This window comes from Acidovorax sp. sic0104, from assembly GCF_019219095.1.
In the GTDB taxonomy this organism is placed as follows: domain Bacteria; phylum Pseudomonadota; class Gammaproteobacteria; order Burkholderiales; family Burkholderiaceae_C; genus Acidovorax.
Window position 1 is genome coordinate 54,305 of sequence record NZ_JAHUWH010000007.1, and the last position, 111,666, is coordinate 165,970.

A 111,666-nucleotide genomic window follows, 5' to 3' on the forward strand; every position below is an offset into this window, starting at 1 on the left:
ACCTGTGCTTGTGCGGCATGCCCCAGCGCGGATACAAGCGGATACCGCCTGGAGGACGATCCCCACGGGCCCGGAAGGATCAGGATCCAACTGCTCTAGCCGCGAGCGCAACGCCGACAGCTCACCGTCATGCGCCATCTTCGGGGCAAAGTGACGGCATAGAGAGAACGTGTGCTTAGCGTCGAGTGCTTCAACCAAGCGGTCAATGTATTCCACGAAAACACTGCTACGAATACCTTCCTTCCGCAGCGCAAACGCCCTGGCCGCGAGATGCGGGATCTCGCGCTTGAACTGCTGCTCAAAGAGCAACTCCTGCTTGCTGCGAAACCGTCCAGGGGTGGCTTTCTCCAGCGACAGCGTGCGCCGGGACCGCAACTCCACTTTGTGGCGCGTCCAGCCAGTGCCGTCGCAATGAACGCAATCGTTGTTCTCGCCATCACACGGGCATTTGAAAGGTGCGTCATTCTGCGGGTTCGGTAGCTCTGCGGCCATGTGTTCCTCCTCGGCTCACGAGTGGGTTCAGTCCTTGCGTTGGAGCCAATCACCGGCCGCTCAAGCGTTCCGCAAGTGGTCCAGAAACTCGTGGGTGGTCTGGTCCGAGAGCCCCTCCAGGGCTACTACGTGCCGGGCCAGGGATGCGGACAACGCTGGATCGAACTCAGCGTTCAAGCGCGAGACCGCCTCTGCGTGGCCGCCAACGCCCGTATAGACCACTTGGACCTCGTTGACCTTGAGCCGAGCAAGCAGACCATCCACGTCGCCGTCACGCGCCCTCGCACTTCCTGCTCGCTGGAGAGTGAAGCGGGCCAGCATCTGCGCACATTCCTCATCCGACACGCGGCCGGAACCAAGCAGCTTTGCCAGCGCATCTAGGGCGGCGTAGTGCATCGGGTTGGTGAACGTCAGATTCAGCTGGAGCGGCTGCGTGTCGATGGCCTGGGGCGATGCAGGCGTAGCGACAGAGGTCGGTGGCGTGGACCTTTGGGGGAGGGATGCGCTAGCAAGTCGGGCTTGAGCCGCCCCACCCTCAAGGTCCATGGCGCCCTCGGGCAAGCCGAAGGCACGCTCGATCCGCCTGGCCATGCTCGTGCCTGGCACCCGGCCGGTGATGAAGTGGCTGACGGCGGACTGGTTCACGCTGAGATGCAAAGCCAGGTCCCACTGGGTCAGTTTGAACGTGGTCCGGATCACGTCAAGGTTTTGTCGCCGAATGGCGTGAATGTCAGGGCTGTCCATATGGCTCCAGGTTTCGAGATAGACCGAATAGTAACACTAATATTACTAATATTAGCCCCAGCGAGTTACCCTTTTCCTTGTTGGTCTTAGGGAGGAATGCGGTACTTTGTTGGACGGCCGTCGCCCGCGCCCGCCCTCTTGCTGCTGCTACGGAAAACCGACCCAGGAGGAACACCCAATTCAGTCACAACGCTAATGTTTATGCGGTACTCAGACGCATTTCTATCTCTTCAATATTCGTGAAATGTCGTGATAAAAACAAAGCCCCGGAAAGCCCCGATACAGCCGCACGCGGCGTGACCACCTGGTCGTGGACAAAGCAGATCAGATGTGAGGGCCGCCGTCATATGCCGAAAGCAGCTTTTCCAAGGCGCGCCCCCTCGCCGCTCGGCCTCAGGCAGAAGTGCCCGAGGACCGGCGATCCGCTACTGGAAGGCAGCAACCAATGCGGAGTTTGGCCACCTTTACCTCGTGAGCTGAACACAGTGCTCTGGAGACCCACCCGCCATCGTCCGCGCCGGCCCAACCCTCTCAAATTTGGGAATAATCGAACTTTGACTCCGTGGTCGTGCGCACGACTGGGGGTCGCTGATAGCTACGACGCCCTATCTTGAAACCTCGTATGAAACGCTTTCTTGCCACCCTGGCCGCCATGATCTGCCTCGCCCAACCGGCGTGGGCGTTCACCACTTTTGGGGACATCGACTGCGGCACTTGGGTCCAAAACCCCTCACCTCAAAACGCCGTCTGGCTATCAGGGTACATGAGCGGGATCGCTGCGATGTACGAAATCGTGCACGGAGAAGACCCTTTGAAAAACGTCTCCTCGAATGCCCAAATGGTTCTCTGGATGAACGAATACTGTCGAAAGAACCCCCTCAACAAAGTGAGCAAAGGGGGCGCTTCTTTGTTCGCCGAGCTTGCAGTAAGGGGCGCCAAATAGCTGGGCGGGAAGGCGCGGCTATGGACCCGCAGCGTTCAAGCGGGGAAGCACCCGCTCCTCATACAGCTGTTGCGGACTCATCCCTGCGAGGTATTGCGCCTCCGGGATCTCTGGCAGCGTCTCCACCAGCCCGGCAACGCCGGTCACCACATAGTCGAGTGAGCCCCCGGGGATGGCCACGCGACGACCAGGGAGCGCTTTGAGGTTTTCGAAGAGCTCGGGCAGCTCCGAGCGTAGGTAGCTGCGCAGCGACACCCCTTGGCGCGAGAGCGCGTGAAGCACGTGGGGCGCCGCCAGATCGTCGTCGGCCCACTGGTAGGGGGTGAACTCCTTTTCGAGCACCAGCTTCGGCAGCGCGGCCGACATCGCGACGTCATCAAAGGGCTGCGCTGAGGCCGTTGCGTCTACTATCAAAAATGGGGGGGCTACGACCACCGCGTGCGCGGCCACGGTATCGCCACTGTCAAGGGTGTAGAAGGTGCGCTTTTCCAGGGAGACGCTCGGCGGAAAGGTGATTGCCATGCTGGCCTTCGCGCAGTAGTTCCACACCCCCATGGCGTCGAGAATTCGGGAGAGCACGCCGGATGCCACCGTGCACAGGCCCAGCCGTCCATCCGCATGTACCGCCGCCGCTACGACTTCAGCGGCCACCTCGACCTTCCTCTGGGCGAGAGCAAGTTCTTCTTCGGTGTACCCGCGCGCCTCCACGAAGCGCGCGTAGTCATCCATCACCTCGGGGCGGCGAGCTTCTTCGGCCAGGAACGCAGGGCTGTCCTGGAACCCCGGCACACTGATATCGACTCCGAGCTTTGAAAATTGGGACGCAAGCCGCTGTTCCTCAATTGGGTTGCTCAAAGGCCAGGGACCCCGCATACGGTCCCTGCCAAGGCTCACCTGCGTTACCTGGGCCAACTTGCGCCGCCGTGCCTCTCCCATGACTACCTCCCCCCGTTAAATGATCGAAGGCGCTGATTCTCACCGGGCCGATACGCTCCACCGAGAGATCGGAGATTCGCGTGCCTGGGCCCTGGGTAAACTGCCTTCACTTCGCCGGAGATGGTGACGTGGCGAGATGCGTAAAGAACATCCCCGACCCCGACCAGGCAAGGGCCATCCCCTCGCTCCGCCTGGGGCACTTTGGCGAAGTCCAACAACGCCACAAAGAGAGAGACGCAATGAAGGATCTATCGGTTAGCAGGTGGGAGGATTTCCAGGAGATTGGGTGGCATTGGATGCAGGATCTTGTCCACGTGCCATTTAGCGTCTATGGCGACGTGGGACAGGGGCAGGGCGGAGTGGACTTGATTGCAACCAACATTCGTTCGGGAATTGTCGGACAGTCAAAGTGTTGGACCACCAAATCGCTGACTATGGATGAGATCGATAAGGAGTTGGCGAAGACCAATGACTACCCGGGACCAATCACCGACTATTACATCCTGACGAATGCCAAAAAGCACACCACAGTTCAGGATAGGTTGGCGTCTGGCCCTCTCATCTACGAACGCAAGCAAGGCCGATTTCGAGTCCATATCCGTTACTGGTCTGATCTGAAAAATCTTGACTTTGTCCCCGAGGAGGTACTGCTGAGGATCTTCCCGTCCCTGGCATCTCACTCCACCGTGCTCGCTGCTCAGCAGCACAACCTGACGGAGTTCAATGAGTCACTGTTCCATACTCGCCGCTGCATGCCCCTGTTGATCTCCAAGGCGCACCTTGAGTGGCTGGAGTCATGGGACTTTCGGCGGGGCTTTGTCCCCCAGGACGTTTTTGATCCGATTCACCTTTTGAGCATCGATATGGACCGAGTGCTGACGGTGCAGGAACACAGTGCTTGGCCACACTGGCTTGTCGAAGGGCCACGTGCAGACCTGTTCAAGTGCCTGCCAGCAGCGAAGCCCCTCTTTCAGGCGGTGATCGCGTTCCAACGCGGGGTGGTCAGCGAAGCTTCTACGTACGACCTCGAAGGAAAAACAGTTCTCGCGCACGGCCACGATGACCCCTCAGCCCACGAGCGCATCACCTCCGGCTGGCGACAGTTGGCGCAAGGTCTACTTCAGCAGTATCGTCACTTGGTAGAAGGCGCTTCGCAAGGTTGACTGGTCAATTGTTGATGCGGCGACTTCTTTCCCTTTGGGTGCGCTACACAGGCGCATTCCGAAGCTCAGTCGGCGGGCCCCCGCCAAGCTGAAAACAACACTGCAGGAGAACTTGATGCCTTCTTGTTGTCTACAAATCATCGCCGACCCAGACCACGACGGTAGCTTTCGCTGGGTGCTGCTGGAGCTGGTGGAGAACGAAGCGTTGCTGTTCAAGCCCCATTCTGCGGCCGACTGCGACTTCCAGTCATGGGAATCCGCGCTGAATGCGGGCACCATCGCCCTTGCTCACGCCGAAGGCCAGGTCTACGAAAACGAGGCCGCAGACCCGGTGGGGGATGCTTCCTGCGAGCCAGCCGACTGACCCGTATCCGCGACACGCTTGGTATGCCCATCCCACCCGAAAATCCATAGTGCAGTTTGCGCAGAGGAGCCGGAGCGATCATGACAATTCACCGTGCGGCAGCTTTTGCACACTGGAACTACTTCCTCGCATTGAAGAGGACTTGGACAGGCTATCGAGGTATGTGGACCTCTCAGGAAACGATGGGACCTATTCGCTGGAGACAGCCCGCTTGCTGCTTGGTGCGAGTGCAGAGGTGGACGTAGTGCTGAAGCTCTTATGCAAGCGTTTCGACCGGGCGAGCAAGGCGAAAACCATTGGCGCGTACTACCCCGAGGTGACCGCCAACTGCCCGAACTTTGTGGCCTTCGAGGTTCAACTGCCCCGCTACGGCGCAAGGCATCAGCCGTGGATCAGCTGGACGGCCGACCAGCCCCCCATTTGGTGGTCCGACCACAACAAGGTCAAGCATCAGCGTGACATGTACTTCGAGCGCGCGACATTGAAAAACTGCCTGAACGCAGTCGGCGCCCTGTTCGTCGCGGTGCTCCACCTATACGAGAAGGAAGCCGGTGCTGGCGAGTTGCTCCAACTTCCCAGGCTGTTCAATGTCGGGGACCGATTTTTTGGCGGTACCCAAATGGGCAGATACGGGCAAAGCTTCGTGTACAAGCTACGGTGAACGTCATTGCCCCAACCCAGCCAGAAGCGCTGAGCAGCGTCGTTGGCGTACCGCTGCAATCAGCCTGCCTAGGAAACCCTCAAAGTGCGATGAACCAGCAAGCCCCTGTAACGGGTTCGTTCGGGCCGTCCACGGGGCCAATCCGGCGCTTCGTCCACCCTTTGCCCTTGAGATAGTCCACCAAGCCAACGTTGAAGACGTTCTCCAGTTCAATGTGGCTGATGCGGGGCTCAAGCGCCTGGCAGCGTTCCAGACGCTCCGACAGAAAGCCATGCCCGCGATGGGTCCTGGCGAGCAGGCTGTCGGCGATCACCAGGGAGTGGCCTGCGCACTGGCTGGCCGACCAGACATTGCGGTATCGCACACGCGTCGCTCGCGGCGAGAGGCACCGGTAGTACATCGTAAGCACGTCATCCCGGTAGTGCCGTGCACGCTGTGGAACCAGGCCATCGCTCACGGTGCCGAAAGTCGCCTGCACCTCTGCTACCACGTTCCCCACCAACTCCGCGCGCCACGGTGCCTCTGCTACAGCGAGCGCAGGGCCAATGTGATCCGCTGGCAGCGCCAAAGAACCCTCGGCGCAAGCCACCCGCACAACGGGTGCTCGGCAGTCAATGCTGCCCTGCCCGGAGCTCGGCCAACACTGCACGTCGCTCCACCTCGACCGCTTCCAGGTCGATGCCGAAATGCTGGGCAAGCAGTTCCTCGGTGGGGATACCTACCGGGTGAAAAAGGGTTCCGCGAAGCCCGCCATTGGCTCTGCAGATAGTCATCCCGTTGGCGCTCAGCCAGTCGATGAACTCGCCGATCACCTGGGAGTGGTCGCGCACCGCCAGCATCTTGGCCATTTCGGAGGAGGCTTGCTCGCCAGTTCTCATCGGGATTCCCTTCATAGTGTGCAGAGAGGTGTAGGTACTGGACAAGGATAGCGAACGCAGGTGCCCTGTCAAAATGCTGTGGCAAGGACGCCAACAACAGAGGGATGAATGCACAAGCTGCTCTACCACGCGCCTGAGAATTCGGATCAAGAATCGCCCTTCGATATCGCGATAGTCCAAATTGTCCAAGGGCAGGCGGTGTGCATCGTCAGCCCATACATCGGGCTGAACTACCTGCGTCGCTTAATTGGACTGGCCGCGTCCTGGCGACTCGTGTCTGACGTTGAGGCGTGGCTTGAGGCGACGTCGGTAACCGACCGTCCAGAGGTGGTTCGCTTCCTGGAACAACACGAGGGCAAGGTCCACCATTACCCCGCAGTGCACGCTAAGACTGTTGTCAGCGCTGTCGGGGCCTATACCGGGTCCGCGAACCTCACTGATGCCGGCATTCTGCGCCGCACTGAGTTCGGCGTCATGATCACGATGCCGACCGCAATTGAAGAAATCCAGGGATGGTTTGACGCAATCTGGTGCCAGTCATCGCCCCCACTGCTCGAAGGCGTGGCCACGCTAGTTGACCAACTAAACCGGGTCTCTCTCCATGCCAAGCTACTGGGGAAAACAGACTTCTCCAGGCTTGATTCTGGTGCGCGTGAGGTGCGCGCCAGACTCACCCAGCTCTCTGGCGTTGACCCGCTCCCCAGCTACGCGGACCGTGGTACCGATTCCGATGCGGCTCCAGCTCAGGTTCGACCGCCTCCAGATCAACATACCGAAGTTGCAGGTTCGCCCACAACTGCCCGCAGGCGGGCCCCTGCGGCCTTGCCCCCGGCCCCGTTTGAACTCTACGCCGCGACAGTGGAGTACATCGACAGAAACGCGGGACGCTCCTTCACGTTCGGCGAGTTCTTTGCCGAGATGAAGCTCAACTCGCCCACCTTGAAAAGGCGAGCGGTCTATCTATCGATCCTGGAGTTTTGTGCCTCGCAACCGAGAACCCTCTTTGCCGAGGAATCGGTCAACCGCCTAGTGTATCGCGAAGGCCGCTTCTACCAAAGCGAAAGCCTCCTGTTGGAGGCCGCACTCCAGCCTATGGATGCGCTCGTGAGTTGGATCCTCCGTTCGCTATCGTTCGAGACTAAAACTCCGAGTCTGGACAATCCTGCTGAGCTGCGCCAGCCCAAGCGCGCATTCCATCTGGTGCTATCCGGCATGAGCGGAGCGGCGTTCTTTTGCGGAGACGATGGCTTCATGCTCTCATCTGCAGCTTCTTGGAGCCCCCGCTTGAAGCTCCTCAAACAAGCCTACAGCACGTGGGAATCCCGCTTGGCCCAATATCGCATGGTGCTGCGACACGAGCGCGATGCTGCGCCAGGCTCGATAGATGCGGAGCCCGGACTACTCGCGACCGCACAGGACCCTGTTCCAGACTCATCCCAAGATAGCGAAATCAGCGCCGGTCCTAGGGAGATGACGCGGCACGAACGGCTGCAACAGATCGATGAAGTATTCGCTCGGCTAGCTCGGCGCTTTGGACAGCCGTTTTGGCAAGACCCCAGCGGAATAGCGGGCACGATGGCAGAGACAGTTGAACTTGGGCACGAAGACATCCGGCGCCTTTTGGTAGGTTCCTACACCGGCTTCCGGAGCCCCTTCTTTCTCGTTCCGAGCAGCGTAAAAAAACAGTACACGGTGGCAGCGGATCTTCAGGGCAACCAGCATCTGCCGGACCTCCCGCTGACAAGCCTTGTGATCGAAACCACGCCGGAGTTGAAGAGGCTCACACTCGCCCCGCAGACGGTCAGTATCACGAGGGCCGCGCCACCTGGCGGCAAGACATTTCAGCGATTCAAAGACGTCACCAAAGATGCAGCAGACCAGATGTACCGAATTGTCTGCAGAAGGATCTTCACAACCATCCGTTCACCGATGGAACCGATGCCAAAAGCAGACCTGCTCTGGACGCTAGCTCAAGGCGACAATCCATCGCTCGTAGAACAGCTGATCTTCAATCCCCCTGACCAGACGCTGGCCCTGTTCTCGGTCAACCTTCTCGAAGGACAGCGATTAACCATCACACTCCGGCATCCAAACCTTAAGCACTTCCCGAAGACTCTGTCCTACCTGCGCGACACAGTGTGGATCTCGGGTACTCGCCATGACTGCCTTCCCCCTCCTCCCCGCACGAGAAGCCAAGGTGTTAGGACCTACCGTGGCAAGAGCTAGAACAAGGCATGTGGGACCCTCGGATCGGCCGAGCCAGTAGCAAGGCAGCGTCGGGTGGTCCCCAGCGTCAAAACGCTTGAATGTAGGCAGCCTCAAGGCCTCGCGCCGAGCTGTAGGCCTCATCCATGTCCTCAAGTGCAAGCCCGACGTCGTACACCTCTTCCCCGCTGACTCCGAAGACCACACTGCTACCGTTGCGCGCAATGTTGTATTCCCGGCCGCGATAGAACGCCACTGCGATCTGCGGTGATCCCTCTTTCTCGAACAATGCAAAGGGACCCGCATTGGCCAGCACCTCTGCATCCATCGTGGGTTCTTCCGGATCCCCTGCCAGGAACACCCTGCGGCTCTCGCTCCAGGAGTAGATGCGGAAGCTGGCGGCAGTGCGCAGCGCCTCCGGGGCTACTGAGTTCCACCAGTCGCACAAGACGCGCACGCCGGGATGGCTTTCGAACTCGCCCACTGCGAAACCCACCCCTTCACGCTGCACCCTTCGAGCCTCGGCAAGCGCGTGTGCCAGCACCGCGCTGTCGCCGCGTACGGTCTCCCTGCCCCTGACCAGCTCAATGCCTGAGCGCCTGGCCAACTTCGCCTTCGAGACGCGGCTCCCATGAAAGTCAGCGATGCTAGACAGTGACAGTTCCTTGCCCTGAGCCCAGTGGATCTTGGCCGGGTTGTTCCAGATTCCGAACCACCATTCGCCGCCCCGGTACACGATGACAAACTTCTGCCCCTGCGGTGACTCGGGCGCCTGCACGCAAGCCGTGTCGAGAGAACATGCGGCGATGTTGGCCTCCTTGTACCAGCGCAGGAAGGAGTCATGCTGCCCCATCGAGGCAAGCTCTGTCAGGAGCGCACACACCGCGTCCTCTTCGGGATACCTGTTCGCCAGCTCAGCATGTGAGCCATGGACGGGCTCTCGCATGAGCACCCCCTCCACTACGAGGTCGGCGCGCTCCCGCAGAATCAGAACGGGCATGTCTGACGCCGGATCCACCGCTGTGATCGACCACGGCAAGATCCAGTGCTGGCTGCGCTCGATGGAAAGCTTCATGGCCGAATACGGCCCTGTGTTGAACAACGTCTCCAGAAACTCTTCGGGGGTCTCCTGCGCCCCGAGGAGAGCCCACCGGCCAGCAGGGAACTCGACATGGACAGTGGCATCGGCGCCGTCCGCCCCTCCCGCAGTGACTGCAACCAGACGAAATCGCCTATGGATGTTCTCGTACTGGTCGGGTGGGAAGGTACAGGCGCTGATCTGGTCACGGATAGCGAGACACTGGGCGTCATTCATGGGGCCTCCATGGAGTTGATTGGATGCCCACCAGCGTATGCACTGCCCTTTAGAAATCCCCGCCAAGAGACACCCGATTCTGCGCCTTCAAACAGGTCGCAACCCCAAAATGTCCTCAGCCAAGGCGTGGGACAGCAAGCACCTCGCAGGCTGCGCGCTCGTGCTCTTGCACCAGCACATGCAACTCCACGGCAGCATCAATGAGATCCTGCTGAATCTCCGGGAGGGTCCACTTCTTGCCCTTCGAATTGGCCGAAACCATCCTCTCACGAAACTCCGGTGGCAGCAGGTCTAATAGCGCCGGATCAAGTACCTTCTGATCGCCCCAGTGCTGGTAGTCCCAACCCCAGAAGTACCATCCTTCAGGGCGGTAGAGGCCATCTCCCGCACCTTGGAACGTGATGGATCCATGAACACGGAGCACCAGCTCGTCCATGCCGGCCATCCAGTGGTCGAGCGGAACCCCGTCGTAGGCGCAGTAACCCGCTCCGCCCTGGATGATCAGCCCTCGAAAGGGTGTCCCCGCGAGCAAGTTGTCAAAGTAGGCCTCAATCATTCCCGAATCGTACCCGGTCTGCGAGCCAGTCGGGCCACCGATGGCCCATCCGGGGAGCAAGGCGGCAGAGAGGCGAGCAGGAATCCTATGGTCTAAACCGTCCCATAACTGGGGACCATAGATAGCTCACACAACAACCGTGCCGTCTTCCATAAGTGTCACCGCGTCCTCGTCGCTCACCGTCCCGCACCAGAGCTACTCCTCAATGCGACGCGCCGACAAGGGCCCCGTCCTTCACCGCGCACAGTAGGCAACCGCTGAAAGCCGGGATGGCGAATCCACTCCCGGAAGGCGCATGCGCAGGCATTTAGGAACTCCGGTACAGATTTTCACCACAGTGATTGCAAATGAAAACCCGCTGGGCATCTTCCCTACCGAAAAGTCCCCAGTTTTTTATGCTTCCTGAGCCGCACCTTGAGCACCTGAGTCCATTTTTCGTTTTGCACTGGGGGTTTTTGGCCAAATACTCGTCCATCGTCGGGTGAGATTTCCATCGGCTAACCATTCTCCATTTGGTCCTGTAAAGAAGGGCGACGACCCCGCCGAAAATAACCAAAAAAATTATCAAAAACTTCGTCATAACTTTTGAGAATCAATAAAGTTGAATTTTCTTGAAGCGAAAAGCTAAGTAGTACGGATCAGTGAACGGTCAACGGGGTGATGGTTTCTGTCTTCAGCTTTGCCATAGGCTTACCTCGCCTTGGCAGGGCTTTCGCCACGCTCATGCTTCAATGAACGAGCTTCACAAGCCATGGGTATTCCATCGAGGCCGAGAACCTGAGTAAAGCCGACGTCACTCAATCGAGTGCCATTCCGGATGTGGTCATGGGTAGCGGCCACAAACTGCATACCCCGCACGCACACAGTGGTGACGAACAAGTGTCGATCCATCGTGACCTGCAGCGTTTGTGTGCCAGAAGCGGGGTGATTGCCTTGCGCAAGAACGGCGGTAGAGCCTAGGACAAGGCCAGTTGCGAGGAGTAAGGTCCGCATGAGGGGTTCCAAACGTAAAGCTGCGGGGTGAACCGGTAAAAGGTCTGCCGGGTTAGTGAACAGTGAGCGGTTCCGCATCCGCAAGGCTGAAAACCGTATGCACCTCGTTCCCCACGAACAAGGGCGCTGAGACCACCAGATCAACCGACATCAACAGCGCCAGCGAATTAGAGGCTTGCGCGAGCCCACCAAGGGCACGCGCAGCATCAGCCATTAGGAACCCCGGCCGTTCGCCATGGGCGGTGGCATGAGGGGTTTGCAAGGGGCGCAGGGCTTCGATGGTGTCAGCAAGCGTCAATACGGTCTCCAGGTAGTTCAGTTCGAAGGGGGCGCCCCTTGGGGCCACAAGGCGACGGCCTCGCGAATCTCTGGAGTTGCCTCGACCACGCGCGCCGCCCAACAGCCATGCTCTGAGCACATCCGAAGGCCTTCGGTTCGCAGACGCTGGAGATAGACCTCATCGCCGGCACCGTACCCAAGGGAGGGCTCGACGCTCAGGGTGGCCAGATCGGTCCGCACCTCATAGGTCTTGCCACGCGTGACGCTGATCACCGTGCCGGCAACGACGCCCTCGCCGAACTTGCCAGTCCCCAGCGCGAAGACGATAAATCCAGCGCACACAAGTGCACCGAGGAAAACCAACGATGTGAGCGACCATGCCATCCAGGCCAGCACGGAACTTCCCCGTTTGGGGAGTTTCCAGGGGGCGCTGACAGTTGCAATCCAAAAGAAGAAGTCGGCAAGAAGGGACATGCAGGAAAACTACGGGAGTGAGAAGGGGTGGACGGGGTATCCGGAAGGCATTGCGCCGATCCGCAGACACGCGAGCAAGCACATCGCAGCGCGGTCCCTACTCAGGCCACCGCCCATGGCCCAAAGTACGCCGAGGGCAGGAAGGCGAAACCCCCTCCCACCACCATCGCCATGAGCCCGACCAGGAACAGGGCTCCCCGGTGGTCGGCGGAACGTTTGCGGAAGAGCACGCGCGTAAGCACATAGACCAGCGCAATGAGGACCGCGCCACCACCGAAACCCCGGAGCATTTCCTCGGCCTCGAACATTGGACGTATCGCGGCGACGTAGTCGATGGGACGCGCTGCGCTGCTGCCTTCGACGCTGACCCAAGCGAGCCAACGAATGCCAACCGCGACCAGGGCGCCGAGCAACAGATTCAACGCAAGCCATGGAAGGGGAAGAAGCACGACATCGCGTCGGTAGGCTTCCAGTGCCGATTGCTTGGCAGTGCTCGCAGAAGTGGTGTTCATGTGGGTGATCTTTCGTTCAGGTGGCTGAGGCCTGCGCGAGCAAGCCCTGTACACGCGCGATTTCATCGTCACTGTGAGGGGTTCCCCCACGGTTGATGGAAAGGTAGGTCTGAAGCAGTTCTTTGCGGGTGTTGAACTCGTAGACGCCTACCTGAAGCCGGTAGTTCATCCGGAAGGGATTGAACGGCGTGTCCCTCAGGTCCGAGGCAACGATTCCGCCGAACACAGTCACCTGGTCTGCGAGGAATTTGCGCACGGCGGTGAGGCGCTGCACGCCATCAAGGCACTGCATCGTGAACGGCTTGATGTCGCCCTTCTGATCGCTAGGCCGGGTCCACTCAGGGCAGTTGAACAGGATTCGACCGGGAGACATGTTGCGCAGCATGTATTCGATGAAGGCCGACCGCTGGGATTCGGTCCACACGTGGCCGCGCTGGAAGTCGGGCAACAACTCAAGCGTGCCGCCCATGCTCACAACGCTTTCTTCCAGATCCGACAGCGTCTTCTCAAGGCCCCCAAGGTGCCAGTCAACCGTGTATGCAGGCTCTGCCAACGGCTTGATCAGGTCGTAGAGCTCCTTCGACCGGGGGCTCAAAGAATCCCAATACTCATTCGAGAGGCCACAGGGCGGTTTGGACATGGAGTGCTTGCTTGTATGAAGGGAAAGGCGCTCACAAGGCAAGCGCAGATTGGGATTCATTGTAGGGCTGCGAGCCCCCGCCTTCAACCTCATATCCCGACTATTGCCAATTAGACACACGCCCGGAACGATTGCCCGTGCACGCTGAAAGCACCGGCAACACTGCCTCGACCCCTCGCCTCACCATGGCGTCCACCACCTCCCGCCTGTTTGCTCCAAACAAGCCCGTATCCAGCGCCTGCTTCAAGAGACGTTCGACCTCGCCGTCGAAATTGAGCACCAGCGCGTCTTCGTCAATCTGCACCCAGCCAGCTGCGGTCCCAGGCTTCACTGAAAGCTCGTCTGCAGCTTCAAGCACTGATAGGTCACCACGCTCGAAACGGCTGGCAAGGAACTCCCTATCAGCAACAACCAGTTCCTGCGCCACGAGCTTTGGCATTCCGTGCAGGCTCACCAGGGCGTAGAGGACCCCAGAGTTGAACTCCTCCAACGATGCGGTGGAAGGGGTTGCTGTCTTTTTGGACTTTGCCTTCGTGTTGGTCGTCGGATTCATTTGTTTCTGCTCGAATGTCGAAGGTCGCAAGGTTCAAGAAGCACGCGAGATGAAAGGAAGGCAGGAAGACTTGGTAGCACGCGGCAGTGCTGGACCGCACTGCAGAGCGAATCGAGAGGCATGGCTATGCAAGTCAACACTACGCAGCTCAGAGCAGGCGATCCCGATCGGTAGGCTTCCTCAGAAGCCCAAGCCGATCCAGGACGGCCTCCTGCCCCGCTTCCACGAGCGCTGCGATCGCTTGTTGGCGGGACATTGGAACTGGCGACTCGTTCGGTACAAAGTGCTTCCCGTCGTAGTGGTAGGTCAGCCTGAAATAGTCCCCCCCGGTGCTGCGGGCCCAAGCCACCCAGAACATGCCATCGCCGTACCTTGGCCCGTCCAAGTACAGAAGCTCGCTCGCGGCGCCACTCCACTGCACGGCCTGCCATCGATCGGACGTCAGACCCCGCCAAGTCTTGAACTGGCTGGGAATGAGGACAGCAGCTTCTTGGGTGATCTGGCTTTGCTCCAAATCCCTTGCATGTCTCCATTGGAGGACGGCCCCGAGTCCAACAAGCATTGTTGCCAAACCCACCAACCTCCAGAAATTGCTGCCAAGCCGGACTCTTTGCTTCATCAGAACTCCTATTGATTGGCAACCTACGCAGGGACGGCCTGGGCAGCAACGGACCCGACGGCACCGAGCCTTTGCAACTCCTCACCGATGGCCTGCGCATCCAGGCGCCGACGCCCCATCTCAATGGCGAGCGAAGATAGCTGGCGGGCAGCACGGATGCATTGCAGCTGGTAGCCCAGCGCGCCCAATGCACACAGGGCCGCTGCAGCCACGGGGCCAGCCCAGGCCAGCCATGGCGCCGGCCCCGCGCCAACCAGTACCTCTACTCTCTGCAACGTCAGAAGAAGGCCCAGCAGGACACCCCCCGTCCAGGCGAAAGCCCTGGCGACGGTGCGAAAGTAGACGGGGCTGGTGACCGAGGCGAAGTAGCTGAAAACCAATTTCAGGTCTTGCTCGGAAAGTGTGGCCAGGACACGCGGTTCGGGTGTGGGGAGGAGCGCGGGTAGGTTCGCGGTTTGGGGGCTGTGCTGCATGCACACATTCTCAAAGCGCCGAGGCCTCAAATGACCCGAGAAAGGCGACAAGATCCGTCGCGTATCGCATGTACCGGCAGGACCATAGGACTGCGCAAAAATGATTTGACCGAGGGATCAGTTCCCACCAGCATGACCTCACGAACTTCACCTGGAGGGAAAGATGGGAACCCCACTGCACAAGCTTGTAGCAAGCCATGCCGGACCGGATCCGGCAATGGTGGTCAGCAACCGCTTGCTGGTCGATCTTCTAACGCGCCGCCTTGTCGTCGCGCTCAACCAGTTCGTCGGCCACTTTCAGCAGTACCCCGACCTTCCGGCCGTACAGATCGGACTGGATAGCTGCAGCTATCAACCAGGGAAGGCCAGCTGGAAAGTGAAGGTGCCGCCAGGCGGCGATGTCCTCGGCCTATTTTTCATGGAGAGTTCTGGCGGCTTCCAAGTGCGGTTCGCTGTCACCAAGGCTGGCGACAAGGCGGTCCAGCTATTCGACGTCGAACTCGACGTGGTACGCGTGACTGCTCATGGCAACGTGCAAAAGAACGTCCTCTCGTTAGGAGAAATCCAACTGGACTTCCGAAGCGCCATTCTCCCTGCGGCGGACGCCGCGAAGAACGCAGCAGATCTCGGTTTGACTGAGCGGGATGTCGCGCGATTGGAGGGGCTGGTGGCAGGCTCCATCGCTCCCACGACGGTGCGCCGGATTTTTGGTGGCTCCCCACGCATCGATCTGAGGCACATTTTTCCCACCGTCGTATTCAACGGAAATGGCGAGCTGGCGGCGATTGATGCAGGGTTGCTGATCGTTGCACGGAATGGCTGGACCCTGGACGAAGGCCAGAGGTGCCCTTGTGGCGCGCCCCCAGTGAAGGTAGACATCACGCCACCCCCTCCTGTGCAGGATGAGTACGACGGCTCGCCACTTCCGGTGGACGTAAAGGTCCCGCCGTCCAATTCCCCACCGTGGCCAGTCGATTCAAACGTGGCGGCCGACGTTGGCCTATACCTTCCTGATGCATCGATCAAGGCGCTCACAGGTGGCCCCTATCCGGCCATTGCGGGCTTCGCAAACGATGAAGGGTTTTTCGGCTGGGAGTACGACTACACCGTGGCGTTCACAGGCGTATCCCACACACTGAAGGACCCGAGAGCGACGATCGTGCTGGACATCAATTTCTACGTCGAGGGCAACGGCTCGGTCAACGTGGACATCCCCTGCTTTGGCAGAACCAACGCCGGCAACTTCTGGGCCAACAACCGCGAGGCGGGGCCATCGGTGTACCGAATTGGACTCAGCGCGCGCCTGCAGCCAGATGGAAAGATTGGCATCGTCGCTGAGGTTCTAGAAGTGCACATCCGCTACTTCAAATGTGACGGCGTAATTGGTGCGCTTGCCGCGCTGGCATATTTCGGTGGGAAGTGGGGCACGCTCGCTGCTTTCATCCTGAATGTCATCATCGCGAAATTCATCGGAGACAGCCTACCCAGAATGATCAGCTCCAGCCTCAAGGACGCGATGGGCAAACAAATGTGGACTTTGATCGACCTTGCAAAGCTCGACATCCGGTCAGTCTTCGGCCCTGGGTATGAAGTGCGGGAGGCTGTCAGCCGGGAGCCTGATTCCCTCCTGGTGGGCCTCGCGCCGCGCGACTACTGAGAGCCGCCTGCGGAAACTTGGCTTGTTACCGGCGTAGCGCCGGGGATGTCATACGTCCGAGATTGGAGGTCCACCTCCAACTCAAACGTCTCCCTAAGTTGCACGCCGGCAGTTTCTGCAATCGCGGACAGGCGCCTTACCTGGAGACCGTCGCTCACGGTGATATCGGGCCAAAGACCGCGCGCGTGCTTGAATTGCCCTGCGACGTGTTCACGGAAGGCTGCTGGGATGTACACCACCCGACGCCGGGCTTCAACGTCGGAGCCGGATTGCCGCATCTGAATCCGAAATGGCTGGCTCGTATCCAAGACCTCGGCCTGTGGGGACGTAGAGCTAGTTTCCAGTCGGCGACGATATCGCGCTGCGACGAGCCCCTCCACCGACAGCTGGCTACCGTTTAACCGGTACACCCCGTGTTCGACCTTCGCAAAAATGGGGGAGTGAGCCAGGGCGAGGCTCAACGCCACATTGCTAAACCCTCGCTGGTCTACGATCACCCCAGCAAGATCGGTGCGCGTGACCACGCCCTGGTTCTCCTGCAGTATCTGATACGCGATCAGCTCCAGGTCGGAGAGGACTTCTTCACGGGACATCGGCGATTTGGGACGGTACTTGTTGTGGCCGTCCCCAACCAACCACGGCCAGGATGGAATGAGCTTGCCCAGCACATGTGCCGGTGGAATGCTCACGGAATTCCCCACCTCCTGAAACATCCTTGCGTCCGACGCGACAGCCGCAAGCAACTCGTCAATTCCTATGCTTTGGGTGGCAACACTGAACAGTTTCCTCAATCGCGTGGCAATCGCGCACTCGTCAGTGCCGGGCAAGGCGAACCACTCTCCCGACTCGTCTAGCTGCAGGTAGCCTGGCAAGGCCTTGAAGAGGCCATCCAACCAGTCGGCGTCTACTGTACGACCCTCCTTGAGGCTCAGGTAGCCAGCGACCCGCATGTAGTTGGTGCACCCTACGACGCGACAGTCCCTGCGGACGAAGCTCAGAGTACGTGTTACCCAATCAAGCTCCTGCTCCCCCGTGTTCAGGAGGCGGACCTTTTCATAGCCTTCGGTCGTCCTCGTAACGGCGAGGAACGTCCGCCCCGGCGATTCACGCCCAACCGCCTCCGCGAACTCCATCGCGGCCTCCACTCCCACACCCTGGCCAAGCAGGGTGGCAAGCTGGGTGTCGGCCTCATCGAATCGCATCGGCCCAATACGCACTGCCGCCGCGAGGACCTTGTCCAACGCAGGCATGCTTGCCGGTCGCGACTGAATCGCGCCGAGCATGCGATCGCAGATCTGGCGCACCCGCTCGCGCGTTACCTTGAACTCGTCACCCACTTCCTGCAGGGTGAGGCCTCGGGGCCCGCTGAAGCGCCTGGTGAACATTGCCAGCCAGCGTTCGCGCGTCTCTGGAGAGGACTTCCCAAGCCGATCCAAGGCACAGTTGCCCAGTGAGACCAGTTCTGTCATCCAATCGCATTTGTCAGCTGCGACAAGCAAGTTACAAAGGTCGATCACCGCAACCGCAACTTCTTCCCGCGCAAGCTGCCCCCGCAGCCATTGCGAAAGTGGCTCCCCCGCTGTGCAGGCGAAGCGAAGGTCCGAGGGCGCCAGCTGATCTACCCATGGCGAACGCAACGCAATCTGAACCGCGAGCCGCCATTCGTCGCTGACGGCTACCCGTGCTTGAGCAGCGGGTTCGGCCTCCTGCTTGCCGTGATACCTCACCGCGAAAGTCTGGGCGTCTGAAGGGCTCCAGTACAAAGCCTCCATGCTGGCCAGGGCCTCCACGAGGGTGCTGATAGGCAGGTGCAGTCCCTCCTTCAATTGCTCCAGTGTGAGAAGGGGAAACTCGTCGAGCGAACCCAGCGTAGGCAGGAATGCTCTCATCCTGTCCCGGAAGAGCAGTTCGACGGCCAGTTCCCAGCCGTCAACCGCTCTCACACCGATCTGGAGCGGCCAGATCTGGTTGAAGGATGCCCTTTTTCGGCGAATGAATTGCTCCCGGATCTCCTTTGCCCGAAACGTATTTGGCAGTGTCCCTCGCCATGCCAAGAGCTCTACCCCATTGACTGGTCCGGTAGAGCAGTTGAGCTGCCTTCCCACGAGCTTCGCTAGGAAGCTGGGCAAGACCTTGGCATGCTGGGGAACATCGGCGCCGATAGGTAAAAGATTGGTCATGCGTTCTGCGGGCACGTGATTTCAGTTCGCGGTTGGTCTCTCAGGCGGCCTGTGCCACTCCGGGTAGGTCATAGGTCCGAGCCCGCAGGTTGATCTCCAGCTCGAAAACCTCCTTCGGATGGAAGCCCGCCTGTTCGGCAACCTGCGAAAGCTTTGCGATCTGCATGCTGCTGCGGACCTTGATTGCCGGCCAGAGCCCCCGAGCATGCTCAAAGGATCCAGAGACCCGGTCCTGGAACGCCATCGGCAGAAATACCGCCCGTTGGGCCGCAGGTGTTGCCGAAGCGGACTGCCGGATTGCAATTGTCAGGGGTGCGTTTGGATCCTCTACCGCCTGAGTGGCTTCATCGGGTCGTTGCCATCCGCGTCCCTGGGCGGCGAGGATCGCTGCGACAGGTAGGGGCCTGCCGTTGATCCGGTACATCCCGCGTTCGACCTTGGCGACAACAGGTGAACCCGCAAGCACCCGGTCCAGCGTCAGCAGGTCGAGCCCCGGCTGGCCTGCCACCGCCTCCGCAAGCTCCGCCCGGGTGGCCACCTCCTGGTGGCGCAGCAGAGCCTTATAAACAGCAAGCTCGGAAGCCGTGAGCACTGTCTCCGGATCAATGGGCTGCTTGGGCCGGTACTCGCGGCGGCGGTCGGCGTACAGCCAGGTCCAGCTGGCGATGAGTCTTGAAAGCACGTGCGCTGGCGGGATAGTGAGGCCGCGCTCGGGGCTCCCAAGGGGTACCGCGTCCGCAAGCAGCACCACCATTAGGTCGTCGATGCAGACGGCTCGGGATGCGACGCTGAAGAGCTTTTTGAGCTGGACGGCAATCACGCACTCGTCCAGGCCAGGGACGGTGAACCATCCCCCTTCGCTGTCGAGCAGGCAGTAACCCGGAAAGCTTCGAAACAGGGCTTCCAGTTCGGAGCGCCCCAGGGCCCTCCCCCCCTCCATGGCCAAGTGTCCTGCGACCCGCAGCGGCGTCGTGCACCCGACAGCCGCGCACTCTGCCCGCACATACGCAAGCGCCCGCTCGGCCCACGGCCTCTGGCCTTCGCCGGGCTCAGCGGGGCGCGCAGGCGCTACCCCAGGCTGGGACCGTGCCTTCAGGAGGTGCGACGCGGAGGCGGAGTCGGACCGCACCGCCTCTGCGAACGCCAAGGCTGCACCGAGACCAAACCCCGGGCCTAGCAACTCGGCCAGATGCTCATCGGCCTCCCCAGGCGGCAGGTCCGAGACACCCACTGCGACATCCAGCAGTCTGTCGAGCGCCGGCATTACGGCGGGCCGTTCCTTCACGGCCTCGGTCATCGCTCCCAGGATGGAGCGCACTCGCCCCCGGGTCATGTCGAATTCGTTGGCCACCTCTAGCAGGGTGCGGCCATTCGCCCCTCCAAAGCGGTGCACAAACATCGCGATCCAACGCTGCCGTACCTTGTCGCCACTGGGGCGCTGCTTTGAGACCAGCACCGCAGCCGTAGCGATCGCACGCAGCTCGGAAGCCCAGTCGGCTCCGTCTGCCGCGCCCAAGCGATCACACAGGTCAACGACGGTCGCCGGCACCTGGGGCTTCTCGACCTCCTGCAGCAGCCAGTGCCCGAGGGGCAAATCGTTGTCGCGGGAGAATCGAAGATCGTAAGGCGAGGCCTGGTCGATCCATGGGGCCTGGAGCACCTTTCGCATCAACCCTCTCCAGGCTTGGCCGACCTGATCCGTGGCTGCAAGGTCACCATCTATGGGATGCCTCACGACCACCCCGTTCACATCGGCGGCTGACCAGTGCAGCGCCTCCAGCTTCGCAAGCACCTCGAAGGCAGAGGCCACCGAGACGCGCAGCCCTTCCTTCACCTCCTGCAGGGTCATGGACGGGAAGGCGTCAGGCGATGCCAACCCGTCAAGCAGATCGCGAAACCGGTCAAGCAGTGGCGACTCCAGGACGTTCTCCCATCCCGGCACCACGCGCACGCCTACTTGCATGCCCCAGATGCCGGAAAACAGGTTTCGTCGGCCCTGGATGAACTTGTCGCGGATCTCTTTGGCGAGGTCGGGGCTCGGAAGCGGACCCCGCCAGGCGAGGAGCTGCGCCCCCTCCACCATGCCGGCAGAGCAGGCTAGGCGGCGGCGCATCTGGCCGACTGCGAAGCTGGGAAGCACCTGAGCATGTCGGGGTGCGGTATTCAAAGACTCAGGCAAGGTTGCCATGCAATTAGGAAAGCGTTTAACAGATGGACTCAAGGCGCGTTGAAACGCGCGCCCACCCTGTAGTTGGATGGCAAAAGTGTCGCCTTCGATTGTAAGGATGCGAACTCGTTCATAGAACCGTATTTACCGACTATCGCAACAACGCAATATATTTTCTGACGCGCGGCAAGGCCGTGCAGACTGCCCGTTTGTCGGAACGGTGAGCTTCATGGCAGAATGGCGACGCGCACAGCAGGCGCATTCCATCCGCTCTGAGAGAAGCCGGCAACGGTACTGCTTGAATCGCATGCACAACCTGGTTTAACCGTTGGTCCTGCGACGTTTTGACGGTGGCGGATGACGTTGAATGCATGGGCCATGGAGAACAACCATGTTGAAGCCTATTCCTCCGTCCACCCTGGACGGCATCAAGCGCCTTGCCAAGAAGCTCAGGAACGAGCTGCAAATCCCCCTTTTTCAAGCTCAAGACCTCGCGGCGACGCGAGCTGGCTACCAAAACCTGCGCCACGCGCAAGCCGTGCTTTCAAACGCTGCTCCGCAGCCCAAGGTGCACGCCCCTATCGTTCCGAAACACCGCCTGTACATCTCCGCCAGGTGGATCTCAAACGCCACTGGCCTGCAGGGCGTGGAGGCCTGGCACGTGGATCTGGCAGTGCCCCACACCGATCTCGTTACCCCTTCCCAGATGAACGTCCAGCCAGCGTTGGCCCGTTTGGTGCCGCGCGCGCCTGACCATTTTTACTGCGAGTACAACTTTCATTCGCCAGAGCAGGCCAAGGGCCACGTGTGCCGCGTGCTGCGCACATGGCAGTTCATGGACGCCACCCGTCTGCGTCCATCCGCCGCGCACAGCCGCCTCTACCCTGGCGGCACTGCTTCGAACGCCATACCGGGGAAGGATCATGCGCGCGGCTGGTACGACCCAGTCACCCAAAGCCATGTGATGACCGACGAGCCATATGCCCCATCGTCGGCCCGATACGCCGCGCAGCGCGCCGACTGGGCACATCGCCACGGCTACGACGTTCTGCAGCCGACCTGGCCTGGCATGTACCTTCCAGGGGAGCCAAGCGGCACGACGCTGTATTTGGTGGCGAGCAAGTCCAAGGGACCAAACCTGGCCGCCATGGTCCACGCCTTGAACCAGCTCCCTCCCCCACCCGTCGAAGGCAACTGGCAGGGGCAGTCCATCATCGGCAGGGGCGATTTCATCAGCCCTCAGGGACTGGCCATAGCGCCGGCAGCACCTCGCATTCCAGCTACGCGTGTAGCTGCGCCCGCTAAGCGGCCCCCACGTCCGAACAGCATGCCTATCGCCACCCATGAAGAGATTGGCCGCAAGCTCAAAGCCATCGAGGCAGACACCTACATGCGTGTGGGCGTGCGCAACCGCCTGGTGCAGGTGCAGGGGACGCTGGACTCATGCATCCAGGGCGAGCATCCGAGCTTCAATCTCCCTTTGGAGCGGCTTGACAACGTGTACTACGCCAACGGGCCCGCGAAGACGTTCGCCAAGAAGATCAGCGAGGACGCACGAAATACCCACCTTGGAAGCCTCCAGGAAATCCGGAGCACGCTGGCATTGGCGTACGACACCCCCCGCGTGCGCCGCGTGCTGGGGCACATCGACCAGATGAAGAAGTCGCTGCAGACCTGGAAGTAGCAGGCGTGGCGCTGGCTCAACCGCAACTTGACCAGCGCTTTGTCCAGGAGCCCACGGTGGCCACCCAGTCCGGCGCAGCACGCCCCGGACTGGGGGTGCGCAAATGGTTCGTTCCCCGCTACAATCGATTTCGTTTTTGACGCGGGCTATGCTTGCGCCAACACTTCCTAGCTGGGGAACCAAACAATCAGCCCTACCTGCCTGGCCTGCCCAGCGCGCATACCCTCAACCCTACGGGACCTTCGTCCCGCATGGGGTGTGGTCCCGGATTTCACCCTGGAGACCACCATGCCAACCTCTTCGCGCCCTCGGCGCACACCAAAGCCTGTGACCGATCGCCCCTTGGCGGCATCACCTTTCGTAAGTTACCGACTCAAGGGCACCCTCGGGTGGATCATGATCGGTGCCATGGACAACCAGCACGCCATGCGCGAAGCCAGCCGCTCCACTGCAAATCCTCGCTTGGAGGATCTGCAGCGGTGGGATGGAATGCGCTACGTGCCCTGTGCACCGGCAACTGCCGCTGCGCCCGTTTGACCGAAAGCACCCCATGACCCGCAGAACCCGGCGTCGCACACGTCACCCGCACCCCGCCTCGCATCGGGCCCTCATCGACAGTCGCTTCTGCAGCGGCCAGGTGAACTCGATCGCAAAGCTGGAATTGATGGAGGGCCGTGTCGCCCGACTCCTTGCAATGCAACGCAAGCCAGTGCGCTACCGCACGCGTGCCAGTGCCCAGGGCATGCTTTCGATTTCTGACCGCTACGGTGAGGTGACGGGCCTGCGCCCGAATCTCATGCCGTTCTAACCCTTCGCAACCCTCGCGGGGCCTCGCCCCCGCATCGGGGTCTGGCTTCGCTTTTCATTGGAGAAACCCATGGATCGCCTTGACAACCCCCAAGTGTTCTACATCGCGGGTACCGACAAAACGGCGCCCTCGTGCATCGACACAGCCCACGACTTTGGAGACGGGGTACTTCGCTCCTTCTACAAGCGCCAGACCCGCGAGGAGATGGCCTCGGAGCGCGGTGCCGACATCCTCGTCACGGACCTGGAGGCCTTCACCGCGATGAAGGAGGAAAGCTACAAGTCGGAGCCGCAGCGCATCGACCAGAGCGATTTCTTCAACGCCCTGGAATGCCTGCCGCCCATGCGGTGGGGCAACCACCTCGGCTTGGAGACCTTCCGCTTCTCCGAGTTCTTGAGCGGCCGGATCACAACGATCTACGCCCGCGAGCCCAGTGGTGCGTGTTGGAAGTTCAACGACGTGGCCACCCTCAGCCACGAGATGGTGCGCGATAAGATCGCCGCCGCCTCCGAGAAGGCAGCAACGCCTGCCTGACCCTCAACCCATGCGGTACTGCACCGATGGGTGCGGGCCGCAAGTAGGAGCCTACATGCCAGCTTTCCAAGGCAAACCCCACTTCATCTCAGGCCCGCGCAACCCGCTGGCCAAGGATGCGGTTATTGATCCGCCGATTCCTTGCCACGTTGCGGTCGGAGACATCGTGACCTACACAAACGACTTCGGCGTAGCGTTTCATGAGCGCCTTGTCACCGGGTTCTCGCCAACCATCACCCACGGCCGCTTCGTCTACTTTGACAGCGACTCCTGGTGGTTCCCGGCGAGACCCGAATCGTTGACGGTCACCAAGAAGGCGGGAGAACCCGCCCCCTAAGCCCCGCCGCGCCCTTCAAACGGCCGGTTCAACCCCTGCGGGATCACGCCCACAGGGGTGCGGTCTCGCGTTTTTCCTCTGGAGAACTTCATGACAAACGCCTCTACCATGGACCACAAGGACCTTGCCTTGCGCCGACAGCTCCTGCTGTGCACCTGCTGCGGCTCCCGCGCAACGGGTCGCCAGTTCCACAACCAGGACACCGGCCACGGGCTCGGTGACTGCTGTGTGGACTTTGTGCGGCCGCGCACGGAAGACATGGAGCGGACCTACGGCGTTGCCGGCGTCCACTACCTGCTCGATCCACTGGTGAAGGTCCGGACGCCGGACGCACCCGCCCAATGGGGCCATTGGTCCATCTCTCAGAACTTGACGGACCGCTGGGGCGAGATCAATGAAGCAGAACCCGACCTGAAGTTGGTCCAGCCGCTCTTGATTTCGAATCCCGGACTGTTGGACCGCCTTCGGTCCCAAATGCACGAAGAAGACACCTTCGTCGTCCACAAGGGCGGACGCTGGGGCATCCTCTTCGAGCTGGAGCACTATTGCCGCGAATCCGACGCCAATGCACAAGGGGTCAACTCGCATGAGTACCCCCCCCAAGCGGTCGTCGAAAAAGGCCTCCTTGATGGCATGCGTGCCATTGCGAGCCAATTCCCGGGCGTGGACTTCGCCGTGCCTGGGCCTGGCAACACGTACAACGACCGCCCAGCCGCATGGGCCTTCGTTCCAGACGGCCTCCTGAACCCCGACCAGCGCGAGCAGCTGGGCACCGCCCTTGGCTCGCTCCTACGGATTGGCGCAGAATTGGCGAAGACCGACCCACAGGCGACCTCCGGAGCTGCGTGACATGCAGGATTCGGAAACCCACACCCTCGGCCGGAACGCCGCCCTTCGCGGCTACTCGGTCCAAGCCCCATCCCATCTTCGTTCGATCAAGGACCTGCGCGACTATGAAGATGGCTGGCTAGCTGGGAAACGCCAGCGCCAGGCGCTCTTGGAAGGAAAGCCCACAGTGCGCGTCGCGCACCGTACGGCCCACCCCACCGTCCGAGCACTGGACTCGCTGACCTGGGTAGTGCGCTGGCACGACCAAGGTTCCGGCGCCGACTACACCACCCCAGAGCTGGCGCAAGCAGGCCTGGAGGAACGTGTCGCACGCGATGCTGACCTGGCGCAATTCCTGGCCAAGCACAAGCCACGACACTGAACCGCAAAGAAACAAGCTCGCGCGAGCCCCGAAAGGGGTTCGCGAGGCTTGCCCAAGCTCCTGCCCACGCGGGAGCTTCGGCAAGCGAATACGACCTGCATGCCTAGAGCTGCAGATCCAAGCGGCAGCTGGCCGCGCTCGCAGAGCAACCCAGCGCCTGAACGGCGAAAGCCATTTTCAAAGAACCCCTGCGGGCCGATGCCCAGGGGGCTTGGCCTGTGGATCTCCAACAAGGAAACACCATGAGTACCAAGACAGCGACGGCACCTGCCAACGCCACCTCCACCGAACCCACAGCTTCCCGGACCAAGCCCCGCATGGGCGAGACGCCGGATTCGCTTTGGGAAGCGATGAAGAAAGCTTCCCACGGCGTGGTTTCCCGGGAAGGGGGCTCTCGCCTCCTCTACCCGACATTGCGCGTTGTGGCGGGCGACTGGTTCACCCTGGATGCCAGGGGGGCACTGCAGCTCATCGACCGCCAACACGGAATGGGTGTGCGGGAACCCACCACGGCCCAGGCTGACGAGTTCCACCAGGACCTCAACGCTGACCGGGTGGAAGTTGTCCTGATGAGCCAACCAGGATACGCCTCGAACTGGGGCCCTCAGACGGTCGTAGAGATCCTGCACAGCCCTTCTGGACTCTCCTTCACACGCTAAACCAGGGCCACACCCTCAGTGCGGCTGACACCATGTACACGCTCCTTCCATACCTTCACATCGACATCGCAGCTCGGCATGACCGAGGAGAACACTCCATCGCCAACGACATCGAGGTCTGTGACCGCTTCGGACTCGAAGTGAGCGGACTCTCGGGCAATCTGTGGCGCGCCCGCTGCTATCTGCGCGGCTTCCTGTCGGCTTGAGTCAACAGGTTGTGCCCTGCAGCTGCGGCGAGATGACGTAGACACGGAGCAAGCCGCGATCACCTTCCCTGACGGGCGTTTCGCCCAAAGGGGAGATGCTCGTCTTCTTTCACAAAACCAGAGCATCGCCTATCATCATGAACATGAACATCCCATTCGACACACTCGACTTCGCCCGCAAGCTGGCGAGCGCTGGTGTGCCGCCTGCGCAGGCCGAGCAGCAATCCAAGCTGCTGGCTGACGTGCTGGGGAAATCTGTCGCCTTTCCAAGCGACCTGAACACGCTCGAACGCAACACTCCTCGAAGCTTGAGACATCGGAACTCAAGCTCGAAGGCCGCATGAACACCCTCGCCGGGGATTTCAACGGCCGCATGAACACGCTGATCGGGGAACTCAACCTGAACAAGTGGATGTTGGCTACCTCGATCGCGCTGACCATAACGATTCTGCTCAAACTCTTTCTGAAATGAGCAAATGGCTAGGCATTGACATAGTGCCCAAGCCAATCCTGCAGCCCCGGATCGCGCTGCAGGTCTTCCCCAAGCCTCTTAAGACAGGGGGCTTAGGCAAGGTTTCTGGCCGCAACGTACGTTGCGATCACAAAAGGTAGCTGACCTGCCCCCGGGCAAAACAGCACATCACGCGGCGCACGCTGCATCAACCACCCTGACGGGCGCAAGCCCCACGGGGACTTCGCTCGTCGTTTTCATACTGGAGAACGACATGGCAAAACAAATTCGCCTGGCTTGCACGAAAACCAAACCAGGCTACGACCTGCGCTTCACGTTCGTGGAAGCGGGCGATCCCATCGGCCACGGGCGCAAGAGCATCGCGGACAAGCATAAGCTCGTCATCGAATGCTTGGAGGGCCGCACGAAGGGCGAGCGACCGACTCAGGTCATCGACGCCCTCACCTGCATGCACTTCCCGGACGAGCTGGCGGTGTTTGAAAACCTGGTCCTAAGCCAGGCCGATACCGACACTCTTCGCACCTGGGCTCTCAAAGCCATTGTGGCCAAAGCAGTCGCAAGCGGCGAAGGTGTCGTGGACGCCTGCATCGCGATCGATGTGAGCCCGCGCATCAACTCAGTGTCCATCGTTAGCTATGCTGCCACCCGCTACGCGGCATTCATGGTCAACGGCCGCACCCAGGAGATCCTCCTGGAGGACGGTATGACCGCTGCGGAATCGCTGCAAAAGACCGCTTCCGACTTCCGGGCACGGGCGCTGCGTTACCTCGCCTTTGCAGAGGCGGCGGAGACGGCGTCTCGCGCCATCTGACCTCGCCGGCGCTTTTCCTCGACCGGCAACCGCCGATTTGACTCACCCTGACGGGCGTACGCCCGGTAGGGCTCGCGCTCGTCGTTCCATCCTTTGGAGAACGATATGAAAACCACCATCTCTTTCAGCTCTATGCAAGACCCTGTCCACAACGTGCGATGCACCTTTGTGCGCAAAGGGGAACCCTTGCACTATGGGCTCGAAGGCTTCGCAGACGCGCAGTCCGTCGTCATTGAGGCGGCGCCACTGGATGGCGTCACGGGCCCAGTCGTCAACGTCATAAAAGCCAAGGCAACCATGAGTTTTGCAACCGAATACTCGGCCTTCTCCGGTGTGACGTTGAGCGAGACTGATACCGATGCACTCCGGGAGTGGGCGCTTCAGCACATGGTTTCACAGACTGAGCTGCTGACGAATGGCAACCTCCCGGACGAGCGCCCCGCCATCGATGTCCCCATGAAGATCGACAAAGTGGCAACGATTCGCCACGGAAGCTCACGCTACGCGGTCATTCTCGCCAAAGGCCGTGATCATCAGATCCTGCTGGACGACGAGATACCCGCTGCGGAGTCACTGCGCAAGCACGCGGCCGATAACCGCGCGCGAGCGTTGCGCTACCTGGCATATGCCGACATGGCAGACGCTGCAGCAACGTTGATCTGAACATCAACGCACCAACCCACCCTCGCGGGACCCATCCCGCAAGGGAGTGGTCCTGTGAATTTCACACAAGGAACCACTATGGAAGAGATGCCTTTGGCTCATCTGAATCGGGCGGCGATCCAGACCGCGTCCCAGCAAATGCTGTGGGAGGTAGAAGCCCCGCCGGAAACCATCGTCGCGGTGCCAAACCTCGACGACTATGACCGCATCATCGTGGCCTTCTCCGGAGGGGCAGACTCCACTGCGTGCGTGCTGCACCTGCTCGATTGCGGCGTACCGGCATCGAGAATTCACCTACACCACCACCTGGTGGACGGAGATGGTGACTGCTTCATGGACTGGCCTGTTACGGAGAGCTACTGCCGCGCCTTCGCACGGGCCTTCAACATGGAATTCAGCGTTTCATACCGCGTGGGCGGTTTCGAACGCGAGATGAACCGCGTAGATGCTTCCACCGCACCTGTTTCGATTCCCTTTGGATCAGGGCGCAAGTTGATCGGTGGATCTGGCCCACTTGGAACGCGCAGGAAATTCCCTCAGCAGTCCTCAAATTTATCTGTTAGGTGGTGCAGCGGTGCCTTGAAAATCGGGGTATGCGACAGCTGGATCAACAACGATCCCCAGTTCCTTCGTGGCAAGACATTGCTCATAACGGGCGAGCGTGCGGAGGAGTCCAAAGCGCGCTCGAAGTACAAGACGTTTGAGCCCCATCGCGCCGACAACCGCAATGGGAAGTACGTCAAACGCTACGTTGACCACTGGAGACCGGTGCATGGATTTCTCAAGCCTCAGGTCTGGGAGATCATTCGTCGTTATAGGGTGGAGCCACATGTGAGCTATCGGCTCAGGTTCAGCCGGGCGTCGTGCCTTGGATGTGTATTCCTCGGTCGGAACGAATGGGCCGCTGTACGAGTCATCTCCCCGAGGCAGTTCAACAAGATCTCAACGTACGAGCAGAGCTTCGGCGTGACGATCCATCGCAAGAAGTCGGTGGAACAATTGGCCAACGAAGGTGACCCGCCTGACCTCGATCCATTCTGGTTGGAAGTCGCACGTAGCACCGAGTGGACCCTCCCCATCTTCACGGACAACTGGACCATGCCGATAGGCGCCTTTGGCGACTCTTCGTGCGGACCTTCCTGAGTTCCCTCCCCTCCTGCATGCCCCCCGGGGCTTGCGGGGGCTTTTCAAAGGCTGCATGCGCACGAGCGCAACGGCCTTCGCAAAGCCTTTCACCACCAGCCTATCGCTTGTGGACCGAAGCGGCAGCTGACCGTGCTCTCCTGAGCGATCCAGCATGAACGCGCGGCCGATGCCTCGCAACACTCAACCCTCGGGGCGTCGCTTCCCGAGGGGAGCGCTCGTCTCGATTTCCCTGGAAATCCTAATGAGCACTTTGATCCATTCCGTCAAAACCGCCTGCGAAGGCGAAGGTACGGCGTTCGAAATCGCCCTGGCTGCATTCGCTGTCGCCGCGCTGGCCGGGAACGCCAGGTACTTCTTCGCCTGAAAACGGGACCCATTCATCAACCCCTGGCGGGCATCCATTGCCCCGGGGGCTGGTGCACGCCGCGAACCCTGAAGCTCCTATGCCACAACGCATGTACACCCTCGTGATCGACGCAGACAACGAAGCCGCATTGGAAGACGCTCGCGCAGAAGCGACGCGCCTCATCAACGAAGGCTATCTGTCTGGGCACAACAGCAACGACAGCGGCGCTTTTTACTTCGAGAGCACCGACAACGTTCCTGAAGGGCAATTGCCCAACCGCTGACCCTCAGCGGGAAAACTTTTCAACCCCGGCCGGGTTCCACCGCCCGGGGGGCTGGTGCCTGGCCCAACCACAAGGAAAGCACCATGAAAACAAACTCTCCAGTCCTCACGAGCCCGCGCGAATTCGCGATCGGCGACTGGCTCCATCTCTTCGGAGTGGGCTCGCAGCCGACGCGCTGTCGCGTTGTGCTGGACCTTCCCAACGGCAAGCTGATGGCAGCACAGGCATGGAAGGGCTTCAAGTTCGAAGACCTCAACCATGCCGAGCTGCGCGACCTGCAAGAGTCGGTGATCGACGTGAACGCGATTCACCTCAGTCCCTGCGACCTTCTGAACATGGAGCTCGCGGGCGAGCTTCCGGCATGGGCCGCTGCATCCACCGCGACCGCAACTCACTGAACCTCAAACCCGGGAGGGCACACGAGCCCTGCGGGGATCGGTGCCCATCCTTTTCCACTTGGAGAGACACCATGGCAAACCAAACGGCACACAGCCGCACCTTCCTGATTCCGGCATTCTTCGTGATCACTGCCGAGTCCGACGCTCACGCAGAGGACCTCGTGTGCGAAGTCCAACAGCACTGCCGCCAGCGCGGCATGTCCCTGTACCAAGACGAGCTGCTCCCGACAGTGGAAGTCACCGACCACCAAGACGCGGAGTTTCATACCGTCCTGGACGAGCCTGGCATCAAAGAAGTCGCCAATGCCGTCATGCGGCGTGAGTTCCCTGCGGAGCAACCCGCATGACTCAGTTGATTCCTCACCAGGTGCGCACCCGGATCGCGTTCCATGTCTCACAACTCGTGGAGCATGCGAATGCGCTGACGGGCGTCCAACGCGCGCGCGGAACTGGCCACATCCTCTCCCTGGAGCTGGGCGATCGGATGGAGCGAATAACAGCCGCATTCGCCACCCTCACCGAGATCCATCACCTGGCGCACCAGAACAACGCAACCGCTGAGTTTCTGGAGTTGGTGACTGGGGCAGGCCTTCCTGACCTCAAGCCACTTGGCCTTGAGGCGAGCGACTTGCCAAGCTGGGCGCATCTCCACCCGGAGACCGGCTTCCAGGTGATGGTTCGAGTCGTAGGCACCGCCAGCGACGAGGATGACCTCGCAGTGGCGGGTGACTACCCGTTCTGGGTGAACGTGACCCGGCCCATCACCTTCAGAAGCCTCACCGAGCAGGAGAAATCGTCCATTGCCCAAGCGGTGCTGGACGAGTTCCATGACCGCCAAGGTATCGCCGTTCTCGACGACTTCAACATCACGGTCGAGCTTCCCACCGCGCAACCCATCAGCGACGACGATCAACCCGACACGACACACCTGGTGGCATCCGTAGGGTGCGACTGGTAGACGCTGATCTCATCTCTTTCAACCCCCTGACGGGCACCCTGCCCCTCGGGGTGGTGCCCGTCGCCTTTCTACAGTGAACGACATGCAAACGAATAAAACCCCTTCCTCTGACGAACTGAGCGCTGTGAGCGCGGGCCACAAGCCGCACGCTGCACTGCGCGCCCTTTTCGAGTCCTGGACCAAAGCTACTGCCACACACGGCACTGGCGACATCCTGGCGGACCTGGAACAGATGATTGGCGGCCTGGAGCACCTTCGTGCACAGATCCGGCCAGCGTTGCCCACCAGCTGCGGTGGATTTGCAGGCCTGCAACGCACAGACGCAATCAAGCTGCTGCGCCAGGCCGGCGTGGAAGTCTCGGAAACGCCTGGGGGCTACTTCGGCTACACGGGCTGCGATGCATCCCAATGGGAGTGCCTGGACGACGCCATCAGCGCCGCCCTCCAACTGCACCCTCAGGTCCTGCCGCAAACCATGGCCCTCGCAATCAAAGGCGAGGTGTCCGCAACATGAGCACCGGTCAAAGGCCACCCCGCCACATCATCCAAGATGACGGCGAGTTCGCTCTTGAACTGGCTCCCAGCTACCCCGCAGCGCAAGCGCCAGGGTTTCTGACGCGGCGCTGTCCTCGCACCAAGGTGGACTTTGGGGTGATGGGCGGCTTTCAGGAGGATGAGAAAGGCTGGTGCAGCGACCTCGCGCCCCCACCCGGCTCCAAGACTCCTGCTGAACCTGAGCTGCTGGTCTCCGGCGCAAGCTGCATCAGCGCCATGGTGTCGCTGTGGCAACACCGAAGACGCTGCCTCACGGGCCAGGCCGTCTGACGCAACCAAGCCGCTGGGCGCTCAGGCCCATCGGGGCTCGGGTGCTCAGCATCACATGGAGAAATCACGATGGCGACATTCCCATCACCAAAGGTCGGCGGCCACCTGGTGGCCGTCCCGCAGTGGCGCAGTGGCCCAGCGACAAAAGCACTGATCACCAAGGTGGGGCGTATCTACCTCTACCTCGGAAACCTGCAGCTACCGTTGGCGCAGCTGGTCAAGCAGGGCTTCATCGATGGGCCGAACGTGCGCTACTGGCTCTCGTTCGAAATCTACGAGAAGCACGCGACCAACAAAGCCCTACTAGAGCAACTTGAGGCGGCTCTCGCTTCATTGGAGCCCCGACTCATGCGAACCGGGGACATCTTTGCTGCCGCGCAGATGCTTGGAGTAAAGCTGGTGCCCCCCGCACCTAAAATCGAGCCCGCATAGGCCTCACAATAGCGCCAGAGCCCTCCGGGTCCCTGACACATCAAGAATCCCTTTCAGGCGCCCCTATGGGCCCTGGAAGGCTTCCCCAAGCCTCCACCCGATCAAGGGGGCTTTGGAAAGCGATTTCTCTCTCGGGCCTACGGCTCGCGAACCGAACCGGCAGCTGACCGGGCCGCATGGCAACCCAGCATTTCACGTCCGGTCGATAGAACGGACACCTTCAACCCACCGGGGAGCACCGTTCCCCGCTTGGGGACAGCGTGCCTCCGGGTCTCACAAGGAAACCCTCATGGCAACCATCTCGTACACGAAACGCGTCACGGCCTTCCGTGGCAGCGATTCCTGCATCTACTACGCCCTGTTTGAAGAGGCTCGCTATACCAACAGCGATCACCCGAACCAGTGGTCCTGCATCGGCTTCGGCCCGCTGCACCAGGTCATGGAGCAGATCTTCTTTCACGGATCGCTCTGCGAAATCGGGTCCATGCGACGGCCAACGGGGAAGACCAGCCCGAGCGCCTACATCCAAGAGTGGCTCGAACAGCTGGCCTGTCCGCATGAGCAGTCCGACGTGGATGTGCGCGTCAAGTTCGTCCCATCGTACGGACCGTCCGTGTCGCGCGAGCGGCAGCTCGACGTCTTCAACGACTTGGATACACGCGGCTACGCAGATCTCGCTCATCGGCTTCTCACCGGGGAGCCTTGCGAACTGCGACTTCACGCAGATCCAGTCGCTTTCCAGCTGCTGCATGGGGCTGTGCTGCCACTGTCCCAAGCGCTGTTGTGGCCTCAAGAGGCGGCACCGCGCGCCGATCTCGGCTGGGCCCCGACGCCCTCCGAGAGGACCGAGTTTTCGCTTTGCCGGTACGCTCGGCTAGACGACAGAGGCTTACTGATCCACATTGGAGCCGACCCATGGCGCTATGTCGGAAGCGAGAGCCGCGTCATCGGGAATTTCATTCGTGGCCGTTGGATGGATGAAATCAGGTACCCGGGATCGACGTTCGCGCGGCTCGCAGCGCTGCGCAAAGCGCTGCGAGAGGCCCCGACCGTCCCCGATGGAACGAACGTGGTGATCGACACCCGCGAATCAATGGACTACGACCACCAGAACGTAAAGCGCATCCAGGGCATCGCGGCCCTGCTCGATCGCGTCACGGTACGGGAAACAAAGCGCGGCATCGAGCTGTCAATTCCCAAGGATCCGGCTGGCCTCGCGTGCCTCACAGCGTTGCCGGCCGAATGTCTGGTCTGGGAACTCCCAACAACGGCAGGCGCCAGCGCTCCCATCGCGGCCTGAGCCGGGGCGTCCATCACCACCCTCATCGGGCACTGGCGCCCAATGGGGCGGGTGCCTGTCTCACAAGGAGACTCACATGCAACTCACCGTCCCCACCCTGGTGGAAGAGGACTACTGGTACCACCATCGGCGCTACCTTGAGCCTGGAATGGTGTTCATCACCAACGACGGCGCAGTCAAACTGGACCGCAACGTTCCAGGTGACGCCACGAAATGGTATGTGGCCGACTGGTGCAATGGCTGGGCGTTTTACGACTCCACCATCGAACCGGGCGAGCTGCTCACCATGCCCATCGCGGACACGCCCGAAGCGGTTGACCACGCTTTGAAGCACCGCCAATGAACCTCTGCAGGCCCCGACGGGGCCTGCGGCGGCTTCCCCAAGCCTCTCCCCCGGGAGGAGCTTCGGAAAGCGATTTCAATCCTCAGGCTTAGCGCCCTAGGACGAAGCGGTAGCTGACCGCGCTTTCGGGCGAAACCAGCATTTCACGTCAGGCCATCGGCTTGGCGACCACCAACCCACCGGGGATTCACCTTCCCCGATGGGGAGACGTGTCCCCGGGTTTCCACAGGAGCCCATCATGGGATCGACCGTTTCAACCGCCAAGCTTGTAGCCGCTTTCGCAACCAGCGAGGGCACCACCTACTACGCTCTCTACGAAGAGTCGTATGAAGAGAACGTGCATCCGCACACCCGCCGCTGGAACTGCGTCGGATTCGGAGACCTCCCAAGAGTCCTGAAAACCATTTTTGGCCGAGCCGCCAACTGCGAACCCGGAATGCTTTGGGGTGCAGACGGCCCCATCGCGCCCACCGAGTACATCGCCGCATGGCTGCACGAGATGAAGTCTCCAATGGAGATGCCAGATCACACCATCGACTTGCAGGTATCCGCCGAATTGACTGCCCACGTACCGAAAGGGATGCTCGGGTTCGTCACAGCGGATCTGGAGCGCTGGGGCCGCCACGATGTCGCGCAGGCTCTACGGGTCGGCAAGCCCTTCCCTCTGTCGCTGCACAAAGAGCCTCAGCTCTTCCAGCAGTTGTTCGGGGGTGAGCTTCTCCCGGCCTGGCGCGGAATGCCTTCCAAGCCCTCCACGCAACAGCGCCCCGGCCTTGGCTATGCGCCCGAAGCTGTGTCGGCCGCGACCGCTGCGGCCGCCGTACCTCGCTACGCGAAGCTGCCTTCCGACCTGATGCTCGAACGTCACGGCGAGGGCGTCTGGCGTATCGCAGGCTGGCGCAGCCGCGTTGTCGAGCTTGCCGTTGAGGTCCTCTGGAACGTGGAGCTTGAAGCGCCCGGGGTCTACGACAAGCACTTGACAGCACTGCGCATTGCACTTCGCGACGCGCCGACTGTGGCGCCAGGGGCAACGGTAGTCGTCGATCTCGACGTACCACTCCAAAGCCCCCACGCCACCGAGCGCCGTCTCACCCTGGTCACCACCTTGGCCGAGCGGCTGGGCGTCCGCAAGACCTCGCGCGGTTACGAGTTTCCGTATCCGTGCGACGACGAGGATCAGATGCTTGTGATTTCGATGCCACCGGAATGCGTGTACTGGGAAATCCCAGACGCACATCTCTCGGCATTGAAACTCGCAGCCTGACCTTTTTTTCTCAACCCCTAGACGGGCAGCCGATGCCCAAGGGGCCGGTGCTCGTCCCTCACAGGACTAACACCATGCAATCACACAACACCCCGATCACCCGCACCATCACCTCAGCCCAGTTCGAAATCCTGCGCGCGTCGGTGGAGGCATACAAGGAACTGCTCGCCTGCCCAACTTCGGCCTGCCGCGACGCCCACGGCGACGCCTGGGCGGACGTGGAGATCGCGGCATGTGACGCCCTCCTGAAGAGCCAGCTGGCCTGTGTCCGAGCCCCCGAGGGTGACGAAACCACTGCGCGCACCACGGCCAGCCAGGTGCACCAGGAATCGGCCCTCTGGGTCACAACCACCGCGTTTCTCGCCCTACTGCGCCAGGCCGACTCGGTGTCGGTCAACCAGAAGCTGCTCCAGCACTGGGAAACCGCAGAGGCCAACGCGGACGCCGGCAATCAGGTGGTGCGCTTTTGCTGGACAAGCGAAGGCTACCCCTTCGCCGTCGCACTTACCCAGGAGGGCATAGCGAATGGCGAGTGGCGCCGAGGCGCATTCATCTGCGCGGACTCCGAGGGCGACATCGTCGAACTCGTGCTCTCCAAGCACATGACCATCAGCCCCGCTGCGGCCGGTCTGTCCAACGACGGCCGGTTGCTCCCCACCGGGTGCGCCAGCGACCCGCTGGCCAGGAGCGAGTCGGCAGAGCCCCCTGCCTGCCAGTCTGCTGGTTTGGGGTTCTCGCTGGACCTCAAGGCCGGCACTCTCAGACGCATCGGGCCCCACACGCTGGGCGGCACGGACCCAATGGCCCTTGACATCGTCACGGGGTCTGGGCCCACCTTCACGCCGTCACGGTGAACACGATGATTGGCGCGGCTGGAAGCCTCAAGGCCCACTGACCGCCCCAGCACATAACGACGCTTTCTTGCGCGCCTTCGGGCGTCGCAGGGAGCTTCCCCAAACGCACGCTCGCCGCGTGCTTGGGAAAGCATTCCTCCCTCCGCCTTTGTGCAGAGGATTGATACGGCAGCTGGCCGTGCCTACCGTGCAAAGCAGCATTCCCATTTCTTTCACCCCACAACGGGCATTTGATGCCCACAGGGGCGCATTGCCCGTTCTTCCTCCGGAGAACGACATGACTACCCAAAAGCCCCCTACCCCAGCGCGCTCAGCACTCAGGGCACTCAAAAAGGAACTGACGGACCACACAGACTTCGCCAAGTTCCACATCCTCAAGCCGACACACCATCTGGTGGATGCCTGGATCGCCAAACTGGCAACCGGCAGCGAACTCGATCTGGTGTCGGATGTCGATTCCGTGATCCTGCGGCTCAAGAGCTTCAAGGCAAAGGCGCGGCGGGCACTGCCCATCGCCAATGGAGGCTTCCAAGGCGAAGAAGCTGCAGTCTGGAAACAAGCTCTGGCGCAGGCTGACATCACTGTCTCACAGTTGGACGGCACCGACGTTTGGGGTTTTTCTTCCAGCGCAGCCGAAGGCTACGACACCGAAGACGACGCCCTGAACGCTGCGCTGCAAGCGCACCCAGAGATCGTTGCGAAGGTGTTGCCAGCGCCTGAGCCTATCGATCCGGAAGACGCCCTGCGAAAGTTGCTCTTCAACGCACATGGGCGCCTGCGGGGAGTGAGCCTCTCCAAGGCTTCCGGCAAGCGCGGGGCGGTCATCACGGCCAACGCGGTGAGGAACGCAGCAGGGGCGAAGTTCAAGCCCTCCAGCTTCGTCCTGGCGACAAAAGACTTCCATGCCCAGTACGCAAGGGTGGTGAAGTTGATCTCGGACCACCACGGTGTCGAGGTCAGCTCACCGCTACACGCAGAAATGCTGGGGACCGCAGCTGCGTACCTCTCGCACTACGGCCTGAGTCTTCAAACCACCTCGATTCCCACGACCCGAGTTCTGCTCGGACAAAAACCCATTTGATAACCCGGACGGGTTGGCCCTTTCGCGGGCTCACCTGTCCCAACCCGGAGATAGAACAATGGCATTTCTGACGTTCTCGATGCTTTTGCAAATGCTCGTGGAGGCCGAAGGCCGCCGCGACGACATCGACTTTCCCAAGGACGTGCGGGAGCGCTCAGCCGAAACCGTTGCCCTGTGCAACGAGCGGCTGGCCAAGGAAGGCATCACGCGTGCCGAACTCGAACAACTCGCGGCCGAGGAAGCCTAGGAAAAACACAATGATGACCCAAGCAAGCGACAAGCCTGCACCGAGCACCATCCGAATCAAGGATGTCGCCGACTGGGTTCGACGGGTCTACGCGTCGGACTACTATGCGGCCCACTCGCTCACCAAACGCGAATGGATCATGGAATACGCTGGCAATCATGGACTGGACTTCAACCGCCAGGCTTTGTGCGAAGTCAGCGCCCAATTGATCAAGGCCCGCTCACTGCTGGCTACCATGCCTGAGGCCGACCGCTTCGCCATGATGGATCTCACCATGATGGTCGAGGCGACCCTCAACATGACAGCCGCACTCAACCCGGCAGTCGCACAGGTCGTGCGCGCGCTGCCGCCACTGGAATGGTCCGACATCGAGCCCCCTGCGGTGCTCCGTCAAGGAACCCTTCACTGACCCACCGGCCAACTGGCCGCTGGACAACCACCCCCCAGCCCCTGTTTCGCAAGATCCAGGGGCTTTTTTTGGCCTCCGAAATGGGATGGATGTGCCAAATATTCCTCGTATTGGTCAGAAACAGCACGTTACACTTGCCGCGAATGCTTGCTCGGATTACTTGCCGGGTGGGCTTCAATCAATTTTTTAAATGGAGCTGCAGAGTGGGAATTCTTAAACGGGCTGGCACGGTGACTCTTTTGGTATTGGCTGTGGGATGCACGGTTCAATCAGTGCCCGAAGCGAAGGATGTGGCCCAGGGCCTTGAAGAGTTCTGGGCGCCATGCGGCATAGTGAAAGCCGTCGATTTTCAGAAAACGAACGGGGCAGAGCAAAAGGATTACTACGGCATGGATGTGGCCTACAAGCTGCAGTTCACAAGCGATTTTGCCAAGGAAGACCTCTGGCACACCAACCCTCCAGAGCCCGTTGACCAGACGAGGTACAACCTGGAGAGCCCCGACTCCGCTGCGGAGTATGCCGCTGCTATGGCCGACTACAAGAAAGAACTCGCCCGCCCGAACGAATTTTGGGCGAACCACTGCCAGGTCGAATTGAACCAAAAATACCTGGGGAGCATCATCGGGGAAGCCGAGAACAAGGGAATCGTAGGCAAGGACGTAAAGAAGGGGGACACCATCACGGTGAAAACCTCCTTCAAGATGATCAAGTCTGAGAAGGGCTGGATAAGCGTTGAATAACGCGGGTTTTAGCGACTGATTGCGCGCACCGCGAATTCACCATTAGAATCCGCAAAAATCATTGGCAACTGAGTTCAATAATAGTCCGGGGCGCCGCGCGCCACCGGGCAGTTTCTTTATTTGGCGTGCATCGCCCATCACATGACCTCCACCCCGCAGAGCGCCTCCGCCCTCGCTTCCCTACGGAAGGCGCGCCTGCTGGCCATCGTGGCTGTGTCGCCGGAGCATCGCGTGGCCTGCCAGAGCCCAGGCTGTGGCCACGGGGTCTACGCGGCAATCCACATCGTCGAAGACGCGGGCCAACTGCTCGTGATGGGCTCGACCTGCTTCGCAAAGCACTACGGCGGCGCGCTGGCGCTGGGTATGCCGGCGTACTCGGCGGGCGGCGGAAACGGCCGGATGCTCACCGAGGCTGAACGCCTGGCGTTAGTGCACAACACAGCGGCGCTTCTGGCGGCGTTCAAGGCTGAGCATGACCAGGCGATGGCCGAGGCGAACGCAAGGCTCAAGCAGGCCAGCGAGCGTCGCGCTCAGCGAATGCCCTTCCGGCTCCCGGCACCCCCACCCCGTGCACCAACTCCGACGCATCCCTGGCCATGGCAGCACTCCACCAACAACTCTGTCGCCGTGGTACGTTCCCCTGAAGGCCAAGCATGGATTCGGGTGCAGCACAGCAACGGGTCACAACGCTTGGTGCCGTGGCCAGCATTTGAGGGCTGGGAATATGCACTCCCTCCCTCGTGCGGCGCGCCGGACCATGAGGTGAAGGCGCTAGCGGTCCCAAACATCGTGACGGCCATGCTGGGGTTGCGCATGATCGGCTTCACCCAGCCCGAGGTGAGTCGCTGGCCCGACGTTCTCAGGCTAGTGCCCCCCGCCGCCACCAAAGCACTTGCGTAGGCCTTTACGCCGCGCCTGCCCACTCAACAACCGTCGAAAGGAAACCGAATGACCCAATCTCAAAGCCTCAAGGACCTCGTCGCGCAGCGCGAGGCGCTCGATTCCCAGATCGCACTGCTCCGCAAGGAAGAAACCTCGGGCGCGATCGCCAAGGCGCGCGAGTTGGTGGCCGCGTTCGAACTCACCCAGGAACAGGTCTTCCCCACCGGTCGCAAGGTGAGCAGCGCCAAGGGCAAGACCGTTGCGCCGAAGTATCGGCACCCTGAAACAGGCCAGACCTGGACGGGCCGGGGCAAGCCTCCCACCTGGATCCGAGCCGAGGCCGATCGCTCAAAGTTCGCGATTTGAGGCGACATGCGCCGATCAAAGGGGAGCCTCGGGGCTCCCTTGTTTTGGCCCTGGTCTGCTAAGTCCCAGGCCATGGAAGCACTGGCGCACCAGACTCGCTGCCGCAACGTATGTAGACGTGGGCAAAGGTGCCTGCAACGCTCGGACTTCCGCGTTTGCACCACTCCTCATGGAGCACCACAAGACTGTCATCGTTCAGCCAAGGGCTCTGCAGGTTCACCACCAGAATCCCCGGCCCATACTGGCAGATCACGGCCCCGTACGAGGCCTTGGTAGCTTTATGCAGCAACCGCTCACAGGCACTGGAAGCTAAAGCCCCGTCCGGATCGCTATACAGGCCGCTTTTCATCGGCACATGGCCTTTGATCGAGTTGTGGCTGCTCAGACTTTGCGCCCATTCTGGCGAATGAAACGCATCGGTGATCTCCAGCCAAGTGGTGAAGGTCCCATCCGAGAGAATCGCGTCTGGTGTCGAAGGTTGACTGACCACACCAAGCTTTAGACCGTGGCGACGATTGTGCTCAGCGACGGTCGCGGCCAAGACTGCTGCCTCGTGAGCTACCTGGATTGCTTTGCGGCTCTGCAGTGCCATGGCGGGGTTCTTTCAGCTAAGCCACCAGTGGAATGGCGAGGAGGTCATTTTGGCATGCTCGCCGCAGCGCGGAGGGCTGTTGACACGTTTCAGAACTTAGACCGGCCGCTGTGCCAAATTGCGCAATGCATCTCGATTTGCAACACCTGCAAACAACTTCGCCTCCGGCCGGCCAATTGCGGGTACCTACAATGTTCTACAGGCCGCTCTAAGTTTCTGGCGGTAGATGGAAAACGACGAAATACTCCACATGAACAAAACCTGCTTTGGCTTTGGTGCGCTTGCAACGGCCGCACTTGTTCAAATGATTCTTGGCCACGCAGACCTGCTGAACCTCGCCGGCAGCGCAGGCACGACGCTCGTGCTGGTGAGCGCCTGGTTGCGTTGGGGCGCGCCGCGCCTGGCACGGGCCGCCTAGCGCTGACAAACTGCCTGCAGCATGGCCGCGCAACCGATACCCCGACCCTCGCGACCCCGCCTCACCAACCTCCACTTCAAGGTGCTGCGTTCGCTCCACAAAGGCGCATGGAGCCAAGGCTCCACGGTTTACTGGCGCGGTCCGAACAGATCAGAGGTGATTGGATACGCGTGGGAAATGGCGTTTTGGGGGAGCGACGCTCGCTTTGACGCCATGATGGCGGTCCCAGACCTGGAACGTAGGGGACTCATCGTCGATGGGACACGCGATGGCCTTGGTACCAGCTCCAAGCACTGGGAGATCCGCCTCACACCCAAAGGCCGCGCGTTCATTGAGAACGCCAACGGCGCTCCCGCCGCCCGCGCCCGCAGCAACGCCGCCAAGGCCAGGGCGCGGTTGCTCGCACCATTCAAGCCCTTGCGGCCGAGCAAACTGGCCAGGCGATGGCCGCGTAGCGCGCGTTACACCTTGACGGCCCTGGGAACTATCAAGCGTCTTTGGCGAGGCCTGATGGGTCGGTAGGCCAGCAGAAACAGAAAGGGCCTCGACTGAGGCCCGTTTCATGCGATCGGCTTGTGCCCTACTGCGGAAGGATCTTGTATGTCTGCTGGGTGGTGACATTCATGTACGTTGCCTGGATGGAGAATTCCGCATATCGGGCCGGTCGCGCAACTGTCCCGCTGATCACCCCATCACTGCTCACGCTCACTCCATTCGGAAGAAGTCCGCCGACGAACGTGTACACCACTGCCGAGACATCCTTTTTTCCGCCGACCACGTGCGTCAAGGGCTTCAGGTCGTACATGTACACGCCCGACACGCGCGAGTTCGGCAATGTCGCAGAGTCGAGCGTGATCCCGGGTGGCACATTCGCGGCTGCATTCTTGAGGGTCGATGAAGACCTCACCAGCCAAACCTGGGAGCCTTCTGCCGTTTGGGAATAGGCAGCAACGGGAAGTGCCGCGCCTGCCGCCACAAGGCAGGCTACGGCTAGAAGGGTGCGGAAGTTGGACATGGATGCCACCTGGATGTACGAGCGAGACGCGTGGCCCTACGGTGGGCCTGCCGAAATCGTCTCTGGCCCAGGAATTCTAGAAACCCGCTGCCGAAATACGCCGCCGAAAACGGACCTAAGAGGTCGTTTTTCAACGGTTCGGCGGCGTGACCTCGACGCCTTGCTTCGCCCATCAGCTGTCGTGATGAGCCTCACCGCGAAGAAAAGTCGTGGCGCCACCTGGGCGCTGGCCGCTTGCCCGCTATGCTGACGACATGGACTATCCGCTCCCTGGCTATCGCGCAACCCTCATCAAACAAGCAGACGTTTGTGCTGGTGACGTTCTTCTAGGCTATGCCGAAATTACTTCTGGGGAAGACCAAGCGCAGCCGCTCGGCTACTCCCACGTAGCGATAGCATTAGCCGAACAGCGGGTTTTGGAGGCGACTACCTCCGGAGTCGCCATCGTTACGATGGAGAAATTGCTAGAGGACTATGAACACTTGGCGGTGCTTCGCTCCCCGGGCCTCTGGGGTGCGGAGAGGGTACAGCGGCTTGAGCACTTCGCCAGATCGCAAAGCGGCAAGCCTTTCAACACCCAAGGCATGGGCCGCGTGCCAGACCGCAAAGAGAAACACAGCGCTGACTTGATGGAGAAGGTGCCAAAATTCTTCGATGGCACCTATACCCCGCCGCCGCCCGATCAGAGATCCTACTTTTGTTCTCAACTGGTGGTAGCAGCGTTCATAGACGCAGACTGCATCAGCGACGCGGGCTCAATCGCACTGTCACCGAAAGTCATATCACCGAGCGATATCGGGGAAGACAAAACGTTTGGATTCTTTGTCGGTTACGTGACTCGGAGCGACAGGTACGAAGTGCCCCTGCAGGACCACTTTCGACGTTTTCTCTGAGATTGAAAGGCCGATTCCGGCCGATGAGGGAGGTTGCCTGCCGCAGGTGTTCATGGTGGCGGACTGACTGGTCATCATCGCTGGAATGCGGACCTTGCTTGGGCGCCAGCCTCACTTCTGCGCGCTCACTACCGCTTTGCTTGCTCCCACAGTGCATTCAAGTTCGCAACCGCACCCGGGACACTCCACCAGGCCTTGGGCACCGACAGTACCAGTGAATCTCAGAACCGAGCCGCAGCTAGGGCACGGCCTGGCCCATGCCGCCCACGAACCAGAGGCTTTGCCGAGGACAAGCTCGACGGTCACATCCCCGAAGTTCCGGCCATGCTTCAATGGCACCGCCAATTCCACCGCAGCGGGGATTGACCGGTTGATCGCCTCGGACAGATCTCCAAGGGGCGCCTCGAAAAAGACTTTGCTACCCAAAACGCGCCAGCGGTCCAGTGAAGCAGCCGCCGTCCCCCAGACCGCCCCAAGGTCGTCAACGCAAACGCAGTGGACGAGCGTGTGAAAGCCGATTCGGGATGTGAACCGCTTTTGCCTGGCGTCAAGTGCTGACAGAGCAAGGCGCGGATCCGTGCGGGTGTAGCTGATCCGGAAGAGGTCCTTTCGGTGCCACTGACACCGCGTCACGTAGATCCACCCTCCCCCAGGTGATCGCAATGGAGGAATCGCAGCGTGCTCTACCAAAGCAGGCGATGCGAATGCTGCCCCTTGATCCCTGTGGAGCACGAAATCATCGAGCGCCTCCGCGTCGCCATTGGTGAATGCTTGCGTGGCATCCAGCGCGCGCTTGAGTAGCGGCTCTCTGAGCAGGAAGAACTCGCGCTTTTGCACGGGCCGGTTTGGAGCGAGCAAGTCGAACAGAGCCCTCTCCGCGTCATATGCAGCGGGCACCTGAACGGAGTGCACCAAGTGAAACTCGCCGACGTCCGGCACCTCCCGATGCTCCAGGTTGAGGCTGTCGATCCTCTCCTGCGGGCTCCGGGTCGTGTACCCCAGTTTGAACAGGCCGTCCAGGTGAAACGGGTTTCGGGCCATGTAGAGGTACCCCGGCATGCCGGCGTGCCGACGATAGTGGTCAGGCTCAAAAACGAGGGGACGCGATCTGCGAACTACCGCAGAGGTTGTCCTAGCGACTGGTGGGGCAACGTACGGGAGAGCTGCCAGTTCACGTGCCGGAGGCCTCGCCGGGCCCAGCTCATCGACCGTACTGGAAACACGCAGCAACTCCTCGCCTTCAGGCGCTGCAACGTGCTCAAAAACGGGTTCCGTGAATGGCTCTGCCTGCGGCTCGACCACCGTGGGCGCAGTGTCCTCGAAGCCCACGGACGCGGAAATCGGGGGGGCTGCAGGTGCGAACGATGGCGGTGGAGCATACTCTGCCCCAGAAGGGATGGCAGAGCCATCCTCTGGCTCTGGCTCTGGCTCTGGCTCTCGCGCCGTGCCTGGCGAGCGAAAACCAAACATCGCCCTGACCACCTGGCCAAGCATGAATGCGGCGAAGACTACGAAGCCCCCGGAAGCTACGTAGACGAGAAACAGTTCGATGGACAAGGCGATCCCCGCCGCTAAGCGGCAAATCCCAGCCCGTGCAGTTCTTTGGTCGCAGACAGAAGTGTGTCCTTGAAATGAGATTGCAGGGCGGAAAGATTGACCGCCAACACCTCGTGACCGACCAGACCCAGACTGGCCGCAAACGCAGGAGTGATGTCCATCTTCTGGGTGTAGGCGAGCTTATAGGCTTCAAATCGTTCCGCCATCTTCGGAGGGAACAGCTTCTTGTAGTGCCCTATCAGTGGACCCCGAATATCGAGGCGCTTAACGGTCCGATCGATAGCCAGCAACTGGGCGCAAGCAAGCGCCAAATACGACTCCTCGACGTACTGGGCACTTGCGCGAGCGGGCAAGCGCGACATCGCCTTCATGTCAATCTTGATTCGATTCAGGTTGGCCACCAGTATCCGAGCAACTGCCTCGGGGTCACGCCCCACGCTTTGTGCCCCACTCACACCCTCCCTAGAGCGAAGTTTCTTGTCCATCGAACGACCAAGAAGCCACATCGCCAAAAGGACTACCGCGCCAAAAACGACTCCCTCCATCCCATCTCCCAGTCAAAAACGGACCCGCGTGGGTCCCAGCGGCCGTGCTCAGACCGAACTTGCCAGCCCCATCGGGAACCACTCCCGAATGTCATCGTACTGTTGGTTCAAACCCAACGCCAGCGCACCCCACAACTCGTGCTCCGAAGCGTTCATACGCGGTACTTTGACCTCTTCGCCGGGAGTGATTTTGCACAGCAGATCGTCGTCATCCAGGTTCAGGAGCAGACGACACGCCAGCGGTCGGGATTCGTAGATGGTGCATCTGCCTTTGCTCAAGAATGAGCAAGGCATGCCGTAGTAGATCTCGCTCATGTCGCGCGCGATCGATTGCAGATCGACCTGGTCGTCCATCACCTTGATTCCGGCCTTCTTGTTGATCTGAGTGCCAGTCTCCCGAGCAATGACTTCAGCCTCGATGCGGCTGATGGGCACTGTGAGGTTGCAGCAATGGGAGCACCCAGCTGTGCACGCCGAGAGCTCATAGACGGGCGCGGACATGGCGTCAGCCGCCTTACGCAGCCAGAACACCTTCTGGGCTGCTTTGGTGGCCTTGGTCGCTTGCTTCAGGAGGCGAGCTTCATCCTCACGGGAGCGCGACCGAAGGTGCAGTAGTTTGGCCTCGATTCGCAGCTGCATTCCTTCTTCACGCTCTGCCACTGCCTTCAGATGGGCTTCAAGCTCGGGCGGGCGCTGGTGCGCAACCTCCATGAACTGCTCCGTCGTCATGCGCGGTGCCCCTCGTTCAACTCCCAAAGAGGATCCTCGGCCCAGCGGAACTCGTCCTGCGCGCCAAGCCTGCGGAAGGCGTCATAGTCGTACCCTGCCCTGATCATTTCCCCGCAGCGCGGGCACGCGGCACGGAACAGCGACCGCGTCAGGACATAGTGTCTGCATTCGAGGCGTACGATGCGTTTGCCAGTGGCGAGGAAGTGGGCCGTCCGCTGTGGCAACGACGCAAACCAGCCGTTGTGCGTCTTGCTCTGTTCCTCCAAGCTCACCAGGCGCTCGATCGGATTGCGCTGGTTGCGCAAAAGGTCGCTGAGTACGCTGTCGTTCATAGCCTGCTCTTTCCCTCAACACGAAAATCGCGATAGACGTCATTGGTCACGCGGCGGGCAAGCTCCGCTTTCACCTTCTTGATCGCCTCGTCGTCGGTCCTCGCAGATGTAGCCGTTAGACTGGAGCGCTTGCCGCCAGAGCTATCGCTGACGAAGGACACAGTGATTCTGCTGAACGGAGAAGGCTTCCTGGCCTTGCGCCGCTCCTCATGGGCGGCCAGAGCCTGCGCGCCGGCATCATTGATGTCAACCATCCACGTGCTGCCACGCTTGGCCACTGCCAATAGTCCACGCTCGTCGAGCCCTTCCAGCATGGAGCGAGTCGGACGCCCGATGGACCAACGGGCTGGGCTGTTGGGCCCTGAAGGATGCCGCCACATCGGCCAGGAAAAGAACTCCTGCGCCTCCACCTTGGAGCCTGCCAGAAACGCCTGCAGCGTCTCCACCACGCGGTCGGTCAGCGGCTTTCCGGCCCTCGGCGGCGTCGTTGCCCCTACTGAGCTGGGAGCGCAGGCCCCCGATGCCGGCACTGGTTTCCGAGACATCTCACGCCAGGACCAGGCGTCAGTACGAAGCCTCTCGGCCACCCAGGCGTTCGCGCGCGCTTCCTGGGGGTCCGGACTTTTGAGTCCATCCAGGTAGGCTGCGCACCGGTCGTACGCGGCCGATCGCGCGGCGTAGTCCTGGAGACCCTCCACTGCCGGCGAGCTTGGCAGCGTATTCGCCACATCGGGATCAGGCATCGTCGGTTCCATGGCTCACACCTCCGGGGCCTTGTAGGAGTTCGACCGAAGCCGCGCCAGCGAGGCGCCACGGGATAGGAAGGATCGAGCGGGCATCCCTGCGGGCAACAGCAGGCTTGCTCGCGCGGCCTCAAAGACATGGCCTCGCTCGGGAACGGCGGCGATCCACTCTTCGAGCTTTTTAAGCTCTGGAACCCGGGCCAGGGTGAAGTCCTGGGCCTCTACTTCAAAGAATGCTCGCACCTCGGGCCCGAAAGTCTTCAAGGCCACCTGCAGGGACTTGAAGAACGGCTTCGTCTTGCCACTCAAGCCCGCCAGGGCGGCCGTCATCAAGCCGAACGCTTCCTCGGCCGCCTTCTTGCCCCGATAGGCCTCACGGAAGGCTTCACGCGCCTCGTAGGCATCGCTGAGGCCTGGGTACGTCCCAAAGATGTATTCCAACAGCTCGACCTCTTGCTCGTGGAGATGCTCCCGCTCCTTGGCAAAGGTTTCTGCATCGTGCGCCAACTTGCGCTTGAGGTAGATCGACAGATCCTTGCGCGTCGCCCTGCGCACCTGCTCCAGCGCGTCGTCTGCCATGGCCATCACGAAGAACTGGTCCACGTAGACCACGGCTTTAGGCAAGAGCGCACGCACCAACTCACGGTGCCGCGCGTCGAAGCCGATGCCCACAGTCTGCGCAGCGCCTGCCCGCTCCAGTCGGGGAGCCAACCCGGCGTCCGTGGTCCTCGTCCGCGCGTTTTGGGTTGTGTCTTCGACAAGGTCCACGATTGCCAGAGCGTGTGCGTCGATCAGGGCCGTAGCGGGCCTCCGAAAGACCTTCACCGAGAACAGCGCCAGCGCCAAAGGGTCGGGGATCCGTACCCAAGCCTCAACGTCTTTCAGGTAGCGGTGAAAGATCAGCCGGACTGTCGTGTCCTCCAGCCCGGATTCCATCGCCATTTCCTGAAACGTCCGCTTGAAGCAACCCTGGCCCACGTGAAGGAAAAAACGTCGCGTAATCCCATGGTCGGTGTGAATCTCCGGAAGCTCCTGCGAGAAAGTCTGGCCGGAGCGCTGGCACTTGAAGCGTTTCACGTTCAGTAGGATCTCTACCTTGGCGTCCTTGCGTGGAATGTCACCAACGATCCGCTTGCGCGTGCCAAACAGCTTCACCGCGCCTCCGCACTTGCACTTCGTTGGCAGTACCGTGTATTCAGCCTCGTAACGGATCAGGCCATCAGTCTTCTCGGTCCCAATGAGGCGGTACCCCCGGGGCATGCCAGGGACTGCGTGGGCAGGTAGTTTCGTCGTGGCGGGCATGGTGTGTCTCGGTGCTGGACTGGATCGGCGAACGGGTCGTTGAGCGCACGACCTAAAAAAGCGCCGCCTGGGGGGCGCTCGTGGCTCCGGGAAGCTGGGGCGTGCTGGGGGGCACCTGTGCAACAGGCGCCCTCGCCAAAGCCTCTTCACGCCAGACGCTCTTGGTGGCTTCTCCCAGCTGCGACCATTCGGGCTTGACGATGGCGAATGCATCGTAGAGGGCGCGCGCAGCGTCTTCCAGGGCCTCGGGGCTCATAGCCGCACCCCCGCGTCCCGCAGGCGCCGCTCATGCTCAGCCCAAATGGCGACTAGGTCAAACTCGAAGGCGGTGAACGCAGTACGCATCTTGTTCGCCCTCAGGAAGGGCGCGATCCTCGGGAACTCGGCTTCGAGGCGGTCAAACCCGTCCCGCAGCTCGCCCACCGTGGGATGCTTTTGCAAGCTGGCGGGGCTCACGCCATTCGCGAAGAACCGCTTCATCCAGTAGAACCCGACGAACTGGACACAAAGCCCCACCACGTTCATCCACAGCTGAGTGCCCAGCAGGGTTGCCATCAATCCCGAGGTGATGACCAACAGGTGGCACATGATGAAATTCTTGCGAAGCTGGAGTACCTGACGAGGGTCGATCCTTTGCCCCCCGGGTATCGCGTGCCCGAAGTAGAAAAGGAACCCGGACCTGCTGCCACACAGGGTGGCCAGGAATCGTGCAGCAAGCAGCGGAAAAGGCAGGTTTACGGGCTCGGACATGTTGGGAGCGTTCATAGGTCTTTTGGGGGTCACCAACGGTGATCGAATTCGGCGTAGTCGTGCAGCAGCGCCAGTTCGAACTCGCTACGGCTCAGGAGGATCGAGTTCGCCTCGTAGAAGCCCCGCAATTGGGGAGCATGGAATAGCAGATCCTGAACAAAGAACGTCTGCAGGTCGGTGCGCTTGACGTGCATCCTGCGGGGGTAGCAATGGACCAGCAGGCGCACAAAGCCCACTCCGAAAAGCGAACTGGCCAGCAGCATCACCAGCGTCAAGAACGTCCACTCTGGGAGGGCGAACATCACTGCGATCCCCACGAACCACCCAACGAAGGCCACGACCATGTAGAACGCGCGCAGCTGGAGCATCGCCCTCGGCTCGATGCGGCGGCCCAGCAGCAGGTCATCCGCGAAGAAAAAGTGAAACGAGTGCGCATCGCCGGACAGGCAGGCTGCGAACTGCACGAAAGAGGTTTTCACGGGGCGTTCCCTGAGGGGCCCGCCACGGGCAACAGCCCTGCAGGGGTGGGTGGCCCCCATGGAGGCATAAGGTTCAAAGTACGTTCTCGGTCCATCGTGCCAGCCCTTAATGGGGCTTTTGGCCCCGCTTTCTTTTGTTGGGATTGTCCCACCTGGAGCAGCTGGCGCTGGTCGCCGAAAGTCCGGTAGATGGGCTAAAGGCAGGTCGGTCGCGCCTTGGGAGATCGGCATCAGGATCGAGGGGCCCGACCTACGCCTTGAGGGGGATAGGGATTGAGGTTGGCTTGCCCAAGGGCGGAAGGGGGCGAGGCAAGCGCGGCAGCGACGAAGGGCATCGCGTGCAAGCGCTCGATTTCGTCGATGCACCGCTCCAGCGCCAGCTGCGCCTGGCTTTGAACGAACCTCTGCTTAACCACGTACGCGCAGTAGGGGCTCCTTGGGTTCCGGCTCCGGTGGTCTACGAGCCAGCTGTCGCATTCGCCCTTGCTTCCGGTGAAGCAATAGGATCCGGTCACCGGATGCTCTACACGCCACTCCTCCTCGCCCCGGCACAGCTGGCGCATGTCCTGAAGCTCCTGCGCGTCCACTCCCACCGCTGGTTCACGATCAGCCATTGGCGCGCTCCCTGGCCTGCGGATCATTGCCGGCGGCTTCCACCTTGATCGCCCGGAAGTTCGCGCAGCGACGGAACACGTCAAGCGACAGCTCCCCGCCCTCAGACAAGGACACCCGCAATGCCAGGCGCAACAACATCTTGGCGTCGCGCGGGGGCAGGCTGGGGAAAGCAGCCACCAGTTGGGCGATCAGTCCCTCGTCCAGTGGCTTACCGAAGTTCTCGCCCAGGGCCTTCCAAACCCGCCCTGCAAGTTCAGGAGACGGCGGCTCGTATTGAATGACCGCTGCGGCGCGCGACAGGAACGCATCGTCGATGTCGTCCCGATTGGTGGTCATAAAAAGTAGTCCGACCGCGTACTCAGTCGTGCGCAGAAACTCCGCAACGATGGCGTTCTGGTCGATGTTGTCGGCACGCGTGCGCAAATACACATCGGCCTCATCGATCAGGCCGACACAATTCCAGCGCTTGATTCGGGCCAGGGTCTCCTTCAGACCGTCATGTATCGCTTGGGGCGACGTTCCCAGGGTACCGGTATGGACAGCGTACAGGGGGCGCCTGATGACCTCCGAATAAACCTCGGCGGTGAGCGTTTTGCCCACCCCGGGCGGCCCCTTGATGAGCACGATATTGCCCGCACTCTTACCCTCGATGAAGTCATCAACGAACACGCCCAGATCGGTAGTCAAAATCCGCAGCAGGTCATGCATCTCCTGCGGCAGGATGAGCTTGTCCTTGAGCCCGGGGTTGTACTCGTAGGGCTTCATGAAGTCCGAGTGCACCCACATCGTCTCGTGGGACTTGAGGTCAAAGACCTTCACCAGCGGGTGGATCGGCACTACGCCCCGGAATTCGTCGTCGTTGAAAAGCGGGCATTCAAGCAGGTGCGCACCAGCAGCGAACTCCTTGGCCGGTTGATCGTGGATCACGCGGCGCCCTACCAGCTCCTCGCCCCGCTCCCATGCACGCCCCTCGATCGAGAAACACCGGCCATTCACCCTGAACTGCTCTGCAAACTGATTCCGAACCAAGGCGTCGAACCGATCCATCGTGGATTGATATGCATCCCGCAGGGCCTTGGTCTCGATGTGCAGCCCTGCGTTGGCCAGAATCTCCGGCACCGACTTGTGAATCGCATCCTCAGGCCGGAACGTGTGGGTACGATGCTGCGCCCCGGCCAGAACCCGAGAGCGTCTATCCCCTTCTACACCGAAGGCAACAGTGTTGAGAACCACTTGAGGCTCGCGCTTCTCGTGGCGGCCCGTGTTGTCGGAGTACGACGCACTCAGCACCAGCTCCGGATACGAGCAGCCATCGGGTCCCTCGACGAAAACCCAGCCATCAATGCGGCCACGCCGCAGGAATGCAACCAGCATCGGCATAAACGCGCCGAAGCTGGGCACCTTCGCGTCAACATTGCCGACACCGGCCTTGAGGATCGCGTCCACCACCCGCACCGCTTTCTTGACGCCCGCCGCTTCGCAGTATTCGCGCAGTTCCCGAAGCTCTTCATCCTCGAACTGGACAAGATCCAGCACTACCTCGGCGTCCTCGTTGTCACCGCCCCTCCTGCTTTTCGTTTCAAAAATGGCTTTTCGGATCAGGGGGCTGCGGATGGACTCCAAGGCGGGGAGAAAGACGCCGAGCGTGGTTACGAGAGACATGGAATCGCCTTCAGGGGTGCGTTGAGGGGGGTGAGTCGAGAGCAGCGTGGATGCCGCCGTCTGTGGCAGGCCAGGATCGCGCAGCAGGGAGCTTCAGTGAACGTCGCTCTGCTCCGGCTCCGGCGCGGCCTCTGAGTCGGTTTCGCGCTGTGGGTTGCCGGCACCTCCAAACAGCGCGATCACCTGCCCCCCACGCGGCTGCGCGGGAGGGGGCGCGCTCGCCACCAGATCGGGGAAGCGGCTGGGGTAGTGCGTGACCATGAACTGGGCTAGACGAGCTTCCCGCCATTGCTCCAGGCTCACAGGCCCAGCGTGAAACTTCGTGTAGGGCCCGCCCTCGCCGGCCTGCATGCCGACCCAGTGGAGGTGCTGCTCATAGAACTCCTCTTTGGCCATTTCGGTCCGAGGGCCGGTGATGATGCAGGCTTCTTCGTAGGTCTTGCGCTGAGCGCCCCACACCTCGGCGATTTCCGCACTGCCAGCGATGTCCGAGAGATGCTTCCAAGCGGCGTCAATGGATCGGGCGGCGATCATGTAGTCCTGATAGAGGACCCGGGGAAGCTCGTGACTTTCCGCCTCGACAGGAGACACAGTGAAGAAATGGAAGAATTGCATGGATTCACCTACTTTCCCGAGTATGAGTCGATGATAACTTTGCCCCCTTCAAATGGCAACCACGAATGCCGACTATTCATCTAACAACACACAAAACCAATGTACTGAATGAACCACCCGCCAGCATGCGCCGGTAGGACTCCGGTTCGCAACTAGCCTCGCAGCACGAACACACGCTCAACCCCCTGTGGTGGCTGCGGCGCGTCCGGCAGGTCACATGCGCCAGCAAGGGTGGCGTTCTTGGTTGTCCTGGCGATGTACTGCAAGGCCTCTTCCCGGTTCAGATGCGTTTGGCCCCAGGTGGACATCCCGAAGTTGGTACCAAACATGTCCACCGCATGTTTTGGGAACTCGAACCCTGCTGGCGCCAGGTCGTACCACTCCAGGTAACGCGAGTCCTGCGGGGACTCGCGACCCTTGGGCTTCGTGAAGCGGATATGCATCGCCTGGTGTGGCGCGTAGTTCTCCGCCTGCTTGAATCCCATCACGGCGTCGATAGCAGCGCCCTCGGACTCCAGCAACGCTGTCGGCGCCCATGCCGTGATTCGGGGCCCGTAGTTCTGCAACCACGGCCGGAACCAATCCGACATCAAATGGCTTATGGGGCGATATGAGGCATCTTCCAGGTGCTTCAGTTGATCTGCCTTCACATAGCCCCCTGCTGGCCCCTTGAGGGCGTCCACGCCTATCTCGGCGAGGGTCCAGCCGCCTTGTTGTTGGGCGGTGGTGTCCCACAATCGTGCGGCCCATCCCGTCGATCCTACTGCGCGCCGCACGCGGCGACCGACATCCTGCATGGCCTGAGCGGCGGAGTTCTCCACGAGCCTCGCTATGAGTCGGCTTGGCTCGCGGTGGGCAAGGCATAGATAGGTCAGAGGTCCCGCCTTGCCACGCCGGAAGACAGCAATCGGGAACGCCAGGGCCGGTGCTGGCACACGATCCCCACGCAGCTTGGTGCTCGCATGGAACGCGTCGGCCAGTTCCTCAACCATTTCCACGGCCTGGGTTTCATTGGGGGCGTCCAGGTACCTCCCCACATTGGCCTCCCACCGCTCTATGCGACCCAGAATCTCCCTCTTGCGCTCGTAGCTGAGAAACGTGGATGCCGTTGGCCAATCCTTGACTCCCTCCCACTCCTGCACTACGGTCTCTGCAGCTGACTTCACCGGCAGCAACGCCCAGCGGCGCGACACCTCGAACAGCGCGGACTTGGTACGCCCCAACGTAATGCGGTGAACCCAGGCATGGGGCTCCAACCGGTCATCCCGCTCCTTGGCCAGGGGCGTGGCATAGATCACCGGCTTGGCCTTGCCCGACAACACCAACCGCAAGGGCTCAAGGCCCATCCCTCGGATGAACTCCCCGGCTTGGGCCGCCTGGGCAACGCCGTCACCCGCGAGCGCGAACATCTGATCGAGAAGGCGGCTCCACTCGGGAGCCGATGCGGCCTCTGGCGTGGGGAGGTCCTGGCCTCGATGCGCCGCACGCCACGCGGTGACGGCGCGCTGGACAAGGCCATCCCGCTCCTCGGGCTGACCGATGCCACCTGAATCAAGCGCCGCGCGAAGGGCCCTGCGGGACGGCAGTTCGGCCTCGCGCTCCGCCAACACCAGCTTCAATGCGCGCTTGAAGAACCGCAGGTACTCCAGATGGCTGGTGCTGCGGGTGTTCCGATGATGGATGAACCAATGCAGCTCCTGCGGATCGACCGCATCAAGTACCAGAAACGGCAACTGGACGTAGTGGTAGTAGCCGTTCGAGAACGCTGAGACGCGGACCGCGCTTGTGAATTCGCGATCGGATCTCATAGAGTTGGCCCGAACCCGCACGTCCACGCAGACATCGGCTCCTTTCTTGTAGGCCACCTTGCACTCCATGGGCTCAATGGCGGTCGCGCGCACATTGAAGCCTTTGCCCACATCGCTGTAGCTGTTCTTGGCGATGCCGGGGGCAGTTCTTGGATTGATGAGCCCCTCCCAGTGGCAGAGCACTCGGGAGCCTGGCCGCAGGTAAGAGTTCTGCTCGGCGATCCAGTCTTTGAGGAGGGGCGACTTTGCCCCTCCAGCCACCATCATCCGGCCATCGTCGTCGTGGAGGAACCGCAACCATTTGTCCTGGAACCGCTGCGAGACAAAGCCCAGGGTTTCGCCCTCGTCGTGAAAGTGCCCGAAAAGCTTGAGCCGGTGGTCCAGGCCAGCCGCCAGGATCAGGAAGCGCTTGTAGTGCTGGGCTTGCAGCTCGAACGCCCGCAGCTTGTCTGTGAAGGCGACATCCTCGAAGCGGATCTTCGTGCCGTCGATGCCGCGAAACACATTGGCGGCCTCATCGGTCGTGGGGAACAGTCGTTCCGCCGCCAGATGGCTTTCCACGGGAGAGAGCACGCAGTGGATGTTCTCTCCATCGCGCACCATCAGGTAGACCTTCGAGTTCTCCCGGTTCCGGATCATGTTCACGAAGGCATCGCCGTAGTTGATGTGGCGGGCCGTGGTCACCGCTACAAGCACACATCGCTGGGTGGGGAAGAACTGCTCCACCAGGTCTGGCTCGGAGCGCAGCGCTTCGAAAAAGCGGTTTTGGTCCTCGAAATCGAACCACTCGTCGATGTCGGTGTAGACCGCAAGCTCGTGTTCGACCACGCGCTTGGCTTGCACCACAGTCAATGGCACATCGGCGGGTGCACACCGTCCCTTGCAGACAGTGTGAACCTCGACGTTCGTCCCAAGGTAGAGGTCCAGAGAGGCAATGCCATCTACGATTCCTTGCACGTAGGCTCGAACCTCTTCAGTCCCGGCGAGCGCCTGGGCCCCCCGCTCCTCGAAGTAGGGTGCGAGCTTGCTCAGCTCCTCGGCGATGGCCGCTGATTTGGATTGAATCCACTGGGCCTTGATCGTGGCCACTTTCAGTTCGTGCCCAGCCGCCTCCCGCATGGCGTGCACCTTGGACTCCGTGAGACCGCTCTCAATGGCGTTGGCCAGGGTGCCCGTTGCCATCGTGACGATCTGCGGATCCACGGGCTGCAGCGGCGCCGGCAGCATCCTGTCGCCCGCCTCTGATGCTCGGAGATCTTCCGAACTACCGCCGTTCGGCTGGCCCGCATCCGTTTGAGCAGGTTTTGAATGGCCTGGTGTGCCTGCTGCTGCAGCTGCCTGCGCGTCACGCAATCCCTGGTCAACCACAGCATTCATGAGCGCCGGGTTGGCTTGGGTCTCAGCGATAAGCCCCTGAAGCTCCATGATGGTGGTGTTGATCTGCGCGATTTCCCTCTCACGGACCGCCTCATGGTCGGGCTCGTACGCGAAGCAATCCAGGAAGTCTTTCAGGAGGAATCGGTGCTCCAGAAAGCGGTGGTAGCCCCGCTGCTTGTTTCCCTCGCCGTCCACCCATTCCAGGGTGCGGCCTCGCCGATAGTCGCTCGGGTGAGGCCGCAGCACGATCGTGTGCGGTGCGTCATCGGCCAAGCGGATGGAGATGATCAGAAGAACAGCATCGCGGGCGATGCCCTCCTCAGGGATCGCGCGGTTCGAGCGCCAATACTGGCCCGCCTGCAGGGACTGGAATCGGGCAAGACGCTCGATGTTCTCGCCACCGGGCTCCACTGCTGCGATCTCCCGGCTCATACGGCCGCCTCGGCGATGAGTTCCGTCAGGACTTCCGCGACCAGGCGGGTGGCCAGCACTTCCCGGCGCAGTTCATCGGCGGGCTCAGTGGCGAGCGCATTCCGATAGACATAGCGCGGCGAAGTGAAGGCCGTCGTAGGGCCCCTTCCGAACCCCTGCATAGAGCCGCCTGGGATCTCCTCGGGCGCGTCCAGGCATCCTGACCCGAGGAAGCCAAGGGCCATATCGGGGCAGGCGGCGAAGTGCGGCTCAGACAGACGACTCCAGGCTCGGCTGGTGCGCTGCGCGTAGATGAAATTCGTGCACATAGGCTGTGGTTTCGGAAGGGGATGGGGGCGTTCGTTGGCTGTTCCTAAGCGATGCAGTCACTCTACCGAGAAATCGAAAAGAAGTACACCGCCAATCACGATTATTATCCCCATAGAAACACATCGATCGGCCCAGGTTTCATAAGGCTTTGCGGCCTCTGGCCCTCTCTGTACGTGGGACGAAATCTGCACCCGGAGGGTGGTCGAGCGCTGGGCGGGTTGGAATTTGAATGAATACCCGATCACGCCCTCACGCGGTGATGGAAGGGGCAAGACAACAGGCCCCGTGACGGTCGGCACCGGTTCAGGGGAAGCACCGAGCGCCTACTCGGCCTGCAGCGCCTCTGTCAGCAAATCTTCCAGACGCTGAGCTAGCCAAGCGCTCTCACCATCGTTGAATGAGGGCCAAGGGATCAAAGGCTTTGTCGTCATTCGGCCAAGCACCATTGCGTGAGGGCAGCGGTACACGGCCGGGGACGCGTGCACGTCTCGCACGGCGAGCATGTCCGACGCGCAGATAGGGCCGCCCCCACCTGCGGCCTCCTCTTTCAGGAACCCGTACTGGAGCCGCCCTGCGTTCGGCGCATCCCAGTAAAACGCCTCGTGCTTGAGGGCGACGATTCCCATGTAAATGCTGAGCGCAAGGCCCAGCACGTTGGCCCCAACCACCCAAAAGCCGATCACCGGCTGCTGCCGTAGGCGAAACAGCCCAACGCTATAGGCCACCAGCCCCAGCGCGGCCCCTGCAGCGGTAATCCAGCCGTACATCGAGTTAAGCCCTAGGCGCAGCAAATAGGCGCCAGGACCCACGATCGTGAGAATTTCGTAGAACAGGGGTGACACCATCAGACCAAGCGAAATGGTCACCGCGCGATCAGCGGTCCACGCACGCCATGTCGATGGGCTCGACCGGCGCTGGCGCAAGGCACAGATGTACAGGAGCCCTGCGAGGTTGATGGCAATGAGGTAGAGCATTGAGTTTGCTGCGGCTAAGTGGTCCTGTAGGCCACGGCGCAAATGGAGCGTCTTGGCAGCGGTGCGGTGTTCAGGCAATCTCGCTGTAGACGGCGGCGCAAAACGCCGCGCAGCGTGCAATGCTGAACTCTCCATCCGCGCCGCGCGCACCGGTCTCCAAGTCCAACCAGTAGCGGGTATTCGAGGCGCCGATGGTCCGGGCCGCTTGCACGGCGTTGGCGGGGTTTAAGCCACCTGCAAAACCCACCAGCCGATCGGAGTCCTCAACGGGCCAACGCCGGGGGACAACGCCTGCACCACCGGATGCGTCGAACAGCCAGTTCACCTGGGTCTGGGACGGAAATCGCTCCTCGTCGCGGCTTTGCAGGATCATCTCGGCACCAAAGCTTTCACCAAACGCCGCCAGCCGATCCAGCAGCTCGAATGCACGCGAGTCACTCGTGTTGACCTGCAGCCTGCGAAAGGCCCCCGTCGCGAGGATGGGAGCCAACTCGCGCACCGTGCCTGTATCCAGCAGCTCGCGCGTATAGGCGCCGCAGATGTGAGCTGACAGCGCCAGCTGCCCGCCAGAACTGGCGATCAACCTCGTGACCCACCGCAGGGAGGGGTATCGAGCGGTACCAGTCTGCTTGGGCGAGAAGAGTATGCCGAACTCCACAGGGCAGCGGCTGGCCAGCGTCAGCATCCCAGCTACTTCGGTCTGATCGTCGGCCCCGGTGAATGTGACGAAGCGCGGCAGATGGATCATGGAAGAGTGGCCCAAAGGCGTGAGTGGCTTTCAACGGGCCAGGATCTGAACGCATGGCCCGGATTGCGTGAAGGGCCCTGCGGTGGCCGGATCGGGTAAGAGCAGAATCCCTGGGCGGTCACCTCAAAGGTGCTGGTGTTGAACTCCTGCCACTCGAACCCAAGCGGGGCATTCGCGTAGATCTGCTGAAGCTCGAAGTCCGACTGTCCCGAGACCTTCCATGCAAGCACTGCCGCGACCGCAAGAGCCACCAGGATCAGCAGCGTCACAACGATTGCGGTAGGGCTCAAAAGATGGAACGGCATGCCATGCTCTTCCGGCAGCGCGAAGATGTAGATCGCTCCATGCATTGGGCTACGGTCCAGAGACAGTTAGCTGGCCACATTCGGCGGCGCCCGCAATCAACACGGGCTTCTGGACCCATGCCGGGGCAATGGACACCGCTGTCATGCCTCAGCCCCGCTGGGCGCCTGCCAGGGCTGGCATGCCCTGCTCCAGCCACTTGGCCGCGTCCAGCTCAGCGCGATCAAAACCGCCGTCGTCCTGCGCTTCGACAAAGTCCTGGAGGGCCAGGAAGTCCGCCATGTAGATAGGACGATTGCGGATCTGGAACATTTCGGTTTTGGCCGGGTGCCGGGTCAGCAGGCTGCGGTAGCTATTGCAGCGTCCAGCCTCCACCAGGCTACGAGACCACTCATGCTCCTCGCGGGTGAGAACCCAAGCTTGCGAGACATTCAGCGCGACAAGCAGCAGCGCCACGAGGCCGGCGCGATCGTTGTCCAGCATCAGGTACATGCCAACGAAAGCCGCGAGGGCCACAAACAACAGGGTGCTTGTCAGTACCGCCTTGCGGTAGCGTGCTTTCCAAAGGCCTACCACCTTGGCGTGGTCCTTGTCCAGTTGCGCGCGGAAGGCGTCGAGGTTGCTTTGCATACGAACTCCTTTTAGTTTCAGTTTCAAACTCACACATCGCGGCACGCCAGTGCGCGACTTCATCGAACGGCCGCGGCCTCTAGAACGGGCTGCGAAATGGTTTTGCGAGCGCCCAGTTGCGCGCAAAGTGAGACGCGTAAACCTTCGCGAGCGCGGGGTTGTCCCAGTTCACCAGAACGTTCTCACTGTTACGGGATGCAGCGGCTTCCGAGTAGTTAAAGCTGCCCAGCTGTACATGGCGACCCTCACTAATCAGGACCTTGTCATGGTGTATGGCGAACGCATCGATCACCCGGACCTGCGCACCGGCCTCAGCAAGAGCTGCAAATGCCGCCTTGGCCTTTGGTGATGCACCGTCGCCGAGGTTGTGCTTTTCGTCGGCGACGATCGACACGGCGACGCCCCGCTTGAGCGCGCGCAGCAGAGCGCTTGTCACTCGTGCGCTGGTAAAGCTGTACGCCATCACTTTGAGGTCAGTCCTTGACGAGTCGATGACCTTCACGACCAGGCTCTCAGCTCCACCCTTTGGCGAGAAGCCCACTTCAAGCGTGCCGGTGGCGGGGACCGCCTGGGCGGCCAGGGCATCCACCACATCGCCAGCAAAGCGGCCGAGTTTGCGTGGAACATCGAAGGCGTTAGCGTTGGCAGAAGCCAGGAGTGCAGCCAGTCCGAGGGCGACGATACTTTTCATGCTGATAGGGTTCATAGGAATGGAGCGATTGAATCATTTAAGGAATTTCATTGCAATTCATTCGTGTGCTTCATTCGCTATTTCACACATACGTTGGCAATGACGCACACGCCCAACTTATGAATTGCCCAATTCGTTCCGTGCATCTACAATTTATTAACTTTTAACGGAGCATTTAATGCGCAAACTTATTCTTGCCGCCGCTGTGGCTGTTACTGTCCTTATCACCGGTTGTGCCACCCGCCATCTCGACAATGGTTTTATGCGGGCGAGCGATCCGAACGTGACCCAAACAGCCACCGGCACGTTGCTGGCAATGGAAGAAAAGCGACGCAGTAACCTCACCGTGACCAACACCGCCGCAGGCGTCGTATCGGCAACGCAAGGCAGCTCCACCTTGGGGCTGGCCGCGTTTGCACTGGAAGTGTTCGACCACGAGAACGCCAAAAACAAGGACCGATTCATGGTGGTCAAAATCCAGGACGAAGTGACGGGCAAAGAGGCGGTGTTCGTGTCCGACCTGCTGACCCTCCCGAAGTACGCGAACGTCGGCGATCGTGTCCGCATGATTCAGCAGAAGTACGGCGCAGAAGGCGCGTACAACCTGACTCGCCACCCAGACTACGACTTGCCCACGCGATGATCATGAGGCCGCCTTGGCTGCGGCCCGTTCTTCGAGCTGTCGGGCATTGAAGCGGGGAATCGCTTCAGGGTGAAGGGCAAACCACTTATCTACCCAGGCGCGCGCCGAGGCGAGCGCATTCTCAAAATCCTGGGGGGTGAACATCTGCACCGTTCTCCCGCCAACCGCTTGACGCCGCCCGCCTGCCCCGGTGCTCAGGGAGCCCCCAATGGAGACATCCACGGACTGACCGAACGGCGCCGAGCGCGCGCCCAGATAGTTTGAAGTGAAGTCTTCAGGGACCTCCGCCCGAATCCCGAAAGAGAGCCCCTTCATGCCCGGTCCACCGGTATCTGCGCCCAAAAGGACGCACTGGCGATATGCGAGATATGTTTTCGCGCAGGCCAGCACGAAACCCATTTCTATTGCATGATCGATAGACCGAAACACTAACATCGACACCCCCGTTTCGCGCGAGTGTGACCGAAAGTAAATGGGCGCGGTGAGTTAAATGCACTGATTCCCCAATACAGAGCAGATTTGGGTGTGTTTCGGGGTATTGGGAGCTCTGGTGATTGCCGCTATTCGAATGGAGGGTCGAGAGTTCGGTCGGAGCTGACGGCGGTTCAATGGAACGGCTGGGTCATCCCTCCCGTTCCGGATACAATTTCCACATCGCGCCGACTCCCCCGGCGCGCTAGTGTCTCCGCCGCAGTGACGGCAGTTCTCCAATAGTGGGTACCCAAGCCCACCCTGCTGTGGCGACCCAGTCAGCCCCGAATCGCAAGGTCCGGGGCTTTCTGCTTCTAGGCCTGCCCAAGTTGCTGTGGGCCTGGCCCGATACGGAAGGCTCCACACTAGCGGTTGTTCACCCCGGTCCCCCGCAGGCAAGTGCGCGGACAAGGGGCTAACGTTCGGCCTTGGGCAGCACCGCCCGCCGCACCACCAGTGACATTAACGTGTCCGGCGACGGCACGAATCCCCTCTTCCGCTTGGCGCGCTTGACGATCTCAAATCGGCCCGGTGCTGATTCGCACACCAGGCCGAATCCCGGGGGAAGCATGCTCGGACCGATGAGGCCTTTGGGTGTGCAGTAGTAGGCAGACTGCGCAATAGCGCGGGACGCTTCCACTTTGACTGGGTTGGCCAGGTCCGCCCGGAAGTCAGCCACTGAAACTTTCACCTCCCACGCCGTGAGATCGGAGCTATCAGCCCGAGGACTCACCGCGCACGACACAACACCCAGACGGGCCTCGGCATGCAGCCCCCACTCCGCCAGGAAAGTTACGTTCTCCCACGTCATGCATTGACGCTCTTCGCGTAACCAGCGGGCCAGCCTGCCTGCGAGGGTGTGATGCACGTCGTTCGCGTCCCTGCGGCGATCGAGCTGGTCCTTGAGGGCCTTGAGGCCCAGGTCTGTGATGGCAAGTCGCGAGTAGGCAGATAGGGTGTTGTGGCGGCCATCCAAGGTCTCGCAATAGGCAAACCCTGCCACGATCAGGTCAAGATCAATAACCGAGAGTTCGGTCACATGGATGGGGCGCCCTTGCGTGAAAAAAAACCGAAGCCGCCGCTGGTGTGCCGGTTTCAGATCCTGCGACTCCATAGGCACCAACACCACGGGATTGGCGCAGGCCTCCCGCAGCCGCGCTACACCTTCGGACACAGCAGGCGCCGGCACTTCGGGAAGATCGTCCAGCATGGGCCTACCGGAGAGACGCCAAGGCCTTGGCGGCTGCGTTTCTCTTCGCCTCGTTCTTGGAGCTGGCAAACCCCGAGAACTCGACACGCTGACCGTCTTCAAAAACCTTCACGATGGCCTCGAAAATCGGAGGCTGAGCCTGCTTGGAGCGGATGTCGTACTCTGGGACAGCCCACTTGCGCTGTTGCGCACGCTCCTGCAACTCCCCCACCGGATTCGACCCCGCAGACGCCGCTGGCGCTGCCTGCTGAACGACGAACTCCTCCTGCAGACCAGGCAGGACCTCAGCGCTTGCGTTGGCCTCCGCCTGCTTCTTGGACGTCGCCGTGGCGCTCCCAGTCCGTGCTCCCAGGGGCGTGGCCACGCGCACGGTGACCGTGAAGTAAGGCGAGTGCGACGGCCCTGCCACCGTGTGCTGAAAGTCTGGAAACGCCCAGCTCCGGGCTTGGCAGAACTCCAGCAGCGCACCCTTCGGATTGGCGAGCACAGGCCGACCATCCTGTGCTCCGGTTGGGTCCGGCTCCGACCATCGGGCGGCAGGTGTTTCGCAGCCGAGCATCTTGGCCAGCGCATCGAGCACGGCCCCCTGCTCCGCATCGCGCTTGCGGGTTCCGCGCCCACGGCCGGTGAACGGCGTCCCGTCGCGGGATATCCTGCAAACACCTTCGAAGCCACCCGCCTGGGGCGTGGACTGGATGTCAGCGGTCAGCAGCGCCCCAGTCTGCGCGCCATGGTTGTACACATGCATCACTCGGCCCGGGGCCGCGACCACCCATTCGACAAAGCACGTGGCCAGATCGCGTGGCCACAGGGCGGGTGGCAAATCCGTGACAAGACCATCGACTACCTTGTCGGTAATGGTGTCTGCCCTCATCCGCTCAATCAGCTCATCTCTCAGGACCTCGGGCATTTGCTCCTGCTCTCGCGCGAGCTTGACGGCCTTGACCAACACTTGATCCGGAGCCCCCTTCAGGCTCGCTCGATCGAGTCTGTCCTCCGTCTCGCGACGAAGAACCTCCTTGTGATACGCCGAAGTGCCATCCTTGCGATCCGACAGCGTGGTGTTGATCCGCTCGCACAACTCCACCAGCTGGGCCTGGCTGTGCGCATATGCGCTGCCTTGCACAAAAGCTTTGACCTGGCGCACGTTGATGAGGTCGGGGTATCGCCGCAGCGGGGACGTGGAATGCGCATAGGCGGGAAGCGCCAGGCCGTAGTGTCCGGCCAGCGTCGGGGCATAACGCGCCCGTCCTACCGAAAGCCCCACGCGACTGTTGAGGGCTTCCATGTCGGCCGCGCCCGACTCCATCCAGGCCCGCAGGGACTCGGCCAGCACCTGGGACGGTGGCGCGGCGAGTTGCGGCTCATGGTTGCGGTAGACACCGGGGATGTTCTCGCGCGCCATGTACTGGGCGAGCTGCGAATTGGCGAGGATCATCAGTTCCTGGATGATCAGGTGGCCCACCATGGCATCAGCACTGGCTACCCGGATCAGTCGGCCTTCCTCGTCCGTCATCACCAGCTTGCGCGCATCGAAGAGCGCCAGCGCGCCCCGGCTCGCCCTGGCGTTGAAAAGACTGCTGGCGAGAGCGGAGGCAATTTGCAAACTACCTTGCAGTGGCCCTGCCCCTCCTTTGATGAGGCCGGGGATTTCACCGTAGGCCAAGCGGTGCGTCACGGTAACGCAGCAGAACTCGACAGAAAACTCCTGCGCTGCGGCGCCGGGGCCGAGAAGCAGACGCATGACCATGGCGGGACGCGCCTGCCCTGCCACCAGGGAAGAGCCGCCTTCTGATACCTCCAGAGGGAGCATGCGTTTGACAACGCGGTCGCGCGCATAAATCGATGCCGCAAGCGCGAGCGCTTCGTCATCCGTCTCGCTGCCTACCGGCACGGCCCCAGTGGGATCAGCGATCGCAACCAGCACTTCGATGTCCCCGCCAGGAACTTGGTGAACGGTGAACGCGTCGTCTATGTCGCGCGTCGATTCGGAATCAATGGTCACGAGGGGCAAGTTCGGTGCGCTGAGTGTCATAGGCTCGTAGGGACGGGAATGGGTGTTCTGAAAGGGTGAAAGGTGATCCGATGGCCGACTTCGTACGGGCGTTGAGGCCGCTAGCTTGCTACAGGAATTCGCCCGGGGTTGCCCCCGGCAGCGGAGAGTTCTGCGGCTTGGTGGCCTGTTTGGCGCGGATGGCTTCCAGCTTGGCCCAAACGCGGGCCAGCTCCCTATCGCCGGCCTCGTGCATGTCGATGCCATGAGCGCGACACAGGGCCGCAAGGGTGAGCATCACCCCACCCGCCTCCTGCGCAGCTTCGCCCACCGGCCTCCCAAAGACGTAGTCCACGAGCTGGTGCGCCTCCTCGCGCGTACAGCCAACCGCCTGCCCCAACTCCAGGGCCTCTTCCAGCATCCGGTGCGAGCGCTCCAACGTGTTGCCAGCGACCTTTGCGCCAAAGCACTCCAGCAACCAGGGCTCTACGCGATCTTGAAAGGAGGTCTCACCAAGGTTGCCACGCGGTAGAACGGCAAGGCTCTCCTGGGACGTTTGGGTATGCATGCAGGGGCTCCGTTTCTCGTGGATCAGTGTCAGCCCTTCGCAGCCGTCTTGGCCGCGCGCTGGCGCAGGCTCGCAATGGCGGGCGTCTCGTCGAAGTGCGTCAGCAGCCGCTTCTTTTGTTCGTCCAGTAGCGTGCTGGCTTGGATCATGTCGGGCCAAGCGGCATAAGCCTTTTTCACGGTGTCACGAACGATGGATGTGATCTTGGGCTCGGCGAGTCCCGGTACGGCATTCGCGAGATCCCGGACCGTCACGGGGGAGATCCGTTGGTGCTTTGGGCTGTCGGGAGTGAAGCGCAGTCCGTGCCCCTTACCCCTCAGGTAGGCGGCATACGCCACCACATCGTAGGCAGGCGATAATTCAGGCGAATAACTATCGATATATAGAAGCCCATAGTTTTTACAATGCCCGTCATAGTTGCCTAGGAGATCGTTGACCACCAAGCGACGGATCATCTCCTCTACCGCTGGCATGCCGAGTCCTGGGGTAGTCAAAAGGACGAGCGCGATCGCGGCGTAGTTTGCGCTGGGATGCTCGTATTTCAGCTCGGGCGGGATGTTCAGGACCTGGGCGAAGTCCTCGCAGTGAATGTGCTGGGTCCCTGCACGGTCAAAGCGTTTGACGGCCAGAAAATGCGTTTCCTGTCCCAGCACGAAAGGCTGGTCTGCGTGGATCTCGGAGACAGGCGCCAGGGCGACTTCGCACACCGTCACCCCCGCCTCACTCGCCAAGCGCAGGGACAACTCCTCGACCTGCGGGAGCAGCGGGAATTGAACTGTGGGCAGCTTGGCGATGATGTGAATGCCGTTCTCGTCTTTGGTCCGCTGCACGTATCGGCCACCAGACAGCACCAGGGCGAGCTTGGGCTGCACGCCTGACAGCGATGTGGCCTCCGGCACCGGCATTGGCGTGACGGTCATTTCAAGAGCGTCGTTGTGCTGCGTGACGACCCGCGCGATGCTCTCAGGGGTGTACGTGGCGGGCTGTACATACACGGCGCCGGGAAGGTCCGTGCCGCACAAGCTCAGCAGTCCAAAGTGATCGCCCTTGGACAGCTCGCCAATTCCCTCCAGGTGTATCCGCAGCGGGCCTTCGGGGAGCATGTTCTGAAAGAACGGAGGGAGTGTCTCACCCTCCCCATTGAAGAACGGCTGCTGGGCCGCTTCCATGAAGAACTTGATCCGGTCGTCCTCCGTGTCAAGCAGCGCATACTGGCTGAGCACTGGCATGTCGGCCGAGGTCCAGAACGCCTTGTCGGGCAGCAACCTCGTCATCGCCGTGGATCCCTCCCCATATTGGAAGAGCTGGCCGACAAAGCGGCGATCCTTGCCTTGTCCAAGAAAGACATCGAGCGCGCGGTACTTCATTCTTTCGATTCCTTGTTTTTCCCATCGGCGGCGTTCCTTTGCATCGTGCTGAGTCGCTGCTCAAGGGCAGACCTCACGGTGCGCTCTGGAGCCCGATTCGAGTTCTCGAAGGACTCGGCCGCTCCCTTTGGCATCAAGACCATTTCCAGTCCCAATGCATCAGCCACGGCCATGGCATTCGACAGGCGCGGGGACACCTTGCCGTCGAGCATCTGGCTCACCGCCAGGGGTGACAGGCCCGTCCTTTCGGCGATCTCTTTCTGTGTCACGCCGCGCTGTTCCTTGGCAGTAGTCAGCGTCCTAGAGAACTCGATAGGGGATTTCATAAGTTTCCTATAGGCATTTGCGCTGATCTTAACTAAAGTATAACTGCGCCTACAGAAATAACATATAAAACCATTGTTGCAAGCACGAAACTATATTTAAATATATAGTCAACGCATCAACCCCGGAACACCTCTACAGGGGTTGCATAGGCAAGCCGCAGGGGATGTAGCGGCAACCCGTCATCGGTGCGCCCCAGCGCCAGCGTCCGATACCCAGCCTTACGAACCATCTTGCTGACCTCCTGGGGGCGCGCGAGGCCCCGGCCCAAAGCCCCCCCAGGCCACCAGGCCACCATGACATCGCCCGTGCCCATGGCGCAGGCCTGCAAGATTCTGGAGTCATTCTCAGGGCCGACTTGATAGCGGCCTTTGCGCAGGTCAGCAGGGTTGGTCGCGATGAACGCGAAAGCATTGGCAAACACCAGTCCGCCATAGCCCATTCGTTCAGAAAACCCACGGCCTTAGCGCGCGGTCGGATCGCTTTTGACAATCCCCCGCTCTGTCACGCGCCCTGCCTGGGAGGGGTTGAACAGAATCCAGGGCAGCACCGGCTTGCCGGCGTCCCAGATGTGGACGAGCAGGTAGCGGAACTGCTCGCAGGGCGAGAACGCCCCGTAGAACGTCTCAGGCGCAGCCATTGCCGGAATGCCAGATTTCTTGAGACTCATGCGGAAGTCTGTTCGCAGTCATCGTGGGGAATCACCGACAGGATGACCAAGTCCTCGGCAAGCCCGTACTGCCCGCCACGGAGTATGCCCACAACTCGTCGGAGCACCTCCGCTCCTGTGTACTGGAGCGTCTCGCCACCAGCAGCCTCGGAACCCGTGCGCACGGTCGCGCGCAGACGCAGGACATCGCCGCACTGGAACTTTCGGTCATCCACGCGGATTTCGAAGAGCTTTCGGCCCGCGACAGTCTCCTGAAACACGGAGTCGTCCGTCTTCAGGTCGATCACGCGACCGGTGAGCGGCGCGTAGGGGACAGGCGGGCTATCGGGACGCTGATTGAGCGCCTTGTCCACCGCCGCTTCAAATCCTGAGGGCGTGTCGGGATGCTCGCCCACAATCCCCACGAACCGAACCCACTCCGCAGATTTCTGGCCAGGACCAATCAGGCGCTTGACGAACTCCCACCGCTGTACGGTGAGGGTGTCTGCCTTGCGCCGCGCGCGCAGGTTCGCAATGACCTTGTCACGGAACGCGATGGCACCATCGGCGAAGGAAAGCCTGTCTGCGGCTGTGAACATGGAGTTCTTCCAAACCTCATGAGGTGCGGTTCGGCTGTTGCTCCAGTCGGGCTCGCCAGGGGCTGGCTGCGCAGAGGGCTTCATCTGCCGCACAACGCAATCGCTCACCTCCTTTGCGTCCAGCACGAGCGGTGCTCCAGGCTCCACCGTGCGTTGAACTACATGGGTATCGCGCCGCACGAGTTCGTAGGCAATATCGTTCTGGGCCGCGTATACCTGTCCTTGGAGCGCTGCCATGGCGATGGAGCCGTCTTCGACCGTGGCGGTGTTTGCTTCGTCTTCCCACAGGTTCGCTGGTTCACCGCTCACGGTCTCCCATGCCGTATCGTTGTGGAGTTGAAAATGCTTCCCCTCGGCATAGAAGGTCAGGGCCGCGCGCAGCGCAAGCCGCTCCAGAGCCCAGCTGCCGCCTTCGATCTGCTGGGCGATCAGCTGCAACTCATTGGCCGCGTCCCGGGGATCACAGCCGCTGTCGAGCCACGCGATCACAGGCTGCAGCGCCAGGGAGCACAACGGGGACTGGCGCCCTTGCGCAAATGCCGCTTCAACGTCGGCCTGAGTGAAGTAGCGTTGCCCGTGCACCGTGTCGTCGCGCAGGATGCCCTCGGGAATAATAAGTTCGGCCGAAGCGCCAGCTCCCGCCAAGTCTGCGCGCACGTACGAGACCTCAAGTCCGCCTTGGGACTCACGGCACCACGTAACATCCGAACCGCCTGGGAAGGCCATGGAACGGTCCAGCGGGCTCTCCGTCGGATCCAACTGCAGCCAGATCTGGGCGGGGGCACTGTGATCCAGCGGTCCGGTTCTACGGCGGCCTGGGAGTGAGCGGGTATGGTCTAAGGTCATGGGAAGCATTCCGAAAAGTTTTGACGATGCGTGAAGGCTTTAGGCCTGCGTTTTTGCTGTTGCGGACTCCTGGCCGGCATCGAGCCAGCCCTGAACCTTCAGATGCGATACCGAGGTTTGGAGCTCTCCCTGGTATTGCCCGTGCTGTTTCACCTTGAACCGGGCCTGCAGGCTTCGACCCAATCCTCCGCGCACGATCTCCTGCGGACAGCTTGAAGCGTTCCAGATCACGCAATTTCCTCTGGGGTCGCGCAGGCTCACCATGTGGGAGAGGCCAAAGGGCGAGTTGCGGGCCATGACACGCTGAACAGTGAGGGGGCATTCCATGAACTGCCCTACCGTCCCCAGGTGCTCGGTGCCCGGGGGCAGGCCCAGGTCCAGCGGACGACTCATGAACGACGAAACGCCTGCCGCAGCGATCGCGAGGTGCTTCGAGTCGAGGGAAAGGCGTTCGCCTGCCAAGAGCAACTGCACGTTGCGGTCAAAGTCGCGTGTGTCCGTTTTCGCGGCGTACCAAGCCATCGTCTCTTGCGCACAAGCCCGGTGCTCCTCGTGCTGCTCACGGTAGCTGCCAGACAGATCGCGACTCTTGCGGCAGGCATCCGACAGGCCAAGGGCCGATGCGAAGGTCGGCTCCATGCCGCACTCCCGGGCCAGGCGCGATGAAACAAACCCGTCCCGCGCAATGCAAAAGCTCACGGCGGCCAGGAACTCTGCCGTGTTCACCGTATTGCACCGGCCCGAGCGCATGAACTCGTCCGTCTCACCATCGGCCCAGCTGACGACGCACGACATCTGGGCGAGGAACAGGGCCACAGCGGGGTCCACGCCAGTGAAGTCGCCCAAACAAGCCTTACCCACCTGCAAGTAGGCGCCGCTGCTGTTGTCGCGCAGGAGGAAGCTCTCCTTGCGCGCACGCTTCTTGTTGCAGTGCTCGCACGTGATGGCCGACCTGGAGCGCTCCTCCATAGCCTCTCTGTCGCCAGGAAGATCCGTCACGCAGAACATGGCGTTGCCACCCGCAAGTGCATCGAGCTTTCCGACCACTTGCCATGAACCCAGCTTCACGATCGGGAACTCCAGCCGCAGGCGCACCAGCGCCACAACGCTCGTGTCGCCAGGGCGCGCCGGCACGAGGAAATGAAGAGTCGAATCGCCGTCCCGGCCCTGCGTTTCCGCCCGCCGCGAGAAGAACGCGTCCTGTTGGTCGAGAACACGCAGTGCAGGCAGTCCGAATGCGGACGCTTTCTTGTTGAGTGCGGCCAAGCGCTTCTCAAACTCTGGCATCTGCCCGGGGGACACCAGCACATCCTGACTTTGCAGCGCGCTTTCTCCTTCGAGAAGTGGGCGGGTAAAGGGCTGGGGCTGTATAAGGACCTCCGAACACGGAACTATAGTGAAACCTGAGACAATGGCCCTTGCGTTGCCACAATGCATCATTCAACACTGGCACATTCTGAAACAAGGAACTTAGGTGCAGAATACCATCGACATTGCAAAAATGCACTGTGGAGTGTTACCAAATGCATCGAACTGCCGCCACAACCCCCTTTCAGCCAAACGACCGCGTCAATTGGCAGCACGAGAGCAATCGGCCCGATGCCGCCATGGTCTACGGCTATGGGATGGGGTTGCCGATCCCGGCAAGGGTTGTGAAACTGGGGGCTAAGCGCGTGCAGATCGAGCTAAAGACCAAACCCCCCTATGTGCGCGACTCCTGGTGGGAAAGCCAGCTCAAGTGGGTCGATGCCAGCACCCTCTCGCCCCGCGCATTGCCGTGCGCCGCTTTCAATGAACCCATGCAGCACGTGCATGAGGGCTTTGTCCTGACGGGATGGAAGCACCCCCATGGCCGCAGCCAGGTGTTCCCGAACGGCACGTGGTACGCCGCAGTGGCCGGATACACCTGCGGTGCTCCGTGCGCCACGGAGGAGCAGGCCGTGCGGGACGCATTGCACTGCCTTCTGACGGGGGGCTACCGCACATCCCTTCTTAGTTCAATCGCCGTTCGCGAGCACTGGATTGCCACCGGCCAGGACAAAAACGGCGTTGGCGCAGCCGAATTGCCCGAGCTGAAGGAACGTCTGGCCACCGTTGAAATGGCATTTCCACCACGCACCGAGCCTGCCGCATGAAGCCCCGCCATCCCCGACCACCACACACGGGATGGCCGCCTGGATTGCTGCAAGACGATTCACGCGGCCTGTCCCAGTGGTTCGCTAGCAGGCCGGAAGCCCGCTGGCAAGTGCGAAACGTGTGTGCAGAGATTGCAGAAAGAGCCAACGACATGACGTCCCCAAGCCCTGAAACCATCCACGTCGTGGAAATCGAGGCGGCGATCAACTACTGGCGGGCCCGCAGCCCATCGCCCGATGGCATTACCTTGGCAGCGCCACTGCGCGCACTCGCCGAGGTGTACGCTCTCATGGCGATCGGCCGCGCTACCGTGGCCGAGACCAAAGGTATCCCGCCCAAAGCCATGGCTGCGATCGAGGTATACCGAGCCCAGAGCACACCGCAGCCATGACCTACGCACCGACCACCCAACCAGCAATGCCCGAGGGCAGATCCACATGAACGAAGAGCAGGAGATCAAGCTGCAGGGCCTGCTGCTGAAGTTCGACGGCTTGCCAATCGAATGCGATGGCATGACGCGGGTGGTGTCGATGTACCTGGAGTCGGAAGGCATCCCGCACGAGATCCATATCGGGCGCCTGAGCGTGACGGGTATTGGCACCACCCCTGCCCACTTCTGGATAGCCTTCCCTGACGGCCGCATCTGCGACCTTCGCGCCCGGATGTGGCTTCAGGACAGCGCTGCGGTGCCCCACGGACTGTTTCGCCCAACCGAGGCCCAGGCGTACATTCAAACCGCCAAGATGGCGACAATGCCCTACTCCGAGACGTTGTTCACCATCCTTGCGTGGGCGCCGCTTGAGCACTTTCTTCAGCCAACCCTTGCACAGCAATGACCAGTCCCACAAAGCTTGCAAAGCGCGCGCCAGCGACGGTTCTCAAGGTCACCCCTGCGGGCCAGGATCACCAGGTCGTATCGCTCAAAAGCCAGTCCAAAAGCTACCGCAAGGAGCCTTGCCCGGGTTGCCCCTGGAAGACCGCCAATGCGGGGGACTTCCCTGCCGACGCGTTCAAGGTCAGCGCGAACACCGCCTACGACATGAGCACCCACGTCTTCTCCTGCCACGAGTCCGGCTCCCGGCACCCCGCCACATGTGCCGGGTTCCTGCTTCGAGGGGCGGACAACAACCTGTCGGTTCGCCTGTCCTACATCAATGGAAAGTTCCAGAATGACGTGACCGATGGGGCCACGAACTGTTCGATTCCTACCGTGATATGGCCGAAGCCAACGGCGTAAGCCCTGATGACCCGGTTCTCACACCTTGCCGCTGACAGCGACCGATGGCCTGCAGAACGAAGAACAATCCGCGCACCAGCCTGCTAGACGGCGCACTCATGGCATGCGCGAGGCCCAAGCCGTCTCTATGAAAAGACGATCAAAGAAACCTGATCGCATGGCCGCCGAGATCCAGGTCAGCGCCAACGGCGACACGGTCTGGGTCCACTCGGCGGTCGATGGGTCAACCATCGGTCGATTCAGCTCCCGCTTCGGCCTGGATGTGCACCGGACCGCGTCCCAGCAAATGGAGGGAGCAGCACAGTGCCTGCATTGCACCCACTACAAACCCACGCACGAGGACTGGCTGCTGTTCTGCGCTCTGATGTTGGAGCATCACCAGATCACAGTGGATCCAGCGCTGATCACCATCGGCACTGCCGGCGCTGAAACCGCTCCCACCTGAAACAATCATGGCCACCACCACCTCGCCCCTCACAGCTGACGTGCGCGCCTCACACCGCAAGGTGTGCGAGAGCTTCATGGACAGCCGGACTACGCCTTTTCGGCGGCAGGACCTCGCCGCCAAGCTCTACCCGCTGACCACGCCACGCTCGCGCGATCGCGCCGACATCCTCGCCAAGAAGCTGATGGACGAGCTTGCGAAACAGGGGCGGATCATCCGCCACGGGCACCTGCATTGGCAGCAGGTTTCCAAGAGCCGCAAGCTGCACAGCGGGCGCGAGGTTCCCGAGCTGAACAAAACGGTCACCATGAAGCTCGACACGCGCTGCCCGCAGAAATGGGCGGCCATCGATATGGAGTCTGGGGAGGTGTGGATGGGCGACTCAAAAGGGCTATGGACGCGTCCAACAACAGAGCAGATGGCCGAGCTGGCCGACCAACTGGCGCCGTCAAGGAATAAGAGGCGCTAGCCAGGCATCAACCGAGGTGCAGTGGCATCAAGAGCTGGACCAGGTCGATTTGCCGACTGCACCCGCTCTTTCGCATGAGGTTCCTCAAGTGGGTGCGCGCCGTGTTTAAAGTGCACCCCTGCAGCTTCGCGAAGTCCTTCAAGGTTCTGCCAGTGACGAGCACCAAAGCCAACCGGGCCTCACTTTCTGAGTAGCCCAAGGCCACGGACAGCCGCTCAGCGTCTTCCATCGAGCGCGGCTTCGTCCACACAAGAAGGGCCTGTGGGGCGGCGTGGACCTGTTGGGCGAGCACGTGCGTGGGGCGCAGCGGCAACACGCTGCAGAGCACGCTCATCCCCTTCTGCGCGACGCGCAGCACCGATGCTCTACTCGGCTCGCCACACGCACGGCGAATGCCCGCCAGCAAATCTGCATGCGCGTGCGGATCCGGCGCAACGAGCCTGCCATGGCGGACGCCGAGCCCCGCTCCTTCCGCCAGGTTCAACTGCGCAGCCTTGTTGAGGTAGCGAATCAACCCATCCGCATCGAGCACAGCCACACACTGGCCGAGCGAATCGATCGCGGAGAGTCCGGCCGAGGCATGCGAGGCTACGGTGGCCATACGGTTTCGCAGCTTCGTTGCTCGGATCAAGTCCGGCAGGAGCTGGGCGATCACATCGCGATTGGCAATTCCGTACGCACCGTGGTCTGCAGGCCGAATGATGCTGAGGAATTCGCGTGTCCTGCCGTCATCGAAGAGTGGCATGCACATCGTGTGCTTGTACCCCAGTGCTGGAAGCCAATCGGAATAGATGAAGCTGCTGGATAGCTGGCGCGACGAGAAGTGCTCATGGTCGTACATGACCTGCCCTACCTCCATGCCCATGACGACAGGCATGCGTTCATCTTGCTGGGCGTGGTGCAGCTCGTACTCCCGGATCAGGTCAGCCGGAAACTGCTCGTTCTGCATGCTGCTCACGACAGCAAAGGTGCTGGCATCCACCGCGAAGTTGTAGAACAGGGCTCCATCGTTCGCTTTGCGGATGGCCTCAAGGCCCAGGTACCACTCACGGGGGTCGATTACCCCCTCGTACAACCGATCCCTGATAGATGACAGATCCTGCGCCATAGTTGGTAGTGCTGACCCACCGGCGCAGCACAGGCGCCGACGTTCGCGACATATTGTTGCAGAGGGTGGGGAGTCTCAGGGTCGCTGCTGTTCGGGCCTCCACGGCGACCGACGTATACGCGCCACTCCAGGTCACCCCCGTGGCACCTCCCCCTTTTGCGGTATGGCACACAAGGCCTGATGGAGGTAGGCTCTTGGGAAAATCCTTGAAACTCCCATGAAGAAACTCTTCGCGATCTTTGCACTGCTGCCTTTGCACTCAGCAGCGGACACATTTGAGCTTGTTCGATCCAAAGAAGCAGCCAATATACAGAACGTCTGCCCCGATCAAATCCTTATTCGCTTCGACATTAAGGAGTACGGCACTGCCGACATAGTAATGCCGCCGCTGAGTTCTCGAATTTTGAGTAAGGCGCAGCTAGATCGCATGATGGCCAATATTGAGGATTGCTTTGGGCCACCACTTGGAAATGGCCGGACTGATTACAGGTTGTGGGACAATACGCGCGTGCAAGCGCCCGACGCGCTTGAAAAGAGTTCGAACAGGAATTGGGCGTGTCGCGCCCCAGGCTATATGAGTTCGGAGGAAAAGCGGCGGGAGGCATACCGTTGCCATCAAGCCGCAGGCTGGCCATCAGCAACGGACTACGTGCCTCCCAAAAGCAACATTAGGCCATCGCCCCCCACTTCTGCCAACGCGCCCAATCAGCCAAACAGAGTGGGCAATGGGGATCAGGCTACAACGTCTTCAAAGAACCGTAGCGCAGCGGACCAAAAAGAGGCCCTGGAGCGCTGCGGCCTGAATGCCGACTACGTGGGCGCCAAGGGCAATGAACGCCGGACATACATGCGCCGATGCATGGATGAAACGCCGAGAGCAGCTGAAGCAGCGGAAGCGCCGATGGAAACCGACGCATCCATGGAAGCTGAGAGCGGCGGCAAGAACAAAAACACCCGCGCGTTCGTCTACGACAAGCACCGGAACAATTGCATTTCCGTTATCACCTCGCCCTCTGGCGGCCCCTATCAAGGGTTCCGAAACGCATGTGACTTCACTGTGGACGTCGCGTTCTGCATTGAGAATGGCGTTGATTCAAAAGAAGAGTGCTCGAAGCGGCAATTCAAAACAGTCAAATTGCAGCCCGGGAACTATGAGGTAATCGACGCTTATTCGGGTGGAATGACAGCAAAGGTCTTTGCAGTCGCCTGCCGCGAGCCGTTTTACGTGGACCCGGCGAAAATAATTTTCAAGGGCACCAAAATCGCAGCCGACTGCCAGCGCGAGAAAAGGTGATCGCGGCCACAGTTTAAGAAACACGTGAACCCGGGGGCAACCGCCCGCCCCTGGCAGCGCTACCGGTCGTCAACGACGTTGAAAGCAAAGCGGAATTCAGCCGCTACATGCTGCGGAAGCCGGATTTCAACGGTGGTGACCACCGGGTGAAAAACAGTGGAGCCGTCCGCCTCCACCTTACCCCGGTTCACCACCAGCGCTTCGCTCTTGCTGGTGCGCTGCTCGCGCTTGGCGGAGAACGCGATGCGTCCCCTGGAGATCTTGCGCTCCTGCAGCCAGGCGGCCACGTCCAGCAGTTCCGCCTCAATAGCTGGATTGGCCGACAACGGCGCTTCCGCGCGCCCTCGAAACCAAAACCAATCGCCTTCCAAATCCCACTTGTACTCGATCAAACCCATGGTCAAATTATCGGCTATGGATATTGGCAGCAGGAATGGCTGGACGGCGACGGACACAGGGTCCGCCCACCGCATCGTGGAGGAACACGATGGCTCTGCACGCTTGGCGAGCATGTTTTGGGCGTGGCTCGGGAGGCTCGACGAGCACATCGGCACGCCCGCCCCGGACACGGTGGGACAGACCCGGGGAGCCCGCTTTCATGTCCAGTGGTGGGTAGACCCCTCCGGACAGTTCTTCGCAGCCCAGGTGATGGATGCCACCGCCTGCGGCACCTGGGAGGTCTTTCATGTCCCCGCGTCCACCGGCAAAGCGGTTGCGGGCCGCAGCCTCTGCATGGGGACTGCCCAAGCGCTGGCGGTGCTGGACGCCATGTGGGGCGAAGTGTTCGAGGAGCTGCTCGGCGAAGCGGCTCCCAGCACACGCCATCCAGCCTTTGTGGAGCTTGTCGCCGCAGGCACCAGCCCTGCGGGCGTGGTCTCGGTTCAGGACGATCAGGCACGCATCGCACGACTGCAGTCCGACGTGGCCTACTGGACCCACCTCGCCAAAACGCTCGACAAAGCCTCCAGCGCCCGGGGTGGCACCTACACCCCTGCCGTCACCCTTCCCCCGGCGCATGAGCCCGCCGTGCCCCCTGCGCAAGCCCGGCAATGGGCACTCAAGGACATAGCGGAGTGGGCTCAGCTCAACGCGGACCGGATCATCATCCAGCCCCGCGCGATTTCAGCGACAAAGCGAAGCCCTTATGAGTCGCCAGCCCTGCTGTACCAATGCCTGGAACTGCTGGCTACCGAGTACACCCAGGTGAAGACCGGCAAAGCGGACCGCCACGCGTTCAAGGACAAGGCCGACGCCATGGGCATCGATTTCCGGGGCTCCGTGGATCCCAGCGTGGCGGGCGAACTGGGCGACATGTACTTCGTGCGGGTGGGCGGCCGAAGGCGATTCCTTGACCAGCACTTGGCCAAAGGCAACTCCAGGGACCTCCGGTTCTGCTTGAGGATCTACTTCTGCTGGGACCCGGACCAACAGCGTGTGATCGTTGGTCACCTTCCAAGTCACCTCCCGAACTCGCTTACCTAGAGGCGCCCCATGGCCAAGCTGACAAAAGACCAGAAGCGCGAGAAGAAGAAGCGCGAGGAGCGCAAGCTCAAGCTGCGTCGTGAACACGAGGAAAACCGCCATTTCAAGAAGGTGGACGGCCTCATGATGGCCATCGCCCACGCAATGCAGGGCTCTGCCACGCAGCAGGAACTGAACGATGCGGTGTTGCGGCTCGGAGGTGGTCTGAGCGTTGCAGCCAGCGAGGCGAAGTCGATCTTCACCGGTCCGCAGTGGAACTACGTCAAAGCCGCCACGACGGAAATGGTCGCCATGCTGCAGGCTGAGGAATACCGCATGTACTCCGGCCTGGGACTTCAAGGGCGGATCTACATCAACGGCGACGACCCGAACACGGTGTTCCACGCCACTTCGTTCCCTCTTTTTGCAATGGTTACCTGCAACTGGCACCCCGAGGAAGTCGTCTGGAGGTCCGCCCTTGATCTCGAACCGGAGCCCACGCGCGGCGCCTACTTCTTCGGGGTTGAGATCCGCGATCTAGCGCTGCACTTCGCCATAGCCTCAACCGCGCGCGAGTCGGACACGCCGGAGGTGTACTTTGTCTCCCCGAGCGGCTGGCACCGGCTGGACCTGACCGTCTGGCGCGATGAGTTGTGGCCCTGCCTCGCGCGAGTCGGCATGTCCGTCTATATGACCCAGGGCCCCTCCGACATCCAGATCGGTGTCATCCAGGTCTACGAGGACAGCTCAGATGAAGAACTGCCGCAGGACGATCTGTCGGCACTGGACAGGCACCCGATGAATGACCGAGGCCGCACCAGCGTCCGCTGCCTGGGCGCCGAGTTGCTGCATGAATCTGAGATGCTGGTGATGGCTGCAACCAACGCGGTGGGCAATCGCACGCAGGAACAACTCACCGAGGCGTGGTCGGAAGGGTTTGACGCTCGGGAAGATGAGATTGCAGCTCTACAGGAGAAGCTTGAGATGGCGAAGATCGAAGCCGCCGCGATGCGCGACGTGCTGCTCAAGCAGGCCGCAGGTAGGCCGGTCGAGACGCTGCCACCCGCTTGTCCCGCTCCATCGCAGCCAGCAACCGCCCTCCCCTCCCCCAAGCCACTTCACGAACGGATGGGGTCCCTGCTGGGCTACTGAGGGCCCAGGCGCCAGGCGCGGGAGGCACTGCGAGCTGGAGAGTTTGACTGCGGCGTGGGTGTATTCGCTCTGAAAACGCCATAGCCCGCACCCCGCTTGACTGGGTTGCTACGGTTTCGGAGGGTGCCCAGGAACCACTTGCGCTCAGGGTTTCCCGCGCGGGACTCACGGTCATATACTGTAGTTTCGTACAGTATTCGAACATGCCTCCCCGTTGGTTCCCACCCCATGTCAGTCCCGCTACGCGCTCCCATAGCCTTCGACGTTGGCGCCCTTCCGCGCCACGTCGCGGATGCCGTGTGGCGCGGCTCAGATCTGGGCAGCTCGATCGCGCGCACGGTCTCCTCCGGCTTTGACGCCCTGGATAGAGAGCTGCCCGGAGGGGGCTGGCCGACGCACGGCCTGACAGAGCTCCTACTGCCTCAATCCGCATTGTGCGAATGGAGGTTGATCAGCCCTGCCATTCCTGACTTTCTGGCCGAGGGTGGACGCGTGTACCTCGTTGCGCCTCCGAAGGAACCTCACGCCGCAGGGTTGGCGCAACTGGGCGTCGCCCCCCACCAGGTTGTCTGGATCAAGGCGGCAAAGCCCGTAGACCGGCTGTGGGTCACCGAGCAGCTGCTCAAATCGGATCCTGCAGGCTTGGTTATGGCCTGGCTTCCGCAGGCCCGCCCAGAGCAGATCCGGCGATTGCAGATCCACGCGCAAACCTGCGATTGCCCCGTCATGCTGCTGCGGCCCATCACCGCGCTCAACGACACGTCGCCGGCACCGCTGCGGGTCTCCGTGGCGCTTGCCGGGGGCTGGGGGCTGGAAGTTCGGATACCCAAGAGACGCGGCGCCTCGCTTGACGGGCCCGTTGTGGTGAACGCTACGCCGACGAACCTGATGCAGGTTCTTCCGCCGCGCCTGAAGAACCTGCAGCCGCTCCCAGCGGCTGTGCCCCGCGAGGAGGCCGCCGATGCTTGGGCATTGGGCAGCACTGCTCCCTCAATCCGCCACGTCCAGCACGTCTCCCACTGATGCCAACGCTCTCGGGATCTGGGCCCTGCAGTTCACGCCCCGCGTGGCATTGCTGGAGGATTCCGCAGTGGCTGAGGTGTCGGGGAGCGCGCGTCTGTTCGGCGGGATGGAGCAGCTGTGCGCCCAGATGGAGTCGGGCGCCGAAGAGCTTTGCGCACACCTCGCCTGGGCGCCCACGGCCACCTCCGCTCTGGCGCTAGCGAGGAGCGCGGCGACGCCCGCGCAACGCAATGGCTTTCGCCTGCCCCTGTCCAAGATCCTGGACCCGCTGCCGCTTGCCTCTGTCACGGCCATCAACGCCCACCAGGCGACGCTGGCCAGGGTGGGGTGCAGAACCCTGGGTGACGTCCGGCAACTGCCCCGAGGCGGCCTGGGGCGGCGATTCGACAAGGGTCTGCTGAGCGCGCTCGATCAAGCCTACGGGCTGCGGCCGGAAGTCCACCAGTGGATTACCGTGCCCGAGACCTTCTCCGCGCGCCTGGAGCTGATGTCCCGGGTGGATACGGCACCTGCACTGCTGTTCGGCGCGCGCAGGCTGCTGCTACAGATGGGCGGCTGGCTGATTGCGCGGCGCCTGGGCGTCACAGCGTTCACCCTGCGGTGGGCACACGACGTGATGAGGGCCAAGGACGCCGGCACCGGGGGCGAGATCACAGTGCGCACCGCGCAGCCCACGCAATCCATAGAGCACTGCGCGCGCCTGCTGTCCGAGCACTTGGCCAAGGTGACACTCGCCGCCCCCGCTGGCGACATTGAGCTTCTGGCGGCCGAGGTACTGCCCATCGTGGAGGAGAGCCGCTCGCTCATCCCCGAGACCCTGCGGCGCGGGGCCGACACCGACCTTGCGCTGGAGCGCATTCAGGCTCGCCTGGGCGAGGAGTCCGTGTGCAGGCCCGTACTGTCCGCCGATCACCGTCTTGAGTGGATGCAGTCCTGGGAGTGCGACCTGGCCAAACGCGTGGCGCGTGCGCCCTCCCCCTACCAGCTGCCACTGCCCTCCTGGGTGCTTGACGAACCGCTGCGCCTGGTGGAGCGTGACAACCGGCCGCACTACCAGGGACCGCTGCAGCTGCTGCTCGGCCCCGATCGGGTCGAGGGCGGCTGGTGGCATCGTAGTGGTGATGGGGAGGATGCGAAGCCGCTCAACGCGCAGCGCGACTACTGGCTGGCGCTGAGCCCTCACGCGGGTCTCCTGTGGGTGTTTCAGCAACGGCTGGCGCTTGATCAGACGGCCTGGTTCCTTCACGGCCATTTCGCGTGAACGCCATGTCCAATCGACCATCGAGTGTGCTGCCGGACTATGTCGAGCTTCGCTGCAGCTCGAACTTCACTTTCCTGCGCGGGGCCAGCCATGCCGACGAGTTGGTAGACCGTGCGGCCGAGCTTGGCTACCGTGGCCTCGCCATCACCGACGAGTGCTCCATGGCCGGGGTGGTGCGCGCGCATGTCGCGGCCAAAGCGGCAGGCCTGCCACTGCTGGTGGGCGCGCAGTTCCTGGTGCAACCACGTACCGAGGCCGAGGGCGCTTTCACGCTGGTGCTCATCGCGCAGAACCTGAACGGGTACGGCAATCTGTGCGCCTTCATTACCAAACTGAGAAGGACGTCTGAGAAGGGCACCTATCGGCTGGATCTGGCCAACATTTCGGGAGACGAGCTGGAGGATTGCGTTGCCCTGCTCTGCCCCGATCGCAACGCCACCGACGAACAGCTGGAGGCTATGGGGCTCTGGACCCTCAACAACTTCACCGGGCGCTGCTGGATCGGCGTGGAGCAGCTTCGCCGCCTGGACGATGAAGTCTGGTTGCATCGCCTACGCTGCCTCTCCGAGATGACTGCGCTGCCGCTGGTGGCAGTTGGCGATGTTCTGATGCACGTTCGTTCGCGAAAGCCGCTGCAGGATGTGCTGACCGCGACTCGCCTGGGGAAGCCACTGACCGCATGCGGTGGAGACTTGCAGCGCAGTGCTGAGCAGCACCTACGGACGCGACTGCGGCTGGCCCAGACCTTCCCGCCCGCGCTGCTGGCAGAAACCCTCCACGTGGCAGCACGCTGCAGCTTCAGTTTGGACGAACTGAAGTACCAGTACCCCGAAGAAGTGGTGCCTTCAGGTCACACAGCTGACAGCTATCTTCGACAGGCGACATATGAAGGCGCTGGGCGGCGATGGCCCGAAGGCATCCCTCCCAAAGTGCAAGGGCTCATCGAACATGAGTTGTCCGTGATTGAGCAGCTCTCCTACTCCCACTATTTCATAACGGTGTTCGACATCGTCGCCTTCGCGCGATCGCGCCACATCCTCTGCCAAGGGCGTGGCTCTGCAGCCAACAGCGTGGTCTGCTATTGCTTGGGGGTGACAGAAGTTGACCCCGCGCGCATGTCGGTTCTGTTCGAGCGCTTCATCTCAAAGGAAAGAAATGAGCCTCCGGACATCGACATCGACTTCGAGCACGATCGCCGCGAGGAGGTAATCCAGTATCTATACGAGCGCTATGGAAGGTCCCGCGCCGCGCTCACAGGCGTAGTGATCAGCTATCGGCCGAGGTCTGCCATTCGTGACGTTGGCAAGGCTCTGGGATTCGACCTCGAAACCGTAGATGAAATCGCAAAAGGCCATCAGTGGTTTGACGGCACCGACGTACGCCTGGAACGCTTCGACGAGATAGGTCTTTCCGTGAGGGGACTTGCAGTTCGGCAGCTTATCAAGCTCACTGGGCAGCTGATCGGGTTTCCGCGCCATTTGTCACAGCATCCTGGGGGCTTCGTAATCACTCAAAGTCTACTCAGCCGGATCGTGCCTATCGAGAACGCTTCGATGCCCGACCGCACTGTGATTGAGTGGGATAAAGACGACATCGATGCCTTGGGCATCCTGAAGGTGGACATCTTGGCACTCGGAATGCTGTCTGCCATTCGCCGCTCACTCGATCTGATCGGGCAGCGTAGAGGCTATCTGTTCGGCATGCAGGACATTCCGGCAGAGGACCGAGCGACATACCAGATGCTTTCAAAGGCCGACACAGTGGGGGTCTTCCAGGTCGAAAGTAGAAGTCAAAGGGCGACGCTGCCCAGACTCAAACCAAAGTGTTTCTACGACCTGGTAATTGAAGTAGCCTTGGTTCGCCCCGGACCGATCCAAGGCGGAATGGTCCAACCCTACCTGCTGCGGCGCCAAGGCCTAGAACCGGTATCGTACCCCAGTGAAGCTTTGGAAACAGCACTGGGCCGTACTCTGGGAGTGCCTGTATTCCAGGAACAAGTCATGCAAATCGCAATACTCGCGGCCGGCTTCACACCAGGTGAAGCAGATGGACTGCGCAGGGCGATGGCCGCCTGGAAACGAAAAGGCGGTCTCGAAAAATACTACGAAAAAATCGTAGCGGGAATGACAGCACGGGGCTACGAGAGGTCATTTGCAGACCTCATCTTCACGCAGATCCGGGGGCACAGCGAATACGGCTTCCCAGAGTCTCATGCGGCCTCTTTCGCGCTCCTCGTCTACGCCTCCAGTTGGATCAAGCGACACGAACCTGCAGCATTCCTCGTTGCGCTGCTGAACTCCCAGCCGATGGGCTTCTACAGCCCCAGTCAACTCGTGCAAGACGCAAGACGCCACGGTGTCGAAGTGCGGCCGGTGGACGTGATGTTCAGCGATGTCGAATCCACCCTGGAAGACCTTCCAGCCACTCCAGCGGTGCGCTTGGGCCTGCACATGGTCAGAGGACTGCACAGGGCAAGCGCTGAACGCATTGCGGTGGCGCGCCATAACGCTCCTTTCGATACAGCCGAAGAAGTGGCCCGCAGGGCGCGTCTGGAGCAGGCAGAGATGAAGCTGCTTGCAGCTGCCGGCGCACTGGCCACGCTGTCAGGGCATCGCCGCCAGCAGGTTTGGGACGCTGCGGCTCTACACGCCCCGCCAGAGCTTTTGCAGGACGCTCCTGTCGATGAAGACATACTTGAACTGCCACCAGCGCCAGAGGGCGAAGACGTTGTGTGGGACTACGCATCGCTCGGCCTCACTCTGCGAAGCCACCCCTTGGCACTCCTTCGCAAGAAGCTCGATACGTACAAGCTGCTGACGTCGAAGGATTTGCGACGCGCATCCAACGGCCGAACTGTTCGCACTGCCGGCATCGTGACGCTTCGCCAGCAGCCCAGCACAGCCAATGGAACCATGTTCGTGAGCCTCGAAGACGAACATGGAGAGATCCAGGTCATCGTATGGGAGCACGTACGCGAACAGCAGCGCGCCGTGCTGCTCGGGGCGCGGCTGCTGGCCGTCAAGGGGCGGTGGCAGAGGCAAGGGCAGGTATGCAATCTGATTGCAGAGCGAGTTGCGGATCTCACTCCCTTGCTCGGGCGCCTCGCTACTGTATCCAGCCGCGATTTTCACTGAGTACAGCGGCAGAAAGGCCAGCGGGCCAGGCAACGACGCCTCAGGGCCCGGTGGGATGGGAGGTGGCTTCACCCCTATTCCTTCGCCGAGACGTTGGCGCCCTGGACGGCAGAGGGCGCAGCCACGGCGATCGCTGGAGGCTTTACATCGCTTCCCGGAGTCAGCCCGACTCGATTGGGCTGCACTGCACGGAAGTTCAGTCCATGCGTCGGAGAGATCGAGAGCGAGACGTCCATGTTGCGCGTGAGGGCATACAGCGTGACAACGCCTGCTATCAGGCAGCAGACCAGGAACCAAGAGCGAAGGGCCTTGGAGGCGGTCCGGGTATGGCGAGTGATCGATTTCATCATTGGGGCAGTCTCCTGTCACGACCGGGCGCCTGCAAACCCTACTGGGGGTCGCGCGCTGGTGTTCCCCAATGATTTCCACCTTCGGGTGAGATGCGAAACCCTATACCCGGCGACCGTTCCTCGGTCGGAGTCACCCCCTATAGGGTTTGACTGAACCGACTACTTGTGCTTGGGCGGAATGGATCAAAAGTAAGCCGCCCTCGGGGCGGCTCTACGGCTGGTAGCCTTCTGACTCGCGACGCCTCCGTGCCAGCTCTCGGTAGTGCTCACACTCTTTCAACAGCGCCTCGCCCACGGCTTTGCCCTGCGCCCACTCTTCCTTGTTGTCGGTCCAGTTCATGAGCATGAGGTGATCAGCAGCCTCCTGCCGAGCCTCCGCACGGGCAAAGCATTGAACGGCCGTCATTCTTCGCGCCATGCCGAGCTTCTAGCGCATCCCGAGCATCGCGCGGATCTTGGCAATAGTGGCGAAATCCACACCACCAGGCAGCGGCAAGCAGCCAACATCGCGGGTCAACCTTGCCCACTCGTCCAAGAGCCTACAGCTGGCTTCGTACGCCTCGCGGCTGGCGTAGCAACGCCCCAACGGCACCGGATTCAAAGTCCCATGGAGCGTAAACCGGTCGATCGAATGACCATTGCTGAGCCTGCAGACATCACCCTCGACACCGACAACCGTAGTTGCATGGCTTTGCTGGCGATGGGTGCAGCCGACCCACCAGAGTGATTGGCCAGCTACCGCGCCCACGCTCTGATCTATTCCAGCAGTATTCATTGACGTCTACCCCTTCAGAAGAACGGAGCGCGTGCCGCTTTCATCACATTGGGAAAGCACCTTTTGGCGCTCCAACTCTTCCAGTAGCGCTGCAGCACGGTTGTAGCCGATTCGAAGCTTGCGCTGCATGTATGAGATCGACGCACGCTGGTCCTCGATCACCAATTGGCGGGCCTCACCCAGAAGGGGATCGTCCTCTGGCAAGCCCTTGTAGTTCGCGTTCAGGTCAACGACCGTGATCGGAGGCTTTGCCGGGGCCCTTGGAATAGCGGATGGCGGCGCCGCACCCATGGGGGTCTGCGCGATGTCGAGCTGCTGCTGCGATGCAGCTGCCCGAAACTGGTCTCCCTTTTTCTGTTTGGCGTCCCGGAAATCAGTCGCCGCAACATGCGTATGGAACATTTCCAAGAACGTGGCCGCATCCACCGAAATCTTGTGCCCCGCGCGAGCATCAGCGGGGAGGTTCTCGATCTCTGCGAGCTGGCGCCGAGTTGCCTGATCAAGGGACTGGACCACCGCGCTCATAGACCCGTAAAGCGCCCCTGCGTGCTTGCGTGGTGGAGCCCAGTCCTTCACGGCATCCTGGCTGAGAACCTTTTTGCCGCGCGACTTCACTTCGGCCAGCTTGCCCGCAAGAAACGCTCCGGCTTGTTCGCCGTGTACGCGGAACGCATCTATCGCAGCCTGAGCATTCACCTCGCCACTCCTGACGAGATGGTGCACGTCTGTGTTCGCGCGAGCAAGGATCAGGTAGCTCTCCACGTGGGTCCGCGAGCGCCCTACCCCGCTGGCGATCTCGGCGACTGAACGGCCCATTCGTTCCAGCCGCAGGTATCCCTCAGCCAGCTTCAGTGGGGTGAACTTGAGCCCTTCTTGCGATCGCAGCATCAACTCGGTGCGATCGGCCTCCGAGCCCGAGAAATGGACTACATCCAGGTGAGAGATATCAGCGCCACGGGCGATGGCGAGAAGGGCGGCACGACGCCGGCAGCAGCCATCCAGAACCTTCGTCGCTCCATCTGCCTCGCGCTGAACTATCAGAGGCGGGACCCAAAGGCCGTTGAGGTATGAGGCTGCCAGCGACTCGATGTGGTTGGACACCTCAGGATCCAGATAGTCCCGCAGGTTCCACCCTTCCTCCTCCACCAGATCACGTGGATCCACACGTGAAACCACCCCTTCAGCGGTCTGTCGGTCCGCTGGTTCAGCGGGCAAAGAACTCAAGGAAACTGCAGCCATCGGGATCCTCACATATCACCGTTAAAACCGACTAATAGTATATGCGAATGAATGCCGATTTGCATTGTTTGGATTATCGAATGTAACAACGTGAATCTGGTAAAGCTGAAACTTTGGTACATGGGCCGATGCTAGTATCGGCGTAGCGGAAATGGAGAAACTGATGCAGAAACCCAGAACTATGGTGCGACATGGGTGACCTAACAGCCATGGTTTCTGATCGCCTTTCTGATCGCCGAGCAAGTGAGGCCCGCAGGCCACTCAGAGGCACTGTCGAAAAGGACTCCATATTGGCGTCCGGAGGATTCGAAATGAGGATGCATCCCTCGGAGTTCAAAGCCGAGGCGCGTCGCCGGGGCTGGACGTCGCGACTCCTTGCCGCAAGGTGGGGGGTATCAGAGACGTACGTGAACAGGACCGGCCGCGACACCCAGCGCCCTCCGAAATGGGACGATGCCCTTCGATCCCTTCCTGTTCTCCTGTCAATAGACGGCCGCAAGGTACGCGTGTCCCCGCCTGCGGAGGCAATGACAGCCTCCGAGTTCAAGTCTCATGCTATTGCGAAAGGCTGGACTCCGCAGATGCTGGCGCAACGGTGGGAGGTCACGCGGCCATATGTCCATCGGTTGGCGAATCAGCAAGACCGAGCCGCGCACTGGACTGATGCACTGAGGGGCCTACCCCACCTTGTCCTGGTCGAAAAGGGAGTAACGTCCGTCAGACGATCCAACGACTGGTTGTAGACCGCCAGTGCACCATCTGTATACCGGCTGTGGACCCTTGGATATCCGCTGCATCGGCGGCTGCGCGGCGAGTGCACACTGTGTACTGTTTGTAGCCCGTCTGTGCACCACCTGTGCACCAGCAATGTTCCTAGGCAGTCGGACAGGATTTGGACGATCGCCCTGCCGCCTTCATTCCGTACTTCCATGCGGCATACCCCAACACTCCCGCAGCAGCCCCCCCGACCGCAACTGGCCAGATGGGTGCAGCCACGAGGCCGAGCGAGGCTGCGACCCCTCCGATAGTGCTCGAACCAAGCACTGTCACGGATGCACCGGCGACTGACGCCCCGGCAAAGGCACCTGCTCCCGTGAACGCAGCCACAGTCGCAAAGCCACCAGCCGCATCCAGCATGTCTTCCGGCTTTAGGGCATGAAGCTGATCCATCGTCTCCGCGATGATTGGTCGAGTGTTCATCTTCAACCGGATGAAGTTCTCTTCCATCACCGCACCAAGCTTCTCCACCCGCTTATCTCCCAAGATGCGCCGTGCTCCATCGACGATAAGCGCTACGCCCAACAACAGCGAAGACCCGGCGCCGACGTACTGCACCCACGTCGGATCGATCAAGTGTTCCAAAATGGAGCCAAGCGCATGACCGAGTGACGCGGAAAGCAGTGTAGAAACCCCTGTCAGGACACACGCGGGCACGGCAAAAGCAGTACCCATTGCAGCAACTCCGATCGACCCCACCAAAGCCATTGCCAGGCCTGGCACCGAGCCGGCGCCGGCGCCAATCCACGGCAACGCGGTTGCAAATGCATGCCGGCCCAGAAGAATGGCTCCTTCCGCAACACCGTTGCTGAGAATCCAAGCGCCTGCGGCGATCTCCACCAAGCCGATTTCGACCCCGTGGACCTGCGCGATCTTCGATGCATTCCGCACGACTGAGGCGATCGCTTCACGAATGGGAAGAGGAAGAGGGATTTGCTTCATGGTTCGCTCCGTAGCCTGTCGATGATACAGAGAGGCACTCGCCCCCCTGCCACCACCACCTACCCCTGACAATCACTAACAATGCCTAGCCATTGAATGTCAAGGAATAGCTAGCCGATGACCCGCCATCGCAATTGTTGAAATTCACACGCGAGCCGCTCGACAAACCTTCGGTTGATGCCGAAGCAGTAGTCATCAAAGTTGGGCCTAGACGCAACCATTCACCCCAGCGTCCCATTGCTAAGTGTTGCGCACCCAAACCCCATGACAGGACAGGTCCAAGGACTTCAACTGGATGAAGGTTGCCGAGAAAGGAAGCGCAGGGTGCCACTCACACACCGCGCCAGCCCAACCCCTTCCTACGACACCCCGAACCTCAACCGCTTGAAGAATTTCTTCCACCCTGCGAGCGAGACGCCACCAGCACAATACCGCACGCGGTCCGCGCCCACAGAATAGCAACACCTAAGATCGCCAAATTTGTCCAAGCGCCGCACAGCCCCACGCACAGGCAGGGCCCGAGAGATCCGAGTTCAAAACATATGCTCCGACGACTTCAACCGGTTGAAGTCCTGTCGCAGGCCCAGTGAAGCACTGACGCCCAGCGATGCAGATCAACTCACCCCAACTTCATCGGGAGTCAGAAGATCGCCACTACGGACGCTTAACGCAAAACACCTTGAAAAGCCGCCGAAAACTTCAACCGGTTGAAGCCTACACAGCCTCCCCAGATCGAATGAATGCTGCTACACCATCCACACGTGCAAGGCCTATCACCTCGTAAAGCAGCACCGAGCCGGAGCCACGCCACGCCAATAAGCCCCAAAGCCCGAGCGCGGACATCCAACCGTTGACATGCACCGCGCGCATCAACAATACGGGGCTAAATTTCCCTCCTGGGACTACAACTTCAACCGGTTGAAGAATTTCTTCCACCCTGCGAGCGAGACACCATCAGCACAATGCCCGCGCGCAGGCCGCAACCACAGAATAGCGGCACCTAGGTTTTCCAGACTCGTCCAAGCCCCACACACCCCACCCCTAGGTAGGATCTGGGAGGTCCAAGTTCAGAACTTATGCCTCGGCGACTTCAACCGGTTGAAGTGACCCGCGTCCCAGAATCACAAGCCCCACCAAGTACGCCGAATGAGCCGGTCATCAATGCTTCCCGATGGAGCCAAAAACACTTTCCTGACTTCAACCGGTTGAAGTCCTGTCGCAGGCCCAGTGAAGCACTGACGCCCAGCGATGCAAGTCAAATCACCCGAGCCGCAAGAAGCCACTCGGGAGTCAGCAGATCGCCACTACGGACGCTTAACGCAAGGCGCCATGAAAAGACGCCGGAAACTTCAACCAGTTCAAGTTTCACCCAGCAATACCAGACTGTGATCGGAAACCGACCGCGCTTTGAGGGCGCATGAGGAAACGGCAGGGAAACCAGGGTGACCGCCTCCTGGCTTTGACGTGTGGAAATGCCTGTTGCTACGAGAAACCCACAGATGGCTGGTCCCAGTGCAATAGTGGAAGTAGATGCACATGCGATCATCTCCTCACCCCCCTGCGCGAGGCGCCCGACCCTTCCACCTCACCGCAAAGCGCCCTCCAAAGTTCAACCGGTTGAAGCTCCACCCCCCCCCCCCCCGCCCGCAGTGCTTGGAGCTGAGGTAAACCCATATCAATTTCCACCCTGCGTTACCACCAGATGGCTCTCAGAGGTAGAGCAGGGAAAAATTCAACCGGTTGAAGCACGGGATAGACAACCACCAACTCAAAAGGATTCGATAGACACCAGACAAGACCACTGCCCATAGCGCTGAAGACCTACGCCAACAACTTCAACCAGTTGAACTCCGCGAAAGGGTCACGCGCCCTTTGCGCGTCAACTTTGACGGAATCGAAAACTAGGCATTTACGCAAGAACTGCGCTTGACAAAGCCGGGCAACTTCAGGCGGTTGAAGCTGAGACGTTCAGTGGTTTGTGGAGCACCGACGAACACAACACCTCCAAGGATGTACGGAGGCTACTAATTTGAAAATTCCGCAAGCTAGCAACCACAATTAATTGACAACTAGCCTATAAATAATAAATAATAATGGTATAGGAGGTTTTATGGCGACCAAGAAAGCTGCAAAGATCGTTACGGTCTTCAATCAAAAGGGTGGGGCGGGTAAAACAACGAGCACCTGCCAAATTGCGGGCACCTTTGGCCATCGGGGTTACGACGTCTTGGTGGCAGACCTCGATAAGCAAAGCTCCGCTTCAAAGTGGCTGAGCGCTGCGGATGAGTCGGCGCCATTCCCCGCGAGCCTGTGGGCCGGTCACATGTACAAGGGAAACATCGCAACAGAGCTGGGAAAGCTGAGCGAGAAATACGACCTGATTTTTTTGGACTGCGCTCCAGCGGTTGACCAGCCTGGAACGTGGGCATCTTTGCTTGTGAACGACCTTGCGATCATTCCAACAAAGCTTGGCCCCGCCGACACGGATGCACTTCATGACGCATTTGAGTTGGCCAAACGGGCCAGGATCGAATCAGGCCTGAATTTCCCCGTGCGTGTACTCGCTACTGCATACCGCAAGGCACGGGCGGATGAACGAATTGCGCTTGGGAAGCTCGCCCAGAACGAACGTTATCCCGACTTCCCGGCCTTCAAAACATCACTGGCCGATCGGATCGCCTATCCCCGCGCAATGCTCTACGGAGCCACCGCACACTCGATGCCAAAGGCAGGCGATGCGGTTGAGGAGCTTGAATCCCTCGCCGATGAAATCGCTGCACTCCTGGCTATGCCCAAGAGAAAGACGAAGTAAGGAGAACGCACCATGACACCACCAGCAATCAGGAAGGTTAAGCTCGACACAAACCGGGCGTTGGACAAACTCCTTGATCGGTCCACCGAGGCGGCGCAAAACCGCTTCGCGAAAGCGGCAAGCACCATACAGCGCCTGCCACACGGGCTTTCAGCAGAAACGCCGGCTCCGGGCGAAACAGACGGAGCCTCAATGGCAACCGTTCCAACTATCGGAACCACAGGGCGGGGGTTCAACCTGGCCGCGTGCGTACCAGGGGCCGTCGTCCGAGTGCCGTTCAATCTCATCCGGATGAATCCTGTTGGCCCTCGTCAGATCTACCGTGCTGAGGAAATTGACAAGATCGCCCAGACGCTCCCGGAGGGACAGGACGATGCAGCTCACGGGTTCGTTCAAGACGACCACGTTGTGCTCATAGACGGTGGAACACGCTACCGCTCAGCGAAAGTGTCAGGGGTGGCGTACCTCGACGTGAAGTTCGAGCTCCCCCCGAAGGACGATTTGGAACTCTACTTGGTCGCGCGCAGGTATAACGAGCAGCGCTCGCAGCCGTCCGTAATCGACCATGCGCTCAGCCTCAGCCTCCTGCTGGAGCAAGGGGCCGTAGGGAATGCGAGAGAGCTTGTCGAAAAGGTCCCTGACATCAATGGCAAGGGCCAGATGAGCGAATCCCAGGTGTCGATGTACCTGCGAATCGCGCGCATCCCGCGTACGCTCCTGGAGCGCATGGCTGAGAGTGCGATTACAAGCCAGTATTCTGTTTTGTACGCCATCAGCGAGATCTTCCCGAAGGATGAAAAACCGACATCAGATCAAATTGATCTCGCTGGACAACTGATCGATGAAATCAAGAGTCGCGACCTCACCAAGAAGCAGGTACAGGATCTGGTGAAATCCCGACTGAGCACCGAGCCAAAGCGCAGGGAACGCAGCGTCCAGCAGCCAATAGCTTTCGGCCCGTGCAAAGGGCACATCAAGCTCTTTGGCAAGCGTGGGCAGCTCGACCTTTCCCTCAAGGGACTGAGCGAGGACAACCTCCCGCTGCTACAACGAGAGCTCCAAGCATTGATCGAGCGCTTTGCCTCGGAGCACGAAAAGGCCAAGTGAACAAAGGGTGGGGCAGGGCAGGGCTACCACGCCGGGGCCTTGCATCCTCATTCACTGAGCACATGCTTCGCCCCTGTGGCTCGCGGCACGGGCCTTCACGAGGCCCTGCAACCGTCGCTAGAACCCTTGCAGCGATCGGCCTGCGAAAACCGCCGTCCCATCGCTTTAGACCATTGAGACAGCTTTAGACGCGAGCGGCAGCGAACTGGGGCAGATACAGAGGGATCCTGCCGACCCCAGGTGGTCGCCCCTCTGGTAGGGCTCTCAAAACTGGTGACCATACCCCGCCAGTTGATTCCCATAGCCTTAGACCTTGGTCACATGGCTCCGTCGCCACGCACGCAATGACGATGCTGTCTGGAAGAGCAAGCACTAACTACAAACAGTTTCAGCACCGCATTTTCACGGCTGTTTAGCACAGCCGCGCCGCAAATCTCGGCTAAATGGGAGCAGAAATGGTCGTGTATGGTCACCAGTTATGGGACTTCGGGGCCCTGATGGGCGGAAAGAAATCGAAAAACCCCCTAATTCCCTCCCATATCCTTAGCCCATAGCGCCAGCTACTTCACCTCTCGTTCCCATAAATGGTGACCATAGGCCGCGCAGGATGGTGCTCATCCCAAAGTGATAGCCCAGAGGGCAGTTTTGAAGCGCACAGGTCGGTCACGCGGGCCGGGGGGAGGGAAGAAGCGGCCACAGGACCAGTACCAACCAAATACTCCCATAAATGGTGACCATAGCCCTACCGACTCGCTCCCATATCTTTAGACCATAGGGAATCGCTCGGGATTACCATTAACACTGGAGCGCCATACACGGTGAGCGAGCACTAACAGACATATGGGCGGGCAATGCGTTTGAACCCGCTTGCTAGCATGCCGCTCCGTAAAAACCGCTCTAAAAGACACCGGAATCAGCACCGTATGGTCACCAGCTATGGGAAATGGCCCGGGTAATCATCCCCAAAAACCCTAAATTTGTCCCATATCTTTAGACCATAGCCCAGAACGACTCCCACAACTGGTGACCATGGAGGCAGATCACGACACGACTGCAGCTCGCAGAGGCTCTTCCCGCCCCGTAACTGCCCCATTGAGGCAGCCCACTCACAGCTTTCAGCGCTGAAAGCCATTCTTCTCAGAGCCACCGGACATCCCAAAAGTGGTGACCATAGAACCTGGTGGCACGCTCCCATAAACGTAGACCATTGGGACACGAGACAAATAGAAGCCTGCTGCACATGGGTCCTCTGGTTAACAACCACTAACATTTAACACATGGGAGGGCAGAACAGACTGGCGAACTACCATGCCCTAAATCAAACGACACCCCGAAAGACAACCGATTCAGCTCTGTATGGTCACCAGTAATGGGAAGTAGGCAAGCTGGAGTGCGCAAAGGCTCAAACGAAAAAGCGACGATCGGCCCACAGCTGGTGACCATAGAAAGGCACCATTCACGGGAGCAACGACCAAAATCGTCGGCCAAAAGCGCTCGTCGAACAGGTGTGCCCACGGGGCAACCATCAACGGCCGCGAGAACTCATCACCACCCGAATCCTTGAAGGGCGACTGAAGAGTTCCGCCTGGCGACGTTAGCGCGGAGGCGCCCGATCGACTACTAGCCAAGGCCGTATCAGCGCGCAGGGGCCGCCCTAGCTACACCACGGCTGGAGGCCAAAATCCAACAGCTCCGCGAAATGCTTTGGAGGTTGAGGGCCAAAGGCGATCCTGACGAAAAACTCGCGCCGCAAGGGCTTCCAAAACGCATGAGACCCCGGCACAGCGCATAGCACGGCAATCCCATAACCGGTGACCTTAGGCCACCGAGAAACGCACCAGAGCCATGCGCCATTTCCCATAAACGGTGACCTTGAGGGAGAACTAGGTCACAACCGTTGAATCCCAAAGGTTTAGACCATTGAAGCAGGGCCGAAGTCCCATAGCCTTAGACCATTGGCCTCCGCCAGATACTTGCCGAACAGCTCATCGGACACCAGACCGTAACGCGGGACAACCGAAAGGTATGGATAAATGCTGTACTGGCATATGGCCACACGGCCCCCGGCCTAACTGAAAGCCGTCAGGAAGCAGCCTCTCCCATTGCTGGTGACCATTGCAAAGCCTCGACCCAACCAGATCTCCCAAAACCGTAGACCATAGGGTCAACAAGTGAAGCGAACCGCTCGTCCCAAAGACGTAGACCATACAAAGCCACACCCGCAGCCGAACGCGTCCCAAGTCCACAGACCATTCAATGGTCCCTGGATATGGGACTCGCACCAGCTCCCATATCCAGTGACCCCACTTCCCATAGCTGGTGACCTAGTTCCCATATCCAGTGACCGACCTTCCCATAGCAGGTGACCAACCGTCCCAAAGGAATAGACCATATCGCCCGCTAAGCCGCGCCCAGCTTAGGTTTCAGCCTCCTAAATGTATTAAACACGAAAGTGTTTTTTAAAGAAGTAAAGCACTGGAGCGTGTTGCTTATCTAAAAAATCCCAACAGCCAGCAAGCCAGCTATGGGCTATTGCGCAGCCCAACCTTTAGACCATAGAATGACCGACCATGCGTCGCACTTCTTCTGCCAAGACCACATCCGAAGGACAGATTCAGCTCTTTCGGTTTCCCGAGGTTCCTGAGCACTTCAAGAAGCCGGTTGAGGTAGTCCACAGCAGGCCGCACTCTCAGATGTCCCTGGTGCACCGCAAGTTGCTGAGCGCCTGGCTTAAGAACGCAGTCGAGACCAATCCTGACAAAGACGGCTGGTGGACACTTGCAATCGTAGACCTTGCCGAAAGCATAGGCTTCGATTCGAACAATCGGGACCACCTCAGTACCTCCGCCCGGGAGTTGATGTCGATCGTGTTTGAATGGGACGTGATGGCCGAGACCAGACGCCGTTCGACATGGAAAGCTTCAGTGCTTTTTCCTGATGTCGAGATCAGTTCCGGAAGTGTTCGATATCGAATCAGCACACAGCTTCAAGAGAAGGTACTGAGTCCCGAGATTTATGCCCTCATCGACCAGCGCGCCATTCGCCAATTTCGGCGCGGATCGTCCATTGGCCTATACGAATTCTGCATCCGATATCAGAAGTTGCCGAAGACGGCTGAGGTGCCGTGGGAGGTTCTCCGGGACATGATCATGGGCGCTTCGGCGGAAGCGAAGTCCTACCAGCAATACAAGGTTTTCAAAGACAAGGTACTAAAGCCAGGCATTGCAGAGGTCAACTCCATTGTGGATATGCAAATCCAATTGGAGGAAACCACGCGAGGGCGCAAAGTTGTCAGCGTGTTCTTCCACATAACACACAAGCAACCGGCCCCCGAGCAGGAACTCTCAGCACCAGAGGACCTCGCAGATGTCGCAGCAATGGTGTCGATGGGACTTCCCCAATCCGAGGCGACCAAGTTAGCTCGAACGTATGGCCATACCGAGCTGGCTGCTGCAATTGATTACACCCGCAAGCGCATGGGCGCAAAGGATCTGAAGGAGTTGGGTAGTCCCGCAGCCTACCTTCGAAGGGCGTTGTTGGAAAAATGGGTTCCCCCAGGCAGTAAGTCGGCGGAGAAGAGCCCTCCAAAGCTTCCGGCGAAAAAGAAAGCAGCTCCCGGCGAGCAGAGCCAACTGCTTGAGGCGTGCCTGGCCCAGCGCGACGGGGAGGCCAAGGGCTACTTCAACGAACTTGATCCCTCGGAGCAAAAGAAAATGCTGGAGGAATACAACGCCCAGCAAGAAATTGCGTCGCTGCGGATCAAGGCCAAGGCAGGGAAGGCTCCCGGCAAGGCGGCTACTGCGAGCTTCTTCCGCTGGCTCTCGATAAAGACTTGGGGCCCCGTGACGAAGGAGCACATGCTTGCGTATGCGGAAAATCTCGTCTTCGGCTCGAAAGAATGACCTCCCGATATGGACATCGAACTTTATTGCGCACAGTGCCATAGTCGAAACTCAGCATAGACCATTGCCATGCGATGTCGTCATTGAATGAAATGGAACCGATACAATCAACGAATTGTCGAATTGAATGGGTGACTCCATGACCGAAAACGATCTGCATTCCGAGGGACTGACGGAGGAGGAGGCTCTCGCGAAGATTGAACACTATCGCCGAGTGCACGAGTCGCTGCGGAAGAATAAGCTGGCCGGAGTCATCGCGTCCATTAAGGACTTGGTTAAACAGCATGACCTGAAGCCAGCCGACATCTTCCCTGGAATCAGTAAATTCCATGGCACCCCAGAAGGCCGGAAGCATCGGGAGCCGATGTACCGTGGCCCCCAGGGTCAGCTGTGGGGCGGTGGGTCTGGGCGTAAACCCGACTGGGTGCGCCAAATCGAGGCGGCCGGTGAGAGCCTCGACAAGTACCTGATCGACAAAACCCCAGGCAAGGGTAAGCAGGCGAAGTCGGCCAATCGATAGCCTGACAGAAGTCCTCCAAGCGGCGCCGTGGCGCCGTTTTTTTTGGCGTCTGCAACGGACGTTCTAGCGTGACCAGGGGGCATCCCCCCCGGCTCAACCCGGTTTCGCTGCGCAGCGAGGCAGGATGCGGCCAGGTTCATCGCCCCCAGCGAAAGACTCCCTCACAGGTCGTTTTTCTAGGGTGGTTTGCTCAACCTTGATTGATATCTTCGAAGCCATGAGTGCATCGAAGAACACTGTGTGGCTTTATGAAGGCCCGCCCGAACAGATTGCATTGTGCGTCCCTGACGCCAGCCCAGCTCAGGGCGGGTACGTCATGGTGTGCGAACTGCAGAACGAGGAGTTGCGCATGTTCGCAACCCGGTTCCCCACGAAATGCGTGGCCAATTGGAACAGCAGATCTGATCGCTTTGCCGGAGCCAAGCTTCGGCGCGTTCTCATTTCCGTACCGATCATTCCCTATGAGCGCGCAAAGAAGGCTCTCATTCAACAGCTTGCCCAGGATGTCGATTCGAAAGTCGATGAATCGTCATCGAATGCGATTGAGTCAGTGAAGAAGCATGCCAATAAGATCTTCATGGTTCGCGCGATTCAAACCACGAACATCGCGGGCTTCTTGCAGCAATGAAGCAAGAGATCTTTGACTTTGACAACCCGTGGCGCCCCATCTACGAGGCGCCCCAGGCGTTGGGATGGCTCGGCGCGGCTGCAGGCTGTGTGGCAACTGGAGCGTTTTTGCCATTGCCTACATCCTTTGCTGCAGTAGCGGCTGGAACGTGCGCAATTGCGGGCGCATACCGTGGCGCGAAGGCGTATGCCCGGCGCAAAGTGAAGGCCAGGGCCCTCTGCACGACGAAGTCGTTCATCACCGTCCCTGAGCTGATCCAGAAAGCCCAGCAGGCGGCGAAGACAAACCACCTTTGGCTGGGCGAAGGCTTCCAGTGGACTGACATCGAGGCGAACACCATGCACTCGCTACTCGGTGGCGGGGTAGCCGCGCAGCTGGGCCGAGAGGCCACCGCGAAGGACGGGGCCTACTGGCTACATGGGCTGGCCAGGGAACAGGACGTGCTCATCGACATGAGCATGTTGGACGGGCACACCCTCATCGTCGGGACTACGCGGGTGGGCAAGACCCGATGCTTCGACCTGCTGATCGGGCAAGCGATTGCCCGGGGCGAGCCCGTGATCATCATCGACCCGAAGGGCGACCATGGGCTGGCAGAGAACGCCAGGCGGGTTTGTGAGGTGCTTGGCCAATCTGAGCGCTTTGTGTATTTCCACCCCGCGCATCCTGAGAAGTCGGCGAGCATCGATCCGCTGAGGAACTGGAACCGGAAAACCGAGCTTGCCAGCCGCGTCGCGGCACTGATCCCTTCGGAAACTGGCGCTGATCCCTTCACAGCGTTCGGCTGGAAGGTCATCAATGACATCGTGGGCGGCCTGATTGCCACTGGCAAGCGCCCAAATTTGGTCGAGCTGCGACGCTACATCGAAGGCGGCCCCGACGAGCTGCTGCTGAAGGCGCTCCGAGAACACTTCCGGCGTCACATGCCGGAGGAGTGGGAAAGAAAATCGGAGCCGTACGTCAGGAAGAAACCGAAGAACCCACTTGAAGGGTACATCGAGTTCTACGAACAGATCGTGGTTCATGAGCACCCTAACGTGGACCTCGGGGGGTTGATTTCGACCTTCCATCACGACCGCGACCACTTCGGGAAGATGGTTGCCTCGCTGATTCCAATTCTCTCGATGCTGACCAGCGATCCGCTGAAGGATCTGCTCTCTCCCGACTTCGAGGTGGGCCACAAGAAGCAGGTCACCGACTTCGCCCGGATCATTCGAAACGATCAAGTCTGCTATCTCGGCCTGGACAGCCTCGCGGATGGAACCGTGGGCAGTGCCATCGGCTCCATGTTTCTGGCCGACATGACCGCTGTTGCCGGCGACCTCTACAACTACGGGATCAAGACCAAGAAAGTGGTCAACATCTTCGTGGACGAGGCTGCGGAGGTGATCAACAACCCGACCATCCAGCTGCTCAACAAAGCGGGCGGCGCGGGGTTCCGGATGTTCATCGCCACACAGACCTTCGCCGACTTCGCTGCTCGCCTGGGCGACGAGAACAAGGCTCGCCAAGTCCTGGCGAACACCAACAACAAGATCACGCTGCGGGTGCTGGACTCGGAAACGCAAAAGTACATCTCGGACGGCATCCCGAAGATCAAGGCGCGCAGCATGTCCGTGAAGTATGGCCACGGAATCGACGCGAATGTCCACGACCCCTACAACGCGAGCTACCAGGAGGCTGCAACCCTTGAGGAAGCCGACCTGATACCTCCTGGGGTGTTGAGCGAGCTGGCGCCACTGCACTACTTCGCGCGATTGTCTGGCGGCAAGACGATCAAGGGACGCCTCTCCATTCTGGTGACGGAGTGACCGATGGCGACATCACAGAAAGAGAACAAGCACTCCTTTGCGTCGATCGCCATGGTGATCGTCATCTTCGGAGGAATGGCGGCCTTGGTCTTCATACCAGTTGAGGTGTTCGAGATGGTGCGCGCGAGCGAGCAGAACCAGATCATGTCTTGGTTGGGGGAAGAAACCGACCTCTGGATCATGATGAAAATCTTGCACCTCCTGCAGTGGGCGAACAGCGAGGCCTCCTCATCGCTCGATGCATTGCATCTCAGCGGCAACGCCAAGATCGATGGGTGGCTCGCGCAGCGATTGCACGCGGCGCTGATCTGGACCCACGTGATCTTCTATCGCGGCGGCTTCATGTTGATGTGGGGTGTCTTTGCGATCCCACTGCTCATCGCCATGTACATGGATGGCCACTACCAGCGCGAAAAGCGCAAAGCCATGTTCTCCTCCCAAAGCCCTGTGATGCACAAGTACGGCATCGACATGATGAAGGGTGCGTTGGGAGTGCTCATCCTTTGGGTCTTCATTCCGTGGCACATCACGATGTTGATTGCGCCGCTCATCTACGTCTCGATCGGAATTGCGGGGTGGCTATGGATTTCGAATATGCAAAAGCGCATGTGAGAGCGAGGGCACACAGGGCCATCAGCCCGATACAGCGTGTGTCCGAACACTTCAGGGCACAGCCTATCGTCAAAGCGCACAGCGACCATCGCTTCGTGGGCCTGGAGTTGCTGCATCGCAGCACCCTGCAATACCAGGACCCACAAGCCATGCTTGACGTGGACATCAGGGCGGTGGAGAACGCCGCAATTCTGGCGCGAGAGTATGGCTACCAGAAGCGTATCCATTGCAACGTTGAGATCAGCTCGCTGGTGCACACCAAGTGGATCGATGCGATGGCAGGCAGCATGTGCCCCGGAGTGGTCGTGGAGTTGGTAGAGCGCAACCATCTACTCAACGATGACAGGGTGCTGCACAAGGTTCACCTCATGGTCGATGCAATCCGGAAGTTCGGTGGAATCATCGCCCTGGACGACGTGACGGGAACGCCTATCGAGATGGATGCGATCAAGACGATGCGGCCGGAGATCATCAAGGTGGAAAGAGAAGGGCGCATTGACCGCCTGAAAGCCCACACCAAGTCCACACTCGTGGTTGAGCGAATTGAGAGTCTTATCCAGGCAAGCCAGGCCAAGGAACTCGGCGTGGACGAGCTCCAGGGCTACTGGTGCGACGTCCGCGCCGCCTCCGAGATTCCTGCTGCGCTCACTCCACCCGGCATCGCATTCTTCGCCAGCCAAGAAGCCTTGCGGAGGGCTGCGTAGGCAGCTCTGGGCTCCCTCCAGCCAGGTGTCGCCGCCATTGACCAGTACTCTTTGGCTACGCGTGGAATCGCGGGCGGCTTGCGGGGGGCCGTGGACTTAACTCAGTCGTCCACGCTCTTGAATCGAATTCGCCACCCAGGAAACCGGAAACGCTGCTAACGAGGGCGCGTTTCCAGGGTGTTTTCCGGGGCTGAATCCCTAGCATCGATGGGATGAAAGTCTGGATTCTTGCCGCACTCACACTCCTGTCCGTCAACGCCAACGCGGCATGCTTCGACGAGGCCGCCAAGCGCTACCAAGTCCCCGTCGCGCTCCTCAAGGCCATTTCGAAGGTGGAATCGAATGGCAACGCGAATGCCCGCAACACGAACACAAACGGTTCGACGGACATCGGGCACATGCAGATCAACAGCAGCTGGTTGCCCACCTTGGCCAAGTACGGGATAGACGCGAAGAACCTCGCAGATCCCTGCATCAACACGAACATCGGCGCCTGGGTATTGGCTCACAACATTGCTCGCTACGGCCTCACATGGCAAGCAGTTGGGGCCTACAACGCCGTTACACCCTCCAAGCAGGACGTGTACGCCCGAAAGATCGCCAAGGCGCTCAAGGATGCGGCCAAGAGCTGACAGCCTTGCATAGCGCCACCCCTCGTCCAGAACCCACCAAAGCGGGAGCCACCCCATGAAAAACGCAACGTCGCTCAAGCACATCCCGTATGCGCTTCTCCTGGCCTATGGCATGACCCACTTCGGCCTGGCCCACGCCGCGCTGGTCTCTGGTGCCTGTCTGGTCAACGACATCAATGTCTGCCAGGACAGCAATACGACGTTGCCCACGACAGGCATCCTGACGATTCGCGGGTTTGCCTTTGACATGGACTCAGGCGACCGCTTTGTCGAGGGGGGCGGGGCATACGTGCTGGTGCGAAATGAAGACAGCTTGGCCACCTACAAGCTGCCGATCCAGCGGGCCGAGGCGAGACCCGATGTGGTTGCTGCTGCAATCACGGGCACGATCACGCCAGCCCAGTACGAAATGGTCAACTCTGGGTTCATCGCGCAGGTCTTCATGGCGTCACTGCCGCCAGGCCGCTACACGGTTCAGGAAGTGAAGGTGAACATGAAGGTGAGCGGGCTCACCAAGCTTCCCATCGAGTCGGCCAATGAGCGCGCCGCCTTCAACATCAGCAGCGGGGACAGTCCCTTCCGCCTTGTGAAGTCTGACGGCACGTCCGTTCCACTGAGCATGGGGAAGGCGGCCAACGGAGTCATTCCGGCAACCGGTTACCCACCGCTGCGCGACGGAACCTACCAAGTCCAAGCGTCTCTCCCCAGCGCTGCCGGGCAGCTTCTGAAATCCGTGGACTTCGTCTACAAGCGTCCGGTCCTGGCGGTGCCAGTGTCTTTGCCCATCGTTGAGGACTTCCCGGGCATCACCACACGCATGTCGCCGTCGAACCCCTTGAACAATCGGTCGCTGGATGTGACCTCGGTTCCCGTAGTGGTGGACGATATTCAGGGTTCCAACACCCAGCTCAACGGTGAGAAGCTCGAACCCGGCAAGGCCCTGGACCTGGCTCGTCAGCAAAGCGTGGCAGGGGTGTACCCGCTCGCTGTGCGCGACGATGGCGACACCGAGTTGCAGCAGACAGTCAAGCTCTGGGTGAATCTCCCGGACGCCCCCAACATTCACCTCGTTTCAAAGCGCTGGGATCCGGCCGCCAAGATCGCGGTGGGGGCATCGACGACTACGGTTGCCATCAAGGTCCAGGATCTCGACGTTGCCGCGAAGCTGGATGAAGGGTCACCCGATACCTGCCAGACACTCAATATGGTCCGCCCGGACTACATGCTGTCCCAGACCTCGGGAGTGAACTGCGCGATCAAGTTCGGGGACCTCCCGGAAGGCCTCAAATACAACCCGTACGCGGCGAACGCACTGCGTGGCTCGGTGCCAGTCGTGGGGCCGAACCTATTCGATTTCACACCAGGGGTGGTCTATACCGACCCGGCAACCCGCAAGACGGCCTTCTACCCGTCCAAGACGGGTACCAAGTCGATGACGATCGTAGGCACCACTCCGGTGCCGATCCAACTCGCCTTCAAAAATGATCGCCTGCTCGATCCCATCTACGCAAAAAACGCGGCTCAGTACCCAGGAAAGTTCTTCGCGACAGTAGACCGCGCCCAAGCACGCACGCTGGGTGTCATGAACGTAAAAGGTGGGTACCGGGAGATCATGACCCGGATCACCTACCCGGGCACCGATAACACGAAGGACGTGTATAGCTCGATTGCCGAAAGCAACGTGGCCCTCCAGCTACAAGCTGAGCAGCCTTGGGCGAACTACAAAGTCAAGGTGGAGTCTTGGTACCAAAAGGCGCCGGAGTTTCGCGTCGAGCAGGAACTGGACTTCGTCGGCGTACCCCTCACGCCCATCGTCGATCTTGAAAAGGCATTTACGTCCCACGACAAGGCGGACACAGTCATCTCGGGACAGGTGGGACTGTCCAAGGGCCAGTCGCTGGTCTTCGATCCGGCAGGCATGGGAGCTTGGCAGGTATTTGTCCGCGAAGAGAAGAGCGACACCCCCATTGGTGTTCCCGTGGCCGTGGGACCGGATGGTGCTTTTACTATCAACTTGGGCAGACTGAGCGCCGGCACCCGATACATCGTCGCCGAGGCAAAGATGGTGGACGGAACTGGCCTCATCTCCAACAGCTCCGTGGTGAGCAAGACCCGCGCTCTGGTGACGGCCGTGGGCGACAACATCGAGGCGACGCTCTCCTCGCGCAGCACGAGCGGGAAGGCGCCCTTCGTGCAGACCATCAACGCCAACCTCAAGAACAGCAAGATGCTCAGTTCGGTGAAGGCGGTGTCTTGGGAGCGCCAAAAGGCTGACGGAGGCTGGGAGCGCGTGATGCGCAATGACACCACCGAGTATGTCGGCGTGAACTACACCGCTACCGTGGCCGAGGTGGGGAAGGCGAACTACCGTGCAGTTCTGATCAACAAGTATTCGGGGGCCGAGTACGTCACCGAGCCGATCACCTTGCACGCGTTCGCGGTCCCCTCGTTCAGCATCAAGGCACCGGGCGTGGTCCAGGTGAACCGCCCCGTGACCCTGGAAGTCCAGGCCGACCAGGGATTCGAGGCGTCCTACATCTGGAAGATGATTACCTCGGGTGGCTACACGGAGGTGAGCGGTGAGACCGGAAAGTCCTTCAGCTTCACACCCACGGAGCTGAAGAACTACGTTGTGGAGGTATCCGGGCGCGCTGCGGATGCGCCGGACAACCCAGCTGCGAACGTCACTAAGACCGTAGGCGTCAAGGCCGTCAATCCGCTGGCGGCACGGGCAAGCATAACTGGCCCTACTTACCTCGAAGCTGGTAAGACCTATAGCTACAAGGCGACCATCAACGATGTTGTACCCACCGGCTCCAGCAAGGCCTACAAGGTGCTTGGCTACTGGATGCTACCGGACGGAACGCGGGTGGAAGGGACTGAACTGTCGTTCACTCCGCGTACAGGCGACACGGCGCTCAGCTACTACACGTACGTCGAGGGGTACCCGGAAGAGACCACGGTGGCCACGCTGGGCTTCAAAGCTTGGACCTACACGTGGCCGACAAACTGGCGAATCCGATTGCAGCCCACGCTGCTCGACGTGCCAGCGCTCGTGAAGTATTACGTGGAAGCACCGGACTTCGACTTGAAGACACTCAACGGTGAACCGCTGACTTACACGTGGGCACTCCCACAAGATGTGGCGCGGACCTCCGGGACAGATACTGCCGGCACGCTGACCATTGGCAAGAATGGCTCCTACCAACTCGCCGTGCAAGTCGCGGACACACGCGGGAACGTTGTGAACGTGCTCTCGGACGAGTTCACGATTCTGCCGGCCGCGAGCGTCAAGACCCAGGCATCCATCGTCTCGAAGTATGGGGCCGCATACTACGCACCAGGCACGTACTACGTGAGCCTGCGGATCAATGAGATGCCTCGTGGGGACTCGTTCCTTCGCAACGAGGTGCTCATCAACGGCGCGAAGGTCGGCGAGTTCACGGGCTCGGGCAACTACGTCTCCTTCGCCGACGCCGGCACGTACGAAGTGGCGATCAGGACGATTACGAAAGCGGGCAACTACGGAGAGCAGGCGATGACTGTTCCTGTGTCAGCTGCTCCAGTGGCGCAGTGCGAGATCAAGCAAGCCTCTACCACCAGCGGCGTACTGATCACGCCGCTGTGCACCGTCCCTGTCGGCTACATCAAAACCCTCACCTGGACTTACCGCCTGGATGGCACAGAACAGAAGGCCACATCAAAGTCGTTCCTCGTCACGAAGGACTGGATTGCGAACAGCCGTGTGCGGGATCTGCTGCTCACGATCGAAACGGACTTAGGCGCGATTTCCACCGTTCCGGTGGCGGTCAATTAGTCGGTTCATTTGTGGCAGTCCATTCGCGATGATTGATCCGCCACCTTCCTGAATACGCTGCAATTTCGGGCGTCTTTTTGGAGCACTTTTGATAGGCCCCAAACCTACTATTCCTTGCATCAGCTTAACGAAAAGCAGTGCAAGAAATGAAATCGGGGCCTTTGAAGTTACTAGCCGTTATGGCCATCGGAGCGATCTGCTCCGGTTGCGCGCCAAGGTTCATCGATGTGGAGCAACCAGTCCCTCGCAAGACCTGGGTTGAGCGCAACGTGGAGACCGTCAGCACGACGGTCGCCCCCTCCAACACCTCTGAATTCGTGCTCTCTACGGCCGAGCAGACGGTCATAGGCCCCGAGGAGCGTGTCCGCTGGATCTCCGGCGTCGATCTCTCCAAGAGCAAGCTGCAGCGCTCCACAGAGCGCGTGAATGGCGCTTCTATCGCCTCCCTTTCTGGCCAAGGCTCCAAGGCGCTAGCCAGCCTTGTCGAAGTCCAACAATTCGCAGTCATTGCCGGTGAATTGGCGGTCGAGGGTCAACTTTCATTGCAGCGGTTTCATTCGGCTCCGGCTAATCGCTATTACGTCGAATTCCTTAATTCAGGACGGATGACGGAAACGAGCGAAATCGAAATGACGAATGCATGGCGGACGTTGTCAGCGCGACTCAAGGAAAAGGGCCTGAACACGGCGAATGTGGTCCTTGGCGGCAGCAAGTACGAGCAGCGCGCCAACGCCATCGTTCTGGTGAGGGTCGGTAAATGAAAGAGCGCCCGATCCCCGACTACGTAGATGACCAGCTGCAGTTTTTCTTCTGGGAAGTGGACGAGTTCTTCCCAGCTCTGACGATCTTCATCGTGATGTTCATGTGGGACCAACTCCTGATGGGCATCGTGCTGACCGTCGTATTCGTGAAGGTATTTGGTCGATTCAAGACCAACAACATGCCGGGCGTTCTGTTCCACATGGCCTGGTGGAGCGGGCTCATGGGGATGAACAAGAAGTTCCCCAATGGCGCAATCCGGGAGGCAGTGAAATGAAGTTTATGGACATGCTTCGCAACATGAAGCAGCTGCAGGCCATCACCGTGGTCCTGCTCGTCTCCAACCTGATCTTGGGACTCGGCAACGTCTATGCCCTGATCACCGTCTCGAACATGCGTGAGCGCGTGGTGCTCGTGCCGCCGAACCTCGACAAGAAGGCGCAGATCGCCTGGGCGGGGGCGGACAAGGAGTACCTCAAGAGCTTCGGCCTATACATGGCCACGCTGGTCGGAAACATCCAGCCCAAGTCCTCCTCCGTGGTGCTCGATTCGGTGGGTGTTTTCATGGACCCCGCGATCTACAACGACTTCCGCCGCCAGTTGCTCGCGGTGATCGAGGACCCAGTCTTCAAGTCGTCTGGCTCGGTCATCAGCTTCTTGCCATCGTCAGTGCAGTACGAAGCGGAGACCACCCGCGTCTTCATCACCGGAACGATCGTCACGTCCACGGCGGGCTCGCAGAAGTACCAAAAGCAGGTCACTTACGAAGTAGGCACGGTGATTCGCGAGGGCCGTCCATACGTCACCCACTTCACCAGCTACGAAGGCAACGTGCCTCGCACTGTGACGTGGTGGGTGCAGAAGTCCAGCCGCGATGGCCAGGCCATCCCAGAGCACGCGCTTCCCGACCGCTGGAAGGCTCAGAAGGCTGCGGTCGTCGGTCCCACGGCCTCCGACTTCGAAGTCATGAACACCGGAAAGACCGGTGCTGGTGAGCCGGTAGCCGATATCGCCTCGCCATCCGCGAATCCCCCCGCAAGCGCGCCCCAGGAAAAGAAGGAGTAAGGCATGGCGTTGGTCAAGAAACTATTCGCGCTTGCGCTCGCCCTGGGCTTTGCCTGGAGCGCGATTGCTGCAGACGACGCCGCGAAGGCCGCACCCGTCGCAGCAAGCCCAGCTGCTGTCCAGGCACCGGCCGCCGAACCCGCTGCGGGGCAGGGCAGTGGGCGGTTCGTAGAGCGCGCCGGAACCGGCTCCAGCAAGGCCGTCCGCACCGCCGCGCCGGTCACGCTGCCGGCAGGCCCGCTGGGCAAGCCTACGGCCGACATCAACAAGCTGATTGGCGAAGCTCAAAAGGCGGGCGGCGAGCCTCTGGATCCAATCCAGAAGGAAATCAACCTCCCCGGGCTCAAGAAGGACGACCCCTCGCTCAAGCCTTTTGTGCTGCACACACGCAATGGCGTCAATGAGATCGTCCGCCTGTCGGGCCGCTTGCTGAACCGCATTGCGACACCGTTCAAGTCGCCGATGGTGATTGACACCAGCGCGTCCGACTACAAGGTCGTCGGCAGCGACATCTATTACACGCCTGCTGGCGACAAGCCCATTGGTCTGTTCATCGCGGATGAAGCCAATACGCAGCAGACGATCAGCCTGACGATCATCCCGGCGCAGGACATCCCGGGCCAGAACCTGATTGTCAAGCTGGAAGACCTGCGCACGGTACAGAACCTTGCGGCAGCGCCTTCCGACGCAGAGGCCGAGATCCTCGCCCCCCGCGCCAGTGACTACACGGGTTTCGTCCGCACCCTGATGACGCAGGCGGTGCGCGGTCGAATCACCGGCTTCTCTCCTGTGCCGCTGGAAGGTGGCGTCGCGCGTATGGGAACGCTGGAAGTGGAGCCCGAGGTTTCCTTTGCAGGCTCCGTGGTGGACGTCTATCGCTACAAGTTGCTCAACGCCGGGAAGGAGCGGATCGACCTACTGGAGACCGCCTTCTATCGAAAGGGCGTAAAGGCAGTGAGCTTCTTCCCGCGCATCTCGCTGGCACCAGGCGAGCACAGCTACGTGTTTTTGCTCGCTGACAAGCCGAAGGCTGCAGCGAGCTACGGCGGGGAGGCCCAATGAGCATCGCAGACAGCTTCAACAACCTCCAGCCCCGCCAGCGGCGGACCATCATGGTTGTGGGCGCGATTGCCATCGTGCTGGGCGTGAGCGTGGCTATCACCTCCATGAGCGAGAAAAAGGCCCGCAAGAGCCCTCGCGCAGAAAAGCCTGAGGTGACGGTCGTTTCGCCCGCGCGTACGACGGGCGTGGAAGGCATGTCCACTGAGCTTGCGGCGCTGAAGAAGGGCCAGGAGGAACTGTTCCGAAAGTTCGCGAAGCAGGGCAGCGACGGCAACGGCTCCGGCAAAAAAGATGCGAACAAGGATGACGAACTGTCCTCAGTGGACACGGCCCTCGACATCCCATCCCTGACGCCACAGACCAGTGTCTTCGAGGCTCCGACGTCGCGCCCCCCAACGTTGCCGCCACCTCCGCCATCGGCGCCATCGGTGGCGCATGCGGCAACCGATGCGCCTGCGGCGCCCGTCCAGCCCGCGATGCCATCTCCTGGTGGTGCCGCTGCGTCCCAACAAGCTGAGAACCCGTCAGCCAGCCGGATTCGCGTGGTCACCGCGCGCGGTGAGCTGACCGCCACCCAGGTGGCGGAGGTGGTGAAGAAGCCTGAGGTCGCGGCCAAAGCCGTGAAGGGACCCGAAGGAGCGTTCATCCCGGCCGGTTCGATGTTCACAGGCGTGCTCCTGAATGGCTTGGACGCGCCGACTTCCTCGGTGGCGCAGAAGAACCCCACGCCGATCGTGATCCGCGTTAAGCGCGAGGCGTTGCTTCCGAACTTCGCATCAATCGATGTTCGCGAGTGCTTTTTGATGGCTGCAGGCTATGGGCAGTTGTCGAGCGAACGAGCAATGGCGCGGGCCGAGAGTCTCTCTTGCGTGCGTGCCGATGGCCAGGTCATCGAGAACAAGCTGGACGCATACATCGTCGGGTCTGACGGCAAGGTGGGCATCCAGGGCCGTCTTGTGAGCAAGCAGGGTCAGATGATCGCGCAAACCCTGATGGCGGGGGCACTCGGTGGCGTCGGCCAGGCGTTGACTCGCTCGCGCGTCCCCTCCCTGAACATCAATCCGGCCGAGGGCGAAAACCTCTATCAGTCCGAGTCGATGTCATCGGTGGGGCAATCCGGCCTTGCAGGAGGGATCTCTTCCTCCGCAAACATGATTGCCAAGTTCTACCTGGACATGGCCAAGGAAACCTTCCCGGTGGTGGAAGTGCCGGCAGGCGAGGTCGCCACCATCATCGTCACGCGCGGCACGAACCTCCCACTCAAGGGTTCCACCAATCTTCAGAAGTTCGTTGACCCCAACGAAAAGCAACGCGGCAACAACGCCCGCCGCGATCACGACGACGTCCACCAGGAGTCGCGTGCAACCCCGTCCCCCGCAAACGCAGCCCTCGGCATGGCGCAGCACTCCGCTGCAGGCATTGCAGCTGGCGTGGCGAACGCGAAGAAGCCCACCTTTGAAAACGGCCTCGGCTGGCAATGACTATGACCACTCAACTCCGCTCCGCGCTCGCGTTCGCCCTGGGGGCCGCTTGCCTCGCACTCGTCGGCTGCTCTTCGCTGAACACGGCCAAGAACTCCGACTTCGCTTGCGACAACAACAGCGACTGCCCCACGCCCCTGGAGGTGTATTCGCAGACGAACCACGCACCCGCCAGCGTCAAGAACGGCCGCACTCCCGAGTCATGGAAGCAGTCCAGCAGCAAGGGCTCGGATGGCAAGCGCGACAAGAAGGGCGAACAGCGCGAAGAGCTGCGCATGGACCTCGCCGTCTTGGCGCCTTCCGCCCAGATGCTCATGGCCGGTGATCCGGCGCCTCAGCCGCTGCGCGAGCCCAGCCAGGTCATGCGCATTTGGATCGCTCCATGGACCGATCAATCCGACAACCTGAATTGGTCGGGCTACGTCTATTCCGAAGTCACCACGCGCCGCTGGGCGTTCGGTGAGCAAGAGGTCCGCCATCAAGGCCTGCCTCCCCAGTTTCTCCCTCGCCAACCCTAAATCCATCAACTGAAAAAGGAAATTTCCATGCGTTTCTACCAACAAAACCGCCGGGGCGACGCAGACGCGTCCCGTTTCAACTTCGCGTTCCTGGCCTTCGCGCTCTTCATCGCTATGGCCCAAATCCAGGCCCACGCGGGAGCCGGTGGCACCGAGTTCACGCAGGTCTATGACCAGCTGACTGGCTGGGCCAACGGCACGCTGGGCAAGGTCCTGGGCGTCTCCGCGCTGCTGGTAGGCCTGGGCGTTGGCGTGATCAAGCAATCGGTGATTGCAGCAGTGGTGGGCATCGCAATGGCCCTGACAGCTGGCTTTGGCCCTGGCGTGATCGACGGCGTTGTGTCGTCCGGTGTCGCCATCGTCAACCAGATCTAAAGCCTCGGAAACGAGCAACAGCGGGGAGAGAAACCAATGTCAGCAGTTCACGACAACATCCGCAGGGCGGCCCAGCGGATCAACCCGGACGCGTTCCTTCCAGTGAACTCGTATGACCCGGAGACGGGGATATTTTTCCTCGACGACGGGTATCTCGGGGTCTGCTACTGGGGTGATCCAGTGAACGGCGCTGATGACCAAACGGCGGACATGCTCAGAAGTGCATTTTCGCTTCCGCTTCCAGAAGGCAGCTTCATTCAGGTGTCCCTAATTGGGATGCCTGACATTGACCGTCATGTGGCGGCCTATCGGGATCGCAGGCAGCAAGGCGTCAGCCGCCTGAAGAACCCCGTTACGCGCCGCGTGATAGAGGAATACGCTCATCGGCGGGCAGAGTTCATATCCAAAGCGCGTTCCGAATCGAACATTCCCACGGTGGGCGTGAAAATGCTCGATCGCAAGGTGTTCGTGACCCTCAAAATCCCGTTCACGGGAATGTTTCCGACCGACAGGGACATGGACGCGGTGGCCGAGTCGGGCGCAAAGCTCGCGGAGTCGCTGCAGGTGGTAGGCCTGTTCTTGACCCGTATGACCGACCAGCAGTACCTCACGCTGGCGTACCGACTCACGCACCCATTTGAGCCCCCAAAGACCGACAGCGTGCGATCGGACCAGCTGCTCAAGGAGCAGGTGTTTGTCCCTGGGGAAAGCATCGATGTCGAGGTGGACCGCCTGGTGTTCAACGATGACACGACAGCCCAGATGCTATCGGTGGGCCGATGGCCCAAGGGAAATGACCTTTCGTTGATGGCATACATGCTGGGCGACCCGCTCGGCGCCAACAACCAGATAAAGCTGCCGTACCACATCAACCTGACCCTGCACTATCCGGAGCAGTACAGCAAGCGCTCCACGATCAAGCAGAAATCGGCTTTCACGAACTACCAGGCGTTCGGCCCACTGCTTCGCTTCGTGCCAAAGCTACTGTTCAAAAAGCAGGGCTTGGACGTACTCGTTAACGCCGTGGAACAAGGTGCCACGGTGGTGGAGGCCTGCTTCACTATCAACGTCTACGGCCGGGAGCGCGAGGAGTGCATCCGTCAGATCGCGGCGCTCAAAACCTACATGCAGTCGTTCGACTTCAACATGGGCGAAGAAAAGCGCGTCATGCTTCCAGCGTTCTGGAATTCGTTCCCGCTGTTCCCCACCGCCGAGTCGATCAAGAACACTTTCCGCTTCAAGACGCTGGCCGTTGAGCAGGCGATGACTTTCTCCCCGATGCTGGGAGAGTGGAAGGGTACCGCGACAGGCAAGCCGGGCACGGGCCACGCGATGCTTCTTCAAAGCCGGCGCGGTCAGGTGATGAGTCTGGACCTGTACGACAGCCCAACCAACTACAACGGCGTGGTGTTTGCCGCCGCTGGTTCGGGCAAATCCTTCTTCACGCAAGCCATGATTGCCGACTATCTATCGATGGGCGCGAAGGTCTGGGTGATCGACGTTGGGCGCTCCTACCTCAAGCTTGCAAAGATGCTTGGCGGCTCGTTCATCGAGTTCGGCCCGGATTCCGGTCTCAGCCTGAACCCATTTTCGCGGGTGGTGGATATCGATGAGGAGATCGGCCTCATCAAGGCCTTGATCGAGAAGATGGCAGCTCCAGTGGACGGGCTGGAGGACTGGGCCCGCTCGCGGCTGGAGGAGGCGATCAAGTCCGTGTGGGGAACCAAGGCCCAGGCCACCACCATCACGGACATCGCTGAGTATTTGTCCCTGCAGGATGACCCCCGAATGAAAGACATCGGGGACATGCTGTTCCAGTTCACCCGCAACGGCTCGGAAGGCTACTGGTTCGATGGCAAGAGCAACATCGACCTTGACCGGGACATGGTGGTCTTGGAGCTTGAGGAATTGAAGGGCAAGAAGGTGCTGCAGCAACTGGTGCTAATGCAGCTGATCTCCTCGATTCAGCGGGAGATGTATCTCTCGACGGACGGGCGTCCGAAGATCCTGATCATCGACGAAGCTTGGGATCTTCTCAACGATCCGATCATTTCCCGCTTCATGGAAGACGCCTACCGGCGCTTTCGAAAGTACGGCGGCTCGGCCATCGTGGTTACCCAGTCTATTGCCGACCTCTACGGCTCTCCGTCCGGCGTGGCCATTGCCGCGAACTCGGCATTCAAGTTCATCCTGCGCCAGAACCCGGAAACCATCCAGCAGGTCAAGAAGAACGAGTACCTCGCGCTGGGTGAATACGGCTTCTACCTCCTTGGGACCGTGCACTCCATGCCCGGAAAGTACAGCGAGGTGCTCATGTACACGGACCAGGGCATGGGTCTCGCGCGCCTGGTCGTTGACCGGTTCACGCAGGTCCTCTTTTCCACCAGCGGCAATGAGCGAACCGAGGTTATCAACTCCATCGAAAAGGGCGTAGACCCTGTCGATGCCGTCGAGGACTACATCGCTACCTACGGCTAAGCACTACTCCAAATGACAACAGAAGCTCCAATCGAAACCACTCCTCCCGAACCGTCCGAGGTGAAGCGCGCCTCGGGTGGGCTCTCCGCCCTGGCGATCGACGTACTCGTAGTCGTGATCGTGTCACTCGCCATGGTATTGCTCGTCCTGAAATTCGGTCCAGCCCTTGGCTTGACCGGTGCTGGCGGCAAGTCGGAGCCCCAATTCCTCGTGGCCAACGTCGAAGCACTGGCAAGGGAGGAAATGCTTGCGCTCGGCGACCTGGTGCGCAAGGGCGAGATCACGCCGGCTGAGATGCCTGCCAAGACCGAGAAGTTCAGTGACGAGCT

At 60.7% G+C, this 111,666-nt stretch carries 120 protein-coding genes and 2 pseudogenes (2 of these 122 only partly in view); 71 read left to right on the plus strand and 51 right to left on the minus strand.

Annotation, left to right across the window (positions count from 1 at the left end; genetic code table 11):
• Both KW835_RS12910 and KW835_RS12915 read right to left on the minus strand, forming a co-directional pair.
• Window positions 1-492, minus strand: the 5' portion of a protein-coding gene (locus KW835_RS12910) for a hypothetical protein (RefSeq protein WP_218382959.1). It extends 444 nt beyond the left edge of the window; only the first 492 of its 936 coding nucleotides appear in the window; the start codon lies at window positions 490-492; its stop codon lies off the left edge, out of view.
• A 60-nt stretch (window positions 493-552) separates the two neighbouring features.
• Window positions 553-1,236: a helix-turn-helix transcriptional regulator gene (locus tag KW835_RS12915; RefSeq protein ID WP_218382961.1), complete on the minus strand. Its 684-nt coding sequence runs from the start codon at window positions 1,234-1,236 to the stop codon at window positions 553-555.
• Window positions 1,237-1,858: 622 nt separating this feature from the next.
• Between KW835_RS12915 and KW835_RS12920 the strand changes: the two genes are divergently transcribed.
• The gene (locus tag KW835_RS12920) at window positions 1,859-2,179 is read left to right on the plus strand and encodes a hypothetical protein (RefSeq protein ID WP_218382962.1); all 321 of its coding nucleotides are present in this window, start codon (window positions 1,859-1,861) and stop codon (window positions 2,177-2,179) included.
• Between the two features lie 18 nt (window positions 2,180-2,197).
• Here the strand turns inward: KW835_RS12920 and KW835_RS12925 are convergent, their stop codons facing one another.
• On the minus strand, window positions 2,198-3,034 hold the full coding sequence (locus KW835_RS12925) for a hypothetical protein (protein ID WP_218382963.1): 837 nt from the start codon (window positions 3,032-3,034) through the stop codon (window positions 2,198-2,200).
• A 320-nt stretch (window positions 3,035-3,354) separates the two neighbouring features.
• Here KW835_RS12925 and KW835_RS12930 point away from each other — a divergent pair, with 320 nt between their 5' ends.
• From KW835_RS12930 to KW835_RS12940, 3 genes are all read left to right on the plus strand, one after another.
• Window positions 3,355-4,278, plus strand: a complete 924-nt coding sequence (locus tag KW835_RS12930; RefSeq protein WP_218382964.1) for a hypothetical protein — start codon at window positions 3,355-3,357, stop codon at window positions 4,276-4,278.
• Window positions 4,279-4,393: 115 nt separating this feature from the next.
• The gene (locus tag KW835_RS12935; protein WP_218382965.1) at window positions 4,394-4,642 is read left to right on the plus strand and encodes a hypothetical protein; all 249 of its coding nucleotides are present in this window, start codon (window positions 4,394-4,396) and stop codon (window positions 4,640-4,642) included.
• A gap of 163 nt (window positions 4,643-4,805) precedes the next feature.
• Window positions 4,806-5,303, plus strand: a complete 498-nt coding sequence (locus KW835_RS12940) for a hypothetical protein (protein WP_218382970.1) — start codon at window positions 4,806-4,808, stop codon at window positions 5,301-5,303.
• Window positions 5,304-5,382: 79 nt separating this feature from the next.
• Here KW835_RS12940 and KW835_RS12945 read toward each other — a convergent pair whose 3' ends face one another.
• Both KW835_RS12945 and KW835_RS12950 read right to left on the minus strand, forming a co-directional pair.
• Window positions 5,383-5,760 (minus strand): hypothetical protein, encoded by a 378-nt coding sequence (locus KW835_RS12945; RefSeq protein ID WP_218382972.1) that lies wholly within the window; start codon window positions 5,758-5,760, stop codon window positions 5,383-5,385.
• Window positions 5,761-5,914: 154 nt separating this feature from the next.
• Window positions 5,915-6,151, minus strand: a complete 237-nt coding sequence (locus KW835_RS12950; RefSeq protein ID WP_218382974.1) for a hypothetical protein — start codon at window positions 6,149-6,151, stop codon at window positions 5,915-5,917.
• A 138-nt stretch (window positions 6,152-6,289) separates the two neighbouring features.
• Here KW835_RS12950 and KW835_RS12955 point away from each other — a divergent pair, with 138 nt between their 5' ends.
• A complete protein-coding gene (locus KW835_RS12955) occupies window positions 6,290-8,407 on the plus strand; it encodes a phospholipase D-like domain-containing protein (protein ID WP_218382975.1) in 2,118 nt (705 codons plus the stop codon).
• A 67-nt stretch (window positions 8,408-8,474) separates the two neighbouring features.
• Here the strand turns inward: KW835_RS12955 and KW835_RS12960 are convergent, their stop codons facing one another.
• The 8 genes from KW835_RS12960 to KW835_RS12995 form a co-directional block, all read right to left on the minus strand.
• Window positions 8,475-9,701, minus strand: coding sequence for a hypothetical protein (locus KW835_RS12960; protein WP_218382976.1), 1,227 nt, complete (start codon window positions 9,699-9,701; stop codon window positions 8,475-8,477).
• 115 nt (window positions 9,702-9,816) lie between these two features.
• Window positions 9,817-10,257 (minus strand): hypothetical protein, encoded by a 441-nt coding sequence (locus KW835_RS12965; RefSeq protein ID WP_218382978.1) that lies wholly within the window; start codon window positions 10,255-10,257, stop codon window positions 9,817-9,819.
• A gap of 1,045 nt (window positions 10,258-11,302) precedes the next feature.
• Entirely contained in the window at window positions 11,303-11,548 is a 246-nt protein-coding gene (locus KW835_RS12970) for a hypothetical protein (RefSeq protein ID WP_218382979.1), read from the minus strand.
• 17 nt (window positions 11,549-11,565) lie between these two features.
• The gene (locus KW835_RS12975) at window positions 11,566-12,003 is read right to left on the minus strand and encodes a hypothetical protein (protein WP_218382980.1); all 438 of its coding nucleotides are present in this window, start codon (window positions 12,001-12,003) and stop codon (window positions 11,566-11,568) included.
• 101 nt (window positions 12,004-12,104) lie between these two features.
• A complete protein-coding gene (locus KW835_RS12980) occupies window positions 12,105-12,515 on the minus strand; it encodes a hypothetical protein (RefSeq protein WP_218382981.1) in 411 nt (136 codons plus the stop codon).
• 16 nt (window positions 12,516-12,531) lie between these two features.
• Window positions 12,532-13,155, minus strand: coding sequence for a DUF262 domain-containing protein (locus tag KW835_RS12985; RefSeq protein WP_218382982.1), 624 nt, complete (start codon window positions 13,153-13,155; stop codon window positions 12,532-12,534).
• Between the two features lie 100 nt (window positions 13,156-13,255).
• Window positions 13,256-13,708 (minus strand): hypothetical protein, encoded by a 453-nt coding sequence (locus KW835_RS12990; protein WP_218382985.1) that lies wholly within the window; start codon window positions 13,706-13,708, stop codon window positions 13,256-13,258.
• A gap of 642 nt (window positions 13,709-14,350) precedes the next feature.
• Window positions 14,351-14,800 (minus strand): hypothetical protein, encoded by a 450-nt coding sequence (locus tag KW835_RS12995; RefSeq protein WP_218382986.1) that lies wholly within the window; start codon window positions 14,798-14,800, stop codon window positions 14,351-14,353.
• 163 nt (window positions 14,801-14,963) lie between these two features.
• On the opposite strand from KW835_RS12995, the gene KW835_RS13000 reads away from it, so the two are divergent.
• The gene (locus KW835_RS13000; RefSeq protein WP_218382988.1) at window positions 14,964-16,457 is read left to right on the plus strand and encodes a hypothetical protein; all 1,494 of its coding nucleotides are present in this window, start codon (window positions 14,964-14,966) and stop codon (window positions 16,455-16,457) included.
• On the opposite strand, the gene KW835_RS13005 is transcribed toward KW835_RS13000, so the two are convergent.
• Window positions 16,451-18,637 (minus strand): sigma factor-like helix-turn-helix DNA-binding protein, encoded by a 2,187-nt coding sequence (locus tag KW835_RS13005; RefSeq protein ID WP_218382990.1) that lies wholly within the window; start codon window positions 18,635-18,637, stop codon window positions 16,451-16,453. The two genes, KW835_RS13000 and KW835_RS13005, sit on opposite strands and share 7 nt — an antisense overlap.
• A gap of 40 nt (window positions 18,638-18,677) precedes the next feature.
• A complete protein-coding gene (locus KW835_RS13010; protein ID WP_218382992.1) occupies window positions 18,678-20,825 on the minus strand; it encodes a hypothetical protein in 2,148 nt (715 codons plus the stop codon).
• A 370-nt stretch (window positions 20,826-21,195) separates the two neighbouring features.
• On the opposite strand from KW835_RS13010, the gene KW835_RS13015 reads away from it, so the two are divergent.
• The 31 genes from KW835_RS13015 (at window position 21,196) to KW835_RS13155 (ending at window position 40,062) form a co-directional block, all read left to right on the plus strand.
• On the plus strand, window positions 21,196-22,488 hold the full coding sequence (locus KW835_RS13015; protein WP_218382994.1) for a DUF5623 domain-containing protein: 1,293 nt from the start codon (window positions 21,196-21,198) through the stop codon (window positions 22,486-22,488).
• Between the two features lie 550 nt (window positions 22,489-23,038).
• The gene (locus KW835_RS13020; RefSeq protein ID WP_218382995.1) at window positions 23,039-23,296 is read left to right on the plus strand and encodes a hypothetical protein; all 258 of its coding nucleotides are present in this window, start codon (window positions 23,039-23,041) and stop codon (window positions 23,294-23,296) included.
• Window positions 23,297-23,365: 69 nt separating this feature from the next.
• Window positions 23,366-23,830, plus strand: a complete 465-nt coding sequence (locus KW835_RS13025; protein ID WP_218382997.1) for a hypothetical protein — start codon at window positions 23,366-23,368, stop codon at window positions 23,828-23,830.
• 55 nt (window positions 23,831-23,885) lie between these two features.
• Window positions 23,886-24,167: a hypothetical protein gene (locus KW835_RS13030; protein ID WP_218383000.1), complete on the plus strand. Its 282-nt coding sequence runs from the start codon at window positions 23,886-23,888 to the stop codon at window positions 24,165-24,167.
• A 90-nt stretch (window positions 24,168-24,257) separates the two neighbouring features.
• Window positions 24,258-25,016 (plus strand): hypothetical protein, encoded by a 759-nt coding sequence (locus tag KW835_RS13035; RefSeq protein WP_218383002.1) that lies wholly within the window; start codon window positions 24,258-24,260, stop codon window positions 25,014-25,016.
• Window position 25,017: 1 nt separating this feature from the next.
• Window positions 25,018-25,377 (plus strand): hypothetical protein, encoded by a 360-nt coding sequence (locus KW835_RS13040; RefSeq protein ID WP_218383005.1) that lies wholly within the window; start codon window positions 25,018-25,020, stop codon window positions 25,375-25,377.
• Between the two features lie 242 nt (window positions 25,378-25,619).
• Complete coding sequence (locus KW835_RS13045) at window positions 25,620-26,036, plus strand: hypothetical protein (RefSeq protein WP_218383007.1); 417 nt, start codon at window positions 25,620-25,622, stop codon at window positions 26,034-26,036.
• Window positions 26,037-26,068: 32 nt separating this feature from the next.
• Window positions 26,069-26,242, plus strand: coding sequence for a hypothetical protein (locus KW835_RS13050; RefSeq protein WP_218383008.1), 174 nt, complete (start codon window positions 26,069-26,071; stop codon window positions 26,240-26,242).
• A gap of 143 nt (window positions 26,243-26,385) precedes the next feature.
• Entirely contained in the window at window positions 26,386-26,586 is a 201-nt protein-coding gene (locus KW835_RS13055) for a CCDC90 family protein (protein WP_218383009.1), read from the plus strand.
• On the plus strand, window positions 26,583-26,714 hold the full coding sequence (locus tag KW835_RS26850) for a hypothetical protein (protein WP_255593512.1): 132 nt from the start codon (window positions 26,583-26,585) through the stop codon (window positions 26,712-26,714). Before KW835_RS13055 ends, KW835_RS26850 begins: the two co-directional genes overlap by 4 nt.
• Before the next feature lie 253 nt (window positions 26,715-26,967).
• Entirely contained in the window at window positions 26,968-27,525 is a 558-nt protein-coding gene (locus KW835_RS13060; RefSeq protein ID WP_218383011.1) for a hypothetical protein, read from the plus strand.
• A gap of 105 nt (window positions 27,526-27,630) precedes the next feature.
• Window positions 27,631-28,188 (plus strand): hypothetical protein, encoded by a 558-nt coding sequence (locus tag KW835_RS13065; RefSeq protein ID WP_218383012.1) that lies wholly within the window; start codon window positions 27,631-27,633, stop codon window positions 28,186-28,188.
• 78 nt (window positions 28,189-28,266) lie between these two features.
• Window positions 28,267-29,331 (plus strand): phosphoadenosine phosphosulfate reductase, encoded by a 1,065-nt coding sequence (locus tag KW835_RS13070; protein WP_218383016.1) that lies wholly within the window; start codon window positions 28,267-28,269, stop codon window positions 29,329-29,331.
• A 244-nt stretch (window positions 29,332-29,575) separates the two neighbouring features.
• Window positions 29,576-29,698, plus strand: a complete 123-nt coding sequence (locus KW835_RS26855; protein WP_255593513.1) for a hypothetical protein — start codon at window positions 29,576-29,578, stop codon at window positions 29,696-29,698.
• Window positions 29,699-29,777: 79 nt separating this feature from the next.
• Entirely contained in the window at window positions 29,778-29,963 is a 186-nt protein-coding gene (locus KW835_RS13075) for a hypothetical protein (RefSeq protein ID WP_218383019.1), read from the plus strand.
• 83 nt (window positions 29,964-30,046) lie between these two features.
• A complete protein-coding gene (locus KW835_RS13080) occupies window positions 30,047-30,361 on the plus strand; it encodes a hypothetical protein (protein ID WP_218383020.1) in 315 nt (104 codons plus the stop codon).
• 71 nt (window positions 30,362-30,432) lie between these two features.
• Window positions 30,433-30,708, plus strand: a complete 276-nt coding sequence (locus KW835_RS13085) for a hypothetical protein (RefSeq protein WP_218383021.1) — start codon at window positions 30,433-30,435, stop codon at window positions 30,706-30,708.
• Window positions 30,705-31,319 (plus strand): hypothetical protein, encoded by a 615-nt coding sequence (locus tag KW835_RS13090; protein ID WP_218383022.1) that lies wholly within the window; start codon window positions 30,705-30,707, stop codon window positions 31,317-31,319. The genes KW835_RS13085 and KW835_RS13090 overlap by 4 nt, the downstream gene beginning before the upstream one ends.
• A gap of 82 nt (window positions 31,320-31,401) precedes the next feature.
• Window positions 31,402-31,833 (plus strand): hypothetical protein, encoded by a 432-nt coding sequence (locus KW835_RS13095; protein ID WP_218383023.1) that lies wholly within the window; start codon window positions 31,402-31,404, stop codon window positions 31,831-31,833.
• Window positions 31,830-32,144, plus strand: a complete 315-nt coding sequence (locus KW835_RS13100; protein WP_218383024.1) for a hypothetical protein — start codon at window positions 31,830-31,832, stop codon at window positions 32,142-32,144. Before KW835_RS13095 ends, KW835_RS13100 begins: the two co-directional genes overlap by 4 nt.
• A 69-nt stretch (window positions 32,145-32,213) precedes the next feature.
• A complete protein-coding gene (locus KW835_RS13105; protein WP_218383025.1) occupies window positions 32,214-32,576 on the plus strand; it encodes a hypothetical protein in 363 nt (120 codons plus the stop codon).
• A 289-nt stretch (window positions 32,577-32,865) separates the two neighbouring features.
• Window positions 32,866-33,876 carry a hypothetical protein gene (locus KW835_RS13110; RefSeq protein WP_218383026.1) on the plus strand — a complete coding sequence of 337 codons (1,011 nt, stop codon included), beginning with the start codon at window positions 32,866-32,868 and terminating at the stop codon, window positions 33,874-33,876.
• 76 nt (window positions 33,877-33,952) lie between these two features.
• Entirely contained in the window at window positions 33,953-34,219 is a 267-nt protein-coding gene (locus KW835_RS13115) for a hypothetical protein (protein ID WP_218383027.1), read from the plus strand.
• 238 nt (window positions 34,220-34,457) lie between these two features.
• Window positions 34,458-35,483 (plus strand): hypothetical protein, encoded by a 1,026-nt coding sequence (locus KW835_RS13120; protein ID WP_218383028.1) that lies wholly within the window; start codon window positions 34,458-34,460, stop codon window positions 35,481-35,483.
• A 74-nt stretch (window positions 35,484-35,557) separates the two neighbouring features.
• Window positions 35,558-36,337 carry a hypothetical protein gene (locus KW835_RS13125; RefSeq protein WP_218383030.1) on the plus strand — a complete coding sequence of 260 codons (780 nt, stop codon included), beginning with the start codon at window positions 35,558-35,560 and terminating at the stop codon, window positions 36,335-36,337.
• 277 nt (window positions 36,338-36,614) lie between these two features.
• Window positions 36,615-37,418 (plus strand): hypothetical protein, encoded by an 804-nt coding sequence (locus KW835_RS13130; protein ID WP_218383032.1) that lies wholly within the window; start codon window positions 36,615-36,617, stop codon window positions 37,416-37,418.
• A gap of 58 nt (window positions 37,419-37,476) precedes the next feature.
• The gene (locus tag KW835_RS13135; RefSeq protein ID WP_218383033.1) at window positions 37,477-37,665 is read left to right on the plus strand and encodes a hypothetical protein; all 189 of its coding nucleotides are present in this window, start codon (window positions 37,477-37,479) and stop codon (window positions 37,663-37,665) included.
• Window positions 37,666-37,675: 10 nt separating this feature from the next.
• A complete protein-coding gene (locus tag KW835_RS13140; protein WP_218383034.1) occupies window positions 37,676-38,074 on the plus strand; it encodes a hypothetical protein in 399 nt (132 codons plus the stop codon).
• Window positions 38,075-38,277: 203 nt separating this feature from the next.
• Window positions 38,278-38,814, plus strand: a complete 537-nt coding sequence (locus tag KW835_RS13145; protein WP_218383036.1) for a hypothetical protein — start codon at window positions 38,278-38,280, stop codon at window positions 38,812-38,814.
• Window positions 38,815-38,955: 141 nt separating this feature from the next.
• Complete coding sequence (locus tag KW835_RS13150) at window positions 38,956-39,714, plus strand: hypothetical protein (protein ID WP_218383037.1); 759 nt, start codon at window positions 38,956-38,958, stop codon at window positions 39,712-39,714.
• A 48-nt stretch (window positions 39,715-39,762) separates the two neighbouring features.
• Window positions 39,763-40,062 (plus strand): H-NS family nucleoid-associated regulatory protein, encoded by a 300-nt coding sequence (locus KW835_RS13155; protein ID WP_218383038.1) that lies wholly within the window; start codon window positions 39,763-39,765, stop codon window positions 40,060-40,062.
• A 58-nt stretch (window positions 40,063-40,120) separates the two neighbouring features.
• Here KW835_RS13155 and KW835_RS13160 read toward each other — a convergent pair whose 3' ends face one another.
• Window positions 40,121-40,654 carry a hypothetical protein gene (locus tag KW835_RS13160; RefSeq protein ID WP_218383039.1) on the minus strand — a complete coding sequence of 178 codons (534 nt, stop codon included), beginning with the start codon at window positions 40,652-40,654 and terminating at the stop codon, window positions 40,121-40,123.
• Between the two features lie 226 nt (window positions 40,655-40,880).
• Here KW835_RS13160 and KW835_RS13165 point away from each other — a divergent pair, with 226 nt between their 5' ends.
• Window positions 40,881-41,072, plus strand: coding sequence for a hypothetical protein (locus KW835_RS13165; protein ID WP_218383040.1), 192 nt, complete (start codon window positions 40,881-40,883; stop codon window positions 41,070-41,072).
• 580 nt (window positions 41,073-41,652) lie between these two features.
• Here KW835_RS13165 and KW835_RS13170 read toward each other — a convergent pair.
• Window positions 41,653-42,087 carry a putative Ig domain-containing protein gene (locus KW835_RS13170; protein ID WP_218383041.1) on the minus strand — a complete coding sequence of 145 codons (435 nt, stop codon included), beginning with the start codon at window positions 42,085-42,087 and terminating at the stop codon, window positions 41,653-41,655.
• A gap of 254 nt (window positions 42,088-42,341) precedes the next feature.
• Here KW835_RS13170 and KW835_RS13175 point away from each other — a divergent pair, with 254 nt between their 5' ends.
• A complete protein-coding gene (locus KW835_RS13175; RefSeq protein ID WP_218383043.1) occupies window positions 42,342-42,980 on the plus strand; it encodes a YiiX/YebB-like N1pC/P60 family cysteine hydrolase in 639 nt (212 codons plus the stop codon).
• A gap of 111 nt (window positions 42,981-43,091) precedes the next feature.
• Here KW835_RS13175 and KW835_RS13180 read toward each other — a convergent pair whose 3' ends face one another.
• From KW835_RS13180 to KW835_RS13265, 18 genes are all read right to left on the minus strand, one after another.
• Entirely contained in the window at window positions 43,092-44,039 is a 948-nt protein-coding gene (locus KW835_RS13180; RefSeq protein ID WP_218383044.1) for a GIY-YIG nuclease family protein, read from the minus strand.
• Window positions 44,040-44,551: 512 nt separating this feature from the next.
• Window positions 44,552-45,022 carry a hypothetical protein gene (locus KW835_RS13185; RefSeq protein ID WP_218383046.1) on the minus strand — a complete coding sequence of 157 codons (471 nt, stop codon included), beginning with the start codon at window positions 45,020-45,022 and terminating at the stop codon, window positions 44,552-44,554.
• Between the two features lie 108 nt (window positions 45,023-45,130).
• Window positions 45,131-45,811 carry a YkgJ family cysteine cluster protein gene (locus KW835_RS13190; protein WP_218383048.1) on the minus strand — a complete coding sequence of 227 codons (681 nt, stop codon included), beginning with the start codon at window positions 45,809-45,811 and terminating at the stop codon, window positions 45,131-45,133.
• The gene (locus KW835_RS13195) at window positions 45,808-46,143 is read right to left on the minus strand and encodes a hypothetical protein (protein WP_218383050.1); all 336 of its coding nucleotides are present in this window, start codon (window positions 46,141-46,143) and stop codon (window positions 45,808-45,810) included. Before KW835_RS13195 ends, KW835_RS13190 begins: the two co-directional genes overlap by 4 nt.
• Entirely contained in the window at window positions 46,140-46,898 is a 759-nt protein-coding gene (locus KW835_RS13200; protein ID WP_218383052.1) for a hypothetical protein, read from the minus strand. The genes KW835_RS13195 and KW835_RS13200 overlap by 4 nt, the downstream gene beginning before the upstream one ends.
• 3 nt (window positions 46,899-46,901) lie before the next feature.
• Complete coding sequence (locus tag KW835_RS13205) at window positions 46,902-48,188, minus strand: transposase (RefSeq protein ID WP_218383058.1); 1,287 nt, start codon at window positions 48,186-48,188, stop codon at window positions 46,902-46,904.
• A 252-nt stretch (window positions 48,189-48,440) separates the two neighbouring features.
• Window positions 48,441-48,953 (minus strand): hypothetical protein, encoded by a 513-nt coding sequence (locus KW835_RS13210; RefSeq protein ID WP_218383060.1) that lies wholly within the window; start codon window positions 48,951-48,953, stop codon window positions 48,441-48,443.
• Window positions 48,954-48,967: 14 nt separating this feature from the next.
• The gene (locus KW835_RS13215; RefSeq protein WP_218383062.1) at window positions 48,968-49,417 is read right to left on the minus strand and encodes a hypothetical protein; all 450 of its coding nucleotides are present in this window, start codon (window positions 49,415-49,417) and stop codon (window positions 48,968-48,970) included.
• A gap of 230 nt (window positions 49,418-49,647) precedes the next feature.
• Complete coding sequence (locus KW835_RS13220) at window positions 49,648-50,031, minus strand: hypothetical protein (RefSeq protein ID WP_218383064.1); 384 nt, start codon at window positions 50,029-50,031, stop codon at window positions 49,648-49,650.
• Window positions 50,024-51,694 carry an ATP-binding protein gene (locus tag KW835_RS13225; RefSeq protein WP_218383066.1) on the minus strand — a complete coding sequence of 557 codons (1,671 nt, stop codon included), beginning with the start codon at window positions 51,692-51,694 and terminating at the stop codon, window positions 50,024-50,026. The genes KW835_RS13220 and KW835_RS13225 overlap by 8 nt, the downstream gene beginning before the upstream one ends.
• A gap of 93 nt (window positions 51,695-51,787) precedes the next feature.
• Complete coding sequence (locus KW835_RS13230) at window positions 51,788-52,309, minus strand: hypothetical protein (RefSeq protein ID WP_218383068.1); 522 nt, start codon at window positions 52,307-52,309, stop codon at window positions 51,788-51,790.
• Between the two features lie 152 nt (window positions 52,310-52,461).
• The gene (locus tag KW835_RS13235; RefSeq protein WP_218383070.1) at window positions 52,462-55,926 is read right to left on the minus strand and encodes a hypothetical protein; all 3,465 of its coding nucleotides are present in this window, start codon (window positions 55,924-55,926) and stop codon (window positions 52,462-52,464) included.
• Window positions 55,923-56,234, minus strand: coding sequence for a hypothetical protein (locus tag KW835_RS13240; protein WP_218383071.1), 312 nt, complete (start codon window positions 56,232-56,234; stop codon window positions 55,923-55,925). The genes KW835_RS13235 and KW835_RS13240 overlap by 4 nt, the downstream gene beginning before the upstream one ends.
• 324 nt (window positions 56,235-56,558) lie before the next feature.
• Window positions 56,559-57,209 carry a hypothetical protein gene (locus KW835_RS13245; RefSeq protein ID WP_218383073.1) on the minus strand — a complete coding sequence of 217 codons (651 nt, stop codon included), beginning with the start codon at window positions 57,207-57,209 and terminating at the stop codon, window positions 56,559-56,561.
• 70 nt (window positions 57,210-57,279) lie between these two features.
• The gene (locus KW835_RS13250; protein WP_218383074.1) at window positions 57,280-57,957 is read right to left on the minus strand and encodes a hypothetical protein; all 678 of its coding nucleotides are present in this window, start codon (window positions 57,955-57,957) and stop codon (window positions 57,280-57,282) included.
• Window positions 57,954-58,307, minus strand: a complete 354-nt coding sequence (locus tag KW835_RS13255) for a hypothetical protein (protein WP_218383076.1) — start codon at window positions 58,305-58,307, stop codon at window positions 57,954-57,956. Before KW835_RS13255 ends, KW835_RS13250 begins: the two co-directional genes overlap by 4 nt.
• A 103-nt stretch (window positions 58,308-58,410) precedes the next feature.
• Entirely contained in the window at window positions 58,411-58,890 is a 480-nt protein-coding gene (locus KW835_RS13260) for a hypothetical protein (RefSeq protein WP_218383084.1), read from the minus strand.
• Window positions 58,891-58,969: 79 nt separating this feature from the next.
• Window positions 58,970-59,596: a phospholipase D-like domain-containing protein gene (locus KW835_RS13265; RefSeq protein WP_218383086.1), complete on the minus strand. Its 627-nt coding sequence runs from the start codon at window positions 59,594-59,596 to the stop codon at window positions 58,970-58,972.
• A gap of 163 nt (window positions 59,597-59,759) precedes the next feature.
• Between KW835_RS13265 and KW835_RS13270 the strand changes: the two genes are divergently transcribed.
• Window positions 59,760-60,224 (plus strand): hypothetical protein, encoded by a 465-nt coding sequence (locus KW835_RS13270; RefSeq protein WP_218383087.1) that lies wholly within the window; start codon window positions 59,760-59,762, stop codon window positions 60,222-60,224.
• Here KW835_RS13270 and KW835_RS13275 read toward each other — a convergent pair whose 3' ends face one another.
• The 10 genes and pseudogenes from KW835_RS13275 to KW835_RS13320 form a co-directional block, all read right to left on the minus strand.
• A complete protein-coding gene (locus tag KW835_RS13275; protein ID WP_218383089.1) occupies window positions 60,225-60,623 on the minus strand; it encodes a hypothetical protein in 399 nt (132 codons plus the stop codon). It abuts the gene before it with no gap.
• 487 nt (window positions 60,624-61,110) lie between these two features.
• A complete protein-coding gene (locus KW835_RS13280) occupies window positions 61,111-61,905 on the minus strand; it encodes a hypothetical protein (RefSeq protein WP_218383090.1) in 795 nt (264 codons plus the stop codon).
• A 4-nt stretch (window positions 61,906-61,909) separates the two neighbouring features.
• Window positions 61,910-63,910, minus strand: a complete 2,001-nt coding sequence (locus KW835_RS13285; protein WP_218383091.1) for an RNB domain-containing ribonuclease — start codon at window positions 63,908-63,910, stop codon at window positions 61,910-61,912.
• Between the two features lie 118 nt (window positions 63,911-64,028).
• Window positions 64,029-64,466 carry a hypothetical protein gene (locus tag KW835_RS13290; RefSeq protein ID WP_218383093.1) on the minus strand — a complete coding sequence of 146 codons (438 nt, stop codon included), beginning with the start codon at window positions 64,464-64,466 and terminating at the stop codon, window positions 64,029-64,031.
• Between the two features lie 29 nt (window positions 64,467-64,495).
• Window positions 64,496-65,833 carry a type II toxin-antitoxin system HipA family toxin gene (locus KW835_RS13295; RefSeq protein WP_218383095.1) on the minus strand — a complete coding sequence of 446 codons (1,338 nt, stop codon included), beginning with the start codon at window positions 65,831-65,833 and terminating at the stop codon, window positions 64,496-64,498.
• A complete protein-coding gene (locus KW835_RS13300) occupies window positions 65,830-66,159 on the minus strand; it encodes a helix-turn-helix transcriptional regulator (RefSeq protein ID WP_218383096.1) in 330 nt (109 codons plus the stop codon). The genes KW835_RS13295 and KW835_RS13300 overlap by 4 nt, the downstream gene beginning before the upstream one ends.
• Before the next feature lie 116 nt (window positions 66,160-66,275).
• A pseudogene (locus KW835_RS13305) lies at window positions 66,276-66,602 on the minus strand (DUF1643 domain-containing protein); the annotation flags it as partial.
• A gap of 18 nt (window positions 66,603-66,620) precedes the next feature.
• On the minus strand, window positions 66,621-66,827 hold the full coding sequence (locus KW835_RS13310; RefSeq protein WP_218383100.1) for a hypothetical protein: 207 nt from the start codon (window positions 66,825-66,827) through the stop codon (window positions 66,621-66,623).
• Window positions 66,824-68,251, minus strand: coding sequence for a DUF3850 domain-containing protein (locus KW835_RS13315; RefSeq protein ID WP_218383102.1), 1,428 nt, complete (start codon window positions 68,249-68,251; stop codon window positions 66,824-66,826). Before KW835_RS13315 ends, KW835_RS13310 begins: the two co-directional genes overlap by 4 nt.
• A gap of 39 nt (window positions 68,252-68,290) precedes the next feature.
• Window positions 68,291-69,517: a hypothetical protein gene (locus KW835_RS13320; RefSeq protein WP_218383104.1), complete on the minus strand. Its 1,227-nt coding sequence runs from the start codon at window positions 69,515-69,517 to the stop codon at window positions 68,291-68,293.
• A 257-nt stretch (window positions 69,518-69,774) separates the two neighbouring features.
• Between KW835_RS13320 and KW835_RS13325 the strand changes: the two genes are divergently transcribed.
• From KW835_RS13325 to KW835_RS13350, 6 genes and pseudogenes are all read left to right on the plus strand, one after another.
• Window positions 69,775-70,386, plus strand: coding sequence for a hypothetical protein (locus KW835_RS13325; protein WP_218383105.1), 612 nt, complete (start codon window positions 69,775-69,777; stop codon window positions 70,384-70,386).
• A 152-nt stretch (window positions 70,387-70,538) separates the two neighbouring features.
• Window positions 70,539-70,778 (plus strand): DUF3717 domain-containing protein, encoded by a 240-nt coding sequence (locus KW835_RS13330; protein ID WP_218383107.1) that lies wholly within the window; start codon window positions 70,539-70,541, stop codon window positions 70,776-70,778.
• A gap of 46 nt (window positions 70,779-70,824) precedes the next feature.
• A complete protein-coding gene (locus tag KW835_RS13335; protein ID WP_218383109.1) occupies window positions 70,825-71,223 on the plus strand; it encodes a hypothetical protein in 399 nt (132 codons plus the stop codon).
• Window positions 71,220-71,659 (plus strand): annotated as a pseudogene (locus tag KW835_RS13340) (DUF6283 family protein). The gene KW835_RS13335 and the pseudogene KW835_RS13340 overlap by 4 nt, the downstream one beginning before the upstream one ends.
• Window positions 71,660-71,781: 122 nt before the next feature.
• A complete protein-coding gene (locus KW835_RS13345; protein ID WP_255593519.1) occupies window positions 71,782-72,069 on the plus strand; it encodes a hypothetical protein in 288 nt (95 codons plus the stop codon).
• A gap of 7 nt (window positions 72,070-72,076) precedes the next feature.
• Complete coding sequence (locus KW835_RS13350; protein WP_218383111.1) at window positions 72,077-72,538, plus strand: hypothetical protein; 462 nt, start codon at window positions 72,077-72,079, stop codon at window positions 72,536-72,538.
• A 7-nt stretch (window positions 72,539-72,545) separates the two neighbouring features.
• On the opposite strand, the gene KW835_RS13355 is transcribed toward KW835_RS13350, so the two are convergent.
• Entirely contained in the window at window positions 72,546-73,646 is a 1,101-nt protein-coding gene (locus tag KW835_RS13355) for a helix-turn-helix transcriptional regulator (RefSeq protein WP_218383112.1), read from the minus strand.
• Between the two features lie 217 nt (window positions 73,647-73,863).
• On the opposite strand from KW835_RS13355, the gene KW835_RS13360 reads away from it, so the two are divergent.
• Window positions 73,864-74,940 (plus strand): hypothetical protein, encoded by a 1,077-nt coding sequence (locus KW835_RS13360; protein ID WP_218383113.1) that lies wholly within the window; start codon window positions 73,864-73,866, stop codon window positions 74,938-74,940.
• A 59-nt stretch (window positions 74,941-74,999) separates the two neighbouring features.
• Here the strand turns inward: KW835_RS13360 and KW835_RS13365 are convergent, their stop codons facing one another.
• The gene (locus tag KW835_RS13365; RefSeq protein WP_218383115.1) at window positions 75,000-75,338 is read right to left on the minus strand and encodes a hypothetical protein; all 339 of its coding nucleotides are present in this window, start codon (window positions 75,336-75,338) and stop codon (window positions 75,000-75,002) included.
• 103 nt (window positions 75,339-75,441) lie between these two features.
• Between KW835_RS13365 and KW835_RS13370 the strand changes: the two genes are divergently transcribed.
• The 5 genes from KW835_RS13370 to KW835_RS13390 all read left to right on the plus strand — a co-directional run bounded on the left by KW835_RS13370 (window position 75,442) and on the right by KW835_RS13390 (window position 82,971).
• The gene (locus tag KW835_RS13370; RefSeq protein ID WP_218383117.1) at window positions 75,442-76,422 is read left to right on the plus strand and encodes a hypothetical protein; all 981 of its coding nucleotides are present in this window, start codon (window positions 75,442-75,444) and stop codon (window positions 76,420-76,422) included.
• Between the two features lie 9 nt (window positions 76,423-76,431).
• Window positions 76,432-77,553 (plus strand): hypothetical protein, encoded by a 1,122-nt coding sequence (locus KW835_RS13375; protein ID WP_218383119.1) that lies wholly within the window; start codon window positions 76,432-76,434, stop codon window positions 77,551-77,553.
• 228 nt (window positions 77,554-77,781) lie between these two features.
• Window positions 77,782-78,576 carry a translesion DNA synthesis-associated protein ImuA gene (gene imuA / locus KW835_RS13380; RefSeq protein WP_218383121.1) on the plus strand — a complete coding sequence of 265 codons (795 nt, stop codon included), beginning with the start codon at window positions 77,782-77,784 and terminating at the stop codon, window positions 78,574-78,576.
• Entirely contained in the window at window positions 78,515-79,837 is a 1,323-nt protein-coding gene (locus KW835_RS13385) for a DNA polymerase Y family protein (RefSeq protein ID WP_218383123.1), read from the plus strand. Before imuA ends, KW835_RS13385 begins: the two co-directional genes overlap by 62 nt.
• A gap of 5 nt (window positions 79,838-79,842) precedes the next feature.
• Complete coding sequence (locus KW835_RS13390) at window positions 79,843-82,971, plus strand: error-prone DNA polymerase (protein WP_218383386.1); 3,129 nt, start codon at window positions 79,843-79,845, stop codon at window positions 82,969-82,971.
• Window positions 82,972-83,045: 74 nt separating this feature from the next.
• On the opposite strand, the gene KW835_RS13395 is transcribed toward KW835_RS13390, so the two are convergent.
• The 4 genes from KW835_RS13395 to KW835_RS13410 form a co-directional block, all read right to left on the minus strand.
• Window positions 83,046-83,321: a hypothetical protein gene (locus KW835_RS13395; RefSeq protein ID WP_218383124.1), complete on the minus strand. Its 276-nt coding sequence runs from the start codon at window positions 83,319-83,321 to the stop codon at window positions 83,046-83,048.
• Window positions 83,322-83,532: 211 nt separating this feature from the next.
• Window positions 83,533-83,727, minus strand: a complete 195-nt coding sequence (locus KW835_RS13400; protein ID WP_218383125.1) for a hypothetical protein — start codon at window positions 83,725-83,727, stop codon at window positions 83,533-83,535.
• Window positions 83,728-84,102: 375 nt separating this feature from the next.
• Window positions 84,103-85,335 (minus strand): DNA translocase FtsK, encoded by a 1,233-nt coding sequence (locus KW835_RS13405; protein ID WP_255593520.1) that lies wholly within the window; start codon window positions 85,333-85,335, stop codon window positions 84,103-84,105.
• Window positions 85,336-86,208: 873 nt separating this feature from the next.
• Window positions 86,209-87,054, minus strand: a complete 846-nt coding sequence (locus tag KW835_RS13410; protein ID WP_218383127.1) for a hypothetical protein — start codon at window positions 87,052-87,054, stop codon at window positions 86,209-86,211.
• Between the two features lie 2,110 nt (window positions 87,055-89,164).
• Between KW835_RS13410 and KW835_RS13415 the strand changes: the two genes are divergently transcribed.
• From KW835_RS13415 to KW835_RS13505, 19 genes are all read left to right on the plus strand, one after another.
• Window positions 89,165-89,866 (plus strand): ParA family protein, encoded by a 702-nt coding sequence (locus tag KW835_RS13415; RefSeq protein WP_218383128.1) that lies wholly within the window; start codon window positions 89,165-89,167, stop codon window positions 89,864-89,866.
• Window positions 89,867-89,878: 12 nt separating this feature from the next.
• The gene (locus KW835_RS13420) at window positions 89,879-90,973 is read left to right on the plus strand and encodes a ParB/RepB/Spo0J family partition protein (protein ID WP_218383130.1); all 1,095 of its coding nucleotides are present in this window, start codon (window positions 89,879-89,881) and stop codon (window positions 90,971-90,973) included.
• A 2,570-nt stretch (window positions 90,974-93,543) separates the two neighbouring features.
• Window positions 93,544-94,875, plus strand: coding sequence for a replication initiation protein (locus KW835_RS13425; protein ID WP_218383131.1), 1,332 nt, complete (start codon window positions 93,544-93,546; stop codon window positions 94,873-94,875).
• 139 nt (window positions 94,876-95,014) lie between these two features.
• Window positions 95,015-95,395 carry an H-NS family nucleoid-associated regulatory protein gene (locus KW835_RS13430; protein WP_218383133.1) on the plus strand — a complete coding sequence of 127 codons (381 nt, stop codon included), beginning with the start codon at window positions 95,015-95,017 and terminating at the stop codon, window positions 95,393-95,395.
• Between the two features lie 217 nt (window positions 95,396-95,612).
• On the plus strand, window positions 95,613-96,023 hold the full coding sequence (locus KW835_RS13435) for a hypothetical protein (protein ID WP_218383138.1): 411 nt from the start codon (window positions 95,613-95,615) through the stop codon (window positions 96,021-96,023).
• Window positions 96,020-97,834: a conjugative transfer system coupling protein TraD gene (traD, locus tag KW835_RS13440; RefSeq protein WP_218383139.1), complete on the plus strand. Its 1,815-nt coding sequence runs from the start codon at window positions 96,020-96,022 to the stop codon at window positions 97,832-97,834. The genes KW835_RS13435 and traD overlap by 4 nt, the downstream gene beginning before the upstream one ends.
• A gap of 3 nt (window positions 97,835-97,837) precedes the next feature.
• Window positions 97,838-98,446, plus strand: coding sequence for a DUF4400 domain-containing protein (locus KW835_RS13445; protein ID WP_218383140.1), 609 nt, complete (start codon window positions 97,838-97,840; stop codon window positions 98,444-98,446).
• 38 nt (window positions 98,447-98,484) lie between these two features.
• Window positions 98,485-99,150 carry an EAL domain-containing protein gene (locus KW835_RS13450; protein WP_218383141.1) on the plus strand — a complete coding sequence of 222 codons (666 nt, stop codon included), beginning with the start codon at window positions 98,485-98,487 and terminating at the stop codon, window positions 99,148-99,150.
• A gap of 212 nt (window positions 99,151-99,362) precedes the next feature.
• Entirely contained in the window at window positions 99,363-99,782 is a 420-nt protein-coding gene (locus tag KW835_RS13455) for a lytic transglycosylase domain-containing protein (RefSeq protein WP_218383142.1), read from the plus strand.
• 55 nt (window positions 99,783-99,837) lie between these two features.
• A complete protein-coding gene (locus tag KW835_RS26860; RefSeq protein WP_255593521.1) occupies window positions 99,838-103,599 on the plus strand; it encodes a hypothetical protein in 3,762 nt (1,253 codons plus the stop codon).
• Between the two features lie 146 nt (window positions 103,600-103,745).
• A complete protein-coding gene (locus tag KW835_RS13465) occupies window positions 103,746-104,360 on the plus strand; it encodes a hypothetical protein (protein ID WP_218383143.1) in 615 nt (204 codons plus the stop codon).
• The gene (gene traL, locus KW835_RS13470) at window positions 104,357-104,635 is read left to right on the plus strand and encodes a type IV conjugative transfer system protein TraL (protein ID WP_218383144.1); all 279 of its coding nucleotides are present in this window, start codon (window positions 104,357-104,359) and stop codon (window positions 104,633-104,635) included. Before KW835_RS13465 ends, traL begins: the two co-directional genes overlap by 4 nt.
• Complete coding sequence (locus tag KW835_RS13475; protein WP_218383145.1) at window positions 104,632-105,423, plus strand: type IV conjugative transfer system protein TraE; 792 nt, start codon at window positions 104,632-104,634, stop codon at window positions 105,421-105,423. The genes traL and KW835_RS13475 overlap by 4 nt, the downstream gene beginning before the upstream one ends.
• A 3-nt stretch (window positions 105,424-105,426) precedes the next feature.
• On the plus strand, window positions 105,427-106,485 hold the full coding sequence (locus KW835_RS13480; protein ID WP_218383146.1) for a type-F conjugative transfer system secretin TraK: 1,059 nt from the start codon (window positions 105,427-105,429) through the stop codon (window positions 106,483-106,485).
• Window positions 106,482-107,966 (plus strand): TraB/VirB10 family protein, encoded by a 1,485-nt coding sequence (locus KW835_RS13485; protein ID WP_255593523.1) that lies wholly within the window; start codon window positions 106,482-106,484, stop codon window positions 107,964-107,966. The genes KW835_RS13480 and KW835_RS13485 overlap by 4 nt, the downstream gene beginning before the upstream one ends.
• Before the next feature lie 2 nt (window positions 107,967-107,968).
• Window positions 107,969-108,484 (plus strand): type IV conjugative transfer system lipoprotein TraV, encoded by a 516-nt coding sequence (gene traV / locus KW835_RS13490; RefSeq protein ID WP_255593524.1) that lies wholly within the window; start codon window positions 107,969-107,971, stop codon window positions 108,482-108,484.
• 27 nt (window positions 108,485-108,511) lie between these two features.
• Window positions 108,512-108,859, plus strand: coding sequence for a TraA family conjugative transfer protein (gene traA / locus KW835_RS13495; RefSeq protein ID WP_255593525.1), 348 nt, complete (start codon window positions 108,512-108,514; stop codon window positions 108,857-108,859).
• A gap of 36 nt (window positions 108,860-108,895) precedes the next feature.
• The gene (gene traC, locus KW835_RS13500; RefSeq protein ID WP_218383148.1) at window positions 108,896-111,337 is read left to right on the plus strand and encodes a type IV secretion system protein TraC; all 2,442 of its coding nucleotides are present in this window, start codon (window positions 108,896-108,898) and stop codon (window positions 111,335-111,337) included.
• A 12-nt stretch (window positions 111,338-111,349) separates the two neighbouring features.
• On the plus strand, window positions 111,350-111,666 hold the 5' portion of the coding sequence (locus KW835_RS13505; protein WP_218383149.1) for a TrbI F-type domain-containing protein. Its footprint extends 169 nt past the window's final position; only the first 317 of its 486 coding nucleotides appear in the window; the start codon lies at window positions 111,350-111,352; its stop codon lies off the right edge, out of view.

Bases quoted from the DNA above. Each gene is read 5' to 3' on its own strand.
- KW835_RS12915 (WP_218382961.1), bottom strand. From the start codon at position 1,236: ATGGACAGCCCTGACATTCACGCCATTCGGCGACAAAACCTTGACGTG.
- KW835_RS12920 (WP_218382962.1), top strand. From the start codon at position 1,859: ATGAAACGCTTTCTTGCCACCCTGGCCGCCATGATCTGCCTCGCCCAA.
- KW835_RS12930 (WP_218382964.1), top strand. From the start codon at position 3,355: ATGAAGGATCTATCGGTTAGCAGGTGGGAGGATTTCCAGGAGATTGGG.
- KW835_RS12935 (WP_218382965.1), top strand. From the start codon at position 4,394: ATGCCTTCTTGTTGTCTACAAATCATCGCCGACCCAGACCACGACGGT.
- KW835_RS12950 (WP_218382974.1), bottom strand. From the start codon at position 6,151: ATGGCCAAGATGCTGGCGGTGCGCGACCACTCCCAGGTGATCGGCGAG.
- KW835_RS12955 (WP_218382975.1), top strand. From the start codon at position 6,290: ATGCACAAGCTGCTCTACCACGCGCCTGAGAATTCGGATCAAGAATCG.
- KW835_RS12960 (WP_218382976.1), bottom strand. From the start codon at position 9,701: ATGAATGACGCCCAGTGTCTCGCTATCCGTGACCAGATCAGCGCCTGT.
- KW835_RS12965 (WP_218382978.1), bottom strand. From the start codon at position 10,257: ATGATTGAGGCCTACTTTGACAACTTGCTCGCGGGGACACCCTTTCGA.
- KW835_RS12975 (WP_218382980.1), bottom strand. From the start codon at position 12,003: ATGTCCCTTCTTGCCGACTTCTTCTTTTGGATTGCAACTGTCAGCGCC.
- KW835_RS12980 (WP_218382981.1), bottom strand. From the start codon at position 12,515: ATGAACACCACTTCTGCGAGCACTGCCAAGCAATCGGCACTGGAAGCC.
- KW835_RS12985 (WP_218382982.1), bottom strand. From the start codon at position 13,155: ATGTCCAAACCGCCCTGTGGCCTCTCGAATGAGTATTGGGATTCTTTG.
- KW835_RS12990 (WP_218382985.1), bottom strand. From the start codon at position 13,708: ATGAATCCGACGACCAACACGAAGGCAAAGTCCAAAAAGACAGCAACC.
- KW835_RS12995 (WP_218382986.1), bottom strand. From the start codon at position 14,800: ATGCAGCACAGCCCCCAAACCGCGAACCTACCCGCGCTCCTCCCCACA.
- KW835_RS13000 (WP_218382988.1), top strand. From the start codon at position 14,964: ATGGGAACCCCACTGCACAAGCTTGTAGCAAGCCATGCCGGACCGGAT.
- KW835_RS13005 (WP_218382990.1), bottom strand. From the start codon at position 18,637: ATGACCAATCTTTTACCTATCGGCGCCGATGTTCCCCAGCATGCCAAG.
- KW835_RS13010 (WP_218382992.1), bottom strand. From the start codon at position 20,825: ATGGCAACCTTGCCTGAGTCTTTGAATACCGCACCCCGACATGCTCAG.
- KW835_RS13015 (WP_218382994.1), top strand. From the start codon at position 21,196: ATGTTGAAGCCTATTCCTCCGTCCACCCTGGACGGCATCAAGCGCCTT.
- KW835_RS13020 (WP_218382995.1), top strand. From the start codon at position 23,039: ATGACCCGCAGAACCCGGCGTCGCACACGTCACCCGCACCCCGCCTCG.
- KW835_RS13025 (WP_218382997.1), top strand. From the start codon at position 23,366: ATGGATCGCCTTGACAACCCCCAAGTGTTCTACATCGCGGGTACCGAC.
- KW835_RS13030 (WP_218383000.1), top strand. From the start codon at position 23,886: ATGCCAGCTTTCCAAGGCAAACCCCACTTCATCTCAGGCCCGCGCAAC.
- KW835_RS13035 (WP_218383002.1), top strand. From the start codon at position 24,258: ATGACAAACGCCTCTACCATGGACCACAAGGACCTTGCCTTGCGCCGA.
- KW835_RS13040 (WP_218383005.1), top strand. From the start codon at position 25,018: ATGCAGGATTCGGAAACCCACACCCTCGGCCGGAACGCCGCCCTTCGC.
- KW835_RS13045 (WP_218383007.1), top strand. From the start codon at position 25,620: ATGAGTACCAAGACAGCGACGGCACCTGCCAACGCCACCTCCACCGAA.
- KW835_RS13050 (WP_218383008.1), top strand. From the start codon at position 26,069: ATGTACACGCTCCTTCCATACCTTCACATCGACATCGCAGCTCGGCAT.
- KW835_RS13055 (WP_218383009.1), top strand. From the start codon at position 26,386: ATGAACATCCCATTCGACACACTCGACTTCGCCCGCAAGCTGGCGAGC.
- KW835_RS26850 (WP_255593512.1), top strand. From the start codon at position 26,583: ATGAACACCCTCGCCGGGGATTTCAACGGCCGCATGAACACGCTGATC.
- KW835_RS13060 (WP_218383011.1), top strand. From the start codon at position 26,968: ATGGCAAAACAAATTCGCCTGGCTTGCACGAAAACCAAACCAGGCTAC.
- KW835_RS13065 (WP_218383012.1), top strand. From the start codon at position 27,631: ATGAAAACCACCATCTCTTTCAGCTCTATGCAAGACCCTGTCCACAAC.
- KW835_RS13070 (WP_218383016.1), top strand. From the start codon at position 28,267: ATGGAAGAGATGCCTTTGGCTCATCTGAATCGGGCGGCGATCCAGACC.
- KW835_RS26855 (WP_255593513.1), top strand. From the start codon at position 29,576: ATGAGCACTTTGATCCATTCCGTCAAAACCGCCTGCGAAGGCGAAGGT.
- KW835_RS13075 (WP_218383019.1), top strand. From the start codon at position 29,778: ATGCCACAACGCATGTACACCCTCGTGATCGACGCAGACAACGAAGCC.
- KW835_RS13080 (WP_218383020.1), top strand. From the start codon at position 30,047: ATGAAAACAAACTCTCCAGTCCTCACGAGCCCGCGCGAATTCGCGATC.
- KW835_RS13085 (WP_218383021.1), top strand. From the start codon at position 30,433: ATGGCAAACCAAACGGCACACAGCCGCACCTTCCTGATTCCGGCATTC.
- KW835_RS13090 (WP_218383022.1), top strand. From the start codon at position 30,705: ATGACTCAGTTGATTCCTCACCAGGTGCGCACCCGGATCGCGTTCCAT.
- KW835_RS13095 (WP_218383023.1), top strand. From the start codon at position 31,402: ATGCAAACGAATAAAACCCCTTCCTCTGACGAACTGAGCGCTGTGAGC.
- KW835_RS13100 (WP_218383024.1), top strand. From the start codon at position 31,830: ATGAGCACCGGTCAAAGGCCACCCCGCCACATCATCCAAGATGACGGC.
- KW835_RS13105 (WP_218383025.1), top strand. From the start codon at position 32,214: ATGGCGACATTCCCATCACCAAAGGTCGGCGGCCACCTGGTGGCCGTC.
- KW835_RS13110 (WP_218383026.1), top strand. From the start codon at position 32,866: ATGGCAACCATCTCGTACACGAAACGCGTCACGGCCTTCCGTGGCAGC.
- KW835_RS13115 (WP_218383027.1), top strand. From the start codon at position 33,953: ATGCAACTCACCGTCCCCACCCTGGTGGAAGAGGACTACTGGTACCAC.
- KW835_RS13120 (WP_218383028.1), top strand. From the start codon at position 34,458: ATGGGATCGACCGTTTCAACCGCCAAGCTTGTAGCCGCTTTCGCAACC.
- KW835_RS13125 (WP_218383030.1), top strand. From the start codon at position 35,558: ATGCAATCACACAACACCCCGATCACCCGCACCATCACCTCAGCCCAG.
- KW835_RS13130 (WP_218383032.1), top strand. From the start codon at position 36,615: ATGACTACCCAAAAGCCCCCTACCCCAGCGCGCTCAGCACTCAGGGCA.
- KW835_RS13135 (WP_218383033.1), top strand. From the start codon at position 37,477: ATGGCATTTCTGACGTTCTCGATGCTTTTGCAAATGCTCGTGGAGGCC.
- KW835_RS13140 (WP_218383034.1), top strand. From the start codon at position 37,676: ATGATGACCCAAGCAAGCGACAAGCCTGCACCGAGCACCATCCGAATC.
- KW835_RS13150 (WP_218383037.1), top strand. From the start codon at position 38,956: ATGACCTCCACCCCGCAGAGCGCCTCCGCCCTCGCTTCCCTACGGAAG.
- KW835_RS13155 (WP_218383038.1), top strand. From the start codon at position 39,763: ATGACCCAATCTCAAAGCCTCAAGGACCTCGTCGCGCAGCGCGAGGCG.
- KW835_RS13160 (WP_218383039.1), bottom strand. From the start codon at position 40,654: ATGGCACTGCAGAGCCGCAAAGCAATCCAGGTAGCTCACGAGGCAGCA.
- KW835_RS13165 (WP_218383040.1), top strand. From the start codon at position 40,881: ATGGAAAACGACGAAATACTCCACATGAACAAAACCTGCTTTGGCTTT.
- KW835_RS13170 (WP_218383041.1), bottom strand. From the start codon at position 42,087: ATGTCCAACTTCCGCACCCTTCTAGCCGTAGCCTGCCTTGTGGCGGCA.
- KW835_RS13175 (WP_218383043.1), top strand. From the start codon at position 42,342: ATGGACTATCCGCTCCCTGGCTATCGCGCAACCCTCATCAAACAAGCA.
- KW835_RS13180 (WP_218383044.1), bottom strand. From the start codon at position 44,039: ATGCCGGGGTACCTCTACATGGCCCGAAACCCGTTTCACCTGGACGGC.
- KW835_RS13185 (WP_218383046.1), bottom strand. From the start codon at position 45,022: ATGGACAAGAAACTTCGCTCTAGGGAGGGTGTGAGTGGGGCACAAAGC.
- KW835_RS13190 (WP_218383048.1), bottom strand. From the start codon at position 45,811: ATGACGACGGAGCAGTTCATGGAGGTTGCGCACCAGCGCCCGCCCGAG.
- KW835_RS13195 (WP_218383050.1), bottom strand. From the start codon at position 46,143: ATGAACGACAGCGTACTCAGCGACCTTTTGCGCAACCAGCGCAATCCG.
- KW835_RS13200 (WP_218383052.1), bottom strand. From the start codon at position 46,898: ATGGAACCGACGATGCCTGATCCCGATGTGGCGAATACGCTGCCAAGC.
- KW835_RS13205 (WP_218383058.1), bottom strand. From the start codon at position 48,188: ATGCCCGCCACGACGAAACTACCTGCCCACGCAGTCCCTGGCATGCCC.
- KW835_RS13210 (WP_218383060.1), bottom strand. From the start codon at position 48,953: ATGAACGCTCCCAACATGTCCGAGCCCGTAAACCTGCCTTTTCCGCTG.
- KW835_RS13220 (WP_218383064.1), bottom strand. From the start codon at position 50,031: ATGGCTGATCGTGAACCAGCGGTGGGAGTGGACGCGCAGGAGCTTCAG.
- KW835_RS13225 (WP_218383066.1), bottom strand. From the start codon at position 51,694: ATGTCTCTCGTAACCACGCTCGGCGTCTTTCTCCCCGCCTTGGAGTCC.
- KW835_RS13230 (WP_218383068.1), bottom strand. From the start codon at position 52,309: ATGCAATTCTTCCATTTCTTCACTGTGTCTCCTGTCGAGGCGGAAAGT.
- KW835_RS13235 (WP_218383070.1), bottom strand. From the start codon at position 55,926: ATGAGCCGGGAGATCGCAGCAGTGGAGCCCGGTGGCGAGAACATCGAG.
- KW835_RS13240 (WP_218383071.1), bottom strand. From the start codon at position 56,234: ATGTGCACGAATTTCATCTACGCGCAGCGCACCAGCCGAGCCTGGAGT.
- KW835_RS13245 (WP_218383073.1), bottom strand. From the start codon at position 57,209: ATGCTCTACCTCATTGCCATCAACCTCGCAGGGCTCCTGTACATCTGT.
- KW835_RS13250 (WP_218383074.1), bottom strand. From the start codon at position 57,957: ATGATCCATCTGCCGCGCTTCGTCACATTCACCGGGGCCGACGATCAG.
- KW835_RS13255 (WP_218383076.1), bottom strand. From the start codon at position 58,307: ATGCATGGAGCGATCTACATCTTCGCGCTGCCGGAAGAGCATGGCATG.
- KW835_RS13260 (WP_218383084.1), bottom strand. From the start codon at position 58,890: ATGCAAAGCAACCTCGACGCCTTCCGCGCGCAACTGGACAAGGACCAC.
- KW835_RS13265 (WP_218383086.1), bottom strand. From the start codon at position 59,596: ATGAACCCTATCAGCATGAAAAGTATCGTCGCCCTCGGACTGGCTGCA.
- KW835_RS13270 (WP_218383087.1), top strand. From the start codon at position 59,760: ATGCGCAAACTTATTCTTGCCGCCGCTGTGGCTGTTACTGTCCTTATC.
- KW835_RS13275 (WP_218383089.1), bottom strand. From the start codon at position 60,623: ATGGGTTTCGTGCTGGCCTGCGCGAAAACATATCTCGCATATCGCCAG.
- KW835_RS13280 (WP_218383090.1), bottom strand. From the start codon at position 61,905: ATGCTGGACGATCTTCCCGAAGTGCCGGCGCCTGCTGTGTCCGAAGGT.
- KW835_RS13290 (WP_218383093.1), bottom strand. From the start codon at position 64,466: ATGCATACCCAAACGTCCCAGGAGAGCCTTGCCGTTCTACCGCGTGGC.
- KW835_RS13295 (WP_218383095.1), bottom strand. From the start codon at position 65,833: ATGAAGTACCGCGCGCTCGATGTCTTTCTTGGACAAGGCAAGGATCGC.
- KW835_RS13300 (WP_218383096.1), bottom strand. From the start codon at position 66,159: ATGAAATCCCCTATCGAGTTCTCTAGGACGCTGACTACTGCCAAGGAA.
- KW835_RS13310 (WP_218383100.1), bottom strand. From the start codon at position 66,827: ATGAGTCTCAAGAAATCTGGCATTCCGGCAATGGCTGCGCCTGAGACG.
- KW835_RS13315 (WP_218383102.1), bottom strand. From the start codon at position 68,251: ATGACCTTAGACCATACCCGCTCACTCCCAGGCCGCCGTAGAACCGGA.
- KW835_RS13325 (WP_218383105.1), top strand. From the start codon at position 69,775: ATGCATCGAACTGCCGCCACAACCCCCTTTCAGCCAAACGACCGCGTC.
- KW835_RS13330 (WP_218383107.1), top strand. From the start codon at position 70,539: ATGACGTCCCCAAGCCCTGAAACCATCCACGTCGTGGAAATCGAGGCG.
- KW835_RS13335 (WP_218383109.1), top strand. From the start codon at position 70,825: ATGAACGAAGAGCAGGAGATCAAGCTGCAGGGCCTGCTGCTGAAGTTC.
- KW835_RS13345 (WP_255593519.1), top strand. From the start codon at position 71,782: ATGGCCGCCGAGATCCAGGTCAGCGCCAACGGCGACACGGTCTGGGTC.
- KW835_RS13350 (WP_218383111.1), top strand. From the start codon at position 72,077: ATGGCCACCACCACCTCGCCCCTCACAGCTGACGTGCGCGCCTCACAC.
- KW835_RS13355 (WP_218383112.1), bottom strand. From the start codon at position 73,646: ATGGCGCAGGATCTGTCATCTATCAGGGATCGGTTGTACGAGGGGGTA.
- KW835_RS13360 (WP_218383113.1), top strand. From the start codon at position 73,864: ATGAAGAAACTCTTCGCGATCTTTGCACTGCTGCCTTTGCACTCAGCA.
- KW835_RS13365 (WP_218383115.1), bottom strand. From the start codon at position 75,338: ATGGGTTTGATCGAGTACAAGTGGGATTTGGAAGGCGATTGGTTTTGG.
- KW835_RS13375 (WP_218383119.1), top strand. From the start codon at position 76,432: ATGGCCAAGCTGACAAAAGACCAGAAGCGCGAGAAGAAGAAGCGCGAG.
- imuA (WP_218383121.1), top strand. From the start codon at position 77,782: ATGTCAGTCCCGCTACGCGCTCCCATAGCCTTCGACGTTGGCGCCCTT.
- KW835_RS13385 (WP_218383123.1), top strand. From the start codon at position 78,515: ATGCTTGGGCATTGGGCAGCACTGCTCCCTCAATCCGCCACGTCCAGC.
- KW835_RS13390 (WP_218383386.1), top strand. From the start codon at position 79,843: ATGTCCAATCGACCATCGAGTGTGCTGCCGGACTATGTCGAGCTTCGC.
- KW835_RS13395 (WP_218383124.1), bottom strand. From the start codon at position 83,321: ATGATGAAATCGATCACTCGCCATACCCGGACCGCCTCCAAGGCCCTT.
- KW835_RS13400 (WP_218383125.1), bottom strand. From the start codon at position 83,727: ATGACGGCCGTTCAATGCTTTGCCCGTGCGGAGGCTCGGCAGGAGGCT.
- KW835_RS13405 (WP_255593520.1), bottom strand. From the start codon at position 85,335: ATGGCTGCAGTTTCCTTGAGTTCTTTGCCCGCTGAACCAGCGGACCGA.
- KW835_RS13410 (WP_218383127.1), bottom strand. From the start codon at position 87,054: ATGAAGCAAATCCCTCTTCCTCTTCCCATTCGTGAAGCGATCGCCTCA.
- KW835_RS13415 (WP_218383128.1), top strand. From the start codon at position 89,165: ATGGCGACCAAGAAAGCTGCAAAGATCGTTACGGTCTTCAATCAAAAG.
- KW835_RS13420 (WP_218383130.1), top strand. From the start codon at position 89,879: ATGACACCACCAGCAATCAGGAAGGTTAAGCTCGACACAAACCGGGCG.
- KW835_RS13425 (WP_218383131.1), top strand. From the start codon at position 93,544: ATGCGTCGCACTTCTTCTGCCAAGACCACATCCGAAGGACAGATTCAG.
- KW835_RS13430 (WP_218383133.1), top strand. From the start codon at position 95,015: ATGACCGAAAACGATCTGCATTCCGAGGGACTGACGGAGGAGGAGGCT.
- KW835_RS13435 (WP_218383138.1), top strand. From the start codon at position 95,613: ATGAGTGCATCGAAGAACACTGTGTGGCTTTATGAAGGCCCGCCCGAA.
- traD (WP_218383139.1), top strand. From the start codon at position 96,020: ATGAAGCAAGAGATCTTTGACTTTGACAACCCGTGGCGCCCCATCTAC.
- KW835_RS13445 (WP_218383140.1), top strand. From the start codon at position 97,838: ATGGCGACATCACAGAAAGAGAACAAGCACTCCTTTGCGTCGATCGCC.
- KW835_RS13455 (WP_218383142.1), top strand. From the start codon at position 99,363: ATGAAAGTCTGGATTCTTGCCGCACTCACACTCCTGTCCGTCAACGCC.
- KW835_RS26860 (WP_255593521.1), top strand. From the start codon at position 99,838: ATGAAAAACGCAACGTCGCTCAAGCACATCCCGTATGCGCTTCTCCTG.
- KW835_RS13465 (WP_218383143.1), top strand. From the start codon at position 103,746: ATGAAATCGGGGCCTTTGAAGTTACTAGCCGTTATGGCCATCGGAGCG.
- traL (WP_218383144.1), top strand. From the start codon at position 104,357: ATGAAAGAGCGCCCGATCCCCGACTACGTAGATGACCAGCTGCAGTTT.
- KW835_RS13475 (WP_218383145.1), top strand. From the start codon at position 104,632: ATGAAGTTTATGGACATGCTTCGCAACATGAAGCAGCTGCAGGCCATC.
- KW835_RS13480 (WP_218383146.1), top strand. From the start codon at position 105,427: ATGGCGTTGGTCAAGAAACTATTCGCGCTTGCGCTCGCCCTGGGCTTT.
- KW835_RS13485 (WP_255593523.1), top strand. From the start codon at position 106,482: ATGAGCATCGCAGACAGCTTCAACAACCTCCAGCCCCGCCAGCGGCGG.
- traV (WP_255593524.1), top strand. From the start codon at position 107,969: ATGACCACTCAACTCCGCTCCGCGCTCGCGTTCGCCCTGGGGGCCGCT.
- traA (WP_255593525.1), top strand. From the start codon at position 108,512: ATGCGTTTCTACCAACAAAACCGCCGGGGCGACGCAGACGCGTCCCGT.
- traC (WP_218383148.1), top strand. From the start codon at position 108,896: ATGTCAGCAGTTCACGACAACATCCGCAGGGCGGCCCAGCGGATCAAC.